Here is a 115,343-nt window from a genome sequence, read left to right as displayed (position 1 = left end):
AGGAAGTGTAGTTAATGGTTTTGAAAGTATTTCTGGTCAAATTAATGCCGAATTAGTGAAGCCGTTAACAGATAAGAAAATATTTGTAAATGCTTATGGAAATAGAAACGGACGATTAGAATTAAATACGCATTTCAATACAGAAATTAGTAAGAAGTGGAGTACGGGTTTGTATGTACATGGGAATTTAAGAACTGAAAAGTTTGATAATAATAATGATAACTTTTTAGATGCACCATTAGCAGAACAGATCAATGTTATGAATCGTTGGCAGTTTGTTGATAACGAAACAGGTTGGGTGAGTTTTTTAAATTTTAGATATTTAAATGATAGAAAACAAACAGGGGAATTAAATTTTGATTCTGATGTTGATAAGAAAACTACAAATGCTTGGGGAAGTGAGATTAAAACATCACGTTTCGATTTTTCAGGAAAATTAGGTTATGTTTTCCCTGAACTTCCATTTCAAAGTATGGGACTACAATTAGCCTATAGTAATCACGATCAAGAATCGTATTTCGGTTTAAGAGATTATAATATTCAGCACCAAAGCGTGTACTCAAATTTTATATTTAATTCTATAATCGGAGACACAAGAAATAAGTTTAAAACAGGTTTAAGCTTTACTTACGATGATTATGAAGAATTAGTAGAGACAACAAACTTTAATAGAGATGAAAATTCTGTAGGTGCTTTTTTCGAATATGCTTACGATAATAGTGAGAATTTTAGTTTAACAGCTGGTTTAAGAATAGATTTTCATAATTTATTAGGAACATTTTTAACGCCTCGTTTGCATTTACGTTATGTTCCTTGGAGGAAAGGAGTTTTAAGAGCTTCTGTGGGTAGAGGAAAAAGAAGTCCAAATATTTTCGCTGAAAATCAACAGTTATTTGCTTCCTCACGTCAAATTAATATCAATAGTACAGGAGGAAATATTTATGGATTGAATCCAGAAGTTGCATGGAATTACGGAGTTTCTTTTTTACAAGGTTTCAAGTTGTTTGGAAAAAAAGGAGATATCACATTCGATTACTATATGACAGATTTTGAAAATCAAGCAGTAGTAGATTGGGAAAATCCAAGAGCTATTTCGTTCTATAATTTAGATGGAAAAAGTATTGCTAATAGTTTTCAAGTAGAAGTAAACTACGAGCCGTTTTCTAGATTCAATATTAGAACAGCATATAAGTTTTTTGATGTTTCTACAGATTATGTTTCTGGAAATTTAGCAAAGCCTTTACAGCCTAGAAATAGATTTTTCACCAATGTTTCATACAATACAAATAAGAAAATTAATGAATCACAATGGAAGTTTGATGTAACCTATAATTTTATTGGCAAACAAAGATTACCAAACACAACTTCCAATCCAATTCAAGATCAGTTACCTAATTACGCCGACGGTTTTAACTTATTAAATACACAAATTACTAAGGTGTTTTCTAAGAAATTTGAAGTGTATATAGGAGGAGAAAATTTAACTAATGTTCAACAAGAAAATCCAATTTTGGGAAGTGAGAGTCCGTTTGGAGCAAGTTTTGATAGTACTATAGTATATGCTCCAATATTTGGAAGCGCTTTTTATGCAGGATTCAGATTTAAAATCGATTAAAAATTAAAATATCATGAAGAAAATTATCACATTATTATGTCTAATATTCATTACAGTAAGTAGTTTTGGGCAACAAAAAAAGAAAAGAAACGCAAAGTTAGCTTTTAAAGTAGATGGTGTATGTATGGAATGTAAAGTTCGTATTGAGAAAGCAGCACTAAATACCAAAGGAGTAAAGTATGCAAATTGGAATTTAGAAACACATCAACTAATGGTTATTATAGATGAACGAAAAACAGATAAAAAAATAGTTTGTCAAAATGTAGCTAAAGTAGGTCATGATACTAAAGAGATTAAAGCAACTCAAGAAGATTATGAAAAATTAGATGCTTGTTGTCGATATCGAGACGAAGAAGTTGTAAAGAATCATAAGAAAAATTAGAATAAAAACTCAGGAATTACTCCTGAGTTTTTTGTTTTTCAATGAGCTTCTTGAAAATTAAAACATGTAAGAAAATAATAGTAGCTGGAGCAAAAGCAGGAATCCAACTAAACGGAAATGTACCAAATTCTATTACACCAGCTTTATCATTTACTATTGCATATTTAGTTACAGATATCGCTGTAATTAAAACAGAAATTATATCTAGAAGACCAATAATATTCCAGATCCAAACTAGTATTTTGGAAAAGTTATATTTTCGTTTAAGTGCATAAATTACAGGAAAAACTAAAATAGCAGTAAGCATATCACCAGTTCCACCAATAATAGAGAAAAAATCAGGTAAAGCTCCATAATAATTCACCAAGAAAAAGAAAATACCTACAAATCTAAATACATGAATGTAAATTAATTGTTCAAGTTGTATATGCTGTATAATAGTTTTAAACCAGTTTTTTCGTGGAAGGTATAAAAGGTAAAAAAGAAACAGAGGAACGACTGTTATAATAATTATTCTGGGAGGTAAAGTATTCACAGAAAAAACACCCAACAGAGAAATAATACCCACAGCAGTGAAATATAACCAATAGAAATAGAGAATATTTTTTTTAATATTTTGACCATTAGAAACTCCTGATGTATTGTATGCATATTGAGCCGCTTTAGCTATTAAAAAAGGAGGAATAAAGAAAAAGGTAACTGCGAATAAAATAGATAACCAATTGGGAACTGAAGTGATAGATAAATCCATAATAACTTATTTTTTCACAAAGTAAGTTGTGTTAATTCAAAGAAGAATTGCCTTATGACAACTTCTGAAATAAATTAGAATACTCCAGTACATTAATAACTTTTCCTTAAAGAATTACAAGCATATCTAAATTAAAGAAGAGCATTAATTAATTTATAGAACCTGTTTTTGTAAAGTGATTTTTGTAACTTAATGCGCTATGAATAAAAGGTATATACTTGGTATATGTATTACAGTATTGGTCTTAGGAATTAATCAATATTTTATACAATACTGGTTAAAACAAAAAAAGACAGATGCAAACACCATTAATGTAGCTGGTAAACAACGTATGTTAAGTCAAAGAATTGCTGTTGAATTTCATAGGATTGGTTCTGAAGCTAAGTCCAAAGAAGATTTGAAAAGTCTGCTTACCCAATGGGAAAGTGCTCATGAACTATTAAAATCTCGAGTTGATAATATTGATAAAACATCAAAAGAAGAAGCAAGTCTAAGTGATAAACTCAAAGCAGTAGAACTATATATAAACTTCATTAAAGAACAGGTAAAACATACAGGAAACTCAGAAATACCTCTTAAAGCAATTATACAAAATCAGAATAAATTCCTTTTGGAAATGGATGCAATTGTAGAGATTCTTGAAAAGAATTCTGATTCAAAATTAAGTTTTATAGTAAGAATAGAGTACTTACTTTTCTTATTGGCATTATTAGTTCTTATTCTAGAAGTATTTTTTATTTATAGGCCAATAGAGAAAGAATTGAAAAAATCAGGTCTAATTTTGAAAGATAAAAATGAGAAATTGAATCATGCATTAGAAAAGATACAAGAAAAAAATAAAGAGTTAAATGAAATTACATATATAGCTTCCCACGATCTTCAAGAACCTTTGAGAACAGTATCAACAATGGTTGATATGTTTGATAATAGATATAATGATAGCTTTGATGAACAAGGAAAAACCATGTTAGGTTTTATAAACGCTGCAACAAGTAGAATGAGAAACCTAGTAAAAGATTTATTAGAATATTCAGTATTAGGACAAAATAAAAAAATAACTAAAGTAGATTGTAATGAGGTTTTAATGAATGTAAAACAAGATTTAAGTACGATGATTTCCAAAAACAATGCGATTATAGAATGGAATACTTTACCCATTATAACTGCATATAAATCTGAATTAAGATTATTGTTTCAAAATTTGATTTCAAATGCAATAAAGTTTCAAGATCCAGAAAATCAACCCAAAATAAAAATATCTTCAGAAGATATACAACAGTATTGGAAATTTAAGGTAAGTGATAATGGAATTGGGATAAAAGAAGAATATAAAGAAAAAATTTTTTCAATATTCAAAAGAATACACAGTAAAGAGGCTTACGAAGGAACAGGAATAGGATTATCTCATTGCAAAAAAATAGTAGAAATGCATGACGGAAAACTATGGGTAGACTCAAAAGAGGGAGAAGGAAGTGACTTTTATTTTACTATTAAAAAAGAAATAGTTAAATTCAACGTATAATAAACAACATATAATGGGCACCAAAATCAATACTGTTCTACTTGTTGATGATGATAAGGCTACGAATTTTATACATGAACTAATTATAAAGGATAATAATTATTGTGATAAAATCGTCACTAAATATGATGGAGAGGAAGCAATTGAATTTTTAGAAACTGCAGACGCAAGCGATATTCCAGATATTGTTTTCTTAGATATCAATATGCCTAAGGTTGATGGTTGGGAGTTTTTAAAGAAATATGAAGATTTACCAGAACATAAAAGAGCACAAATTGTAGTGGTGATGCTAACCACTTCTTTGAATATTATTGATAAAGAAAGAGCAATTTCTAACGATTTTATTTCTGAATTTAGAAACAAACCACTGACAAAAGAAATGCTAGAAGATTTAAAAGAAAAATATTTTAAGAACTAAATGGAGTTACTTCTGTAAGTAATTACAAGTTTTAATGATCTTAAATATAATATTTAGGAGATGTTTTTTCGAATTCTACTCAGTGAATATTTAGTGATACCCAAATAAGAAGCTATTATTTTTAAAGGGATGTTTTGAATTATTTCGGGATGGTTTTTTAGTAAGTTCTCATAACGTTCTTGTGCTGTATGTTTGTGAAATGAGATCATATGTTTATGCATTTTCACATAATTCAAAGTTAATAACATTCTTCCCCACTCTCTAAATTCCGGAATATTATGAAAACAGTATTGAACGTTTTCTAAATTAATACTCCATGCTTTGCAATCTAGTAAAACTTCATAGTTTTCTTCACTTGGTTTTTGTTTAAAAAAAGACAAATAATCATTTAAAAAATCAGGTGCACTGTAAAAGCGTGTTGTAACTTCTTCTCCATTTAAATCTATAATATAACATCTAATTATTCCAGATTCTAAAAAGTAAGATTTCTTACTTGTTTTACCTTCTCTTATAATTAAATCTCCTTTATTCAAAGTTTCCATTTCAAAAAAACTAGCAATTTTTGCTGCTTTTTCGTCTTGCATCGGAGTTAATTTTTTCAAATATTCTTCAAGTATCAAGGTCTGTTGTTTTATTGTAGATGAAAAAAATCACCTTTTAAGAGTTAAAATTTGAATCTTCTTAGTACGATTTAAGGCATAATAAATAAAAATAAAAAAACAAATATAGATTCAGACTACTACGAATAGTATTTTTTTTAGAGCGGTTATAGATTAACGATAGTCTACAGTCTGTTCTCATCTTAGGTTTGCACTCGAAAATGAAAAGTAAATGAAAAATTGTTTAAGAAAAGATATGATTCTTCATTTACAATAAATCTAAAAACTTAAATAACTAGAAATGAAAAATTTTAGAAAATTAGCTTTAGGAGGGCTAGTATTAGCTTCCATTGGTTTTACATCGTGTGTAGATGATGAAATCTCAGAAGAAGTAAAAGTAATTTACCAAAATCAAGCTGCATTTTTAGCGGCGCAAACGAGCTTAATTCAAGCAGAAGCAGATTTAGAAGCTGCAAAAGTAGCTCACCAATTATTGTTAAATGAAGCACAAGAAGCACAAAATGCTTTAGCTATTTTGAATGCAGAAAATGCATTAGAATTGGCTAAAGAAGAACATTTAAAAGCATTATTACAATTAAAACTAGAAGTTCAAGCTACAAAATCTCAAGAAGCTGAAAAATACTTAGGAAAGTATTTAGTTGAAATGGGTACTGTAATTTCATTAGAGTCAGATTTAGAAGGACAAAAACGTGATTTAGCTGCGTTAAAAGCTACTGTTATTGACGGTGTTTTTGATAAAGACGAAGCAATCGAATTAAAAAATATTGATATAGCTGCTTTAGAGAATCAATTAACAAAAGATCAAGAGAAATTAGCTCAGTTAAAAGCAGTATTATCAGAGCCAACTTCTATTGGAGCTCAAGTGATTGCTATACAAAAACAAATCGATGACTTAAAGGCTGAGAATAAGGAAAGAAACGCGAGAATCACTGAAATTAGAACTACAGAATTAGCTGAATTTGGAGATAATGTTGCAGATTATCAACAAGCAAAATTAGATGTAGAAGCAGAAAAGAAAACAATTCAAACAAATGAAACTGCTTTAGAGAATGCAAATACAGATTTAAGTGATGCTCAAGACGAGTTAAATGATTTAACGGGTGGAGTTACAATCACATTCAATCAAGCAGTAATCAATAGAGCTAATGCAGAGAAGTTAAAAGATGAAAAAGAAGAAGCTTACAATGAAATAGCTACTTTAGCAGCAGATTATAGTGCTTTAATAAACGAAATAGCTACAGTTTCAGCTTCAATTACTCAGAATAAAGAAACGATTGAAACTATAGAAAATGATTTAGCTGTATTAGAGGCTGACTATAATGCTAAGAAAGCAATTTTTGATGCGAATCCTTCTGGAAAAACAGTGTCTGATGTAGGTCCAGATGATAAAGCAGGAAATCATAATGATAATTCTGCAGTTACTTACAGATTAGTATTAAATGCTAATTCAAATCCAATTTCTTACGGAAATCCAGCTTATTTTAGCGCTGCAGATCTTCCTCCAGGTGCAATTATAACTCCAACACCAACTAGTGGAAGATATTTTAATATCGAAGCAGATGATACTGTTGAAAGTAATGAAGTAGCTTTTAACAGAGCACAATCAGCATTTGTTAATGCACAAGTTGCATTAAGTAATGCAAAATCAGAATTATCTGAAAAAGAAGCTGAGTTAGTTGAGTTAAAAGAGAAGCAAGATACTTTTGATACGACAATTACAACTCAAGTAGAGAATGCAAAATCTGAAAGAGATGCAGCAGTTAAAGCTTTTGATTTAGCGAATGATGTTGTTATGCAATTAGAGTTAATTACAACTATTGAAAACAGTATTCTAGACCTTAGAAAGAATTTAGAAGAAGCTAAACAAAACTTAAAAACAGCAGAAAATGAATTAACTCGTTTAGCTGCATTAGTAGATGATACTAAACTGAATGAGTATACCGCTTTATTAGATACGATTGATGCTTTAGGTTTAGAAGTAAATTTAAACCAAAAAGTTATAGCTGACTTACAGGGTGATATCGCTTATTTTGAAGGTTTAGAATTAGAGTTAGAAGCAAGTGCTTATAGTGGTTCAGATTATGAAGAAAGAATGGAAAAGATAGAAGATGAAATTAAAGCACAGGAGACTGCAGTTTTAGAACTTCAAAAAGATATTGCTAAAGCTAAAAACGATTTAGAAGATATTAAGCAAGATAAAGTAAACTTAGAAGAAAAGAGAGTAGCTGATATTGCTGAGTTAGAAGCTTTAATCGAAAAAACAGAAGCTGAAATTGAGCAACGTAAAGAATTAGCAGAAAGTTTCAAAAAGTTAATGGAAGAAGCATTAGCGTCTTAAGATGTCTTTAAGACTTAATTAAAAGTACCCAAGAGTATTTCTTGGGTACTCTAAAAAACATTAATTTCTTAAAGAATTGTATTATGAAAAAAGTAGTTTTAATACTAGTTGTATCGCTGCTATGCTTACAATCAGTTATAGCTCAAAGTAAAAAAGACACTAATAATTATAAGCCAGTTAAAGGAAGCCTTACTGTTTCTTTATTGTTAGGTAGAGGAACGTATTTAGAATCTGGTTCAGCACAGAATTTAGGAGTAAACGAAGTAGACGGATTAGCTCCTTATTATAGAACTTTAGATAATAATAACAATAGTCTGGTAAATATGGTCGGGCTAGAAGGGAAGTATTTTATAAAAGATAAAATGGCATTAACACTAACAGGTGGTGTTACGTATAGAAATACTCCTGAACAAATAAATATTCCTGGCGTAGTAAATACAGATGGAGATGTTTTAGTTCCTGCATATAGTGCAGTTGTTGGAGAAGATGATATTGATATTCATGTCGCTCCAGGTATTCAATGGTATTTTGACTTAAAGAGGCCTAAATTATTACCTTATGTAGGGGTTTCTGTTCCATTTGATTATTCAAGAAGCTCAGTTTTTGATCCAACTATTAGTCAAGATCAAATTAATTATGGAATAAGACATGTAGAGCTATTTGGTGTAGGATTGCAAGGAATAGCAGGAATAGATTATTATTTAACAGATGATTTGTTTATAGGTTTTGATGCAAAACCTTTAACATTCAATTATTTGGTGAATAGTAAAAAACCAAGACCAGGAACTTTAGGGAGGAAAGCAGAAAACTATACTTTTTCTTTCTTTAGTAACTATGTATTCAAAATTGGTTTCAGATTAAATTAATTGTTTAGTTATTCATTTTGATGAATTAAAGAGGTTGAGATTATTAAAAAGTAATCCAGCCTCTTTTTAAATTATCATAAAGACTTAAGTTTTTTTTGAAATAATTAAATTCTATGAAAGAGAAATTTAGTTCGTCTGAAATGTATTATTAAGATTAATTTTTAGAACAGCCTATTTGTTAAATAGCCGTTTCCAAATACTTTTCTTTTTTTTCTGTTTAGAAACTTCAGAGTTAATAACTTCATATTTTGCAGAGGAAGCAATGGTTCCTGAATCTAAATTTTCTTTTTTTTCTATTTCAGCAAATTGTTTCCTAGCAGCATCTCTATATAATAAAGCGCCTTCTGGATCACAGTTGAACAAGTTAGAATAACAAACAGAACTGTTTAAATTCATAGGATTAGGTTCTACAATTTCAGTAGCTTCTAAAAGCCCAAGCCCTTTTTCGTGTGCATAAAACAAAGCTTTAAAAAAGATAGCAATTCGATCATGCGAGAATAGTGCATTAATTTCTTTTTGCAACACTTCATTAGTGTCATAATCATCTATCAATTGCATAACTTTTTCTGGCGGAATAAACTTTCCAGAACTATAATTTTCTAAAATCTGATTATGAACTTCGTTAGTAAGTTTTTCTTTTGGAAGTATGTCTTGCCAATTTTTAGTGTATTTAGACAAGTGTTTATCTTCTAGAAAAGAAATAGCGCTTCCTCTAACATAAAAATATTTTTCAAAAAAACCTTGAACAGCAGCTATGTAATATCCGTGAGTTTTATCAAAAACATCTTCAGGGGTTGTAACTAAAGCAATATCTATGAGTTCTTCATATTTATTAGTGTAAAACTCTTTAATATTGTATTTGATAGATAACTCGGTAATTAGAGTTTTATCATCAAGTACATTAAAATAACGTTCAATAATTTGTTCTTCAGAAATAGGATGATAGCTAATATCCCAACCCATATTAACTTATTTTTTGTTTTTATTTAGTTAACTGTTGATTTTTTGTTAGATGTTATTTAATCGTACCAATATACGTTAAAACTACGAGCTTTTTCGTCACAAAATAATTGCCAATTTATTTCCGAGCCACTGTTTTTATTTCTTACCACTCCAAACTCATAAAGTTTAGAAGGGTAATCATTATATCGCCAAAATTTTTGAATAGATTGGATAGGAAATAATTGTGTAATCGTTTTTAATGTTGTTGTGCTATCAATTTTAAACCCGTTGTATAAAATATGATTATTATTTAAACTAAAGTTTATATCAGCAAAGCTTACTTCTCCATTGAGTTCTTCATACTCAACTCCATTTTTATAATAGAATTTCATTTTTACATCGTCATATATCCAACCGCCACCACCATAGTCAAAATAATCATAAGGTGTAATTTGTTGAATATATAATATCCCGTTTTTATAGGTTCTATTGATTTTATCTGAAAAATCTTCTTTAACAACTTTATAATATTTTATACTATCTGGTTTCCCCATAACTTCTAAAAAACGGTTTAGCGTTGTGGTTGTTTTTAATTTTCCATTAATCAATAATTCTTGCGGTTCTATTCCTTTAGGAATTGATTTTGAAGATAAATTTTCAAAAGAAGAGAGATATCCATTAAACACATAACCTTCTTGCTTATTTAATAGTTTTACTTTACACCAGTTTCCTCTGATTTTACCAAGTTCAACATCATTAACAATCTCTTTTTTACTTGGTAGATCTTCAACCAACTCTAAAGGTGACATATATTTTAGAATAGTAATTCTTTCACCATTTAATGAAGGTGTTTTACGAACAGAAAGGCGATTTGCGGTAGTATAATAATACGTTTTTAATGAAGTACTATCAAAACTATTGAATAGTTGTAATAAAGCTTTTCCTTTGCTAAACTTACCATGTTTAGAAATACTTTTTTCATCAAGACCAGTTACATTGATATATTTAGCTATTTGATGATTAGTTCTTAGAAATTCACTAAAAATATAACCTTCTTTGGCATCTAATGTTCTAATCTTACATACAAACCCTTTAAGTTCCTTAATTCTAGAATCAAGATTAACGTAAGTATGCGTTAATGTTTCATGTTTTTCGATGATTTCAACAGGTTCTAAAAAATCGAGTGTATCTATTTTAGTAGAAGTGTAATCTATATTTGTATCACCGTATAATAAAGTTTCGTCATTTGCCACATAATGATATTTTGAATTTTGAAGCGGAACCTCTATAGGTATAGAGTCTTTCTTTTTTTCTATAGTTTTTTTAGGCTTATTTTCTTTAGTTGAGCAAGACAATAAAAGTCCTAAAAAAGACAGCAATATCATTTGAGTTGTTATTCTAATAACCATCATTATTGTTTAACTTGTGATGTACTATTTTCTTTTTATTTAAGATTTGATATTCAATTTTAACTTCAGTTTCATTAGCTTCAATCAACTTACAATATTGCAAGGGTAAAAGTTTATATTCATTATGTTCAAGACTTAGAACATTTGCAATAATTTCATCATAATTGGATCGGCATATATTTTTTTCTAAAATTCCTTTTTTTTCATAAATAAAAATTCTCTGAGGAGACAAAGGGTGGTGTTTAGTTCTTTCTAAACGGTATTTTGAATTTAATTGAATTTGTTGATAATCACCATAGGTAGAAAAATAATTTAAAATACCCAAAAAAGGGATAGCCATGGGGAGTATACTCAATAAAATAATTGAAATTAATACAATGGAAAATATTTTAATAAATCGCTTTTTCCAAAACCTGAAAACAATCAAGAAAGTCATGGATAACCAAGTCCAATTGATAAACTTTTCTGAGTAATATCCTGAATAACTATAATCATAAAAACTAAGTAGTATTCCTATCCCAAATACAAATGAAATAATTAGATATAGAAATATTAAAAGTTTTTGAATCAATTTTATATGTTTTATCTTAGGTTATAATGACGTATTATTTTTACTACTTTCAAGACCAGTTTGTAAAAGTTTTTCTAACTCTTTAAAATCAATTTTCAAACTATTAGAAGAAATAGAAATAGGAGTTCCATTCATTTTCATATTAGAGCGCAATAATTTTTTAGTTGTCTTATTTTTAGCTTTATATAAGTATTCTTCAGGGTTAACAACATCGATGATAATAATTTTTGTAGGCATTATTTTTTTGACCGTGATATAAGTAATGTCTTTCCAGGCTATAAATCCGACACTAGCAGCATTTGAGTTGTCAAAAATCCCTTCAGCGTCTATGGTTAGTCCAGGTTTTTTATCTTTTAATTTTCTTAAGGCGTACAAACCAATAGCTCCAAAGAATAAAATATCGATAACACTAATAATTTTAATTACAATTGGAATTCTAAAAATTTTAAAAGGAAAATTATAAAATAACTGAGTGTTGAAAAATAGCCAAACCCCAGCTATAACAAACAGTATAGCTCCTAAAACAGATAAAAAAAGTTTGGTTTTACTTAATGGAATTTCAATTTTTTCTTTCATCATAATCTATATATTTTACTACTTTTTTTAATTTGTTTAATGATTTCAGTTATTCCCAATTACTTTCATCCTCAACAGGATTAGGTAATCTTCCTTCTAACATACTTTTAATCCATTTAGGATCAATATAATTATAGGTAGATTCTAATACCCATGATAAAAATTCGTTAGGTCCACCGTTTAAATAGGGCGGAGGAGAAACGGGTTTAAATACAGTTGGAAGAGGTTCTTGAACTGAAATATAGTTTAAAACAAAACCTAATTCTTGTACAACATTCCAAGCAAGTGTGTGTTCTATGTTAATATTTAATTTAACCCACCAATAAGCATCAGGTGTTAAATCACTAGAGAGCACTTCTACACTTGGTATTGTATTTAAAAAATCAACAAGAACAGGCAAGCCATCTTGCAATACTTTATGGTCTATGTATTCACTAGGAGGTGTGATAGATTCTAGTTTTTTAATAATATGTGCATTTAAGCTAACATTTGCGTCGTTAGCTTCCTTTTCTAAAGCCTTATTTAGTTTTTTAGGTAAGTTGATTTCCATTTTTTAATTCTATTTCATTTAAAATTCTTTGAAAACTAAGTTATAAAAAGGAGAGCCCAATTGTAATTTTCCTTCCCAATTACCATTAGCTAATTTTTCGAGGTGCAAACTGTAGTATGCATGTGTTTTCTTTTTTGCAAATTTATCCCAGTGAAAATCATCTGCTTGAATCACATTATCTTTTACTGTTGCATCAGTATATTTTTCAGCTTTTTTCAGGACATCTTTCCATCTATAAATTGTAGCCTTACCTTCTTTTCCTATTTTAAAGATCAAGATACTATAATTTAATTTTCTATTAAAGGCAGTTCCTTCTCCTTTTAAAAATTTATTTGCCATATCTGGCCTTCGGATTATTGTTTTAGAAGGTAGTAATAAGTTTTTTCCGTAGTCTGAGAAAAAAGGTGTTAATTCTGAAAATGGTAATTCCAATGTTTCATTTTCTAACCTTAAGAACACAATAACTAATTTATCTTCTTGTATTTTATATGAGAGTGCAACGTTATGTTTTAAGGAAGGAACTTTTCCAATCTCTACTAACTCGTTTATTTTTTTTGAAATTTTCTCATGTAAATTTTGTCTTCCTTTTTTATTAAACAGATCATTCAATTCAAAGAAATCACCTGTACGTTTATCAAAATGCTCCAAATAAGTAATTGATTTTCCATTCAATTTTTGATCAAGTTGAATACAAATTATATTCTTGTTTAGCTTACGTTGTTTCCAGCTAATAAATTCATAATCATTGTTAACGATATCTTTGTCTAAAACTTTTTCAAACGGATTGACATTGAAAATCCCAGGGAGATGAAGTAGGTATTTTAACTGAAGAAAATAATTTACTTTTTGTTCAATATCAGAATGAGTGTTATATTCTAAAACAGGAAATTTATGTGTTTTGTTATTTCCTTCAATTTCTATTAATTCTTGTGAAAACGCATCACTATTTGAAAAGAATATCAGTAAAAAAAAGATAAGAAGCTTTTTGTAGTACATTTCATCATATATTTAAGTAAAAATAAAAAAGCAATCTCAAAATGAGATTGCTTTTTATATATGTGTATAGTCTAAAAAAATATTTGATAGAATTTTTAAACTATTTGTAATCTAAAATTACATCATTCCAGGCATTCCACCACCCATTGGAGGCATTCCAGCAGCAGCGCCACCTTCTTCTTTAATATCTACTAAAGCACATTCAGTAGTTAAGATCATACCAGAAACAGATGCAGCATTTTCTAAAGCAACACGAGTTACTTTCTTAGGATCAATAATACCAGCTTCTAACATATCTACATATTGTTCAGTTTTAGCATCATATCCGAAGTTACTTTCACCTTCTAATACTTTGTTGATTACTACAGAACCTTCACCACCAGCATTTTCAACGATAGTACGTAAAGGAGCTTCAATTGCACGGTTTACAATTTGAACACCTGTAGTTTCATCTAAATTATCTGTAGTTAATGTTTCTAATACTTTCTTAGCGCGTACTAAAGCAACACCACCACCAGCAACAATACCTTCTTCTACAGCTGCACGAGTAGCATGTAAAGCATCATCAACGCGATCTTTCTTTTCTTTCATTTCTACTTCTGAAGCAGCACCAACATATAATACAGCAACACCACCAGCTAATTTAGCTAAACGCTCTTGTAATTTTTCGCGGTCATAATCTGAAGTAGTCGTTTCGATTTGTGCTTTAATTTGGTTTACACGAGCTTTAATTTGCTCTTCATCACCAGCACCGTTTACAACAGTTGTGTTGTCTTTATCTATTGTTACTGTTTCAGCAGTTCCTAATAAATCTAAAGTTGCATTTTCTAAAGAGAAACCTCTTTCTTCAGAAATTACAGTACCACCAGTTAAGATTGCGATGTCTTCTAACATTGCTTTTCTTCTATCACCAAATCCAGGAGCTTTAACAGCAGCGATTTTTAATCCTCCTCTTAATTTGTTTACTACTAAAGTAGCTAATGCTTGTCCGTCTACATCTTCAGCAATAATTAATAAAGGACGACCAGATTGAGCAACTGGCTCTAAAATTGGTAAAATCTCTTGTAAGTTAGAAATTTTCTTATCGAATAATAAGATGTATGGGTTTTCTAACTCAGCGATCATTTTATCAGCATTTGTTACGAAGTAAGGCGATAAATATCCTCTATCAAATTGCATTCCTTCTACAACATCTACATACGTATCAGTTCCTTTAGCTTCTTCAACAGTAATAACACCTTCTTTACCAACTTTACCAAAAGCAGTAGCAATTAAATCACCAATTACAGTGTCATTATTTGCTGAAATAGAAGCAACTTGTTGAATTTTTTCTGAAGAATCACCCACTTCTTTAGCTTGTTTCGCTAAATCTTCAGTTAAAGCAGTTACAGCTTTATCGATTCCTCTTTTTAAATCCATTGGATTTGCTCCAGCTGCAACGTTTTTTAATCCTTCTTTTACGATTGCTTGTGCTAAAACGGTAGCAGTTGTTGTACCATCACCAGCTAAATCGTTAGTCTTAGAAGCAACTTCTTTTACCATTTGTGCTCCCATATTCTCAAGAGCATCTTCTAATTCTACTTCTTTTGCTACAGAAACTCCATCTTTAGTTACATGAGGAGCTCCAAAAGATTTAGAAATAATTACATTACGACCTTTTGGTCCTAAAGTTACTTTTACAGCATTTGCTAATGCATCTACACCACGTTTTAAACCGTCGCGAGCTTCAATATCAAATTTTATATCTTTTGCCATTTTGTGTTTTGTTTTTTAATAGATTAATTGATTGTTTAGATGATCGCTAAAATATCCGATTCTCTCATCATTAAGTAATCTTTTCCTTCAAATTTAAGTTCAGTTCCAGAGAACTTACCGTATAAAACCGTATCGCCAACTTTTACAGTTAAAGGCTCATCTTTTTTACCATTTCCAACTGCTACAACAGTTCCTTTTTGAGGTTTTTCTTTTGCGTTGTCAGGTATGATAATTCCTGAAGCGGTAGTAGTTTCAGCTGCAGCTGGTTCTACAAGAACTCTATCTGCTAAAGGTTTGATGTTTAATCCCATTTTATTTAAAAATTATTGATTAATCTTAATTTATATTCTCCTTTTATTTGACAGAAATTGTGCCATTGAAATAAAACTGACAATTTTTCTTAGGAGTCTTGTTTTCTTAAAAAAAGCAATAAAAAAATGCCAACGTGTCATCGTTGGCATTTTGTAATTTATGTCGTATAAAATTTACTGTACTGAGTCTTTTGTTGCAGGAGGTGTTGTTTCAGCAGGAGCTGTAGTTTCAATACCTTCTAACGATTCTTTAAGATCAGGATTGTTTGCGCTGTTTGCTCTAGGAATGGCAAAGTTAGCTAATAAAATTAAAGCAAACATTGCGATAGCTAATGTCCATGTAGTACGATCTAAAAAGTTGTTTGTGTTTTGAACACCTCCGATGTTCATACCACCGCCTCCACCGAAAGAAGATGATAATCCTCCTCCTTTAGGGTTTTGAACCATTACAATTAAAATTAAAGCTACTGCAACAATTAAGATTAATATTAAAAGTAAATTATACGTTGTCATTATTTTATATTTTGTAAAATTCTTATTTTTTTAATCTGGTCTGCAAAGAAACCACTTTTTTCTGGATATTTCAAACTTAATATTTCATAAGCTTTTATTGCGTTATCATATTTCTTTTGTTCTAGATAAATTCTAGCTAAAGTTTCAGTCATTAATGTAGGTTCTTGATTTACTACATTTTGTTTTGAAGGGACTGAAGCATTCTTGTTAACCCTAGATATTTTGGGGTTATTATTAATAAAACGATCAATAATATCTTCTTGAATATTTCTCTCTTTTTTCTCTATTTTTTCTTCTGGAATTTCAGGAATATCTGAAGATAATTGTAACCATTGGTTGAAAGAAAAAGCTTCGTTTTTAGTAAAAGTTAACGGTTTTCCTATTTCAAGTTCTTCTTCAATACTTTCTTTTTTGTCTTTTTTAGGATTACTTTCTTTTCTCTTGTCTTCTTGTGATTTACTCGTAATTTCAGACTGTTTAAAAATAGTCGAAGTAATGAAATTAAATAAAATAGCTCTGTCTAAAGTGTGAGCAGCAGCTAATTTTAATTCATTGTTATATCGAAAACTTTTTTGATCTTTTAAAGCTTTTAAATGTAATACTCTAGCAGATTGAAAATATGGATATTTATCTACAATAGACTGTAATTCACTTGAATTTATATCCTGAATTTTTTCAGGCTGATTAAGGATTTCTATGTAGTTTTCTTTTACCATTTAGCAACAGAAGCATTAAAGATATCTTGATGTATTCTTGTCAAAATTTCATCTAAGGCAGCTTCTAAAACTGATCCAGATAATTGTTGAGCTGCACCATAATCTGAATAAAAAGAAAATTGTTTTTCAAAATCATCTTCTTCTTTCTTTGAGTTTGTATATCTAACATTAACTACAATAGTTAATCTATTCTGAGCAGCACTTTGACTTCCTTGACTAGAAGTTGCACTCATAGGTGTAATTCTATAGTCAATAATTTCACCTTCAAAACGCAGATCACCTCCAGCTCTTACTAAAGTTAAATTCGTTTGTCTTGTAAATAAATCTTGTAAGTCTTGAGTAAAACGTTGACTTAAACTTGGTTCTACTAAAGGAGCTTGATTTGGAAAGAAGTCTATTTGAATAGTTTCAGCATCGCCAATATCACCTTTTCCAGTGAATGAATACGCACCACATCCTATCAAGATAATAAGACTAAAGCTGTAGAAAAGTATAAGTATGCTTTTTTTCATTTTTTAGTTGACTTTGCTATCGATTTATAAATCGTATTGTTTTATCTTTCTATATAAAGTTCGCTCAGAAATTCCTAATTCTTTAGCGGCTAGTTTACGTTTTCCTTTATTTCGTTCTAGCGATTTTTTAATCATCTCTACTTCTTTTTCTTGTAAAGATAGGTTTTCGTGTTCTTCTATAGTCTCAATAAAATCATAATTATTCTGTGGAGCTATCTCAGGAATTTCAACAACTTCTACATTATGTGTAGGTGTTTCTTCGTTGTAAATACGTTGAATTAAATTCCTGTTTTCTTCTTGAACTTCAGTGCTATTGCCATTTTGCATTAAATCTAAAGTAAGTTTCTTTAAATCATTAATGTCATTACGCATGTCGAATAAAATCTTATACATAATGTCTCTTTCATTTGCAAAATCGTTATTTGAAGAATTAGAATTGCCAACAACCATTGGTAAATTCCCAGAGATATTAGGAAGATATTGAGCAATAATTTCAGATGAAATTATTCTATTTTCTTCCATAATTGATATTTGTTCGGCAATATTTTTAAGTTGTCTAATATTTCCTGGAAAATGATAGTTTAATAATAAATTGCTAGCATTTTCATCTAAACGAATTACAGGAATTCTATTTTTTTGAGCGAAATCTGAAGCAAATTTTCTAAATAATAATTTAATATCTGTTCCTCTTTCTCTTAAAGGAGGAAGCCCGATTTCTATAGTACTTAAACGGTAATATAAATCTTCTCTGAATTTTCCTTTTTTTATGGCTTCATGCATATTAACGTTGGTAGCAGCCACAATTCGAACATTTGTTTTTTGTACTTGAGAAGATCCTACTTTTATAAATTCCCCATTTTCTAAAACACGAAGTAAGCGAACTTGAGTTGTTAAAGGCAATTCTCCAACTTCATCTAAGAAAATTGTTCCACCATCTGCAACTTCAAAATATCCTTTCCTTGTTTGAGTAGCTCCTGTAAAAGCTCCTTTTTCATGACCGAAAAGTTCACTATCTATAGTCCCTTCTGGAATTGCTCCACAGTTTACAGCAATATATTTTGCATGCTTTCTGTGAGATAACTGATGAATAATTTTAGGAATGCTTTCTTTTCCAACACCACTTTCACCAATTACTAAAGCAGAAATATCTGTAGGAGCAACTCGAACCGCTTTTTCAATGGCTCTATTGAGTTGTATATCGTTACCGATAATTCCAAATCGTTGTTTTACTGCTTGTAAACTTTCCATTCTTTTTCTTCTAGATTATTTTTTAATTGTTTTCAGAATACCCAACAGCAGTTCCTTTTAATGTAGTAGAAGTACAATCTTCTATTTTTACATTAACAAAATCACCAATCTTGTAGTGTTCTTTAGGAAATACTACAACAGTATTTTGGGTATTTCTACCTTTCCATTCATTTTCACTCTTTTTAGAAGTTCCCTCAATTAAAACTTCTTGAACTTTTCCAACATGTTCTTTCGCTCTATATAAACTATGTTCTTGTTGTAAGTTTATAATTTCTTGTAATCTTCTTTTTTTGACAGCTAAAGGAATGTCATCTTCCATTTTTTTAGCAGCAAGAGTTCCAGGTCTTTCAGAATAAGCAAACATAAAACCGAAGCTATATTTTACTTTTTCCATTAAATCTAAAGTGTCTTGATGATCCTGTTCTGTTTCTCCACAGAAACCAGCAATCATATCTTGACTTAAATTCATTTCAGGAACGATCTTGTAAATATTTTCTATTAACTCTAGGTATTCTTCACGAGTATGTAATCTGTTCATGGCTTTTAACATGGTGTTACTTCCACTTTGAATAGGTAAGTGAATGTATTTACAGATGTTTTTATGTTTAGCCATAATATGAATTACATCTAAAGTCATGTCTTGCGGATTAGATGTCGAAAAACGGAAACGCATTTTAGGAAACTCAGTAGCACACATATCTAAAAGCTGTGCGAAATTTACTGCAGTTGCCTGAGCCATTTCAGAAGCTTTATGGAAATCTTTCTTTAATCCTCCACCATACCATAAATATGAATCAACATTCTGTCCAAGTAAAGTGATTTCTTTAAAGTTTTGCTCGTGCATCGAACGAATTTCTTCAATAATACTTTGCGGATCTCTACTTCGTTCTCTTCCTCTAGTAAAAGGAACTACGCAGAAAGTACACATATTATCACAACCTCTTGTAATAGATACAAATGCAGAAACTCCGTTAGAATTTAAACGAACAGGAGAAACATCGGCATAAGTTTCTTCTTTAGATAGAATTACATTTACAGCATCTCTACCAGCTTCCACTTCTTCTACTAAATTAGGTAAATCACGATAAGCATCAGGTCCTACAACTAAATCAACTATTTTTTCTTCTTCTAGAAATTTAGCTTTTAAACGTTCAGCCATACAACCCAAAACTCCAACTTTCATTTTAGGATTGTGCTTTTTAGCATGATTGTATTTTTGTAGTCTATTACGAACAGTTTGTTCTGCTTTTTCTCTAATAGAGCAAGTATTTACTAAAACTAAATCAGCTTCATTAATATCTCCAGTAGTATTAAAACCTTGTTCCGCAAGAATAGCAGCAACAATTTCACTATCATTCATGTTCATTTGACAGCCATAACTTTCAATAAAAAGTTTCTTGCTATTACCTTCTTTCTGCTCTGTTAATAAAGGTTTTCCTTGTTTTTTTTCGTCTATAACTTTTTCAACCTGATCCATAATCTTATCTCTTGTAAGTAGTAGGCAAAGATACAACCAATTTTATGATTATGTGACAAATTGTCATTAAATAATGTGTTGTTCTAAATTTAAATTAGCGTTAATTCTTTCAAAACAATTCCTAATAAAAAAAAACTCTATACTTTTGCAATTTAAAATGCACTGTATATATGGTGTAACAAAAAATCTATAAGAAAAGATACATGGCAAAGAATTTAGTAATTGTAGAGTCTCCTGCAAAAGCAAAAACTATTGAGAAATTTTTAGGTAAAGATTTTCAAGTTGAGTCAAGTTACGGACACATTGCAGATTTACCATCTAAAGAATTAGGTGTTAATGTAGACGGAGATTTTAAACCTAAGTATATTGTTTCTTCAGATAAGAAATCGGTAGTTAAAAAGTTAAAGGATTTAGCTAAGAAAGCAGAAATGGTTTGGTTAGCATCCGATGAAGATCGAGAAGGAGAAGCTATTGCATGGCACTTAGCAGAACAATTAAAGTTAAATAAAGACAATACAAAACGTATTGTATTTAACTCAATTACTAAAAATGCAATTTTAAAAGCCATAGAAAATCCGAGAACTATCAATTATGATTTAGTAGATGCGCAACAGGCAAGACGTGTACTAGATAGGATTGTAGGATATGAATTATCTCCTGTATTATGGAGAAAAGTAAAAGCAGGTTTATCTGCAGGTAGAGTTCAGTCTGTAGCTGTACGTTTAATTGTAGAACGTGAACGTGACATTGAAAACTTTAAACCTGTAGCTTCTTATAGAGTAGATGCTGAGTTTACTAATGCAGATGGTAAAAAATTCAAGGCAAAATTGCCAAAGAATTTTTCTACTAAAGAAGAAGCAGAAGCTTTTTTAAATTCATGTTTGTCTGCAGATTTTTCAGTTTCAGATTTACAAACAAAACCAGCTAAGAAATCGCCGGCTGCACCTTTTACAACATCAACATTACAACAAGAGGCTTCTCGTAAGTTAGGTTTTCCTGTTGCAAAAACGATGTTAATGGCGCAACGTTTATATGAAGCTGGATTGATTACTTATATGAGAACTGATAGTGTAAATTTATCTTCTGAAGCAGTTAATGCAGCAGCGGAAGAAATTGAAGCTTCTTATGGTAAAGAGTATAGTAAGCCTAGGAATTTCTCTACAAAATCTAAAGGAGCACAAGAAGCTCACGAAGCTGTTCGACCTACTAATATGGCGGTTCATACTGTTTCTGTAGATTATGATCAAGATAGATTGTATAGTTTAATTTGGAAAAGAACTATTGCTTCTCAAATGAGTGAAGCTCAGTTAGAAAGAACTAATGTTAAAATTTCTAACAATAAAAATGATAAAGATTTTTCTGCAAATGGAGAGGTAATTACATTTGAAGGTTTCTTAAAAGTATATTTAGAAGGAACAGATAATGAAGAAGAAGAACAAGCAGGAATGTTACCGAAAATGAAGGTAGGCGAAGAGTTAAATAATGAATATATTACAACGACGCAACGTTATACTCGTCCTCCTGCAAGATATACAGAAGCTTCTTTAGTAAAACACTTAGAAGAGTTAGGTATAGGTAGACCTTCTACTTATGCGCCAACAATTTCTACAGTACAAAGAAGAGGTTATGTAGAAAAAGGAACTGCTGAAGGAGTTGAACGTGAATATATTCAATTAGTTTTGAAATCAGATTCAATTAAAGAACAGGTTTTAATAGAAAAAGTAGGTTCAGATAAAGGAAAAATGATGCCAACCGATATTGGAAACATTGTGAATGACTTTTTGGTTGAGAACTTTTCAAGTATTCTAGATTACGGATTTACTGCTAAAGTAGAAAGTGATTTCGATAATATTGCTGGAGGAAAAGAAGATTGGACTTCAGTAATTAAAGATTTTTATAAAGGTTTTCATCCAACTGTTGAAGATGTTGCTGAAAATGCAGAAAGAGCTAGTGGACAAAGATTATTAGGGATCGATCCTGATTCTGGTAAAAATGTATACGTACGTTTAGGAAGGTTCGGAGCTATGGTTCAAATTGGTGAGGCTACAGATGAAGAAAAACCTAAATTTGCAAGTTTACAAGGTGATCAAACCATGAGTTCTATTACTTATGAAGAGGCTATGGACTTATTTAAGTTACCTAAGACTTTAGGTGATTATGAAGAAAAAGAAGTTGTAGTAGCAAATGGTAGATATGGACCTTATATAAAATTTGATGGAAAGTATGTTTCGTTAGATAAAGATGAAAATCCGATGTCAGTAGATATGGACAGAGCTATTGAACTTATCGAAGCAAAAAGAAAAGCAGATGCTCCTATTGGAGAATATGAAGGATTCCCAATACAAAAAGGAGTTGGTAGGTTTGGACCATTTATTAAATGGAATTCAATCTTTATTAATGTGAATAAAAAGTATGATTTTGATAATTTAACACAATCAGACTTAGAAGAATTAATAGAAGATAAGAAGAAGAAAGAAAGAGAAAAATTAATTCACAACTGGGAAGATGTTGGTATTCGAGTTGAAAAAGCACGATGGGGAAGATTCAATGTAATTAAGGGTAAAACTAAAATAGAGTTGCCTAAAACTACTGAAATTGAAAAATTCACAAAAGAAGATGCGGTTAAGTTAGTTGATTCGAAAAAATCAACTAAAAAAACAACTAGAAAGACATCTAAAAAGAAATAAATTTATATATTGCTCAGCATTCACTAATCCCCAAATTAATGAATACAGATTTTTTATCTCCTATCAGTAAAAAAATAACAGCTAGTTTAGCTGATTTACCAACTGAAACTTTAGGAAATAAGATAATGATCCACTCAGAAGAAAGTGGTTTTCCTGACTTAGAAAATGTCAGCGTAGCTCTAGTAGGAGTTAAGGAAGGGAGGAAATCAATTAATAACCTTGGTAGTGGAGAGGATTTATCGAAAATAAGACAAGGTTTTTACAAATTGTTTCCTGGTGATTGGAATATTACTATAGCCGATTTAGGAAATATAGAACAAGGAAATACTGTAGAAGATACATATTTCGCTGTGTCTAATGTGGTGTCGGCTTTAGTAAAACAGAATATAACTGTAGTTATAATCGGAGGAGGGCAAGATGTAACATATGCTAATTATAGAGCATATGATACATTAGAACAAACAATAAATTTAGTATCAGTAGATAGTCATTTCAATCTAGGAACATTAGAAGATGATTTGAACTCTCAATCTTATTTAAGTAAGATTATAATGGAGGAACCAAACAATCTGTTTAATTACAGTAATATTGGCTACCAAACGTATTATAACTCACAAGACGAGATTAAACTTTTACAAAATTTATATTTTGATGCTTTTAGATTGGGAGAAGTTAATAATAATATATCGTTAGTAGAACCTATTCTAAGAGATGCAGATATCGTTAGTATAGATATTGGAAGTATTAAGCAAAGTGATGCGCCAGGAAACGGAAATGCAAATCCGAATGGTTTTTTTGGAGATAAACTTTGTGCAATAGCAAGATATGCAGGAATAAGTGACAAAGTATCTTCTTTTGGTGTCTATGAGTATAACGATAGATTTGATAATTATAACCAAACATCTAGTCTAATTGCCCAAGCAATTTGGTATTTCGTCGAAGGTGTTAATTATAGAGCGAAGGATTATCCGTATTGTTGCAAAAAAAATTACGAAAAGTTTAGTGTAATTTTAGACGATGATGACCCTATCAATTTCTATAAGAGCGATAAAAGTGGTCGTTGGTGGATGGAGATTAATCTAATTACAGATAATAAATATCGAAGACATGCGTTAATACCATGTGCCTACCAAGATTATTTGAAGGCTATAGAACAAAAAATTCCTGAAAGATGGTACAAAGCACAGCAAAAGCTAACATAAAAAAGTTATATTTGCGTTCCTTGGTAGAAAAATGTTGAATAAAATTATAAAAAAGTTACAAACTCTTTAATAGAAAAAATATGAAGAAAGTAGCACTGTTTACCCTAATAATAGCACTCGTTTACAGTTGTGGTTCTAACAATGATAGAGGAGAGCTTACTGGTGTTAAATCAAAGAGAAAATGGTTCGCAGAAAAACCTTACGGAATGGTTTTTATTAAAGGTGGTTCGTTTACTATGGGTAAACAAGATGAAGACCCATTAGGCGCTATGAATGCCCCAACAAGAACAGTTACAGTTCAACCATTTTATATGGATGAAACCGAAATTACTAACAGTGAATACAAACAATTCGTTCATTGGGTTAGAGATTCTGTAATTAGAACAAAATTAGCGTATCAAGCAGAATTTGCACTTGGAGATGAAGATTTAACAGGTGATGGTGCAAAAAGAGCAGAAGGAATTCAATTGTATGCTTTTGCATCTAAAGATACGACAAACGAATCTCCATACCAGAAATATATGAGAGAGAACTACTACGAAGTAGGAGAAGGGATAGATTCTATAAAACCATTAAATTGGGAAGAAGAGTTAGTATGGAATAAAGAAGATTACCCAGATGAAGATTATGTAGAAGTAATGGATTCTCTATACATTAAAAAAGATGAGTCTTTAAATGGTATAAGAACATTTAATACAAAATTATTAAACTACAGATATTTTTGGTTTGACAATGAAGAAGCAGCTAGAACAGGTAAAAACAGAAAAGATTTCTTAAAAGATGAAACTTTAAATGTGTACCCAGATACTACTGTATGGATTAAAGACTTCAACTACTCTTATAACGATCCAATGCACCAAGAGTATTTTGCACATAAAGCATTCGAAGATTATCCAGTTGTTGGTATTAGTTGGCATCAAGCAAGAGCTTTTTGTCACTGGAGAACTAAAAACAAAAACTCTTATCAAAGATCAAAGAAAAATCTAGGTTTAGTTCCAGCGTTTAGGTTACCTACAGAAGCAGAATGGGAATATGCCGCTCGTGGAGGTTTAGATTATGCAAAATATCCATGGGGAGGTCCAAGTACAACGAGTGATAGGGGCTGTTTCTTAGCAAACTTTAAGCCAGTACGTGGAGATTATGCTGCCGATGGTGCTTTATACACAGTAGAAGCTGTTTCGTATAATCCAAATGGATTTGGATTGTATAACATGGCAGGTAATGTTGCAGAGTGGACTAACACAGCTTATAACCAAATGTCTTATTACATGGGGTCAACAATGAACCCAAATGTTGAAAATAGAGAAAATCATCGTAAAATTGTTCGTGGAGGTTCTTGGAAAGATGTAGCTTACTTTTTAGAAGTTGGTTCTCGTGATTGGGAATATGCAGATACGGCTAGAAGTTACATAGGTTTCAGAACAGTTCAAGATTACCTTGGTACAAAAAAACAGTAAATAAATAAACATAATAAAAATCCCTAATTAATAAAAATTTTAGAATTATGGCACAATCAAACTCAACTAAGAAATTATTCAACATGGCTTATGGTTTAGGAGCTGCAATTGTGATTCTTGGAGCGTTATTCAAGATCCAGCACATTAAGCTTGGTCCTTTAACAGGTGGACTTATGCTTACCATAGGTATGATTGTAGAGGCTGTTGTATTCGCATTATCTGCATTTGAACCTGTTGAAGATGAATTAGATTGGACTAAAGTTTATCCTGAATTAGCAGACGGATCTTCTACTGGTAAAAAGAAGAAAGAAAAAGAAGCTACTCCAGAAGAAGCTCAATCATTATTATCTCAAAAATTAGATAATATTTTAAAAGAGGCTAAATTAGATGCACAATTAGTATCTAGGTTAGGAGACAGTATTAAAGGTTTCCAAGGAGCTGTTGAGCCTTTAGCACAAGCATCTCAATCTATTTCTGCTACAAACAACTACAATGAGCAAATATCTAAAGCAGCTTCTCAAATGGCTTCTTTAAATAGCTTATATCAAACGCAAGTAGAAAATGCTTCAAAGCAAACAGAATTAAATTCTGCAATGGTTGAAAATAGCCAACGTTTACAAGAACAAATGCAATCTTTAGCAACAAACTTATCTTCATTAAATGGAGTGTATGGTGGAATGCTTACTGCTATGAGCACTAAATAATTTAAACATTAACTAAGCAAACTAATTTTAAATTATGGCAGGCGGAAAACAATCTCCAAGACAGAAGATGATTAACCTTATGTATCTTATCTTCATTGCAATGTTAGCAATGAACATGAGTAAAGAGGTGTTATCAGCTTTTGGATTGATGAACGAAAAATTATCAGATGCTAACGTTAGAGCAACTGAATCAAATAAAAGAGCATACGAAAGTTTAGCATTAAAAGCATCAGAGCAAGAAAAGCAATATGGTGCAGCTAAAGAGAAAACAGATGCTTTAAAAGCACAGGCAGATTCATTTTATTCTTATTTAGAAGACTTAAAAGGAAAAATGACTGCTGATCTTAAAGATAAGAAAGACTACGAAACAATGGATAAGTCTAAATTTTTAGACGAATTGTTTTTTGTTAGTGGAACAATCACTCCAGAAGGAAAAGAATTCGTTTCTAAAATGGATGAGTTCAAAAAAGCTTCTTTAGAAGTTTTAGGAGAGACTGAACTAGCAAGTGTAGTATCTAGTCGTTTTAGTACAGATCCTGTAAAAAATAAAGATGGTAAACAATTAAATTGGTTAAACTACCATTACGAAGGTTTCCCTTTAGTAGCATCTTTAACTAAGTTAACTCAAATTCAAGCAGATATTAAAGCTACTGAATCTGATGCATTATCTACTTTATTACAAGGTGAATTAGAAAGCGCTGTTTCATTAAAGAATTATGAAGCAATGGTTGTATTCGAAAAGAATGCATACTATCCTGGTGAAAAATTATCTGGTAAAATTGTATTAGGTAAAAATGATCCAAATTTAACAGCAGAGAAAGTTACTATTAATGGTAAAGATTGGCCAGAAGATAAAATTAAAGCTGGTCAGGTAATCTTAGATGGACCTGCAGGAAGTGTTGGAGATAGAGCTATTAAAGGAACATTTACGTTTAAAGAGAATGATTCATTAGTTGAAATTCCAATTAGCGGAGGATACTCAGTTATCCCTCGTCCAAATGAAGCTGTAATTTCTGCGGATAAGATGAATGCAGTATATCGTGGTTTAGTAAACCCAATGACGATTTCTATGCCAGGTGTACCTTCAAATAAAGTTTCAGCAAGCGCACCAGGTTTATCGAGAAGTAAAGGAGATAGCTATGTTATGCGTCCTGGTAAAGGAAACGAAGTAACAATTCGTGTAACTGGAACATTACCTGACGGAAAAAGAGTAAGTTCTAACAAAAAATTTAGAATAAAAGACATACCTCCAGCGTTAGGTAAAGTAAGAGGTCAATACGGAACAGTATCTATGCCAAAAGCAAGTGTAGCGAGAACTACTATCGCGGCAGGTTTACCTGATTTCTTATTTGACTTAAATTTAAAAGTAGTTAGCTTTAAAATCAAGGTAGAAGGTCAGCCAGCTGTTCCTGTTACTGGAACAAAAATGAATGCAAGAGCTAAACAAGTAATAGCAAAAGCCAGAAGAGGCGGATTAATTAATATTTTCGATATCAAAGCTGTAGTAGCTGGATCAGGAGTTCCTGTGAAACGCGTTGGTGGAGTAAATATTAAGGTATCAAATTAATAATTTAAATAAAGAAAGTATGAATTGGAAGCGTTTTAATTTGGTGATTATAGCATTGTCTATAACCAGTGTTACATTTGCACAAGCCAATCTATTAAATGCTAAAAAAGTAGAGGAGATTGGAGTGAAGAGTCAAGAACAAATTGATTCTGATGATGACAAGCCACTACCGTATGGATACATAAGCGATAGAGACGTTTTATGGTCTAAAGTGGTATGGGAGTTTATAGACTTAAATCAAAAAATCAACTTACCTTACTATTATCCAGTTGATACAGCAAGTACTTCTAATAACAGACGCTCGTTGTTCGATACATTAATGAAAGGTATCAAAGATGGTAGAATTAAGGAAGTTTATAATGACTCTTATTTTACTTCTAAGATAGGAATGAAAGAAATCGAAGAGAAGACATTTAATCTAAGAGAAATAGATGGAGGTGAAGAGAACGGTGGTTATAACGATCCTTACTATGTTCAATCAGAGGATATTAAAGGATATAGGATCAAAGGTATTTGGTATTTTGACAAGCGTCAAGGTGAGTTAAAATATAGAATGTTAGCGATTGCACCTATGGGACCAGACGTTCAAGTGATGGGAGTTGATGATATTGAAGATGATGAAATTTATGAGTTATTTTGGGTATTCTTCCCAGATGCTCGTGAAGTTTTACATGATTCTAAAGTATTTAACCCAAAGAATTCAGCACACCCAATTTCTTATGACAACCTTTTAAATGCTCGTCGTTTTAACTCCATAGTTATAAAAGAAGAGAATTTATATGGTGACCGTCAAATTAGCGACTATATTAGAGGGAATTCTTTATTCCAGTTGTTAGAAGCAAATAGAATTAAAGAAGGAATACGTGACCGTGAAATGGACATGTGGAATTATTAATTCTTTTTATTTTATAAAGTATTTAAAAAACACTCTGAGAAATCAGAGTGTTTTTTGTTTTAATTTATGAAGTCATTTCCTTTAAAGGATTAGTATATCTACAATATATTTATTGTTTATCGTATTTTTGACCTATGAAAGTGGATTATATCGTTGTTGGTTTAGGATTAGCAGGTTTAGCTTTTTGCGAAGAGTTAATTCAGGCAAATAAAAGCTTTATTGTTTTTGAAGATAATTCTCAAAATTCTTCAAGTGTGGCAAGTGGTACATACAATCCTGTTATTTTAAAACGTTTCACACCAGTTTGGAACGGACATCAACAACTAGAATTAGCATTGCCTTTCTATGAAAAAGTTTCAGAAAAACTAGGCAAAGAATTCGATACTAGATTTTCAACCAAAAAAGTATTTAATTCAGTTGGCGATGAAAATAATTGGTTTATCGCTTCAGACAAACCGATGTTAGCTCAATATATGAATCCAGAAATATTTAAGACCAAAATTAAAGGAGTAATTGGTGATTTCGGTTTTGGAGAGTTATTAGGAACAGGAAGAATAGCAACTAAAGATTTAATCAATAAGTACAGAACTTACTTAAATGAACAGCAAAAACTAGAAACTGACTCTTTTAATTACGAAAATTTAAATATTGATAATGAAAAAGTTTCCTACCATAAAATAAAAGCTTCTAAAGTTGTTTTTTGTGAAGGTTTTGGATTGAAAAAGAATCCTTTTTTCAATCATTTACCTTTAAATGGAACAAAAGGAGAAATCATAACGATTTACGCTCCAGAATTAAATATAGATTTTCTTTTAAAATCTTCTGTTTTTGTATTACCACTTGGTAAAGATTTTTATAAAGTTGGAGCAACTTTTAATTGGACAGATAAAACCTTATCTCCTACTGAAGAAGGAAAACAAGAATTGGTTAACAAACTAGAAAAAACAATTTCAGTCCCGTATCAAATTATAGATCAAACAGCAGGAATTCGTCCTACAGTTAAAGATCGTAGGCCTTTAGTTGGAGTGAACGAAAAATATTCGAATTTAGCTGTTTTAAACGGTTTAGGAACAAGAGGTGTAATGATAGCACCAACTGTTGCTAAAAATCTATTTAATCATCTGGAAAAAGGTGAAAAATTAGATCCCGAAATTGATATTAAAAGATTTACGAATTAGTCTCTTCTACTACTTTGTTGTCAGCGTATTTTTTATTGTAATGCACAAACAAATTAATCCAAATAATACGAGACAATCTTAACGTGAAAGGTGTTAGTAATAATGAAATTACAACTACAGCAATAAAGCTTGTTAGAATCGTTTGTTGTAAAAATACTTTTGAAATAATAAAAATAGCGACAAATAAGGCTACAGCTAAAGCATAATTAACATACATAGCACCAAAAAAGAAAGAAGGTTCCATCATGTATTTTAAATTACAATGCGAGCAATTATCGTGAATTGTAGTTACTTTATTAATATTAAAAGATGCTTTATGCTTAAAAAAATCACCTTTTTGGCATCTTGGACATTTATTATTTAGAATGCTATTCAATTTAGATCCTTTACCTAGCATATTGTAGAAATTTTGAGATGCTGTACGAGTACAGTTTTGTAAGTTTGTATAAATTTCCGAAAAATAAATAGGACTTAATAGATATTCGAATAAAATATGTCTATTCTGAAATTATAATAACTAATATACATGTTAAACGTACATAATTTAACCGTCTCTTTTATGGGAACAGATTTGTTCTCAGGTATTACTTTTAAATTAATAAAAGGAGATCGAGTAGGACTTATCGGTAAAAATGGGGCAGGGAAATCTACCTTATTAAAAGTATTAGCAAAAGATATAGAAAGTAGCGGTGGTACATTAGCTTTTGATAAAGATATAAGTATTGGTTTTTTACGTCAGGACATCGATTTTGTTCAAGGAAGAACAATTTTAGAAGAAGCATACCAAGCTTTTGAAGAAATCAAAGAGATTGAAGGAAAATTAGAAGAAATTAACCAACAATTAGCAGAACGTACAGATTACGAAAGTGAAAGTTATAACCAACTAATTATCGATTTAAACGAGCTTACTGAACGTTACGAGCTTATTGGAGGTTACAATTATCAAGGAGACACAGAAAAAATTCTTCAAGGTTTAGGATTTCAAAGAGAAGATTTCGATAAACTCACAGATACCTTTTCTGGAGGTTGGAGAATGCGTATTGAATTAGCTAAACTCTTATTGCAGAATAACGATATTTTATTGTTAGATGAGCCAACAAACCACTTAGATATAGAATCGATTATTTGGCTTGAGGATTTCTTAAAAAGCTATGCAGGAGCAATTGTAACTGTATCTCACGATAAAATGTTTTTAGATAATGTTACAAACAGAACTATTGAAATTTCTTTAGGACAGATTTACGATTACAAAAAAGCCTATTCTAAATATTTAGAACAAAGAGCAGATATTAAAGAAAAACAATTACAAGCTCAGAAAAATCAAGAGAAAGAAATCAAGAGAACAGAGCAGCTCATAGAAAAGTTTAGAGCGAAAGCAAGTAAAGCATCTATGGCGCAATCTTTGATAAAAAAATTAGATAAAGTTGAACGTATAGAAGTTGATCAAGATGAAAATGCAGTGATGAATGTACGTTTTGAGATATCTAAAGAGCCAGGTAAAATTGTTGTAGAAGCAGAAGAAGTTAGCAAAAGTTATGGTGAAAAACATGTGCTTTCTGATGTAAATTTAATGATTGAAAGAAATGCGAAGGTTGCATTTGTAGGACAAAACGGACAAGGAAAATCAACTTTAGCTAAAATGATTGTTGGTGAAATTCCTTTTGAAGGAAGTTTAAAATTAGGTCATAATGTTGAAGTTGGATATTTTGCTCAGAATCAATCTGAATATTTACCTCCAGAAAAAACAGTTTTAGAAATTGTTGAAGAAGCAGCTAATGATACCAACAGAATAAAAGTTAGAGACATGCTAGGAGCTTTTCTATTCGGAGGAGAAGCAGTAGATAAAAAAGCAAAAGTATTATCTGGAGGAGAAAGAAACCGATTAGCATTATGTAGGTTGTTAATGACTCCATTTAATGTTTTAATAATGGATGAGCCGACAAACCACTTAGATATTGCTTCTAAAAATGTTCTCAAAAAAGCACTAAAAAACTTTAAAGGAACTTTAATTTTAGTATCGCACGATCGTGATTTTCTTCAAGGTTTGGCAACGAATGTTTATGGTTTCAAGGATAAAGAAATTAAAAAATATTTAGGAGGAATTGATTATTTCTTAGAACAACATAAAATGGAAAGCTTACGTGAAGCCGAAAAGAAAACAGTTGTAAAAGAAGAAAAATCAACAAGTAAAAAAGAAGCGTATAAATTATCTAAAGAAGAAGAGAAAGAACTGAGGAAATTAAAAAATAGATCTTCTAAAGTAGAAAATTTAATAGCTGATTTAGAAGCTGAAATTGAAGCAATAGATTTAGAGTTAGCTCAGAATTATGATGAAGTTTCTGCAAGGCCAAATTTCTTTGAAGAATATAAAGCAAAGAAAAATAAACTAGATGATTTAATGATAGAATGGGAAGAAGTAGAAGAGAAAATTTCAGATTTTAAATAAATAAAATAAATTATGAAAAAGATTATTGGTATTTTGTTTTTGTGTACTGCAGCTATAAGTGCACAAGAAGCAAATAATTTTACTAAATTAATAGAAGTAGGAATTGTAAACCACGATAAAGGGAAATACAAGGAAGCTATAGAATTTTATGAAAAAGCATTAAAGATTCAGCCAAATTCTGAACTGGCGTTTTATGAAATTTCACTTTCATATTTTGGCTTAAAAGATTACAAAAACACTATAAAGTACTGTAATAAGATTCTTAAAAAAGGCAAGAAACATCTTTTGCCAGCTTACATCAACAAAGGAAGCGCGTTAGATTTGATGGGGAAAACCAAAAGATCAATTAAGGTTTTTAAAGAAGCAATTGAGAAACTTGAAAATAATTATTTATTACATTTTAATTTAGCTATAAATTATTTAAAAATGAATGAAACAGATAACGCTGAAATTCATTTTAAAAAAGCAGTTCTAGATAATCCACTTCATGGTTCAAGTCATTTTTATCTTGCTAAAATCAATCATCATAATAGAAATAAAGTTCCTGCCTTATTAGCAAGTTATTACTTTTTATTAATTGAGCCAGAAACAATAAGAGCCAGTGATATCTATAACATTTTAAAAGAAAATTTAAATAGTAGTGTTGAAGAAGGCGAAAATGAAAAAAACATTACAATTAATCTCAATGCAGATTCAAGTTCAGAGTTTGGAGCAATAGAGTTAATGATTTCAGTAATGGAAGCTTCAAAAAAGATAGAAAAAAATAAAGACAAAAGCGAAAGCGAGTTATTCGTAGAAAACACAGAGAGATTATTTAAAATATTAGGAGATTTTCCTGCCAGTGGAAATAAAAAAAGTATTTGGTGGAACTTTTATGTTCCTATGTTTAGTAAGATAGGGAACAGTAAACATATCGAGACCTATTGTAAGTTTATTACTCAAATAGATACAAAATCTAAAATTTGGTTAGAAAACAACGAAGATAAAATGAAGTCATTCATCAATTGGTTAGATAAAGAGCTAAAATAATATGTTTGATACTGAATTAACTACTGAAAATCAACAAATTTTTCTCAAGCAATTACAGGATAGCGATGTTGAATTATGGATGAAAAGAGAAGATAAAATTCATCCATATGTTTCAGGAAACAAGTTCAGAAAGTTAAAATATAATATTTTAGAAGCCAAACGTTCGCAAAAAGAAACTATAGTAACTTTTGGAGGTGCTTATTCTAATCATATTGTAGCTACAGCAGTTGCAGGAAATTTAAGCAATATAAAAACAGTTGGAATTATTAGAGGTCAAGAATTGGCTGATAATTTTAATAAAGTGCTAAAAGAGAATAATACTTTGCATGTAGCCTATACTAATGGAATGCAATTTGAGTTTATTACAAGAGAAGCTTATAGAAATAAAAATGAAGAAAGTTTTATAAACAAACTCAAAGAGAAATATGGTGATTTTTATTTAATTCCAGAAGGAGGAACTAACAGCTTGGCAGTGAAAGGATGTGAAGAGATACTGTCAAGTGAAGATCAAAAATTCGACTATATTTGTACAGCAGTTGGCACAGGAGGAACAATTGCAGGTTTGATAAATGCAGCTAACGAAAATCAAAAGATAATAGGATTCCCAGCTTTAAAAGGAGATTTTTTAAAAGACGAAATTATTAAGTTTACGAAAAGTAACCATTGGAGTTTAAATACCAATTATCATTTTGGAGGATACGGTAAATTCAACAAAGAATTAATAGAATTTATCAATCAGTTTAAGCTAGAAACCCAAATTCCTTTAGATCCTATTTATACAGGAAAAATGCTTTATGGAATTGTAGATATGATGCTAAAAAAGCAATTTAAAAAAGGAAGTAAAATTTTAATAATTCATACAGGAGGTTTACAAGGGATTGATGGATTTAATAAGAGACTAAAAAAGAAAAATATAGATTTAATAAAGGTGTAAATGAAGTTGAGATTTTTTTTATTGTGTATAACAATATTCGTATTGTCAAGTTGTGGTTCTAAAAAACAAATAATAAATAGAACACCGCAAAAACCTGTAGTTGTAGACGATCATGAGATAGAAAGCTCTACTGAAGTTCCAACAGTTACACCAAAAAAGAAAAAGAAAAAATCGTACGAAAGTATAGTTAAAACCACTCAAGATTATGTAGAGAAATTTGCTCCAATAGCTGTAAGAGAAATGTATAAATATAAAATTCCAGCGAGTATAACATTAGCTCAAGGAATTTTAGAATCGGGTAGTGGAAGAAGTAATTTAGCAATACGTTCTAACAATCATTTTGGAATTAAATGTCATCGTGGTTGGAAGGGAAAAAGTGTAACTCATGACGATGATAGAATAGCAGAATGTTTTAGAAAATATAAACATCCTGAAAGATCATACGAAGACCATTCTAAATTTTTAACATCAAGAAAACGTTATTCGAAATTATTTAGATTAAGAATTACAGATTATAAAGGTTGGGCATACGGCCTTAAAAGAGCTGGTTATGCAACAGATAAAAAATATCCTCAAAAGTTAATTGCGTTAATTAAAAAGTACGATCTAACAAAATACGATAGAGAAAGATATAAACCTTCAACACCGTCTACTAAAAAGACAGAGACAGTAATTGTTACTCAAGACGACGATACTAATACAAGATTTTTTTACAAGGTGATAAAAGGAGATACATTATATTCTATAGCAAGAAAATTTAAAACTTCTGTAAAATCATTAAAACTATTAAATGGTTTAAAAGATAATACATTGAGTATTGGTCAAGAATTAATATTAAAAAAATAAAAAAAGAGTAACGTTTGTTACTCTTTTACATGTCACTTTTCCCCCTCATTTATTTGATTTCAAATTTCACATATATGCTAGATGAAATCTTAATATTTTGAAATTGAATATTTCCTTGTTTGAATTTTACTTCCCTAGACATCAGTTTATTTTGTTTGTAAGCAGTGTTAGCAAATGAGAAATTATTAATTTGCTGGTTACCAACATCTCTTATAATTAAAGATTTACCTGTTTTCTCTCCGATAGCATTTAACAAATAATCCGCTTTTTCTTTAGCGGCTTTAATAGCTGCAATTCTTACTTCTTTACGAATAGTTTCTATTTTATCGTGAGAAGCCTTCGTGATTTTCGCATTCTTAATTTTTAAGCGTTCAAAAATTTCGAACAAATCTTTAAGAACACTCGCATCGTTAACTTTCAATTCATAATCTGCTGTGGCAAGAATTTCTTTATTCCACCATCCAGTTTTAACAAGTTTAGAATTTAAGTTTGAAATTGATAGATTTTCTTCTGGAACACCACAAGATTTTAATCCTTTTTTTAATTCATTTTCAATTTCTTGAATGGTAATTTTCCTTCCTTTTTCAATACGTTCTTCTACAGGTATATCCAAATAAATTTCATTCGGAACTACTTCTTTTTCTGCAACTCCAGTTACTTCAATAAAAGGTCGTGAATCAATATTGGTTTGTGCTACACCAATAAAGGAAGTTAAAATGATAATTACAAATAATACTTTTTTCATAACTTGATATATTCTGAAGTCAAAATTAAAGCCAACATTTTTTGAAAAAAAAGGAATATGAGTAAAATGTCTTTTTTGTTTAGTGAATGGTTTTTTAAAGTGAGTAAAGCTTACTTTTTTACTGTTTTTTATGGTAGAATGAGTATGTCGCTATTTTTTTTATTGGTTTTTTGGTGATAAGTTTACATACTATTTATTAAGATGAATTGAAAGTGAAATTAAAATATTATATAGCATTTATCATATTAACTATTACTTCCTTAAAGGTAAAATCTCAAGGACCAGTATTAAACAAAGGAGGTGGTTTCGAATTAAAAGTGAGAATTTATGATACCGAGAGTAATGAGTACATAAAAAATGCTCAAGTTAGTATCAATGCTTTTGTTACTACTAGAAGTGACATTAATGGTTTTTATAGATTAAAAGCACGCATTAATGATGAATTAGTCGTAAGACATCCAGATTTTGAAACGGTTAGGAAAGTCATAGACATTAAAGATGATATTACGATTGAAGTAAGGGACAATCCAAGATATTCCAAAAAAAAATGGACAAGCTTTAGAAACCGAACAAAGCGAAAAACTACTTCTAAAGATTATACACAAATAATGGATTCTGCTGTCTACTACAAGGAAAAAGATTTAGATAAAAGTATTTTCTTTATTGAAGAAGCCTTAGAAGCTAATGAATCTAAAAAGCGAAATGCTAACACATATAAAGTTCTTGGAGATATTTATTTCTTTTGGAAACAATATGATATAGCAATTAGTAACTATAAAATATCATTGCAAATTTTTGATAAAGAAGAAACAAGATTGCAGTTGGCAAAAACTCAATTTTTAGCAAAGAAATACGAAGACAGTGAAATTTCTTATAAAATGCTGGAAGATGAAAGTTTAAGTAATTATGATAAAGTTCAGGTATTAGAAGGTTTAGCAGATGCTTTAGCAAAACAGAATAAAGATAAAGATGCTAAAAAATATTATGAGCAAGCTTTAAAATTAGCCAAAGACAAAGGAATAGATGGAGAAACTCTAGATTTAAATACCAAGTTAGCCAATATTTATGCTAAAGAAGGAAATCTTAGAGAAGCCAATACAACAATAAACATTACATTAAGAGAAGCTTCTGAATTACCAAATGAACCTGCTTTAAAAGTTCAACAGGAAGTTGCTGATTTTTACAATGAAACTCGACAGTATGATAATGAAATTAAATTAAGAAAAGAACTTTTAAAAAGTGTAGATAAAGCAAAAGTTAAAAATAAAGTAGACTTAGAAAATACATCATTTTCAATTCCTGAAGGAAATAAAAAAGAAGATGAAAATACAGATTCTTTAACCTCTCAAAAATTAAATTACAAAATAGGTAATGCTTACGTGCAAAAAGAAAACTACACAGAAGCCATTGAATATTTAGAGAAGAGTGTAGAAGAAGCAGGTCAAAAAGAAGATTTAGAAGTTCAAAAGCATGCAACTAGAAAATTATCTGAGGTTTATGCGACAGTAGGGAAGCATATTAAAGCAATTCAAACCTATAGAAATTATGTAGACATTGTAGATTCTTTATACATCAGAAAAGAACAAGAAATTTACCAGGCTAAAAGATTAACAAAGAAAATATCCGATTATCAGAGTCGCTTAACTGTATTAGAAAAGAATAACGAACTGTCTGACAATAAAGTGAGTTTAGCCATAAAAGAAGAACAGCTAACCAAAGCAAAAAGTAAAACACAATTAATAGTTATTTATTCTTTAGTAGGAAGTTTGGTATTAATGACATTATTAGCATTTTACAAACATAGAGCTAATCAAAAACAGCAGTTAGCTAACAGTTTGTTAGCTTTAAAATCAATGCGTTCTCAAATGAATCCGCATTTTATATTTAATGCATTAAACTCAGTAAATAGTTTTATAGCAGTAAATGATGAGCGAAATGCGAACCGATATTTATCAGAATTTTCAGCTTTAATGCGTTCAGTTTTAGAAAATTCAGATGAAGACTTTATTCCTTTTACGAAAGAAATTGAACTTTTAGAATTATATGTAAAGTTAGAACATAATCGATTCAAAGATAAATTCGATTACACGATCAATGTAGATAAAGCTATAAATTTAGATGAATTTCAAATTCCACCGATGTTATTACAACCTTACATTGAAAATGCCATTTGGCACGGCTTACGTTATCGTAAAGAGAAAGGACATTTGGGAATAACAATTAAAAAGCAAGGGGAAAATGCGATTACAATAGTAATTGAAGATGATGGAATTGGAAGAAAGAAATCTTTAGAAATGAAGACCAAAAATCAGTTAAAACAGAAATCTAAAGGAATGAGTACTATTAAGAATAGAATTGCTATTTTAAATGATATGTACCAAGATAAAGTTAATGTTATTATTACTGATCTTTTAGAAGACGGAAGCGGAACTAAAGTACAACTAACCTTAAAAAAATAAGTTATGAAACTAAAAACAATTATTGTTGAAGATGAACAAATCAGTAGAGAGATTTTAAAAAATTATGTAAAAAAATATTGTCCAAGCATTGAGTTAATGGGAGAAGCAAGCAATATTGAAGAAGCTTATGAGTTAATTCAACAGCATGAATTAGACCTTGTTTTTTTAGATGTAGAAATGCCATTTGGGAACGGATTTGATTTACTTGAGAAAGTAGAAGACAAAACATTTGAAACCATTTTTGTAACTGCTTATGATCATTATGCAATTGAGGCATTAAATAATCAAGCCACATATTATTTATTAAAGCCAATTTCTATTGATGAACTTATTAAATCGGTGAATTTAGTTTTAGAAATTAAAGAAAAAGAAAACCAACTACAGAATAAAATTCTTACCCCAAGTGCAACAATACAAGGGAAAATAACAATTCCGCTTCAAGATGGTTTTGAAGTTATCAATGTAGAAGATATAATTTTTTGCAAGGCAGATGATAATTACACAGAAATTCACTTTTCAAATTCCAAAAAGATTGTCAGTAAAACGTTAAAACATTTCGAAGAAGTTTTAAAAGAATATCCTTTTGCCAGAATTCATAAATCATACATGGTAAATATCAATCATATCAAGAAGTATAAAAAAGGAAAAGGAGGAAGTGTTGAGCTGATCAATGGAAAAGAAGTTTTAGTATCTGCATCGAAGAAAGGAAATTTACTAGCGTATTTTAAATGATTAGAATAATTACATTATTTATTCTGTTAACGGCTTTTTTTTGTGAGTCTCAAGAGCTAGATTCATTAAAGGTTTTGACAGACAAATATTGGAAAATCTCTCATTGGTTTGAAAATGATTCAATTTGCTTTTTACCCAAGGAAAAACCCGACACCGATTTCGAAGGATTAAGTGAATCTAAAATTTTAAAAAAGAAGAAAAAGAATTTATTTGGAGAGAAAATACGATTCAGAAAGAATGGAACAATTTTATATAGAAATAACATGTTTTGTCCTGTTGGTGAATCTAAAAAAAGAGCTCATAGTTATAAATTAGATAAGAATTTAATAACAATTGATTTTGAAACCACTAAATGGCCCTGGAGAGAGAATAAAGTTATCAGAGAAAAGAAAACGTTTAAAATAGTAGAATGGAATAATAATAAGCTTAAGATTATAAAATGCCAATAATAAAAACCGTAAGAGGTAAATCTCCTCAAATACCAGAAGATTGTTTTGTAGCCGAAAATGCAACCATTGTAGGAGAAGTAACAATGGGAGAACAATGTAGTGTTTGGTTTAATGCTGTAATTAGAGGAGATGTTCACTTTATAAAAATGGGAAATAAAGTAAATGTTCAAGATGGAGCAGTAATTCACGCTACATATGAAAAATCTCCTACAACAATTGGAAATAATGTATCAATAGGTCATAATGCGATTGTACATGGTTGCACAATTCATGATAATGTTTTAGTAGGGATGGGAAGTATTATTATGGATGATTGTATCATAGAAAGCAATACTATAATTGCAGCAGGAGCGGTAGTGACTAAAAACACTCATGTTAAAAGTGGGAGTATTTATGCCGGAGTTCCAGCAAAAAAAGTAAAAGATATTTCTCCAGAATTAACTTCAGGAGAAGTTGATAGAATAGCCAATAATTACGTCAAATATGCAAGTTGGTTTAAGGAATGATTGTTTTTCTCCATACAAGAAAAATATAGTGATTCGCTTATCATTTATTGTATTTTTAATTTTATTATGCCGTAAGCTTCAAGCCCAACCTAGTCCTTATGGTTCAGATTTGATAATTTCTTTCAAAAACAATAAAGAATACAAAGTTTTATGGATAAAGGAAAAGGGAGAAACTGTAGAAGTAAAAAGAGAAAAAGGCTCATACCGAATAAAAGCATTTAGGTCTCCATTAGGAGGTGGGGTTTCAGGTTATCTCAGAATAATACATAAAGCGGATACGATGAACTTTATCCATCCGTTAATAGATCAAAGTTCTCCAACAATCTTTAATGATATTCTATTCAGAAAAGGAACATATGCAATACCTAAATATGTTTATCAAGTAAACAATCTTTTTAAACTTGAATTTAGAAGAAAAATTAAGCCAAGTTTATCAGGAGATTGGTCAGCATTTGAAGTAACTAAAAAAAATACTACTCAAGGAGTTTATTTAAGAAGGTTAGAACTATTTAAAGAGAGAGAAATTATTGGTAGTTTGTTACCTGTTTTCCCAAATCGTACACTTACTTCATGTAATGCCGACCTTATTAAGCATTGGTTCATAAGAGAAGAGATAAAAGATAAATTTATTGGGAACTGTGTCAGTAAATTCCATAAATATCATTTTTTTAGTTTGTTAAAGAATACCGGTTTGTATTTTTTGCAGCGAAAAGAAAACGATATTCTAGAGTATGGAATACTTCAAATTCCAGTGAATACAGAAGGCATACAACAAAAGAAAGAAGGATGTTATAAAGGTTTATTATATCCTAACCTAGAGGAACAAATAGTTTTTGATATTTATACCTATCAACAAGGAGATTTTCCTAAAGTTTTAGGCTATTATAATGGAAAGAAAAAGTGTGATGAATCTTTTGGTAGCACTAAAAATATGTGGGGTATTTTTAAAATTTATATGAACCCTAATGATAGTATTAAAACTTTAATTAGAGAAGAGCACACAAAAGATAATAATTTACGTAGAGAGGAATAAAAAACAAACCCCAATTCAGAAATGAATTGGGGTTTTACTAAAAACCAATTATCAAACTACTATGCTCTTTCAGGAGCATTCATTTGCTCTTTTTGTCTTCTTCTTTTCTTCAACTTTTTTTTCATTTTATGTGCTCGCTTACCTGCCATTTTTTCAAACTTCTCATATTGCTTTGTGTTTAAAATATCTTTCATTGAATTTTTAAAAGCAATCTTACGATCTAAATGAGCCATTTTTCTTTCATAACGTTCCTCTTTACTTAATTGTTTAGTTTCTTTTCTTTTTGCTTTACGATTCTTTTTAAATGTTGAACGCCTAGTTATTTGCTCAGCTAACATCGGGCGAATTTTATTTTGTTGACGTTCAGATAAGTCTAATCGTAACGTCATTTTTTTAAGTGCTAATTCTGTTTTTTGCTCAACAGAAAAATCATCACCTCTTCTTTTTTTCTTTTGCGCGTAACTAGTTAAGATAAAACCAAAAACTAATGCGATTGCTACTACTTTCTTCATACTTTTTATATATTTATTTATACTTCTAAGACTGGGTATTTTCAAAAAGGTTTAATTCTCAGTGTAAAAAAACTTTATATGTATATTAGTCATCCTTTATAAAGTATAATATGAGTAAACCTATTTATAAGAGATTATTTTCTGTTTTAGCAAGAGTTTTATTAGCATTTTTAGTGTTATTAACAATTTTTTATTTCTGGGGATCTAGTGCTTCTTTAGATAAACAAGATTATGAGAAACTGTTTACAAATACTTTCGAGGTAAAACATGAAAGTGATTCAATACATAGTATCATAACATATAATATTGGGTATTTAAGTGGAATGACGAATAATAAACCAATAGCTAAAACGAAAGATTTTTTTACTGAAAATTTAAATAAAGCTTTACAAGAATTTAAAAAATTGAATCCAGATATTATAGCCTTTCAAGAAATTGATTATAACTCAGGGCGTTCTTTCAATGTAAATCAAGAAGAAGAAATCGCTAAATTAGGTTACAATCATATAGCTAGAGCAGTAAATTGGGATAAAAAATATGTGCCTTTTCCTTATGGTTTACCAAGTGTAAATTTCGGAAAAGTAGTATCTGGTCAATCTATTTTAAGTAAATATGAATTGAAGAATTATTCGAGAATTATTTTAGAAAGAGTGCCTAACAATCCATTTTACAGAGATGCTTTTTATTTAGATAGACTAGTTCAAGTTGTTACAACAGAAATTAAAGGAAAAGAAATAGTAATTCTAAATGTACATTTAGAAGCTTTTGATAAAAATACACGTATAAAACATGTGAAAAAGGTTGTAGAACTATTTAATACCTATGCTAAGAGTTATCCAACTATTTTAGTGGGTGATTTTAATAGTGATCCCGCTTTTAAAGACGCAGCAATTCTAGAGATTTTCAATATCCCAAATGTTGGGAATGCTGCTTTTTCAAAAGAAAAATATGATCTTACTTATGATAGTGATAAACCTCATAAAAGATTAGATTATATTTTTTATACTTCTGAAAATATAGTTCCTGTTGAAGCCAGAGTTTTAAAGGAATTCGGACAAGTTTCAGATCATCTTCCATTGTTGATGAAATTTAAACTAAAATAATTTTTTTGTAAAAAAGTATTGAAAAATTTGGATTTTAAGTTTTTATGATTGAATATTTGCAAACGTAAAGTTCAAACACTTATCGATAATGTTATCAAGAAAGGTGGAGGGAATAGACCCTATGAAACCTTAGCAACCCTTTGCTCAGTCAAAGAAGGTGCTAAATTCTACCCAAAAAATATCGGGATAGATAACAAAATAGACTTTCTACAACTTAACGAAATGTCTTTTTTTCTTAATAACATTTTTCTATATGCGGCATCGTAAAACGATGTGGTTTGACTTTTTAGATTAATTTTTTATTAACTCAAAAAAGTAGGAAAAATGAGTACATTACAATTCGAAACAAATGCATTACATGCTGGGCATGATGTAACACAAACAGGAGGAACAAGAGCAGTTCCAATTTATCAAACCACTTCATATGTGTTTAATAATGCAGATCATGCAGCTAATTTATTTTCATTAAAAGAATTAGGATTTATATACACACGCTTAAATAATCCAACAAATCAAATTTTGCAAGAACGTTTAGCGGCTTTAGAAGGTGGAGTGGGAGCAGTAGTTTTTGCTTCGGGAACAGCTGCAATTTCAACAGGATTATTAACGTTACTAAGAGCTGGAGATCATATTGTAGCTTCTAGTAGTTTATACGGAGGAACCTATAATTTACTAAAAGTAACTTTACCAAGATTAGGAATTACAACTACTTTTGTAGATTCATCAGATCCTGAGAATTTCGGAAAAGCAGTACAGGAAAACACAAGAGCATTTTTTGCTGAATCGTTAGGAAATCCGAAGTTAGATGTATTAGATCTTGAGAATATTTCCTCTGAAGCTAAAAAGGCGAAAGTTCCTTTTATCGTAGACAATACAGTTGCTACACCATCTTTACTAAATCCAATTGAATACGGTGCAAACATTGTTATTCATTCTTTAACAAAATACATTGGTGGACAAGGAAATTCTCTTGGAGGAGTAATTGTTGATGCCGGAAATTTTGATTGGGATAATGGTAAATTTCCAGAATTCACTGAACCTTCAGCAGGTTATCACGGATTAAAATATTACGAGACTTTAGGAGCTGCATCATTTACATTCAAATTAATTTTAGAAGGATTACGTGATTTTGGAGGGGCTTTAAGTCCGACCAATGCATTTCAAATCATTCAAGGTTTAGAAACCTTACCTGTAAGAATTCAAAAACATAGTGAAAATGCTTTAGAATTAGCAAAATGGTTACAAGAACAAGATGAAGTAGCTTGGGTAAATTATCCAGGTTTAGAGGGAAATAAATACAAAGCTTTAGCGGATAAATATTTACCAAAAGGTCAAAGTGGAATTGTAACATTCGGAGCTAAAAAAGGATACGAAGCAGCAAAAACTATAGCAGATAACACGAAGTTATTCTCATTATTAGCAAATATTGGAGATACAAAATCTTTAATAATTCATCCAGCAAGTACAACACATCAGCAGTTGAGTGATGAAGAACAAGAAGCAACAGGAGTAACGCAAGATTTAATTCGACTTTCAGTAGGATTAGAAAATGTTGAAGATTTAAAGTCTGATTTAAAAGAAGCTTTTAAAGCTGTAAATCTGTTAGTAATTCAAGAATAATTTGTTTCTAAGTTCATAGTACAATGCACACATTAGGCCATATTAATTTACCTAGTTATATAACAGAAAGTGGTAAGACAATCCCAATACGTTTGTCTTACCAGCTTTTCGGACAACCACTTCATGAAGCACCAGTGATCTTAGTTAATCATGCGTTAACAGGGAATAGTAATGTCGCGGGAGAAGACGGTTGGTGGAAAGACATAATTGGTGAACATAAAATCATTGATACTAACAAGTACACTGTTTTATGTTTCAATATTCCAGGTAATGGCTACGATGATTTTTTAATTGATGAGTACAAAAGTTTTATAGCAAGAGATGTCGCTCAAATCTTTATTCAAGGTTTAAAAGAGTTGAATGTTGAAAAACTTTTTGCTTTAATCGGAGGTTCTTTAGGAGGCGGAATTGCTTGGGAAATGGCAGTATTAGAGCCAGAAATCACAGAGCATTTAATTCCTATAGCAACAGATTGGAAATCTACAGATTGGTTAATTGCCAACTGTCAAATTCAAGAATTGTTTTTAACCAATTCTAAAAATCCAGTCCACGATGCTAGAATTCATGCGATGTTATGTTACAGAACTCCAGCATCATTTAAACAACGATTCCAGAGAAGTAAAAACGAGAGTTTACAAATTTTCAATGTAGAAAGTTGGTTGTTACATCACGGGAAAAAATTACAAGAGCGTTACCAATTGGCTTCATATAAATTAATGAATCAGTTGCTAAAAACGATTGATGTAACTCAAGGAGAAAACACAGAAGATATTTTAGAAAACATTAAAGCCAATATTCACATTATTGGAGTAGATTCTGATTTGTTTTTTACTGCGGAAGAAAATAGAGAAACGCATAAAAAACTAGCACAAAAACATCCTAATGTAACGTACAATGAAATTAATTCTGTGCACGGACACGATGCATTTTTAATTGAATATGAACAACTAGAAAAAATATTCGGATCAATTTTTAAAGAAAATCCAAAAGCTAAAAAGATGAAAGTTTTAAAATTTGGTGGGAAATCCTTATCAAATCAAGGAATTGATAATGTCATCAATATTATAGAAAATAAAATAAATAAAGGAGAGCATATTACAGTTGTAGTTTCAGCAAGAGGAAATGCTACAAACGAATTAGAATCAATTTTAGAACGTGCCTCAAAAAGTGAAACTTATCAAGAGCAATTAGAAGCTTTTAAATATGAGCAAACTAAAATTACACCATTATTAGATTTTTCTAATGAGTTTCAAAAACTAGAAAAGTTATTTGAAGGAGTAAGCTTATTGGGTGACTATAGTAATAAAACAAAAGATGAGGTTTTAGCTCAAGGTGAGTTAATTTCGATAAAAACAGTAACAGAATTATTACAGCAAAGAGGAATTCCAGCTCATGCAACAGATGCTAGAGTTTTACTAAAAACTGATGAAAGTTTTGGAAATGCACAACCTATAGATACACTTTCTAAAGAGAATGTTGTAAATCATTTTAAAGAGCATAACGGAAGTACAGTTAATATTGTTTCTGGTTATATCGCTTCAAATTTAAAGAATGAAACAACTACTCTAGGTAGAAACGGAAGTAATTATACAGCATCTTTATTGGCAAATTATTTAGATGCAGAAGAATTACAGAATTATACACATGTAGATGGGATTTTTACTGCAAATCCAGATTTGGTTAGTGAAGCTAAAAAGATTGAAGAACTTTCATTTTCTGAAGCGAATGAATTAGCAAATTTCGGAGCGAATATTTTACATGCAAAAACAATTATTCCGTTAATAGAAAAGAATATAAATCTTAGAATTTTAAACACTTTTAACCCTAAGGATGCTGGAACTTTAATTACTTCAAAAAGTAAGACTAAAGGAATCAAATCAATTTCAGTATTAGAAAATGTAGCTTTACTAAATTTTGAAGGAAGAGGTTTGTTAGGTAAAATCGGAGTAGATGCACGTATTTTTAAATCTTTAGGAAATCATGGAATAAGTGTTAGTATTATTTCTCAAGGTTCTTCAGAAAGAGGAATTGGATTGGTGGTTGATAAAGAAAAATCAGAATTAGCAGTTAAAGCTTTAGAACAAGAATTTGCACAAGACTTAATTACTAAAGATGTTAATCAAATCACAATAGTAAATAACGTTGCTGTCATTTCAATTATTGGTCAAGACCTTAGCGAATTCCATTTGCCATACAATGCTTTAATTCAGAACCAAATAGTTCCATTATTATTCAATAATACAATCTCTGGAAAGAATGTGAGTTTAGTGGTGAAAAAGGAAGAATTACACAAAGCGGTTAATGTAATTCACGGTCAGGTTTTCGGAGTAGCGAAAAAAATAAACATTGCAATTTTCGGAAAAGGTTTAGTTGGTGGAACCTTAATTGAACAAATTTTAGCAAGTGCAAAAAACATCTTAGAAAGAAGAAAAGTCCAGTTAAATATTTTTGCCGTAGCCAATTCTAAAAATGTATTGTTAAGTAAAAACGGAATAGATGAAAACTGGAAAGACAATCTGGATAATAGCGATATAAGTAACAGTATAGAAGAAGTGATACGTTTTGTAAAAGCACATCATTTAGAAAACTTAATCGCTGTTGATAATACCGCCAGTAAAGATTTTGTACACAATTATATTCCTTTAGTAAAAGCAGGTTTCGATTTAGTTTCATCTAACAAAATAGCCAATACAGTTGAGCATTCTTTTTATAAAGAATTACGAGATGTTTTAGAAGAAAATAAAAAAACATATCTCTACGAAACCAACGTAGGTGCAGGATTACCATTAATCGATACTATAAAATTATTACACGATTCTGGAGAAAATATTACGAGAATTAGAGGAGTTTTTTCAGGATCATTAAGTTTTATTTTCAATACATTTTCTGAAAAGGAAACTTCATTTTCAGAAGTGTTATCCGAAGCTATTAAAAATGGATATACAGAGCCAGATCCTAGAGAAGATTTATGCGGAAATGATGTAGCCCGAAAACTTTTAATCCTAGCTAGAGAATTAGATTTAGAAAATGAGTTTGAAGATATTCAAATTCAGAATTTAATTCCAGAAGAATTGAGATCAGGAAGTGTTGAAGATTTCTTATCAAATACAACAAAGTTAGATCCATATTACACTACGGAAAAGTCAGATCAAAAAGAAAATCATGTACTAAGATATATTGGAGATTTACATGGAGACTTACAACAAAATAAAGGAGAATTAGACGTAAAACTAGTTTCTGTAGCTAAAGATACACCACTTGGAAGCTTAAAAGGATCTGATGCCATATTTGAAATTTACACAGAATCTTATGGAGATCAACCGCTAGTTATTCAAGGAGCTGGAGCCGGAGCAGAAGTTACAGCAAGAGGTGTATTCGGAGATATTTTACGATTAACAAAAAAATAAAACAAATGAACATTCAACTAAAAAATTATAACAAACACCTATTATTTGAAGCAAAAAATCAAACGGGTTATTCATTATTAGTGGGGCAAACTCAAGATGAAACTTCAGTAAATGCTATTCGTCCGATGGAATTAATGTTAGTAAGTCTGGCAAGTTGCAGTAGTATCGATGTCGTAAAAATTCTAAACAAACAAAAGGTTTACGATTTCGATTATAATGTTTCAATAGACGCTACTCGTAAAGAAGATGAAATACCAGCAATTTTTCAAGATATCACCATTACGTATAGTTTTAATGGAACCGTAAGTAGTGCAAAAGTAAAAAAGGCAACAAGTTTAGCAGTAGAAAAATATTGTTCTGTAGCTAAGATTATAGAGCAAACAGCTAAAATTAACTATAAAATTATTTTGAATAACGAAGAGATATGAGTAAGAATTTTGAAACACAGGCCGTAAGGATTCAGACAGAACGTTCACAGTTTTCAGAACATTCTACACCATTATATTTAACATCGAGTTTTGTTTTTGATGATGCAGAAGATATGCGAGCATCTTTTGCTGAAGAGAAACCGAGAAATCTATACAGTAGATTTTCTAATCCAAATACTACAGAGTTTGTAGATAAAATAGTTGCAATGGAAGGAGCAGAAGCAGGTTATGCATTTGCTACAGGAATGGGCGCTGTGTTTTCAACATTTGCAGCATTATTAAGTGCTGGAGATCATATCGTTTCTTCACGTTCTGTTTTTGGTTCAACACACAGTTTATTTACGAAGTATTTACCAAAATGGAATATAGAAACTAGTTATTTTAAAGTTAATGAATTAGATAAAGTTGAAAGTTTAATCCAACCGAATACTAAAATTTTATATGCAGAATCACCTACAAATCCAGCAGTAGATATTTTGGATTTAGAGGCTTTATCTCAAATTGCTAAAAAAAATAATTTGTTATTGGTGATAGACAATTGTTTCGCAACACCATATTTACAAAATCCAATAAAATTCGGAGCAGATTTAGTAATTCATTCAGCGACAAAATTGATTGACGGACAAGGTAGAGTTTTAGGTGGAGTGACAGTAGGAAAAGCAGAATTGATTAAAGAAATCTACCTATTTTCTAGAAATACTGGTCCGGCGATGTCACCATTTAATGCTTGGGTTTTATCTAAAAGTCTAGAAACCTTAGCTGTTCGAGTAGATAAACATTGTCAGAATGCATTAAAAGTAGCTCAATTTTTAGAAGCACATCCAGCGGTAAATTTTGTGAAATATCCTTTTTTACCATCGCATCCTCAATATGAAGTAGCAAAAAAGCAGATGAAATTGGGAGGTAATATTGTAGCTTTTGAAATTAAAGGAGGAATCGAAGCTGGAAGAAAGTTTTTAAATAAAATTAAATTATGTTCTTTATCAGCAAATTTAGGAGATTCAAGAACAATTGTAACGCATCCTGCTTCTACAACTCACAGTAAATTAAGCGAAGAAGATCGACTAGAAGTTGGCATTACAGATGGATTAGTACGTAGCTCGATAGGATTAGAATTTGTAGATGATGTTATTGAAGATCTAAAACAAGCGTTAGAAGTGTAAAAATCTATAAGAAAGTATATATTTGTAGTATGCTTTCTAAGAAAACAAAATATGGGATTAAGGCTTTAACTTTTATTGCGAAGCAAGAAAAAGGAGAAAAGGTTCAGATTGCAACAATATCTGAAAGTGAAAATATCTCTCATAAATTTTTAGAAAGTATATTACTTACCTTAAGAAAAGCAGGTGTTTTAGGAGCCAAAAAAGGAAAGGGTGGAGGTTATTACATGATTAAAGAACCATCTGAGGTTAAAATGACAGAAGTAATCCGAACTCTTGAAGGTCCAATTGCAATGGTACCGTGTGTAAGCTTGAATTTTTATGAAAAATGCGATGATTGTCCAGATGAACAAGCATGTGCAGTACACAAATTAATGATTCAAGTACGAGATAATACTTTACATGTGCTGCGAAATACTACACTTGCTGATTTAGTTTAGTTAAACAAATATTACAATAGTGTTAATTTTTTGATTTTTACTTTGATATTTAGGAATCATATGTATATTTGTTTTATAAACCTACTATTCCGATAGGGTAAATGTGTTTTGAGAATGATAATTGAACAAGTAATAGAAGATAAATCGAATTTCAAGGAAGATAGATACTCCGAAAAACCAATACGAAGTATTATAAAATCAATTAGTTGGAGAGCAGTCGGTACTATAGATACAATCGTAATTTCTTGGTTAATTACAGGAGAAGTAGATACGGCATTATCAATCGGAGGAATTGAATTAGTAACTAAAATGCTGTTGTATTTTTTTCATGAAAGAGTTTGGAATAGCATCAAATGGGGTAGAAAATGAATATAGAAGAAATAAATAAAGAATTAAAAGGAAAATCTCCTCAAGAGATTGTAAGTTGGGCTTTATCGGTAGCTAAAAAACCAGTAGTTACAACTAATTTTAGACCATATGAAAGCGCAATTTTACATTTAGTGGTAACTGAACAAAAAGATATTCCAGTAGTGTGGTGCGATACAGGTTATAATACACCTCAAACGTATAAACATGCAGAAGAACTTATAGAAAAATTAAGTTTAGATGTAAAATTATATGTGCCAAAGCAAACTGTTGCGCATAGAAATGTTGTTTTAGGTTTGCCAAGTGTAGATGATCCGAATCATGCTGTTTTTACAGAGCAAGTAAAGTTAGAACCTTTCAAAAGAGCAATGAACGAACACCAACCAGATGTTTGGTTTACAAATTTGAGAAAAGGACAAACTGCTTTCAGAGATAGTATTGATATTGTTTCTGTAAGTAAAGATGGAATACTGAAAGTGAGTCCTTTTTACAATTTTTCAGATGAAGATTTAGATCAATATTTAGCTAAGTTTGATTTACCTAATGAATTTAAGTATTTCGATCCAACTAAGGTAGAGAGTAATAGAGAATGTGGTTTACATATTTAAAAAACATGATTATGAATACGGATGTAATTAGAGTAGGAGCATTAGAGAGTGAAGCAATTTATATCATAAGAGAAGTAGCAGCTCAGTTTGAAAAGCCTGTGTTGTTATTTTCTGGAGGAAAAGATAGTATTACCCTGGTAAGATTAGCTCAAAAAGCTTTTTACCCAGCAAAAATTCCATTCCCTTTAATGCATATCGATACAGGACATAATTTTCCTGAAACTATTGAGTTTCGTGATCGGTTAGTTGAAGAATTAGGAGTTGAGTTAATCGTTCGTAATGTTCAAGATAATATAGATGCTGGTAAAGTAAAAGAAGAAACTGGAAAGTATGCGAGTAGAAATATTTTACAGACTGAAACTTTATTAGACGCAATTGAAGAATTCGGATTCGATGCATGTATCGGTGGTGCAAGAAGAGATGAAGAGAAAGCAAGAGCAAAAGAGAGAATTTTTTCAGTTCGTGATGATTTCGGTCAGTGGGATGAAAAAAATCAAAGGCCAGAATTGTTTGATATGTTAAATGGAAGAATCGATTTAGGTCAAAATGTTCGTGTGTTTCCTATTTCAAATTGGACGGAGTTAGATGTATGGTCGTATATCCAAAAGGAAGCTATTGAAATTCCTTCCATATACTTTGCACATCAGCGTGAAACTTTCTTAAGAGATGGATTGATTTGGTCTGCAAATGATGGAGTTGTATATCGAGATGAAGATGAGAAAGTAGAGCAAAGAATGGTTCGTTTTAGAACTGTAGGAGATATGAGTTGTACTGCAGCAGTTTTATCAGATGCTGTAGATATCGCATCTGTAGTTGCCGAGATCAGAGAATCCAAAATTTCTGAACGTGGCGCAAGAATAGATGATAAGCGTTCTGAGGCAGCAATGGAAAAAAGAAAGCAACAAGGATATTTTTAAAGAATTATAGCATTAAACAAGAGTTAAGGACTGTAATAAGGTTTATAGTTTAGGGATTATTTTAAAAAGCTTTTACAGTCTTAAACTCTAATATTTAAAAAAAATGAACGTACTAAAGATAGCAACAGCAGGAAGTGTAGATGATGGAAAGAGCACGTTAATAGGACGAATTTTATACGATACGAATTCATTGACTGAAGATAAACTTCAAGCTATTGAAGATAAAAGTAAACAAAGAGGATTTGATTATTTAGATTTTTCATTGGCAACAGACGGTTTGGTAGCTGAGAGAGAGCAAGGAATTACAATCGATGTAGCACATATTTATTTTTCTACACCAAGAACTAGTTTTATTGTGGCAGATAGTCCTGGACACATTGAGTATACAAGAAATATGGTTACTGGAGCGTCAAATTCTCAAGCGTCTATAATTTTAGTAGATGCTAGAAATGGAGTGGTCGAACAAACATATCGTCACTTCTTTATCAATAATTTACTTAGAGTGAAAGAAGTTGTTATCGCAGTGAATAAAATGGACTTGGTAGATTATTCTGAAGAGAAATTCAATCAGATTAAAGGAGAGATAGAATATTTAGCTCAGAAAAGTGATTATCAAGATCAAAATTTAACTTTTGTACCAGTTTCAGCTTTACATGGAGATAATGTAGTTACTGCGTCAAATAATATTCCATGGTATACAGGTAAAAGTTTGTTAGAATATTTAGAAGGTTTACATGTAGAAGAGGAACAAGAATCTGAATTTAAAGTGCGTTTCCCTGTACAAACAGTAATCCGTCCTAAAACAGATGAATATCACGATTATAGAGGTTACGCTGGGAAATTATACGGAGGAGATTTAGCAGTTGGAGATGAAGTTACCGTATTGCCTTCTGAAACAAAATCTAAAGTAAAAAGTATTCAATTTTTCGATCAAGAATTCGAACAAGCTAAAAGTGGAAGTTCTGTAAGCATTACATTAGAAGATAATGTGAATGTGAGTAGAGGTGACATGTTAGTGAAAACGGGTCAAGAACCTAAAGTTGTAAAACAATTAGAAGCTACAATTTGTTGGATGGATAGCACGCCATTACAAGCTTCAGAAAAATATTATATCAAGCATGGAGTAAACGATGCTCAAGCTAAGATTACAAGTCTAGATGCAATTATTAATACTGACTTTTCAGGCGAAGATGAAAACCCTTCAAAACTTTCCCTGAATGAAATAGGGAAAGTTAGCCTGAAAGTAAGCAAACCGTTATTTGTGGATAGTTATAAAGAAAACAAAGCGAATGGAGCTTTTATCTTAATCAATCCGAAAACAAATAATACTTCGGGTGTAGGTTTCATCAATTAAAAAAAACAGGAAATGGCAATTATTATAACAGACGAATGTATCAATTGTGGTGCCTGTGAGCCAGAGTGCCCGAATACAGCGATTTACGAAGGAGCCGAAGACTGGAATTACGGTCAAGGAACTTCTTTAGAAGGAGATATTGAATTATTGAATGGAATTAAGCTGAATGCTGAAGATGATCAAGAAGCAATATCTGATGAATATTATTTCATTGTACCAGATAAATGTACAGAATGTAAAGGGTTTCACGAAGAGCCACAATGTGCAGCAGTTTGTCCTGTTGATTGTTGTGTTCCTGATGAGAATCATGTAGAAACCGAAGAAGAATTATTAAACAAGCAGCAATTTTTGCATAATTAAACCCTATTACCATGCAAAGTTTTAGAAGCGAAATAGAAAATCCAGTTGTTGAAAAAGACATCTTGGAATTAGAAAGAAAAATTAGACTTTTTAAAGAAGGAAAGGTAGATGAAGAACGTTTTAGAAGTCTACGTCTAGCTCGTGGTGTATATGGGCAAAGACAGTTAGGAGTTCAAATGGTACGTATAAAAATACCGTACGGAAAAGTAACTAGCGAACAATTGCATCGTATTTCTGATGTGTCTGATGAATATTCTAGAGGAAGATTACACATTACTACTAGACAAGATATTCAGATTCACTATGTAAGTTTAGATAGAACACCTGAGCTTTGGTCTCAATTAGAGAAAGATGATATTACATTAAGAGAAGCTTGTGGAAACGCAGTAAGAAATGTAACAGCATCAGAAACTGCAGGAATAGATCCTAAAGAACCTTTTGATGTAACTCCATATGCACACGCAACATTTCAATTTTTCTTAAGAAATCCTGTATGTCAAGAAATGGGAAGAAAATTTAAAATGTCTTTTTCTGCGACTGATGACGATACTGCGTTAAGTTTTATTCATGATTTAGGTTTTATTGCTAAAACTAAAAAGATCGGAGATCAAGAAATTCGCGGATTTAAAGTTGTGTTAGCAGGTGGACTAGGTTCTCAGCCAAGACATGCAGATGTAATGTATGATTTCTTAGCAACAGATCTATTAATTCCAACTATAGAAGGTGTTTTAAGGGTTTTCGATCGTTACGGAGAAAGAGCTAAAAGAGCAAAAGCACGTTTGAAATTCTTAGTTAAAGATTTAGGTTTAGATGGATTTTTAAATTTAGTAGATAAAGAAAAAAGAGCTTTAGCATATCAATCTTATCCTATTGACACGACTGAGTTTGAAAATGAAATTGTTTTTGAAACATCAGAAGTTCCTTCAGTAACTATTGAAGATCAAGAAGCATATGATTTATGGAAATCTACGAATGTAATTCCACAGAAACAAGATGGTTTATTTGCTATTGGGATAAAAGTACATTTAGGTGATTTTTATACTGATAAAGCTAGAAAGCTAGCTGATTTAATTAAGAAATACGGAGCAAACGAGTTACGATTTACATTACGTCAGAATATTTTAATTCGTCATGTAAGAGCAGCTTTTTTACCATTCTTCTACACAGAATTAAATAAACTTGGTTTTGCAGAAGCTGGGTACGATAGTTTATTAGATATCACTGCTTGTCCTGGAACAGATACTTGTAATTTAGGTATAGCGAGTAGTACAGGTATTTCAGTAGAACTAGAACGTGTGCTAAGAAAAGAATATCCGCAATATGTAAATAATAAAGACATTACAATCAAAATTAGTGGTTGTATGAATGCTTGTGGTCAGCATAATATGGCACACATTGGTTTTCAAGGAATGTCAATTAAGTCAGGAAATTTAGTTGCACCTGCATTACAAATTTTATTAGGTGGAGGTGTTTTAGGAAATGGAGCTGGACGATTTTCTGATAAAGTAATTAAAGTTCCAAGTAAGCGCGGTCCGGAATCTTTAAAAATACTGTTAAATGATTTCGAAAATCATAAAAATAATCAAGAAACCTTTTTAGATTATTATGATAGGAAAGGAAAAACTTACTTTTATGATATTCTGAAGCATTTGTCAAGTACCGACGATTTAACAGAGAATGACTTTGTGGATTGGGGACACGATAAAAAATATGTAAAAGCCATTGGTGTAGGAGAGTGCGCCGGTGTGGTTATAGATTTAGTGGCAACACTTTTATTCGAAAGCGAAGAAAAAATAGTGAATGCAGAAGTAGCAATTCAAGAGCAAAAATGGTCTGATAGTATTTACCATGCATATGCATCAATTGTGAATACTGCAAAAGCATTATTAACAGCAGAAGGATCTAAAGTGAAAACAAATACTCAAGCAGCAATCATAACGAATTTTGATAAAGTATTTGTTGAAACAAATAGAATCGTTTTAGAAGGTTCTTTTGAAGAATTAGTTTACGAAATCAATAAACATGAGCCAACTGAAGAGTTCGCTAAAGCATATGCGAATAAGGCAAAGAGTTTTTATCAAAAGGTAGATGCGTACAGAAAGTTAGAAGTTGAAGTAAAATAAACACGATGAACGTAATTCCAAAATTAACTATAGTAGGAGCAGGACCTGGAGATCCTGAATTAATCACATTAAAAGCAATTAAAGCATTACAAAGAGCAGATGTTGTATTATATGACGCTTTAGTAAATGCAGAATTGTTAGATCACGTGAATCCGAATGCTGAGTTAATTTTTGTAGGAAAACGTCGCGGTTGTTACCGATATCAACAAGAACAAATCAATGAGTTAATTGTTGCCAGAGGAAAATCACACGGACACGTGGTTCGTTTAAAAGGTGGAGATCCTTTTATCTTCGGAAGAGGTTCTGAGGAAATGGAATATGCAGCGCAACACGGATTAGAAGTGGCAATGGTTCCAGGAATTTCATCATCAATAGCAGTTCCAGCGTATCAAAATGTACCATTAACAAAAAGAGGTAGCGCAGAAAGTTTCTGGGTAATTACAGGAACTACAAAGCAGCATAAACTTTCTGAAGATGTTGCGTTAGCAGCAAAATCAAATGCAACAGTTGTGATATTAATGGGAATGGGGAAACTTTCTCAAATCACAAGTTTGTTTGAACAAGAAGGAAAAGGAGACGTGCCTGTAGCAATTATTCAAGAAGGAACAACACCACAAGAAAAAGTTGGAGTGGGAACTGTAAATACTATAACAGCAGTAGTTGAAGAAAAACGACTAAGTAATCCTGCAATTATAGTTATTGGAGAAGTAGTAAGACATAGAGAAATCTTAGCAAATATTCAAAATGAAGTAGGAGTAAAAGAAGTTACAAATGGTTGAAGAAAGAAATAATTTATATCCTGTATTTCTTAAGGTTAAGAATTTACAGGTGTTAGTTGTAGGTGGAGGTTTTGTTGCAGAAGAAAAACTTACGTTTCTGCTAAAATCAAGTCCAGATGCAAAAATTACGATTGTTTCTCCAATGTTTAGAGAAGGAACAAAAGCTTTAGCAGAAAAAGGTGATGTTACGCTAATTAATGATGTGTATAAAACTTCGTATTTAGATGGAAAACATATTGTGATAGCAACAACAGATATTCCTGAAATAAATGTTGAGGTTTACAAAGACTGTAGAGCGCAAAGTAAGTTGGTAAATGTAGCCGACAATCCACCATATTGTGATTTTTATATGGGAGGTGTAGTTACCAAAGGAAATGTAAAAATTGCAATTTCAACCAATGGAAAATCACCTACAACAGCAAAAAGATTACGACAATTTTTTGAGGAAGTAATTCCAGATAAAATAGATGACCTCGTGCAAAATTTGAACGAGTATAGAAAAACAATTAAAGGAAATTTTGAACAAAAAGTAGAAACATTAAACGAGTTTACTAAAGGTTTAGTAGAAAAGATAGAAAAATGATAGAAACAGATATATTAATAATAGGAGCAGGACCAACAGGTTTATTTACAGTTTTTGAGGCAGGATTATTAAAATTACGTTGTCATTTAATAGATGCATTAGCACAGCCAGGTGGACAATGTTCAGAGATTTATCCGAAAAAACCAATTTACGATATACCAGCTTATCCTGAAATTTTAGCAGGAGATTTAACTGAGAAGTTATTAGAGCAAGGAAAACAGTTTCAGCCAGGTTTTACTTTAGGAGAACGTGCAGAAACAATCGATAAACAAGACGATGGAACATTTATCGTTACAACAAATAAAGGAACAAAGCATAAAGCACCAGTAGTTGCAATTGCTGGAGGTTTAGGAAGTTTTGAACCAAGAAAACCTAAGATTGATAATTTAGCTCAGTTCGAAGATAACGGAGTTGAATACATGATTAAAGAACCTGAATTATATCGTGATAAAGATGTTGTAATTGCAGGTGGTGGAGATTCCGCTTTAGATTGGTCTATTTTCTTAACAGATGTTGCAAAATCAGTAACATTAATTCATAGAAGAAATGAATTTAGAGGAGCCTTAGATTCAGTAGAAAAAGTTCAAGAATTAAAGAACTTAGGAAAGATTAATTTAATTACTCCTGCTGAGGTAAAAGGAATTCTTGGAGACGATAAAGTTACTGGTGTTGTTGTAGAGCAAAAAGATAAAGAACCATTTATAATTGATACAGATCATTTCATTCCTTTATTCGGATTAGCTCCAAAACTTGGGCCGATTGGAAATTGGGGATTAGAAATTGAAAAGAATGCTATTAAAGTCGACAATTCTTTAGATTATCAAACAAACATTCCTGGGATTTATGCCATTGGAGATGTGAATACGTATCCAGGGAAATTAAAATTAATTTTATGTGGTTTCCATGAAGCTACCTTAATGTGTCAGAGTGCATACAAAAGAATCTTTCCAGATAAAAAGTATGTCATGAAATATACAACTGTAGGAGGAGTAGAAGGTTTCGACGGAACTAAAAAAGAGGCGCCGAAAGCAGTAGTAAAAGCTATCAATTAGCACTGAGTATTAAGTCTAAAGTCCAAAGTACTCAGGGCTTAATACTAGTTTCTTAATACTGAAAGAAATGGATATCAATATAAAAATAAAAGACAGAGAAGGTGTAATTCATGATGTAGTTGCTCCGACAGATATGGCAATGAACTTAATGGAAGTTGTTCGTTCATACGAGTTAGCTCCAGAGGGAACCATAGGAATCTGTGGAGGAATGGCCATGTGTGCTTCTTGTCAATGTTATGTTACGTCTAACCATGAGCTTCCAGAAATGTCTGATGATGAAGATGCAATGTTAGCAGAAGCTTTTGATGTTGAAGATAATAGTAGATTAGGTTGTCAAATACAAATGACACCAGATTTAGAAGGTTTAGTAGTAGAGTTAGCTCCAGAAAGTTAATTATATTTATATAAAAAATTAAAATGCAATTCAGTAATTACAACTTATCACTAAAAGACGATGTAGAATACTTTACAAAACAATTATTTTATGCATTGTTTGAAGACGTTTGTCAAGAAAAGGCAAATCATTTAAAAGGTAAGTTTGTAAAAATCTTAAAAGGATTGTCAATCGAAAAGTATGATGAAATTTGGATGTACTATCAAACATCATTCTGCGATATCCGAAAGAAATTAGATTTAGATGCAAAAGCTTTTGAAAATACAGATCCAGCTTGTAAAAGTTTAGGTGAAGTATATTTAGCGTATCCAGGTTTTCACGCCATAGCGATATATCGTTTAAGTCATGAGTTGTATAAAATTAATGTACCAATTTTACCTCGAATGATGAGTGAATATGCGCACAGTTTAACCGGTGTAGATATTCATCCAGGAGCAACAATTGGAGAAGCTTTCTTTATCGATCACGCAACAGGAGTCGTAATTGGTGAAACTACAATTATCGAGAATAATGTTAGTATTTATCAAGGAGTAACTTTAGGTGGAATTCAAGTAAAAAAAGAATTAGCCGAAGTGAAAAGACATCCAACGATAGAAAGTAATGTTACCATTTATGCAAATGCTACAATTTTAGGAAATATTGTAGTAGGAGCTAATACGGTAATCGGAGCAAATGTTTGCATCACAAAGTCTATAGAGCCAAATTCAACTGTGATTTATAAATCACAAAATAGTATTTACAACTAGTATATGAACGCAAAGAATATTACAGATTTTGTAGGAAATACACCTTTAGTAGAAGCTACAAATATTATAAATAAAAAAAATGTCCGTTTATTTTTAAAGTTAGAAGGACATAACCCAGGAGGAAGTGTAAAAGACAGAGCAGCGTATTACATGATTTCTGAAGCTTTGAAAAAGAATAATATTAAAAAAGGAGATACTTTAGTAGAAGCAACAAGTGGAAATACAGGAATTGCACTTGCATTAATGGCAAAAGTTTTAGGATTAAATATGGTGTTAGTAATGCCAGAACATGCGACTATAGAACGTGTGAAAACAATGCGAGCTTATGGAGCAGAAGTAATCTTAACACCATCTGAAATTGGTATGGAAGGTGCTATTGACCATGCTCTAGAATTAAAATACAAGAAAGGATATTTTAGATTAAATCAGTTTGATAATTTAGATAACCCAAAAGCACATTACAGCACAACCGGACCAGAGATCTGGAGAGATACCGATGGTGAAATAACTCATTTTGTTTCTGCTATGGGAACTACAGGAACAATTACAGGAGTTTCAGATTATTTGAAAGAAAAAAATAAAGATATTACTATAGTTGGTGTACAACCTAAAGAAGGAGTTCGTATTCCAGGAATTCGTAAATGGCCAGAAGAATATTTACCAGCAATTTTTAAAAGAGAAAAAATTGATAAAATATTAGAGGTAAATCAGGAAGAAGCAAAAGCGATGACTATTCGTTTAGCTCGTGAAGAAGGAATTTTCTCAGGAATGAGTAGTGGTGGAGCTGTAGCTTCAGCATTAAAATTAGCAGAAACATTAGACGAAGGAATTATAGTTGCAATTATCTGTGATCGAGGAGATCGTTACTTGTCATCAGACATTTTTGTATAGAGAATTTTAGTTCGATTGTCGTCGAAAATTTATAAATAAAAAGCCTTTTCATTTTTTGAAAAGGCTTTTTAAGCTATTACGTTGTAGTTTTTTAAAACTAATTCTTTGTATAGTAAAAAATAAACTAATAAATTTGTAATTCAGTTCATAAACATTTTATAGTTATTAAGAAAGGTGGAGGGAATAGACCCTTTGAAGCCTTAGCAACCCTTTGTGTAAACAAAGAAGGTGCTAAATTCTACTTCAATATTTAAAATATTGTGGAGAGATAACCCAAAGAATACTTCTTCTTTTCCTGATAACTTACCAAATAAATATCAGGAATGTCACACAACATTTACTCAGAAATAGAAAAACGAATCCTTGTACTCGACGGTGCGATGGGAACTATGATTCAGGAATATAAATTCACTGAAGAAGATTATAGAGGCGAAAGATTCAAAGATCATCATATACTTTTAAAAGGTAATAACGACTTGTTATCGCTAACACAATCTCATGCGATAAAAGAAATTCATAGAAAATATTTAGATGTAGGAGCTGATATTTTAGGAACAAATACGTTTTCAGGAACTACAATAGCCATGGAAGATTACGATCTTGAAGAAATTACATATGAAATAAATTACGAGTCGGCTAAACTAGCTAGAGAAGTCGCTGATGAGTATACAGCTAAAACTCCAGATAAACCTCGTTTTGTAGCTGGAGCTATGGGTCCAACTAATCGTACTGCTAGTTTATCACCAGATGTGAATAGACCAGAATATAGAGCAATTACATACGATCAATTAAGAAAAGCATATAAAGAACAAGCTGAAGCTTTATTAGATGGTGGAGCAGATATTTTATTAGTTGAAACCATATTTGATACTTTAAATGCAAAAGCGGCATTATTTGCAATAGATGAAGTACGAGAAGAACGTAAAACACAAATTCCGATCATGATTTCTGGAACAATTACAGATGCAAGTGGTAGAACTTTATCGGGACAAACAGTAGAAGCGTTTTTAATTTCAATGTCTCATATTCCATTATTAAGTATTGGATTCAATTGTGCTTTAGGAGCAGAACAATTACTTCCTTATTTAAAGAGATTATCAGATAAAACTAACTTTTACACCTCTGCATATCCAAATGCAGGTTTACCAAATGCATTCGGAGAATACGATCAAACTCCAGAGGAAATGAGAGATTTATTAGAACCGTATTTTAAAGACGGAGTAGTAAATATTATAGGTGGTTGCTGTGGTACAACTCCGGCATACATAAAGCGAATAGCAGAAGTTGCAGCGCAATACAAACCAAGACAATTTAAAAAAGAGATTTACAAGTAAAGAAATATAGTGTAATGAGTACGATTCATTCAGAAATAGCAAAGAGAATTCTTGTGTTAGATGGTGCTATGGGAACCATGATTCAAGAATATAAATTTACAGAAGAAGATTTTAGAGGAGAACAATTTAAAGATCATGCTTTACCATTAAAAGGGAATAACGATTTATTGTCAATTACTCAACCTCACGCCATAGCTGAAATTCATAGAAAGTATTTAGCAGTAGGAGCAGATATTATTGAAACAAATACATTTTCTGCAACTTCTATAGCTATGGAAGATTATAAATTAGAACATTTAGCATATCAGTTAAATTATCAATCTGCAAAATTGGCAAAAGCCGCAGCAGAAGAATATACAGCAAAAACTCCAGATAAACCTCGTTTTGTCGCTGGTGCTTTAGGCCCAACTAATAAAACGGCAAGTTTATCTCCAGATGTAAACAAGCCAGAATATCGAGCAATTACTTTCGACAATTTAAGAAAGGCATACAAAGAACAGGTAGAAGGTTTAGTAGATGGTGGTGTAGATATGGTATTGGTAGAAACCATCTTTGATACTTTAAATGCTAAAGCAGCGCTTTTTGCAATAGATGAAGTAAAAGAAGAAAGAAACATTGAGTTACCTATTATGGTTTCTGGAACAATTACAGATGCAAGTGGAAGAACACTTTCTGGACAAACAGTAGAAGCATTTCTAATATCGATGTCACATATTCCATTGTTAAGTGTAGGATTTAATTGTGCTTTAGGAGCAGAACAATTACAACCTTATTTAAAAAGATTATCAAACAATACGAATTTTTACACATCTGCGTATCCAAATGCAGGTTTACCAAATGCTTTTGGAGAATACGATCAAACTCCAGAAGAAATGAAAGCATTGATTGAAGGATATTTAAAAGACGGAATTATAAATATAATCGGAGGTTGCTGTGGAACAACTCCAGCACATATTAAAGGAATAGTTGAGGTTGCAGAAAAATATAAACCAAGACAAATACAGTTGTCTGTTGTAAGTAGCTAGCTGTTTGTTTTAATATAAACAAGATGAAAAAATATACAGATTTAGAAGTGTGGATAAAATCTAGAGCGTTAGTTAGTCAAGTATATACGTTAAGTAAAGACTTTCCTGCAGAAGAAGTATATGGGTTAACTAGTCAAATAAGAAGAAGTGCTATATCAATTCCGTCTAATATTGCTGAAGGTTGTGGTAGGCAAACTGATAAAGAGACGATACATTTTTTATATATAGCTAGAGGTTCTTTGTATGAACTAGAAACTCAATTATTCCTATCAAAAGATCTGTCATATATAAATAACATAGCATTAGAAGAAGTGCTAGCACAAATTCAAGTAAGTATGAAGTTGTTAAATGGATTTATAAATTATTATAAAAGTAAAAGTTGATAATGGAAGAGGTAACTAAAAACCAAGAACAAATTACGATCAACCAAAATAGATATTTAAAACTATCAGGTTTAGAACCCTTAATCATAACACCTGAAAGTAATTTTATAAATGTAGGAGAAAGAACAAATGTAACTGGTTCTCGTCGATTTTTACGATTAATTAAAGAAGAAAAATATGGCGAGGCATTAGCTGTAGCAAGAGATCAAGTTGATGGAGGCGCACAGATTTTAGATGTAAACATGGATGAAGGAATGCTTGATGGTGTTCATGCTATGGTAACATTTTTAAATTTGATTGCTTCAGAACCAGATATTGCTCGAATTCCAATTATGATCGATAGTTCTAAATGGGAAATTATCGAAGCGGGATTACAAGTAGCACAAGGAAAATGTGTAGTAAATTCTATCTCTTTAAAAGAAGGAGAAGAGAACTTCATTCATCAAGCAAAACTGATAAAAAGATACGGAGCTGCAACAATTGTTATGGCTTTTGATGAAGTAGGGCAAGCAGATACTTATGAAAGACGTATTGAAATTTGTGAGCGTTCATACAGAATTTTGGTAGATAAAGTAAAGTTTGCCCCAGAAGACATCATTTTTGATCCAAATATATTTCCTGTAGCTACTGGAATGGAAGAGCATCGAAAAAATGCGTTAGACTTTTTTAATGCTACAAAATGGATTCGAACAAACTTACCATATGCAAGTGTTTCTGGAGGAGTAAGTAATGTATCTTTTTCTTTCCGTGGAAATAATACAGTACGTGAAGCAATGCATTCTGCTTTTTTATATCATGCCATTCAACATGGAATGAATATGGGAATTGTAAATCCTACCATGTTAGAAGTATATGATGAAATTCCTAAAGATTTATTAGACCATGTAGAAGATGTTTTATTAGATAGAAGAGATGATGCTACTGAACGTTTATTAGATTTTGCTGAAACAGTTCGAGGAACAAAAAAAGAAGAAGATTCTAAAAAGTTAGCATGGCGAGAAGAAGCATTACAAGATAGAATTACCTATAGTTTAGTAAAAGGTTTAGATGCTTTTATTGAAGAAGATGTTGAAGAAGCAAGACAACTAGTAGATCGACCAATTCAAGTTATTGAAGGTAATTTAATGACAGGGATGAATGTAGTTGGTGATTTATTCGGAAGTGGAAAAATGTTCTTGCCTCAGGTGGTAAAATCAGCTCGTGTAATGAAAAGAGCTGTAGCATATTTACAACCTTTCATCGAAGAATCTAAAGATAGTGCTGCTTCATCTGCTGGAAAAATCTTGATGGCAACGGTAAAAGGGGATGTACATGATATTGGTAAAAATATTGTGAGTGTTGTTTTGGGTTGTAATAACTATGAAATTGTTGATTTAGGAGTAATGGTTCCGCCAGAAAAAATAATTGAGGCTGCTAAAAAAGAACAAGTAGATGTTATTGGTTTAAGCGGATTAATTACACCGTCGTTAGATGAAATGGTGTATTTGGCCAATGAAATGGAAAAAGAACAAATGAATATTCCATTATTAATTGGTGGTGCTACAACATCAAAAGCACACACGGCAGTTAAAATTGCACCAAAGTATACCAATTCTGTAGTGCATGTTAACGATGCTTCTCGCGCAGTTACTGTTGTTGGAGATTTATTACAAGAGAATAATAAAGTTTATAAAGAACAAATTCGAACAGAGTACGATAAGTTTAGAGATCAGTTTTTAAACAGAACAAAACAGAAAAATTATATCTCATTAGCTGAAGCTAGAGAAAATAAATTCCAGATAGATTGGGAAACTTCAGAAATTAAAGAACCTAATTTCTTAGGAACTCAGGTTATTGAGAATCTGGATTTAAAAGTGCTGTTAGATTATATTGATTGGAGTCCGTTTTTCAGATCGTGGGATTTACATGGAAAGTTTCCAAATATTTTAACCGATGAAATTGTTGGAGAACAAGCCACAGAATTATATAAAGATGCGCAAGTTTTATTACAAAAAGTAATCGATGAACAATTACTAAAAGCAAAAGCAGTTTTTGGTCTGTTTCCAGCAAATACAGTAAATGAAGATGATATTGAAGTATATAACGAAAAGGAAGAAACTCAAGCTACTTTCGTAACACTTCGTCAACAATTAAAGAAAAAATCAGGGGTACCAAATATTGCATTGGCAGATTTTGTAGCACCAAAAACAACTGGAAAGAAAGATTACGTAGGCTGTTTTTGTGTATCAGCAGGTTTCGGAACTCAAGAATTAGCAACAGCATTCGAAAAAGATAACGACGATTATAATTCAATTATGATTAAAGCTATTGCAGATCGTCTGGCTGAAGCTTTTGCAGAATACTTACATAAAGAAGTAAGAACGAAACATTGGGGATATGCAAATCAAGAGAACTTATCTAACGAAGAATTAATTAAAGAAAGCTATAAAGGAATTCGTCCAGCTCCAGGTTATCCAGCGTGTCCAGATCATTTAGAAAAGAATATCATTTGGGATGTTTTAAAAGTAGAAGAAACTATTGGAGTTAAACTGACTGAAAGTTTAGCCATGTGGCCGGCAGCAAGTGTTTCTGGTTACTATTTCGGAAATCCAGAATCTAAATATTTCGGTTTAGGGAAAATAAAAGAAGATCAGCTAAAAGATTATGTCAACCGAAGAGGTAATTCTTTAGAACATGCAAAAAAGTGGTTGAATCCAGTACTTGCAGATTAAAAAATATTAGGAATGTATAATGATAAGTTCGTGTCAATCTGAACTTGTTTCAGGTTCTCATTAAGAATTGTTAAATGACTTTATAAGATTCTGAAATATTTAAGTTAATTCAGCACAAGTAAATTCGGAATGACGTTAGAACGCAAACATTCAATAAAAATAAAATGAGTAAAAGATTTATAGAATTAAAGTTAGGAAGCCATCAAATTGTTCATGGTTTTGATGATCAAAATAAAGAAATAATTGAAGAAGTAACTGTCGATGGTTTTAATAAAAAGCTAGTCAATTTAGATAGAATAAAATCTGTTAGTGAAAAATTTATTCTTACAGATTATGCCCACGGAAGATGGATTTATTGGGAATATGAAGGTGATATTAATGAAATACGACAGCAGTTACTTTAACAGATAGAAAATTAGAAATGAAGGTTACAGAACATATAAAAAAGGCAAAGGGGAAAACGTTATTTTCATTTGAAATTGTTCCACCACAAAAGGGACAAAATATTCAGCAATTATATAACAATATCGATCCGTTAATGGAATTTAAACCTCCGTTTATAGATGTTACAACATCTAGAGAGGAATACATTTACATTGAAAAAGAAAACGGATTATTAGAAAAGAAAATTACTAGAATGCGACCAGGTACGGTTGGTATTTGTGCTTCATTAAAATATAAATACGACGTAGATGCCATTCCGCATGTATTGTGTGGTGGGTTTACAAAAGAAGAAACAGAATATGTTTTGGTCGATTGTCATTATTTAGGAATCGACAATATTATGGCGTTACGTGGAGATGCTAGAAAAGATCAACAATATTTTCAGGCTTCTAACGGTGGAAATAAATTTGCATCAGATTTAGTAAAACAAATCAGTGATTTAAATAAAGGAAAATATCTACACGAAATTATCGAAACTCCATACAAGTCAGATTTCTGTGTGGGAGTTGCTGGTTATCCTGAAAAGCATTTAGAAGCACCAAGTATCGAATCTGATTTAAAACGATTAAAAGAAAAAGTAGATTCGGGTGCAGATTATGTGGTTACGCAAATGTTTTTTGATAATCAGAAATATTTCAATTTCGTTGAAAAAGCAAGAGAAGCAGGAATTAATGTGCCTATTATTCCTGGAATAAAACCAATTGCTGTAAAACGTCATTTACATGTATTACCACAAGTTTTCCGATTAGATTTACCTCAAGAGTTAGTAGAGCAAATCGAGGCATGTAAAGACAATAAACAAATACGTGAAGTAGGCATTCAATGGGCAATTCAGCAAAGTAAAGAATTAATTAAAGCTGGTGTTCCGGTGTTACATTATTATTCAATGGGAAAATCAGATAACATTATGAAAATAGCCAAAGAAGTTTTTTAAAAAATAGAAACTGTTTGTAACAATTTGTGAGGTGAGTATACTAACTTATATAAAGTCAGATTAATAACCTAAAACAAATTCAAATGAAAAAAAGCAGTCATCTATTAACACTTTTACTTTTTGTAGTTAGTGTTGCTGTAGGAAGTGCTCAAAAAATTACAGGTTCTTGGAAAGGAACATTAAAAGTTCAAGGTATGGAAATGCCTTTGGTTTTTAATATTTCTGAAAAAGACGGAGCATTTTCTTCAACTATGGATAGTCCATCTCAAGGAGCGACAGGAATTCCAATGGATACAACTACGTTTACAGATAATACATTAACAATTGTATTCAAAAAAGCAGGGATTAATTATTCAGCAAAATTAGAAGGAAAAGAGTTCAAAGGAACTTTTAAACAAGGAGGTATGGAAATTCCATTATCATTGCAAAAAACAGAAAAAACGGTTCCTGGAAATCCAGCATTGGTTTCTTCGGAGCAAGATTTAAATAAACTTTCAGCTTTAGAGAAAGGAACGTACAAATATTCCGTGGAAGATTATTTTGCAAATCCAAAAGGAAGTTCATTCCGCTTTTCACCTGATGGAAAATATTTATCATATAAAGAAAGTGATGCTAATGGAAAGCAACATGTATATGTGAAAAATACTCAAACAGGAAAAGCAAAAAGAGTTATTGAACAAAAAGAAGAATTAATCAGAGGATATGGCTGGTTAAATTCTAATCGCCTTTTCTATACTATGGATAAAGGAGGAAATGAAAACTACCATATTTATGCTGTAAATTTAGACGGAAGTAATAATAAAGATTTAACTCCTTTCGAAGGTGTTAGAGCTAACTTCGAATCTTTATTAAGAGAAGATAAAGATCATATTATTGTTCAATTAAACAAAAACAATCCACAAATTTTTGAGCCTTATAAACTGAATGTAACTACTGGTGAAATCAAGCAATTATTTGTAAATAAAGATGCAAGTAATCCGATTTCAGGATACCAGTTCGATAAAGACGGAAATTTAAGAGGTTACACGAAGTTAAAAGATGGTGTAAATATGGAGGTGTATTATGAAGATGGAAAAGGAGGATACGAATTATGGAAACAATTAAATTGGAAAGATAGTTTTGGTATTATTTCATTCAATTATGCCACAGATTATCCACACGATGCTTATGTGTTAAGTAATTTAGAAACAGATAAAGCAGAGATTTTATTATATGATTTAAAGAAGAAAAAAACGATCAAGAAAATTTTCTCAAACGAAAAGTACGATGTTGGAGGTTTAGGATTATCTAAAAAGAACAACTATGCTATCGATTATTTATCGTACGAAGGAGAAAAGAATATTTTAATTCCTGTAAGTAAAACCTACAAAAAAATAGATAAAGCTGTAAAGAAGCAACTTCCTGGAATGCAATATTATGTTACTGGAAAAACAGATGATGAAACTAAATTTATGTTATACATCACTAGTGATAAAGTTTATGGTATTTATTACATCTACGATTTAAAGAAAAATGAATTAAAAGAGATTTATAATACAATGCCTCAGTTAAATCCAGAAGATATGGCTGAGATGCGCCCGATTACATTTAAAAGTAGAGATGGTTTAACAATTCATGGATATATCACTTTACCTAAAGCGGCTTTAAATGGAGAAAAAGTTCCTGTAATTGTAAATCCTCATGGAGGTCCGCAAGGAATTAGAGATTCTTGGGGATTCAATCCAGAATCACAATTGTTTGCAAGTAGAGGTTATGCTACGTTACAAGTTAACTTTAGAATTTCTGGTGGATATGGAAGAAAATTCTTAGAATCAGGATTTAAAGAAATTGGTAGAAAAGCAATGGATGATGTAGAAGACGGATTAAAATATGTTACCGAAAAAGGTTGGGTAGATGCAAATAAAGCTGCAATTTATGGGGGAAGTCATGGTGGTTATGCTGTATTAAGAGGTTTAACTAAAACTCCAGATTTATATGCTTGTGGTGTAGATTATGTTGGTGTGTCTAACTTATTTACATTCATGAAAACTATTCCTCCTTATTGGAAACCTTATTTAAAAATTATCAAAGAAATTTGGTACGACGAAGATGTAGCTGCTGAAAAAGCAATTATGAACGAAGTTTCACCAGTTTTCCATATCGATAAAATCAAGAAGCCTTTATTTGTAGTCCAAGGGGCAAATGATCCTAGAGTGAATATAGATGAGTCAGATCAAATTGTAAAAGGACTTAGAGCTAAAGGTGTAGATGTTCCTTACATGGTAAGATATGATGAAGGGCATGGTTTTGGAAAAGAAGAAAATAGAATAGCTTTATACAAATCTATGATGGGATTCTATGCAAAACATCTTAAAGGAAAAGTTCAAGAGCCAATAAAACATTAAGAAATAATACATATTGATAATTAAAAAACCGAAATCCTAGTTTACCTAAGGTTTCGGTTTTTCATTTAATAAAAATATTTGAAAATAAAAAAGCCCTGAAAAATCAGGGCTTTTAAAGTGGTACCTCCAGGAATCGAACCAGGGACACAAGGATTTTCAGTCCTTTGCTCTACCAACTGAGCTAAGGTACCAGTACTTTAGCGGGTGCGAATATATAATTTTTAACTTAATATTTGTGCTTTATTTTCATTCTTTATTCATCTTTTTGCATCTTGGTATTTCAACACTTTCATATAGAGGTAATAAGAAGATGAAAAAATGCTAAAGAATATTTAGGAGTTGTCGTTAAAGTTTAAAATAAAAAAAGCCCTGAAAAATCAGGGCTTTTGAAGTGGTACCTCCAGGAATCGAACCAGGGACACAAGGATTTTCAGTCCTTTGCTCTACCAACTGAGCTAAGGTACCAGCTTGTTAGCGGATGCAAATATATAATAGTTTTTTTAATTGAGCCAAATAAAAATGTAAAAAATCTATTATAAATTTGTCGCCATTATAAAAACTCAGAATGAATCTAATAATTGACGTTGGTAATACAAGAGTGAAAACTGCTGTTTTTGAAAAAGATAAATTAAAAGAACTCTTCTTTTTCAATAAGGGAGAAATTTTCACCAGCGTAAAAGAAATTACAAAAAAGTTTCCAATCCAACGAGGAATCATTTCTGCTGTAGCGAAGCTAACAGATGAGAAAATAGAAAAATTAAAAGGAATATTAAACTTAATAACACTCGATAACGAAACAAAAGTACCTTTCATAAATAAATATGAAACGCCAAAAACACTAGGTGTAGATAGAATTGCATTGGCTGCCTACGCCATTAGTAATCATCCAAATAAAAATGTTTTAGTAATTGATGCAGGAACTTGTGTTACTTTCGATTTCGTTAATGCTCAAGGAGAGTATCTTGGAGGCGCAATATCTCCTGGTTTAAAAATGCGTTATCAATCATTAAATAATTACACGTCGAAACTTCCGTTGTTAAATTCAAAAGAACCAAATAGTTTTATTGGAAAAAATACGCAAGAATCAATTCATTCAGGTGTAGTTAACGGGATAAGTAGAGAAATAGATGGAGTAATTACACAATACAAAAATAAATTTGGAGATTTAACAGTACTTTTAACAGGAGGAGATACAAATTTTTTGGTCAAACAATTAAAAAATGACATATTTGCCAATCCAAATTTGGTTTTGGAGGGATTACATCAAATATTGACTTATAATAGAGCGGATGATTAAGAGATTTTTTATTGTAGTATTAGTACTAATTTCAATAAAGATAACGGGGCAAAGAAATAGTTCATCTCCATATTCTTTTTTTGGTATAGGAGAAGAAGTAAGTAGAACTACTATCGAACAAGCTTCAATGGGAGGAATAGGTGTTGCGCTTAAAGATATATACCATCTTAACTTTATTAACCCAGCTGCTACTGCAGATTTAAGATTTGCTACTTACGGTATAGGAGGAGAATTGTCTTTGTTAAATGTTAGCAGTGAAACAGGTAGCGAATCAAACAATACAACAAGTTTACGATACATAGCTTTAGGATTACCAATAGGAAAGAAAGCAGGTTTTATGGCAGGTTTACAGCCAGTTTCTAATGTTGGATATGCTTTGTTGTCTAATACGTTAGGAGCAGATGATACGGTTCTTGATGTAACAAGATTTACAGGTACAGGAGGTACAAATAGATTATTTGGTGCTTTTGGTATTAATGTTTACAAAGGGCTAGCTTTAGGTTTTGAAGCTGGTTTTGTTTTTGGAAACATAGACAACAATACAATTAATCAACAAGCTGATGTTGCTTTGGCAACAAAATATGAAAGAGTAGCAACCGTTAGAGGAGGGCAGTTTAAACTTGGAGCACAATACAAATACAAGTATAAAGATTTAGATGTTATTGCTGGAGCTGCTTTACAACTTGAAAATGATTTTTCTTTATCAGGAAGAGAACGTATCTATTCTTTTTCTTTTGCTCCTAGCGGAAGAGAAATTCCAAGAGATACACTATACGACAGAGGAGTTTCTGGTAAACTTTCTATACCATTAAAAACAATTATAGGTATAGGTGTTGGAAAAGAAAATAAGTGGTATGCAGGAGTTGATTATGAAACTCAAGATGCTTTTGAAAATGAAGGAAATTTAATACAAGGGTCTAGTTATCGATTTGATTCTTCAAACAGATTCTCTATAGGAGGATATTATATACCGAAACTAAACTCTATTTCAAGTTATTGGGATAGAATAACTTATAGGGCAGGTTTGCGTTTTGAAGATACTGGATTATTAGTAGATGGAACAGGAACTGGAAATAATTTTACTTCAATAACCGATTTTGGCATAAATCTTGGTTTTGGTTTACCATTACCAAAACAAATATCCAACCTTAACATAGGTTTGGAATATGGACAAAAGGGATCAACAGCTAACAATTTAATTAAGGAGAGTTATTTCAATATTAGATTAAGTTTATCTCTGAACGGAAGAAATTGGTTAGAGAAAAGACAAATAGATTAATTAAACGATAATTATGAAAAAAATTACGTATTTATTCACGGCATTATTCCTATTAACTATAGGAGTAAAAGCACAAGGAAATCAAGATTGTACTATAAAGTATAACTTGTTTAAAGGAAATTATACAACTAAAAAATATGAGCAAGCTAAGCCAGATTTAGATTGGTTAATGACGAACTGTGCTACGCTTTCTATAAATATTTATAAGTATGGTGCTAAGATTGCAGATAAAACTAAAGACGCTACTTTAGCAAAGAGAGTTTATGATGGTAGATTAGCTAATTTTCCTAATAAAGGAGTAGCTAAAGCACATAATGATTATGCTACTTTTTTAATTAAAAATAATTTAAGTACAGATGACGAGATTTTCAATATCTTAGAAAAAGCTTATAAGATTTCGCCTAAAGATATGGGAGTTAAAAATATCTTTAGATACTTTAAAGGTACTGTATCTAGATTTAAAGATACGAATCCACAAAAAGTATTTGATACTTATGATGATGTAATGGAGTCTGTTGGTGAAAAATTAGATGATTACAATAAAAAATTAGGTCCATTATTAGCAAAAGATTCAACAGCTACTTTAGATAAAAAAGAAAAAAGAAACTTAAAAATTTATTCTACAAACTCTAAAGCATTAGGTCAAGTAGAAGGTGGTTTAGATGCTATTTTATCTGAAATTGCAACTTGTGAAAGATTAATTCCTATATACACAAGAGATTATGATGCTAATAAAGATAATGAGGTTTGGTTAAAAAGAGCTGTGTCTAGAATGTACAATAAAGGATGTCAAGGTGATCCATTATTTGAAAAGTTAGCTGTTAGGTATTCTGAAGTATCTCCATCACCTGATGCGTGTTCATTTGTAGCGGGTATATTAGAGAAAAATGGTAAAACTGCAGAAGCTGCGGCAAAAAGAAAAGAATGTTTCGATTTAGAAACAGACCCTATTAAGAAAGCAAGATTAAAGTTAAGAGAAGCTCAAGGTACATCTAGTAAATCTAGAGCAAGAGCTTTAGCTTACGAAGCATTAAAGTATAATCCTAATATGGGTAAAGCTTATTTATTTATTGCAAGTTTATATGCTAAAAGTGCAAACTCTTGCGGTAGCGATGTTTTTGAAAAGAAAATGACTTACGTTGCTGCATTAAATAAGGCAATGAAAGCTCAAAGAGTTGATCCAGGTTCTGGAGCAGGAAGATATATTAAGAATTATAAAAGAAATGTACCTTCAAAGAAAGATATTTTCCAAAAAGGTATTGCTCCAGGAAGTTCTTTCAGAGTGAAGTGTTGGATTGGTGAATCAGTTCGTGTACCAAACTAATGAAAACTTCAAAAAAAAATATATTTCTGAACATTGCTGCCATTTTCATGGTGGCAATGTTTTTTTCATGTACAAATGATACCAAAAAAGTAAGAGACTTTCTAGCAGATAAAAATTTACCAATAGCAGTAGGTAAAGATGTGTATCATGTGTATAAGGATTCTGGTCAGGTTACGTCAAAATTAGTAGCCCCAGTTTTAAATGATTTTACTAATAAAGGTCATGCGTACAATGAATTTCCGAATGGAATCAAAATAATTACCTTTGAAAATGATGGTAAAGATTCTACAACAATTACGGGTAATTATGCTTTAACTTACACTGCTACTAGAGTTTCTGAAATTAAGGGTAACGTAGTTGTTTACAATCACACAAATAAAAGGAGGTTAGAGACGAATCAGTTGTTTTGGGATCAACGAGAAAAATATTTTTTTACTGAAGATGGATTTAGAGTAACAAATATAACAGATACAATAAGTGGTTTTGGTTTTGAATCAAAACAAGATTTATCAAAATGGTTGCTTAAAGATATCACAGGACAATTAGAAGTACAAAAAGAAGAATTATAATGAACACGATTTGGAAGTACACACAGTACGGTTATTTAGTAGTAGGAATAATATTCTTAGTAGAAGGCATTTTAAAATGGAATTCTAACAGAGAACAAGCATACTTAATGTTTGGTTTTGCTATATTTATTACAATCATTTTCTTTTTTAAACGTAACTTTAGAAAAAAAATAGAGCAGAGGAATAACCAACAAAAATGAGTTGTGAAATTCTTATTATACTAGGATCTATAATCTTTTCAGCCTTTTTTTCTGGTATGGAAATAGCGTTTGTATCCGCTAATAAACTTCATATAGAATTAGAGAAAAAAGGGGAAGGATTACTATCTAAAATCTTATCTAAGATTACCAAAAACTCTTCTCGCTTTATTACTTCCATGCTTGTCGGGAATAATATAGCCTTAGTTATTTATAGCTACTTTATGGGAGAGTTATTGATGCGCTGGTTTCAATTACTTTTACCTTCAGATTATTTAATTATAAATACAATATTCGAAGAGTTAGCTTTACTAACACAAACCGTTATATCTACCTTAGTAATTCTTATTACAGCAGAGTTTTTACCTAAAGCTTTGTTTAGAGTTTATGCGAATGAAACTTTAAAGTTATTTGCTCTACCTGCTTATTTCTTTTACATGGTTTTTTATTTTTTATCGGGATTAATTTCACGAATATCTGATTTTTTCTTGAAGGTATTCTTCAAAGCAGAAAAAGATGAAATACAAACAGAATTTAGTAAAGAAGAACTAGGGAACTATATTTCTGAACAATTAGAAACTAAGAAAGAAGATGAAGAAGTAGATTCTGAGATTCAAATTTTTCAAAACGCACTAGAGTTTCATAAAGTAAAAGCTAGAGAAATTATGGTGCCGAGAACAGAAATAATAGCTGTTGATCTTCATGAATCTGTGCCCAACCTTAAAAAAGCATTTATAGAAACAGGGTTTTCAAAAATATTAGTTTACAAGAACTCTTTAGATGATATCATAGGTTATGTGAACGCATTTGAATTATTCAAGAAACCTAGAACAATTAAGTCAATTTTATTGCCTGTTGAATTTGTTCCAGAATCTATGATCATTAACGATGTTTTAAATGTTCTAATAAAAAAAAGAAAAAGTATTGCTGTAGTTGTAGATGAATACGGCGGAACTTCAGGAATAATTACTGTTGAAGATGTAGTAGAAGAGTTATTTGGAGAGATTGAAGATGAGCACGATAACCAAGAACTGTTAGAAGAGAAAATAAGTGAAAAAGAATTTCATTTTTCTGCTCGTTTAGAAGTCGATTATTTAAACGACGAATACAACTTAGAAATCCCTAAAGAAGAAGCATATGAAACTCTTGGAGGTTTCATTATTAATCATACAGAAACTATTCCAGAGCAAGATCAAGAACTATACATCGAAAACTTCAAAATCATTATCAAAAAAGTAAGTTCTGCTAAGATTGATACCATTTACTTCAAACTACTAGACAAAGAATCTCGTAATTCTTAAATAATTCATTGAAATTCTACAGCTAAAAGCATTAAAAACATTGCATTATTAAATGCGAAATTGTATTTTCGCACACTGTATATAAAATAAAATTAAAATGGCAATTTTATCGAAAATTAGAGAGCGTTCATTGTTCTTAATTCTTGTAATAGGTTTAGCATTATTTGCTTTTGTATTAGATCCTTCAACATTAACGGATTTTTTCAATTCTCAGAAAATTAATGAAGTAGGACAAGTGAATGGGGAATCAATTTCTCGTCAAGAGTTTGCTCAAGCTTTAGATAACTACAGAGCTCAAACAGGAAATAGAGTTTCTGAAATGCAAGCTGCAAAAAATGTATGGGATAACTTAGTACGTCAAAAGATTTACGATAGCCAATTAGCAGAAGCAGGAATAACAGTAGGAGAGGCAGACATTTTAAATGACTTATATGAGAAAGATTTCATTAAAAATGATCCTAAATATCAAACTACTGGAATTTTTGATAAAGCAAAGTTTAAAGAATTTTTAGCTACTATCAGAGCTGAAAATGGAGAGCAATGGAAAGCTTGGAGAGAATATATGAGTAATGTGAAAAATGCATTACAAAAAACAACTTATGATAATTTAGTTGCTGCAGGTTTAGGTGCTTCATTAGAAGAAGGTAAAACTGAATATTTGAATGAAAACACCAAAATGAGTGGAGAGTTAGTATACTTACCATTTACTACAATGGCAGATTCTTTAGTTCAAATTACTAAAGGTGATGTAAAAAAATACATTGAGAGTCATGCATCTGAATTTGAAGTTGAAGCATCAAGAGATATCAACTATGTAAAATTTGATATCAAAGCTACTCCACAAGATGAAAATGATATCAAAGCAGAAGTTGCTGAATTAATAAACGATAGTGACAAAGGTGTTGGTTTAAAAAACACAACAGATTATTTAGTGTTTTTAGAAGAAACTAAATCTGAGTTACCTTACAATGATAATATTCAGTTTAAAGTACAAGTACCACAAGTAATTGCTGATACTTTATTTAAAGGAAATGTAGGAGATGTTTATGGTCCTTATAAAGATCAAGATTTTTTCAAGTTATCTAAGATTACTGAAGTTATACAAATTCCTGATTCTGCTCAAGCACGTCATATTTTAATTCCAATGGCAGGAGCTCCAAGTGCAGATCCAACTGTAACTAATACTGAAACTCAAGCTAAAAACTTAGCAGATAGTTTATTAAATGTTTTAAAGAAAGATAAAAGTAAATTTGAAGCATTAGTAAAAGAGTTTTCTTCTGATAAAGGTTCTGTTGATAAAGGAGGATTCTACGATTGGTTTCCATACAGTCAAATGACGCCAGCTTTTAGAGATTATGTTTTTGAAGGTAAAGAAGGAGATTTAGGTGTAGTAAAATCTGTTTTCGGATTTCACGTGATAGAAATTAAAGGACAAAAGAACTTCCAAAAAGCATTAAAATTAGCAACATACGCTCGTAAAATTATTGCTTCAGAAGCAACAGAAAATGATGTGTATCAAAAAGCTGAAAGTTTTGCTCAAGAATTATCTAATGGAGGAAATATAGAAACTCTAGCTAAGGATAAGAAATTAATGGTTTCTCCAGCTGAAGGATTAAAAGCTTTAGATGAAAACATTCCTTCTTTAGGAACTGAAAGACAGATTATTTCATGGGCTTTCGGAAAGGATTTAAAGATTGGAGATTTCAAACGTTTTGATATAGAAAATGGATATGTTGTAGCTACTTTAAGAGGTAAAACTGAAAAAGGTTTAATGCCTGTTGATAAAGCTATAGCAAGAGTACGTCCTATTTTAGTAAAAGAGAAAAAAGCAGAATTATTAAAAGAAAAGTTACAAGGAAGTTCATTAAATGAAATTATTACTGCTACCAAGCAACCATTAAAAAAGTTTAGTGATGTAACTTTAAAGTCTCCAACAATTACAGGAATTGGTTATGAACCAAAAATAGTAGGAGCTATGTTAACTGCTAAAGAGAACGAATTAAAGAAGAATATAGTAGGTGATAGAGGTGTTTATGCTTTTGTAGTAAAAAGTAGAGAATTACCAACAGAATTACCGAATTATGATACTTATAGAAAACGTATTGCAAACCAAAGAAAGAATCAAACTTACAACATGTACCAAGCTGTAAAGAAAGCTTCAGATATTGAAGATGAAGTTGGAAGTACATATTATGGTGTAGGTCAATAAAAATAACAAACACAAGAAAAGCCGAGTTTATCTCGGCTTTTTTATTTTAAATAATTGCTATGAACGACAAAACTAATTTTTCAGAATTTTCAGATTTCAGTCCTGTACTTTTTTTACATCAGATACTTGTGTTATTATTCATAGGGTTTATCATCTACTTTATGAGTCGTGTTGTTAAGTATATTAACTTGAGAATTAAAGAAATGGAGAATAAATTATAATTATTTCTTCAAGATTTTAAAACTCTTTTTAAGGTTGTTTTTTTCAACTGTTAAAATGTACAGACCTTGAGATAATGTACTTACATTATCTTTAATGATATAATCTTCATTAGGTTTAAATTGTTTCATTATTTGTAATTGGCCATTCAAATTATAGATAGAAACGTTTATACTCTGATTTTCTTTTTGAGAAGATATTAACTCAATATGATCAATAATTGTATTGGATTTTAAATTAATATTGAAGTTGTTTTTATTAGTGATTTCTTCTTCCAAACTTTCAGCAGAAAGCCGACCTTTTACAAAACCAGAAATAATCGAACGTGTAAATTCTTTGTGTTTTCCTGAGACATGAACACTATAAGTTCCTTCTTCAAAATTAGAAGTATCTAATTGAAATTCATTTCCATTTAAAGTTAAAGGATAAACAAAAGAATCACCATTAACGATTTTACCATTCAAATCACTTGTTCTTGTAATTATTGCATCTACATTTATCTCTTCTATAGGTATGTTTAGTTGGTCAAATTTTACAATAATATTATGATCTTTTTGCTGTGTAATATATTTCATTTTTGGTCCATCTGAAAAGTGAACAAAAGCTGCAAATTTTGAATTAGCTGTTAATTGTTCAACGTTTTTCATTTGATAAGAACTACTGTAATTTTCAATCTTATTATTGTTTTTAGTTTTATAATTAGGAGACAACTCTTTCAAGTTTCCATACAACTTAAAATCATGAGAAGGCTTTTCATGAAAAATATCAACAACTACTTGTTTCGAATTTTTAGGATATATGATTTTGTCATAAGTGTTTTCTGAATTTATAATTTGATAATCACTAGTTATCGTATGGTAATCAAATTCAGATGTATTATAAATGGTTTTATTACGGTTAGAGCTGTTTAAATATGGTTTTATCGTTCTCCATACATATTGTCCTAAAGCTACATCAATATGGTCTAATTTAGCTTCTCCTTTGCGAAATAAGTAAGTAGCTCCTGGACGTAAAGAACTACTATAAGGAGTTACACCGTCATTTGTTCCTTGAGCTAAGAACAAAACTCCACCACTTGTGAACATTAAAGGAGCTAGAATTGTATGTCCGCTTTTAAAGCCAGAAGCACCGAGAATAATAAATTTTTCTGGCTGGTTGTTTGAAGCATTATCAAATAAAGGACGAACTACATCTCTACAATAATAAGTTGTAGAAGTTAAGGCTCCTTCATTTAAACCTGTATTTTTCCATATCCAATTAAACCACCATTGTTGAGAAACATCAGCTAAATAAGTTCCCCAATATGGAGTTCCTAAAGCAATAACTTTTTTCACTTTGTTTCTTTTATTATAGGAAAACATAGCTGCTTCTGCAGCTTTTCCTCCATTACTATGAGCAATTACTGTAAGGTCGTTTACTTGATACTTATTTGTGATGATATCAATAGATTCGGCAAGTAGTTTACCATTTTCCCAAAGACCTTCACCTCTTGTGGTGGCAACAAAAACTACTTGATAACCTTCATTGTAAGCATCTTGATAAAACGTGTTGTTGGTAAAGAACAACTGATTTAAATCGATGTAACCATGATTAAATAATAGTACTTCACCATTATAATTTGAAGGTCGTTCTCCGTAATGAATTGTTGATTTAATTAAAGGTCCAATGAAAAATGAACTAAGTTTACTTGGAACTGGAAGTTGTTTCTCTACAAAACTCTGGGCATAAGAAAAAAATGAGGTAAAGAGGATTAGAGCTAATATTATTAGCTGTTTAAATTTTGATTTCATAAAAAGGTTTTTGTGTTAATTTAATTTGTTAATGGATAAAAAATTAACATAAAAATTATTAAAATCAAAATAATGAAACTTTAAAAATTAGGATTTGAAAATAAATTTCAAATATCTGTTTTAATTATAAAGTTTATTTTAATGAGATTCCGAATTTATTTCGGAATCTCATAACTTTTTTGTAAGTAATAAGTTTAAGGATAACTATATAAATGTATTTAAAAGTCATCCTGTTTCAGGAAGCCCCGCTATTCTTTAACAACTCTAAAACTTTTCTTGAACTCTTCTTGTTCTACATCTATGATATAAATACCACTTCGTAAACTAGCGATACGATCATCCGTAAAAGTAAAGTTTCCATTGAAAGAGGTTAAAATCTCCTTAAATTGTAATTGTCCGTTTGCATTAAATACTTTTACTAAGATTTTTGATGGTTCAGTAGTCTTTTTTTGTAAAAGTATAGTGTTGTAAGGTATTGTATTAGTTTTAAGTTCAATATCAAAAGTAATTTCGTCTTCTACAATTTCCTTTTTAACGTCTGATAGCGATATATTTCCAACAGTAAATCCAGAGATGATAGATCTTATAAAAGTAGGATGTTTCCCCGTAATGTATATACTATAAACACCATCATTAAATCCATCAACATTAAGAGCAAACTGCTTTTCATCTGGTTTGAAAGAAAATGTATATACAAAAGAGTCACCAGAAATAGGTTCACCATATAGATTTCCGGTTTTTGTTATAATAGCATCTACTTCAATTTCTTCTGTAGGAATATTTATATCTTCAAAATTAACGAGTAGAGACTGTTTGTTTTTCATTGCTTTATAACTCATTCTAGGTCCTTCAGGAAAATGAACAAAAGCGGCAAAACGTGAATTAGCAACTAACTTTGTTTTTGAATTAATTAAATATCTACTGCTGTAGTCATTTATAAAATCGTCTTTTTTCTTTTTAGAAATAGGAGAGAGTTTTACATCATTTCCGAAGAGTTTAAATGTTTCAATATTTTTTTCATGAAAAACATCTACAATTACTTCTGTAGTATTTTTGTCTCCAACAATAATATCATAACTATTTTCTGAATTGATAATTTGATAATCACTAGTTATGATATCGTTAGTTTCTGATGTGGTAACAGCTCTAGTATTCGTCTCTTTGCTATCAAGATACGGTTGAACTATATCCCAAGTAAATGGACCAAAAGCAATATCAATATGATTTAAATCAAATTCTCCTTTTTCGAATACAAATGTACTTTTTGGACGTAAAGAACTTGTGTAAGGTGTAATACCGTCATTTGTTCCTTGTGTAAAATATAAAATTGAACCGGTAGTTAACATCGATGGAGTTGTTACATCTTCTTTACTATCAAAACTAGAACCGCCTATAGTTATAAATTTATTTGGTTCATTTTTAGGATTATTATCAAACAACGGTCTCACAATATCACGACAATAATAAGTAGTAGAAGTTACGCTTTTACTATTAAGTCCGGTTTTTTTCCATATCCAATTAAACCATTGTTGTTCAGAGATATCAGCAATATATGTTCCCCAAAAGGGTGTGCCAAAAGTTATGACTTTCTTTACTTTATTATTTTTATTGAAAGAATACATGGCTACTTCTGCGGCTTTACCTCCATGACCGTGAGCTAATATAGATAGTTGTCCGATATTATATTTGTGTGTAATAATATCAATCGATTCTGCCAGCAACTCACCATTCATCCAGATATCTTCGTTTTTTATGATGCCTACAAACACTACCTGGTAACCATTTCGATATGCATCTGAATAAAATGTATTATTTTTAAAAAATAGCTGATTCATATCAATGTAACCATGATTAAACAATAATACTTCTCCATTAAAGTTGGAAGGTGTTTTTCCATAATGTATAGTTGATTTGGCTAAAGGATCTGAATAAAAACTATACAGTTTATCGGGAGACGGAAGTTGTTTTTCTATGAAATTATTAGAAAAGACAATAAACGGGAACAAAAATGCAATAAGAAATTGAATGGTAGTTTTAGATCTCATGATGTAATTTTTTGTCTATTTAAGATACGAAAAATAACAACATAAGATATATTTATACTATCTATGATATGTATAAAAAAAACTAAGGTTTCTCAAAGTGAGAAACCTTAATTGTATTATAAAAATATAAACGAGTTATGCGTTTAGTGGTTTTCCGTCCCAAGCAGCTTTCGCAGCTTCTTTAACAGCTTCAGAATAAGTTGGGTGTCCATGACAAATACGAGCAATATCTTCCGCAGAAGCTCTAAACTCCATTGCAACAGCCATTTCCATAATTAAATCAGCTACACGTGCACCAACCATATGTACACCTAAAACTTCATCAGTATTTTTGTCAGCTAATACTTTTACAAAACCATCGATATCTCCACTAGCACGAGATCTTCCTAATGCACGCATAGAGAATTTTCCAGCCTTATAATCTACATTAGCATCTTTTAATTCTTGCTCAGTTTTTCCTACTGCTGCAACTTCTGGCCAAGTGTAAATAATTCCAGGAATTAAATTATAATCAATGTGTGGTTTTTCACCAGCTAAATATTCAGCAACAACAACTCCTTCTTCTTCAGCTTTATGAGCTAACATTGCACCACGAACTACATCTCCAATAGCATAAATATTAGAAACATTAGTTTGTAAATGATCATTTACATCAATTTGTCCTCTCTCAGTAACTTTTACACCGGCATTCTCTAAACCTAAGCCATTAGTATAAGCTTTACGTCCTACAGCAACTAAACAGTAATCACCAGTAAAAGTAACTTCTTCTCCTTTTTTATTTGTAGCCGTTACAACAACTTCATCTCCTTTTCTTTCTACGCCAGTAACACCATGACTTACATTAAATTTAACTCCTTGTTTCTTTAAAACTTTAGTCAATTCTTTAGAAACATCTTTATCCATTGTTGGAGTGATTGTTGGTGCATATTCAACTACAGAAACATCTGCACCTAAACGTTTGTAAACAGAACCTAATTCTAATCCGATAACACCACCACCAATAACAATTAAGTGTTTTGGAACTTCTTTAAGTTTTAAAGCTTCAGTAGAAGTAATTATACGCTCCTTGTCAATAGAGATAAAAGGTAATGTAGATGGCTTAGAACCTGTAGCTATAATAATGTTAGTTCCTTCAATAACTTCTGAACTTCCATCATTTTTAGTGATTTTTACGTGAGTTGCATCTTCAAAAGATCCTAAACCTTCGTAAACATCAATATCATTTTTATCCATTAAAAACTTAACACCTCCAGTAGTTTGCTCTACAACTTTAGCTTTACGCTCTACCATTTTTGAAAAATCAAATTTTGGATTCTCAACAGAGATACCGTGCTCTTCAAAGTGATGAACGGCATCATAATAGTGATGAGAAGAGTCTAATAAAGCTTTTGAAGGAATACATCCAACATTTAAACATGTACCACCAAGGGTAGAATATTTTTCTATAATGGCTACTTTTTTTCCTAATTGAGAAGCTCTAACCGCAGCAATATATCCACCAGGCCCAGAACCTATAACGATGATATCGTATTTCATGAGTTGTTTTATTTTAATACAAAATTACAATTATTTACGAATTAAAAGACAGTATTAGTTATTATTACTATTTTTAAAACAGATAAGATGTATTTATATGAAAATATTAAAAATAATAGGTTGGATAGCACTATTAATATTGCTAATTATCCAATTTATCCCCACAGAAAAGAATAACGGAGAAATATCATCTTTAGATTTTTTTTTAAATGAAACCAGTGCTTCTTCAGAAGTAAAAACAATTTTAAAAAATACTTGTTTCGACTGTCATAGTAATGTTACACAATACCCTTGGTATCATAGTATCGCTCCAGTTAATTTTTGGATTAACCATCATGTAGAAGAAGGGAAAGAGCATTTAAATCTTTCAAAATGGTCTACTTTTTCATCACGAAAAAAAGAACATAAAATGGAAGAATTTTGGCAAGAGATAGAAGACGAACATATGCCTTTAGATTCATATACATGGACGCATAGCAAAGCAAAGCTTAGTGATGCAGAGATTGAAATGGTAATTACTTGGGCTAAAGAAGTCGAAAGAGAATATAAATACCAACAACAGCGATAATTGAATAGTAGAGTTTTATTTATAGGTTATGTTTGGGTAGAGCCCAATTCTTCTGCTGCAGGAAGTAGAATGATGCAATTAATAACATTATTTTCAGATAATGGCTATCAGGTTACGTTTGCTAGTCCGGCACAAAAAGGAGAGAATGCAGTTCAATTAATTGAATATGGAGTTGAAGAAGTAGCGATTGAATTAAATTCTTCTTCATTTGATTCTTTCGTAGAGAATTTAAACCCGAGAATTGTCGTTTTCGATCGGTTTATGATGGAAGAACAATTCGGATGGAGAGTAGCAAAATATTGCCCAGAGGCCATTCGTATTTTAGATACTGAAGATCTACATTTCTTAAGAAAGACAAGGTATGAACAATTAAAAAAAGGAGAAACTTTTTCTAATAAAGCTTTATTACAATCAGATGAAACAAAAAGAGAAATAGCCTCTATTTTGCGATGTGATTTAAGTCTGATTATTTCTTCTTACGAAATGCAATTATTAAAAGAAGTATTTAAAATAGACGATAGTATTTTATTGTATCTACCTTTTCTTTTAGATACAATTGAGAAAGTAGATCAGGAAAAATGGTTATCATACGAAGAAAGAGAAGATTTCGTGTTTGTTGGCAATTTTTTTCATAAGCCAAATGTAGATGCCGTTTTAGAGTTAAAAAAAATGTGGAGAAATATTCGCGATCGTTTGCCAAAAGTGAATGTTCATATTTATGGAGCCTATGTTAGTCAGCAAATTCAGCAATTACATAAACCAGAGCAAGGATTTTTGTTACATGGTTATACTTCGAGTGCAATTGAAAAAGTGAGTAAGGCCAAGGTGGTCTTAGCTCCTTTAAGGTTTGGCGCAGGAATTAAAGGAAAATTAACAGAAGCAATGATTTGCGGAACACCAAGTGTTACGACTTCTACAGGAGCAGAAGGGATGCATGATAATTTTCCGTGGAATGGCTTTATTGAAGATGATTTAAATGTATTTTCTGAATTAGCGGTAAAACTATATTCAGAAAAAGAAAATTGGCTTCAAGCTCAAAATAATGGGATAAAAATTATTAACTCTATTTATGATAAACATGTTTTGAGTCGAGTTTTTCTAGAAAAAATATCGCAACTTATAGCAAATTTAGATGCTCACCGAACATCAAATTTTCTTGGTAGTTTACTACAACATCAAACTTTACAAGCGACAAAATACATGAGTAAATGGATAGAAGAAAAAAATAAAAAATAATATTATTCTTTCGGAGGTTTGTAATTTAAAGGAAGTGCATTGGCAAATAATTCGTAAGACCAATATCCTTCAACTAATCGGTTATTTTGATCAGCTATTTGTCCTATAGGTAAAATTTCTTGAGGACTATCAAAAAGTAAAAAATTAGACTTTTGTACTCCTAATCTTCTTTTAATATCTCTCTTGTAGTTAAATTCTTCTGGTTCGTTGTTGTAAGTTACCTTTAAAAAACCATCGAATTTTAAATAAACTTTTCCTTCAACTCTATAACTAATATCGCTATATGATACATTTCTTTTAATTAATTTATCAATAATTTTTGGATGTTTCAATTGTCTTTGATGGATTAGTATAGCACTATCTAATTTCGACTCAGGTTTGACTATTACTTTATTAAAATTGATTGGAACACTTCTCTTATCTTGAAATTCAAAGATCTTTTTTGAAAATGCTAACTCAGAGTCTGAAGGATGTTTTTCATTTCTAACTCTATGCATAATATTTATGTCAAATCCTTCCTCTTTTGTATTTGCAGTTATAAAAGTTTTTAAAAAATGACGTAAAGAACCATGATAGGCTTTTTTTCTATTCTTTTTCCATTTTTTCTTTTTTCTTTTACTTCCTTCTAATTCTTCGTATTGTGAATATCCAAAATAGCTAATAATGCGATCTTTGATTTGAAATTTTTCTAAGTTGTAAGTTATTTTATAACCTAAATCTCTATTGATAATAATAATTGGTTCTTTGGCTTCCACGCTAAATGTATTAGTAGCTGGATCGAAGTAATATTTTAAAGCTTTTTGATTATCAATTTTACATTTTTCAGCATAATTGGTTCTTCCTAAGAAAGCTTCTTTAAAAACTAAAAAATCTTCATATTTAGGCTTTTTAGATTTTGTCTTTTTTTTGGCGCCAATAACGACTTCATTTAGTAGGCTGTCTTCTTCCTCTAAGGTGAAATTTAAACGATCTAAAGAAGTATTTTCATTAATGTCAACTTCACGTTCTACAGTTTTAAATCCTAAGTAAGAAGCTACTAGTTTATATTTTCCTTCAGGTACAGTTAACTGATATTCTCCATTCTCATCTGTAATTGTAGCAATTGTAGTACTATTAAAAAAAACAGCGGCTCCTTCTAAGGGTTGATTTGATTTTGAAACTACTTTACCTTTTACATTTATTTGACCATAAGTAATATACAGGAAAAAGGAAAAAATAATTGAAAATTTAAATTTCATAGTTTTTTGAGTTTAGTTGATTTAATTGGCTACAATTTTTGGTTTTTCAGGAGGGATGTAATTGAGTGGTAATGCAACCGCAAATTTCTCATAAGACCAATATCCTTCTACAAGATGGTTTGTTGGGTCAGATAATTGTCCGATAGGCAAAATTTCTTGCGGAGTATTAATCAGAATAAATTTAGAAACTTGTTTCCCAGACCATACTTTCTGGTCGTTTTTATATTCAAATTCTTCTTTCTCATTATTGTAAGTTACTTTTAAAAGCCCATTAAAGTTCATAAAAGCTTTACCACTTAATCGATAGGTTACATCGCTGTATCGAATATCTTTTCTAATAATTGTATCTATAATTTTCTTGTGTTTTAATTCTCTTCTATGAATTAAAATAGCACTATCTATTCGAGTTTCAGGAATTATAATTGTTTTATTGTAGTCAATAGGTACATTGTATCGCTCTAAATCTCTAAATAATTTTTTGGCAAAGCGAAGTTCTTTTTCGGTTGGATAATTAATGTTAGGAATTCTAAACATCAAATCCATATCAAAGCCTTCTTCCTTTGTATTCACACGAACTAATGATCTCAAAAAATGCATTACAGATCCATTGTAAGCAATTAATCGATTTCTTTCCCATCTCTTTTTGCTTCTTTTTCCTCCTTCTAACTCTTCGTATCTAGAGTATCCTACATATCCTATAATTAGTTTTTTTTGTTCATATTTAATGAGGTCGTAATGTATTTTATAACCTAAGTCGTTATTAATTACAACTATTGGTTCTTTGGCTGTGACTATAAAATGATCTGTTTGAGGAGTATAATAATAACTTAAAGCTTCTCTATTAACAATTTTACATCTGTTGGCAAAAGTAGATCGACCTAAAAATCCTGTTCTGAATTTCTGAAAATCTGAATATCTAGATCTTTTTGATTTGACTAACTTCAGAGTATTTCCAGTATTACTGTTGTTATCTTTAGAATTAATAATTATTTCATCTAAAGTGTCATCTTCCTCTTCTAAACGAAACTCTAAATTTTGAATAGTATTTTGATCATCAATTAAAATCTCTTCATGAATAGTTTTATGTCCTAAATAAGAAACGATTAATAGATGTTTGCCTTTTTCTATATAAAGTTTAAAGCTCCCTTTCCAATCTGTAAAAGTAGCAATACTAGTATTGTTTAAATATACTGCAGCTCCTTCTAGTGGAGTATTATCAGGAGATAAAACAGTTCCCTTGATATTAATTTGGGCGTATGAGAAGTAACTGAAAAAAAAGAGTAAAAAAAGAGGTTTCATTTATAGCGAATTTTAAGTATAAATATAAAAAAAATAAATGAATGATTGTTTATTGTTTGTCTTCTAGTGAATTATATTTATTTGTTTGGAGGTTGATAATTTAATGGAAGCATATTAGCAAAAGATTCAAATCCCCAGTATCCTTCATTAAAAATTGCATTAGGATCGACCATAATTCCTAGATTATCAATTTCAGATTTACCATTCAATAAAACCAAATGAGAAGTTTGTACATTACTTTGTTTTCTTTTTTTGCTAAAAATTCCTGAAACATAGTTTTCTTCTTCGGGTTCTTTAGTATACACCACCATTAAATAATCTGAAAAATCTAAGTAAGGAGTTCCTTTATCTGAAGAAATCATTTCTTCGTAAGGAACATCTCGTTTGTATAAATAGTCACGATATTTTGGTAGTTTGGCTTTGCGTTGTGTTACAATAGCACTATCTAGTGGAGTAATAGGAGTAGTGATAGTTTTAGAGAAATTTATTTTTCTTCCGTGTAATTTTAGATATTCTCTAGCCATTTGTAATTTTTTTTCAGAAGGTCTTTCTTTATTTTCTACTCGCTTAAACTTATGAACAAGAAAACCATTTTCTGCTACTGTTTTGTTTAGTAAACTTCTTAAAAATTGCATTCTTGAGCCATTATAAGCGCTAAGTCTATTTTTTTTCCATTTTTTTCGAATCTTCTTTTTTAGATTTTTGTATTGAGCGTAACCACTAAAAAAAAGAGTTTTATTTCCTAAGTTGAAGTTTATAATGTCGTATTCTATTAAATACCCTAATCCATTATGTTTTATTTTTAAGGGTTTTCTCGCTACTGCTGTTAAAGTATTTGTTTTGTAGTTGAAATCAAAAAAAATATCCTTTTCATTCAAAATTTTGCAAGTTGAAGCTAATTTTGTCCTTCCTAAAAAAGCCTTTTTAAAACGAGCTAAATTATATTTCCATTCATCGTCATAGATTATTTTTTTGACTTCTACTTCATCTAAAAACTCATTGTCTTCTTCCATAGTTATGGTTAATTCAATTGTTTTTTTTCCTAAAGTGTTTATGTTTTTTTGGTACGTTTTATAACCTAAAAAAGAAACGACAAGTGTATAATTTCCTTCTTTAAAATTTAATTCGAAAGCACCTTTTTCATTAGTAATAGCTCCAATAGTAGTGTTGTTTAAATATACTGAAGCTCCTTCTAGAGGATTACCATTGTCGACAATAGTTCCTTTAATATTGGTTTGTGAGAAACTGAAAAAAATGATAAAAAAGAATAAAAAGAAAGATTTCATAGTTATTTAGCGAATTATATCTTAAAAATAAAAAAATCCCTTTCAACGAAAGAGATTTTTAGATATGATTAACATATTTAATATCATTTAGATAAGTCCAGCTCTTTTTAATAAAGCTTCAGGTTTAGGTTCTTTACCTCTAAAACGTTTGTACAATTCCATAGGTTTTTCAGTACCACCTTTAGAAAGTACATGATCTTTAAATTTAGTAGCTACTTCTTTATTAAAGATTCCTTCTTCTTTAAAATATTCAAAAGCGTCAGCATCTAAAACTTCAGCCCATTTATAAGAATAATATCCTGCTGAATATCCTCCTTGAAAAATATGAGAAAAAGCAGTACTCATACAATTCTCAGTAACATCAGGATATAATTTGGTGTTTTTAAAAGCGTTTAACTCGAAATCTTTTACTGAAGAAATATTTTCAGTATTGCCAGTATGCCAGCTCATATCTAATAATCCAAAACTTAACTGACGTAATGTTTGCATTCCTTCATGGAAAGCAGCAGATTCTTTAATTTTCTGAACAAACTCCATAGGAATTGTTTCTCCAGTTTCGTAATGTTTTGCAAATAACTCTAAGGCTTCTTTTTCGTAACACCAGTTTTCTAAAACTTGACTTGGTAATTCTACAAAATCCCAAGAAACAGAAGTTCCAGACAAGCTTTTGTATGTAGTGTTCGCTAACATTCCATGTAAAGCATGACCAAATTCATGGAATAAAGTTGTAACCTCATTAAAGGTTAATAAAGAAGGTTTTGTTTCGGTTGGCTTAGTGAAATTACAAACGATAGAAACTTGAGGTCTATCATTTAAATTGTCTTTAATTTGTTGTGATTTGTAAGACGTCATCCAAGCTCCATTTCTTTTTCCAGGTCTTGGATGGAAATCTGCATAAAAATGAGATATAAAATCGCCTTTTGAATTGGTAACTTTATATGTTTTTACATCTTCATGATATTTGTCGATAGTATCAATTTCTTCAAAATTTAAATCAAACAATCGATTAGAAATTTCAAAAACTCCGTCAATTACATTCTCTAATTTAAAATATGGTTTTAAAGCTTCTTGGTCTAAATCAAATAGCTCTTTCTTTAATTTTTCAGAATAATAAGATCCATCCCATTTTTCTAAACGATCAATATTGTCTAATTTCTTAGCATAATTTTCTAAGTTTTTAAATTCACGTTCAGCAGCAGGCTTTGCTTTTTCTAATAAATCATTTAAGAAAGCTAATACTTTCTCTGGAGCTTCTGCCATACGCTCTTCTAAAACAAATTGTGCATGAGAATTATAACCTAATAATTGTGCTCTTTTGTGTCGAAGTTCAACAATTGTTAAAACAATTTTTTCATTATTATTTTTATTGTCTTGAAACCCTTTTTTACCCATAGCAATAGAAAGTTTCTTTCGAAGTTCTCTATTGTCTGCATATGTCATAAAAGGAATATAACTAGGATAATCTAAAGTGAATAACCATCCTTCTTTCTCTTTTTGCTGTGCCATTAATTTGGCAGCTTCTTTAGCTCCTTCAGGAAGACCAGCTAAATCTTTTTCGTCTGTAATTAGCATTTCGAAAGCATTCGTATCTGCTAGTACATTTTCTCCAAACTGAAGTGAAAGTTTAGATAGTTCAGCATCTAATTGTCTTAATTCACTTTTCTGCTCATCATTTAAATTAGCTCCATTTCTAGAAAAACCTTTGTATTGTTTTTCTAAAAGCATACTTTGTTCTGGGCTAAGTGTTAATTTATCTTTTTGATCGTAAACAGCTTTTACTCTTTTAAATAAATCAGCATTTAAAATCATATCGTTTTTAAATTCACTTAACCAAGGAGAAATTTCTTTTGCAATTTGTTGAATTTCTTTGTTGGTTTCAGCAGAATTTAAATTGAAGAAAATAGAAGTGATACGATCTAGTTTTTCACCAGTATCATCTAAAGCAACTGTCGTGTTCTCAAAAGTAGGAGTAGAAGTTGCATTTGCGATGGTCTTAATTTCTTCTTTAGCGATCTCAATAGCTTCTTTTAAAGCTGATTTATAATGTTCCTCTTTTATCGATTGAAAAGGAGGAGTATCAAATTCTTGTAATAATGGATTCATTCTAATTATAAATTTTATGTTTCCCTAAACCTAAAGTTAACCCTAAACCAATATATGGGAACTTAGAGATGTTAGCAACAAGTTTAAAGCCTGTACTAACTCCAAAACTTGTAGGTTTTCCGACAGGAATTATGTCTAAAATACGAAATCTTGTCTTTTCACCCTTAAACCATCTCACATTAAATTCAAGAGGTACACCGAAAGAATTTTGAACATTGTAGTTAGAACTGTTTATATTTTTTTTCAATTTAACGTGAGAAACTCCAGCAGAGTAGCTAAAAGAGAAACTATTATACACATGTCTTCGTCCATACAATAGTGAATATTCTAGATGCGATTTTACTTTAGAGAAAAAAAGAGGATAGAAAAAAAAGTGTTCATTGTATGATGAGTTTTCTGCAGCTTTTAACGTGAAAAGATTTTTTTTGTATTGATAGTTAAAAGCTATCCCTTCCATTAATCCACCAGACTCTCCTTCAGCAAGTCCTAAAGAAAGATCGACATACCAAATACTGTTTTTTTTGTTCTTTTTAGGTTGAGTTGAGTTTTCTTGAGCAGTTATATTCAAGAACACAATTAAATGTAAGATGATTGTTAGTTTGTTTATCATTTTCATAGTGAGGTTTTTAAGTGGTTTACATCTGTTTTTTAATTAAGATGTACTTTGTCTTTTAATTAATAGCAGCAAATTTTTAATTAGCTTTTATGACAAAGTTATTAATTAAATATAACTTCATAGTAAAGGCATGATATTAAAAATATAATTTATGAGATTTATATGTTTTAGATTTTAAAGAAAACTTAACGTAATTAAGAGAGAGTATATTTAAACGAACAAATATTTTTGACGGTAAAAATATTTTGATGCAAAAAATAGAAGATGAAGATTTTAAAGTTTTTAGTGATTTCTTAAATAATTCATTTCCTGTAGGTCAAAAACTCTCTAATGCAATAAAGTCTTTTTGTGTTAAACGAGTATATAAGAAAGGTGAGTGTATTCTGAAAGAAGGTGATATAGAGTTATATTCAAATATCGTATTAAAAGGAGTTGTACATCAGTATATTATAGATATAGATAAAGAAGTAACAACTAATTTAACTCCAATAGGATTAGGGTTTAATAGTTTAACAAGTTATGTGAATAAAACTCCGTCTTTGGAAATTCAAGAAGCTTTAACAGATGTTGAGTTAATAAGTATTAAGAAAGAGTATATAGAAGAAATATTGAAAGATCACAATGAAGTAGGAATGCTTTTGTATAGAATTCATGAAGATATATTACTAGATAGAGAAAATAGAATGCATTTATTGCAATACAGAAGTGCAGCAGAAAGATTTAGACTCTTTTATGAAAATGTAAAAAGATCAAAAATCATTTTAAAACATACACCTGATAAATATATTGCTAGGTATTTGAAAATGAATCCACAACAATACAGCAAAGAAAAAAATAATTACTTTAAAAATTAATATTTCATACTTATCTGTAGATAACTTTTCGTTGCTATGAAATAATTTGTTTTGTCGTGTTTTTATAAACTTAAACAAAACAATTATGAAATTTTTCAATTTGGCGATAGCCTTTTTTTCTTTACTATTATTTTTTGGATGCTCAGAAGATAACGAACGTATACCTCCAGATTCAAACCAAGAGAATTTACAAATTTTAAGTTTTCAATTTCTAGCAGCCAATAATGTTTCATTATCGAATGATATTGAAGGAAAAATTAATGAAGATGAAAAAGATATTTATTTAAATGTACCATTTAATACATCTTTAACTTCATTAATCCCAACAATAACCATTACTGATGGTGCTGAAATAATTCCTGATATTAATACAGTACAAGATTTTTCAAGTCCTGTAATTTATCTGCTTTCTAAAGACGGTTATGATCTTGTAGCTTATTCAGTTATTGTAACAATAGCAAACACTAGTAATGAAGCAGATATTTCAAACTTTTCTTTTTTAAAGGAAAATAATCCAAGTTTATCGGATAATTATGAAGCTATAATTGAAAATAATGAGATTAAATTACAAATATCAGAAATGGAAGATTTACAAAGTGTTATTCCAACAGTAGAAATATCAGAAGGAGCTTCAATATCACCAACAATCGATACTGGTATAGACTTTAGAAATGATGTTGTATTTACTGTAACCTCAGGAAATGGTGAAACTCAAAAAGAGTATACAGTAAAAATAGTAACATTAAAAAGTGTTAAAGACATTGTTAAGTTTGATGTTACAGTTGATAATAAAACATTTGAAGCTACTATTGATAATGATCTAAATAAGATTGTTTTAAAAGTTCCTGAAGGCACAGATGTTACTAATTTAACTCCAGAAATTCTATTGTCTGAGGAGGCTAAAATCACTCCTTTAAGTAGAACACCTCAAGATTTTTCTAATCCTGTGACCTATACAATTACTGCTGAAGATGGTTCAGAAAAAGAATATACTGTTTATGTAAGCCTTTTAAGTTGTTTAGAATTAGATCGACTTTTCTTAGAGGAGTTTTACAGAGCTAATGAACGATATAATACACCATTTACTTATTTAGATTGGGATTTAGAGGCTCCAACAATGGAAAATTGGAACGGAGTTAGAGTTGTTGATGGTAGAGTATCTGAACTTGTAGTCGCAGCAGTAAATATTAATGAAGTTCCTGAAAGTATTGCTTCTCTTGATAAATTAAGAGTTTTAACTATTTCGGGAAGAATTTTATCTAGTTTGCCAACAGAAATAGGTAGTTTAGAAACTCTAGAGGTACTAACTTTAAATGATAATAGATTAACTACATTACCAAAAGAAATAGGAAGTTTATCATCTATAAGAGGTATATATTTAAAAAATAATCTTTTAGAAGAACTACCTAATGAAATAGGTAATTTACCTGATAGTTTTTATGTTTTAAATATTAAGGGTAATAATTTACGAGAATTACCTGTTGAAATTTCTAACATACCAAATCTTATATCGCTTAATATACAAAACAATCCGTTAACTATAATACCCCAAGCAATTTGTGATATGACTACAAGTAACGGTGTAGGAATAGCTATTGTTAAAGATGTTGAAGATGAATGTATGTAGAAGTAATATTTACTTTATTAAGTAGTTATTTATATTTCAAATCAAAATTTTTATGAGATCTGACAGTATTCTATACTGTACTTTATTAATCTTGGCAATGTTTTTACTACCTAAAAACATTGCCAAGATTAAAATTAACAATGATACAGGCTCTACTGTTGAAGAAAGAAAATACATAGAAATATGATGTTTAAAAAACAATAATTTATTCTATTCTTTTAGCATCAATTACATATTCAGAGAAGGATAATGTTTCACCATCACCCGCAATAAATATGCTGTCTATTTTCCATTGTATTTTTATAAGATCATTTTTTTTGAAGTCATACTTTTTAGTGATGTCCCAATTATAAATTAAGCTTACGTCTTTGTTATTTTTCTTCGCTTCTAGAAAAAAGTAGTCGTAATTATCATTATAATTCATAAAACGAATCGTGTCGGTATAAACTGTATGAAGTTTTAACTTCTGATTAGGCCTAATGTTATTCTTAAAATTAATAGTAACCTTATTTATATATCCTAATCTGTTTATGTGATGTAAGGTGGTATCTATTCTTGGAGGTTCAGTATATAAAGCATCTATTTTGGTAATAGAGTTGTTCTTGATTTCAGAAGTGATTCTTGACCAGCCTTCTGCTATTTCATCATATGAGACAGTCAAAGAGTTAATCAATGGTTTTTCATGACTATCGCCATAGTATTTCATTAATTTTTCATTTTCATAAACCACCAATACGGTTTCTATTTCATGGCCAGCTTTTGTAACAAGAACAGCAATACATTGTAGTTGGTCATTTTTTAAATCTAACTGATAGGAAGGATAAGCATTGAAATCTCTATCTTCTTTTAGGAGATCAGGATATAATTCTTGTAACTGTAGTTTTTTAATTTCATTAATACTCAACTTATTTTTTAAGATCATATTATCAAAATTAGTAGAGTCAACAAAAGGCATTTTTTTTAAAGGAAATTTAGCCCAGACACCAGTTTTATTTATTTTTTCAGATAAAAAAGCATTGAAAACATAAACAGTATCATTGTTTAGATGAATACCAACCCATTCACTTTCGATGAAATTATTATTGTCCTTAATTTGGGAAAATATACCTGAATGTTTAATTACAGATATTTTGGAGTTGTATGGAAGCTTACCTAGTATTTTTCCATTTGGTTTTTCTCTGTAGCGTAAACCAGAAAAAGCATTGACATATTTAGTTTCAGCTTCTACAAGTGTATTTGTATTTTGAAGAAATTTAGTTTCGGTACTGTCTTTTCTATGAATAATTGGATCGTTTGTTTTGGTTTTTTTACAACTATTAAAAATGATAGCAGTAAGGATAAAAACGAATCTTATATTCATAGAAAAGAGAGTTAGTTTATTTTTTTACTCGTTCAGAAGCCTTTTCAACTTTAAGTTTTAAACCTTCCTTATATGTTATAATTTTATCTAAAACACATTTATCTGAAGCACCTATGATTTGTGCAGCTAAAATTCCTGCATTTTTTGCTCCGTCTAGAGCAACAGTAGCGACAGGAACACCACCTGGCATTTGTAAAATTGATAAAACAGAATCCCATCCATCAATTGAGTTTCTACTTTTTACAGGAACTCCGATAACAGGTAACGGACTCATACTAGCAACCATTCCAGGTAAGTGAGCAGCTCCACCAGCTCCAGCAATAATTACTTGAACACCTCTTTTGTGAGCATTTGTAGCGTAATCGAATAGTTTTTCTGGAGTTCTATGAGCTGAAACAATGTCAACTTCTATTTGAATATCCATACTTTCTAATACATCAATTGCTTCTTGCATGATTGGAAGATCTGAATCACTTCCCATTATAATTCCTACCATATTTTTTTCAATTATTATTTTAAGTCTAAAGTTAGCTTATTGCATTAGATTGCATACTTGAGACTATTTACTAATCACTTTTACAGTTTCTTTTACTTTTTGAGCTACTTCTCTAGCTTTATCTATATTTTGATTTACAATAGTAACATGTCCCATCTTACGGAAAGGTTTCGTGATTTTTTTTCCATATAAATGCGGAGTTACTCCATCGATATTCATGATTTCTTGAATGTTTTCATAAATCACTTCACCAGTGTAACCTTCAGCTCCAACTAAGTTTACCATAATTCCAGCTAATTTACTATCTGTATTTCCTAAAGGGAAATCTAGAATACTACGTAAATGTTGTTCAAATTGACTGGTGTAACTTGCTTCAATACTATAATGACCAGAATTATGAGTTCGTGGAGCGACTTCATTTACTAAAATTTCATCATCTTGTGTTTGAAACATTTCCACCGCAAGTAAGCCAACAAAATCGAAAGCATCAGCAACTTTTAAGGCCACCTTTCTAGCTTTTTCAGCAACAGTTTCGTCAATTCTTGCCGGGCAGATCACATATTCTACTTGGTTAGCTTCAGGATGAAATTCCATTTCAACAACAGGGTAGGTAACTAAATCTCCTTTTGGATTTCTAGCAACAATAACTGCTAACTCATTTTTAAAAGGAATCATCTTTTCGGCAATACATTCTCCTTCAGGTAAAGCTTCTAAATCATTGTAATTTTTTACAACTTTAACACCATTTCCATCATAACCAAAACGAGCAGATTTCCAAACAAACGGAAAAGTTACCAATCCATTTTCGTAAGAATGTTTTAACTCGTCAACAAAAGCATAATGATTAAAATCAGCAGTAGGAATTTGTTTTTCTTTGTAAAACTTCTTTTGCTGAGCTTTATTTTGAATAATTCTTAGGTTACTAGGCTTAGGATATATGGTTAATCCTTCACTTTCTAACTTATCTAAGGCGTCGATATTTACGTTTTCAATTTCTATAGTTAGTAAATCTACTTTTTTACCAAAATTGTAAACAGTATCAAAATCAAGTAAATCACCTTGATAAAATTCATTACATATTTGTGCGCAAGGAGCATCTGCAGATTTATCTAAGATAACAGTATGAATATCTAATTTTTGAGTTTCAGATAATAACATTCTACCTAACTGTCCGCCTCCTAATACACCTAATTTAAAGTGAGAAGAAAAATAGTTTTGCACGATTATTTTTTTGTGTTGTTGCCACAAAAGTACTAATCTTATATTGGCTGATAAAATTATTTTATCTGCTTATTTGCAGTGCACTATTGCTTACTTGAATTACATTATATTCTAAAGCAAAACAGCCTTCACCATCTATCGGAGAACCGTTTAAAGAATTATATTCTTTATTGGTACAAGGGCAGATTAATTTTAATCCGTCAAAAGTCATTGGAGTCGTGCAGTTTCTTTCAGGACATTGTAAGTCAAACGCTTTAAAACTACTAGTATTATTTCGTATAATAATGATATTTCTTCCTCCGATATTAGCTATTGTATGTCCTCCTGGAACTTGAATGTTAATAAATTGAGGATTTGATAAATTTACGGTTTCGTTTAAAACTACACCTAAAAAACAATTATTATCGTCGTTAGTATCAGTACAATTATAAAGTAGAATGGCAAATAAAATTACAATAACTTTTTTCATGGATGTATCTTTGTTTTAGAGCTAACGAGGCTAATTTACAAATATTTTGTACATTTGTTAGACGATCTCATTCCTTACGGACTGGGATTTTTTAAATTTTAGAGTTATGAGTGAAGTTTCATATTATACTCCTGAAGGCTTAAAGAAGCTAAAGGAAGAATTATCGCATTTAGAACAAGTTGAGCGACCAAGAGTATCTCAAGAAATTGCTGATGCACGTGATAAAGGAGATTTAAGTGAGAATGCAGAGTATCATGCAGCTAAAGAAGAGCAATCTTTATTAGAAACTAAAATAGCCAAATTAAAGAATGTTGTTGCTAATGCCAGAATTATAGATGAAAGTGAATTAGATACTTCTAAGGTTTTAATTCATTCTATTGTAAAATTGAAAAATTCTACGAATGGCATGGAGTTCGTTTATACTTTAGTTGCAGATAGTGAAAGTGATGTTCTTAAAGGTAAGTTGTCTGTAAAGTCACCAATAGGAAGAGGTTTACTTGGTAAAGAAGTAGGAGACGTTGCAGAAATTGAAGTGCCTAATGGATTAATGAAGTTTGAAATATTAGAGATTTCAAGATAAACTGAGTTACAGTCAAATGATAAAATTATCGGATTTAGATTCTATTTAAGTCCGATTTTTTATTTTTACTTCACAGATAAATTAAAATCACTATGGCTTCAATATTTACAAAAATTATACAAGGAGAAATTCCATCATATAAAGTAGCGGAAGATGAAAAGCATTTTGCTTTTTTAGATATTAATCCAAATGCTAAAGGGCATACACTAGTAGTTCCTAAAAAGGAAGAGAATAAAATCTTTGATTTATCAGAAGAGGAATATTCAGATTTAATGAGTTTTAGCTACAGAGTAGCAAAAGCGTTGGAAAAGGCCATTACATGCAAACGAATAGGGATGAGTGTTGTTGGTTTAGAAGTGCCACATGTTCATGTACATTTAGTTCCTTTAAATGCAATGGAAGATATTCAGTTTACAAAAAAAGAAAAGTTAACTAATGAAGAGTTTATTTCTTTGGCTGAAGAGATTTCAAAGCATTTTGAATAAATTTTAATTGCTGATTTAGGAAATGGTTACAGTTTTACTGAGTTGAATCTCAAAAGTTGTTCCTTTTCCTATTTCAGATTTTTGAACAAATATTTTTCCTTTATGATAATCTTCTATAATACGTTTAGACAACGATAATCCAAGTCCCCAACCTCTTTTCTTGGAAGTAAACCCAGGTTTGAATATCATTTGAAATTTAGATTTAGGAATTCCTTTACCAGTATCTGAAATTAATATTTTAATATGTTCTTCATTATTTTTAATGGAAAGGTTAATACTTCCTTTTCCTTCCATTGCATCAATAGCATTTTTAATTAAGTTTTCAATTACCCAACCATACAGTACATTATTCAAGTTTGTTTGGATATTATCATCAGTAGTATGAAAAGAAAAAGAAGTTTGTTTTGGACTTCTAGAAGCTAAATAATCAAAAGCATCTTTTGTAATGCCAACAATATTTTCAGATTTGAGCTTAGGAAGAGAACCAATTTTTGAAAAACGATTTGCTATGGTACTTAATCTCTGAACATCATTTTCAATTTCATCTACATAATCTTGATCAATATTTTCTTCTCTAAGAATAGTCACCCAACCTAAAAGAGATGATAAAGGAGTTCCTATTTGATGTGCAGTTTCTTTGGCCATTCCTGTCCATAACTTATTTTGTTCTGCAATTTTACTAGAATTAAAGAACAGATAAATTACAGCTAAGAACAACCCTAAAATTAAAATTAGAGCAATAGGATAATAAGTTAGTTTTGTAAGTAAATCGGAGTTTTTGTAATAAATATATTCTTTTCTTCCAGAGTAGTTAATTTCTATAGGTTTATTCTGGTTTTTCATAATTCTTAGTTGATCTGTCAGGTATAAAATATCTGAAGATCGTTTATCATCAAGATTATGAAACTGTAATATACTACCATTTACACTGGTTAAAATACAAGGAATTTTATTTTCAATAGCTCTTGTTTCTAATGAAATATCAGCATCCAAGTCAGGATTGTTACCAATACGTTGAATAGACATGGCAAACAATTCCATTTTAACTCTTTCATCTGTTTTAAACTTTTTAAAAAAAGAATATGTGTTCCATAAAATCAAAGAAACAATAGCAAAACAAATGAATATTATAAATCGTTTTATCCAGAAGATATTTTTAAGAAAACCCATTAGTCAAATATAAACTATTCTAAGAGTATAACTTTATAACTTAATCCGTAGTATATTTACAGTACAGTATTCAAAACAAAAATCATGTTAACGATAAATCCTAAAGAAGTATCTACAGGAAAATTACATCAATATTTATTAGGTGCAGTTGCGCCTAGACCCATAGCTTTTGCTAGTACTATCGACGAAGAAGGAAAGCCAAACCTTTCTCCATATAGTTTTTTTAATGTTTTTGGAGCCAATCCACCAATTATGATTTTCTCTCCAGCAAGAAGTGTTAGAAATAATACAACAAAGCATACGTTAGATAATATAGAGAGAACAAAAGAAGTGGTAATCAATATTGTTAATTACGATATTGTTCAACAAATGTCGTTAAGTAGTACAATGTACCCTAAAGGAGTAAACGAATTTGTAAAAGCTGGATTAACAATGTTACCTTCTGAAGAAGTAAAACCGTTTCGAGTTGCAGAGTCTCCTGTTCAATTTGAATGTAAAGTAAATGATATTATTTATACAGGAAATGAAGGTGGAGCTGGAAATTTAATCGTTTGTGAAGTCGTTAAAGTTCATATTAAAGAAGAGGTTTTAAATGAAGAAGGTTTAATAGATCAATATAAAATAGATTTAGTATCTAGAGCAGGAGGAAGCTTTTATTCTAGAGCAAGAGATGGTTTCTTTGAAATTCCTAAACCATTATCAACTTTAGGGATTGGAGTAGATCAAATTCCTGAGCCAATTCGAAATAGTACTGTTTTAACAGGGAATAATTTAGGTGTTTTAGCTAATGTAGAAGCTTTACCAAATGCTGAAGTTGTTGATAACTTTGCTCAAGAACATCCTGAATACTTGGGGTTATCAGAAGAAAAAAAGCATACATTTGCACAACAATATTTAGACAAAAATGATGTAGAAAGTGCTTGGAAGGTACTTTTGATAAATAGGTAAGATTATGGAAGTTATAGGTAAAATTAAAATTATTAACGAGACTCAAACTTTTGGAAGTAATGGATTCAGAAAGAGAGAACTTGTTGTAACTACAGACGAACAGTATCCGCAAATGATACTTATTGAATTTATCCAAGATAAATGTGATTTATTAAATTCTTTTCAGGTTGGACAAGATGTAAAAGTTTCAATCAACTTAAGAGGTAGAGAATGGATTAATCCTGAAGGTGTAGCGAAGTATTTTAATTCAATCCAAGGATGGAGAATTGAAAGTTTACAACAAGCTGCTGCTGGACAAAATGTACCACCAGTAGATCAGTTTCAACCAGCTCCAGATTTAACAGATAACGAGCCAGACGATTTACCTTTCTAAGAAGAAAAATAAAGATGTATACACAAAAAGCCTTGTGAAATTCACAAGGCTTTTTGTGTATAATACAGTTCGATAAACCCTGAATTCAGGGTAATAAATTTCGTTTACATCAATTAAAATTGTAGTTTTAATTCACTTAACTATTTAGTAATGAAAATATTTTCAGATAACTTCTATACTGAATTAGAAGCTTTGATTAAAGATAGATTTGAACAAGAAGAAAACATTCAGATTATTCAAAAAGTAGATTGGGAAGTTGAAGCGAACAGGTGTTTAGCTGCTATGACTAATTATTTGAATTCTATTACTAAAGATAAATTAAGATATAGTGATATTGAAAAAATTGGGGTAATAGATGTTTACTGGAATGAATACGGAAGTGATATTGAGATAGATTTTATGCCAAATAATGATTTTGAAATTGCTTATGATGAAGGTTGTATTATGAATAATTCTGCTATAGATAATGATGTGTTTTTTGAAAAATACTTTGGTGTAAACGGAGAAGGAGCGTGGAAGAAAATAGGAAACGATTATTTAGAAATAGCAACAATATTTTATTTCATTATTAAAGCAGTTGTACCATTTCTTGTGGAAGATGAGTCATTTAAAAAATTACCGAAGTTGTCTCCATGTCATTTTGGATTTGCAGGTTCTCACGATGAAGAGCGAACAAAAGTTTTTACATATACTACTTAACCAAAAAGGTTCTAATTTTACAATTAGAACCTTTTTTTTATTTATTTTTTGGAGGCATTGGACCTCTTAAATGTATAATCAATCCATTTAAAAAGTTCCTAAGGATTTGATCTCCGCATTCCATATATTTTGGATGATCTTCTTTTCTGAAGAATGCTCCTAATTCTCCTTTTGAAACTTTGAAATCCACTAAAGCGCAAATTTCAATAATGTCAGTATCTCGTAGTTTGTGTGCTACTCTTAATTTTTTAAAAATATCATTATTTGTTAATGCCATTTAGTGTAAGTATGGTTTGTAAATCTCTTAATTTAAATAAAATACGTGAAAGAAAAGACTGAGAAAAGTAATAAATTAATTTACTACAGAAAATATAGCCCAGCCATAAATTGCAAATCGTAAAAAACGGAATAAACCAAATATAATCACATTTTTTATAGGATACTTAATCATACCGGCAGTTAAACAACTTATAGCAAAAGGTAATGGTAATAATGCTCCCACTAGAATTAAGAAGCCTCCCCATTTTTTCGTGTTCTTTAAATGCTTTGCCATTTTTACTTCTAAGTATTCTTTTACAGCATTTATTCTTAAAGAAGCTTTACCTAGGTAATAAGCAACAATTCCTCCAGCATATGAAAAAGTAGCCAACAAAGCCAAATTAACTATAGGTGTTGGAGTTTTTTTACACCAAGCGATAAAAATTTCAGGTGGAACTAAACCTAGTATAGTTTCAGAAACAAAAAAGGTAATTAACAAACTTGTTCTAGAGAAGGTCTCTGTCATAGTTTGTAAACCATCATTTATGTTATATACATATTTGTTAAAAAGGAATAAACCGATAACAACAAGAACTATGGGAATAAAAGCTTTTTTCAAGCTTTCCCATATAAACATGTAAAATCCTGTACGCTGATAATAATTGTGCAAGCGTTTTACATGAGCGTCTTTATTCTTCTTAACTCGCTTTTTTTTCATTTGCGTCTCCATCAAACATTTAAGAGCGCAAAAATAGTGAGCTTTTTCAGACTAGAAAAGTTAAATCTTCCTATTTTTATCTTTCAATCCAAACTATTATGAAGATTACTAAAATTATTGAAAATATTTTCAAAAAGTATATTCCTTCTCCTTTAACAATAGCAGTACTCCTTACGTTTTTTACAATCATATTAGCATTACTTTTTACTAAGCCTAATGACGTAAATACACCTGGTTATTTTTTAGATGTTTTAATTTTTTGGGAAAAAGGATTATGGAATACGAATCTTCTAGTATTTGCATATCAAATGATGTTAATTTTAGTGCTTGGTCATGTATTGGTTTTAAGTAAACCAATGAGTAATCTAATCGCTAAACTCACTAAATATTGTACAAACACCGCTAATAGTGCTTTTATTGTAAGTAGTGTTACAATGTTAGTTTCTTTTTTTAATTGGGGGTTAGGATTGATTTTTGGAGCGTTACTAGCAAGAAGAGTTGCAGAAGATGCTCAGGAGAAAGGACTAAAATTAAACTATCCGTTAATTGGAGCTTCTGGTTATGTAGGTTTAATGGTTTGGCACGGAGGAATTTCTGGTTCGGCACCTATAAAAATTAATGAAGAAGGGCATTTAAAAAGTATGGTGAGCCAAGATTATCTACACTTAGCTAAAATTCCAGAAGTAATTAATTATGGTCAAACTGTATTCAGTTGGTGGAATTTATTATTGTTTTTTTTGGTGATGCTTAGTGTAGCTTCAGTTTTTTATTTTATTGGTAAAAAGGTAAAGCCAACAAATTTTAGCTTAGAAGTTTACAAATCAGAAGCTGAAAAAGAAGTAAATACGGGAGCAGAAAAGTTAGATAGTTCGAAGTTTTTAGGAATCTTATTTGGAGTAATAATTCTTACAGCTTTTGGAATGAGATATTTCTCTGATGTGAAAAGTTTAAAAATCACACCAAATCTTATCAACCTTTTTATGTTAGGTTTAGCAATTATTCTACACGGTAATTTCAAACAATTTATAAAAGCTATAGGGGTGGCTATTTCAGATGTATCTGGAATTTTGATTCAATTTCCGCTTTACTTTGGTATTATGGGGATTATGAATAGTACAGGAATGGTTACTTTAGTTTCAGATTTTTTTGTTTCAATTTCTACTGAAGTAACATTGCCTATATTTACTTTCTTTAGTGCAGGAATAGTAAATATCTTTGTCCCGAGTGGAGGTGGTCAATGGATTGTACAAGGCCCCATAGTTTTACAAAGTGCTTTAGAATTAGGTGTACCGTTGCCTAAAGCTATTATGGCATTGGCTTATGGTGATCAAATTACTAATATGTTACAGCCATTTTGGGCTTTACCTTTGTTAGGAATTACAAAATTAAAAGCAAAAGAGATTTTACCCTATACATCAATTGCCATGTTGGTAGGATCTGTTATTTATATTTTAGGCTTAATTATATTATAATGTATTATTGGATTGGAGAAGAATTAGAGTTTCCTGCGCATGAATTTGCTTCAAAAGAAGGAGTTTTAGCTTTAGGAGGAGATTTATCAGTAGAGCGTTTAATTTTAGCATACAGTAATGGTATTTTTCCTTGGTTTAATGAAGATGATCCTATAGTGTGGTATTCGCCTTTAGAACGAATGGTTTTGTATCCTGATGAGTTTAAAGTATCCAAATCGATGAGACAGGTGCTGCGAAAAGAAGATTTTCAAATCACAATGAATAAAGATTTTGAAGGTGTTATTTCGAATTGTAAAAGTATTTCTAGGAAAGATCAAGATGGAACATGGATTACTGATGATATGAAAACAGCTTACTTGAATCTACATCAAATGGGTTTAGCAAAATCTATTGAAATATGGAAAAATGAAGAGCTAGTAGCAGGCTTATACGGAGTAGATCTAGGAAATGGAGTATTCTGTGGAGAGAGTATGTTCAGTAAAGTAAGTAACATGAGCAAGGTTGCCTTTATTTATCTAGTACAAGAATGTGACTATACTCTTATAGATTGCCAAGTGCATAATGATCATTTAGAAAGTTTAGGAGCAAAAGAAATTCCAAGAGAAGAATTTTTAAAATATTTAAAAGGGGCATAAAGCCCCTTCGTTTTAGTAGTAGTAATTAAAATACTAAGATGTTGAAAAGACTTAATCACTAATTACAGTTCAAATATACATTTTTTGAGAGTCAAGTTTAAGAAACAAAAAAGTGTTTATGATCATAAATATGAAAACTATTTTATGATATACTTCAAAATTTTTAATAGAAATAAGACGATATAAGCTGAGTTTTGTTTTTTTAAGTTCTGTAATTAAAGACAGTTGATGCTATTTCTTTTTTAAGCTAGTTTTTGGTTGATTTAAGCCTGTTTAAGTGATTTGTAATATTGTTGATAACTTGATGATAAAATTGCTTAAAAACTTTATTTCGAGAATGAAAAAATGTAAATTTGTAGACTGTCGTTTTTAATAAAACGATGTAGACGGGGAACTTTTTTAATCAAAAATAAGGAGTAATACTTAAACATTCAGCTGTTTACATTGCTTCCTTACATCCTCAGATATAAAATTTAAAGTAATAATAAACTCACAATATGAGCGAAGAAAAAAAACACAATTATTCTGCCGATAGTATTCAGGCCCTTGAAGGTATGGAACACGTACGTATGCGTCCTTCCATGTATATCGGAGATGTAGGTGTTCGTGGTTTACATCACTTAGTGTATGAGGTGGTAGATAACTCTATCGATGAAGCATTAGCTGGTCACTGTGATGTAATTTCTGTAGATATTAATGAAGACAATTCAATCACTGTAAGGGATAACGGTAGAGGTATTCCTGTAGGTTTACATAAGAAAGAAGGAGTTTCTGCTTTACAAGTTGTAATGACGAAAATTGGAGCAGGAGGTAAGTTCGATAAAGATTCATATAAAGTATCTGGAGGTTTACACGGGGTTGGTGTATCTTGTGTGAATGCACTTTCAGATCATTTAAAAGCTACAGTTCACAGAGAAGGTAAAATATGGGAACAAGAGTATGAACGAGGTAAAACATTATATCCTGTAAAAACTGTAGGAGAAACAGATATTACTGGTACAGAAGTAACATTCTTACCAGACAAAAGTATCTTCCAGCAGACTACGGAGTACAATTATGAAACGTTAGCTACTCGTATGCGAGAGTTGGCGTATCTGAATAAAGGAATCACGATTACGCTAACAGACAAGCGTAATAAAGATGATGAAGGAAATTTTATTGCTGAAACTTTCCACAGTAACGAAGGTTTATCTGAATTTGTTAAATACTTAGATAGTACTCGTACTCCTGTTATTCAGCATGTAATTTCAATGGAAGGAGAAAAGAATGGAATTCCTGTTGAGGTTGCAATGATTTATAACGATTCATATGCTGAAAATTTACATTCATATGTAAATAATATTAATACACACGAAGGAGGAACACATTTATCTGGATTTAGAAGAGGTTTAACAAGTACTTTAAAAAAATATGCAGACACTTCTGGATTATTAAAGAACGTTAAGTTTGAGATTTCTGGAGATGATTTCCGTGAAGGTTTAACAGCAATCGTATCTGTAAAAGTAGCAGAACCTCAGTTTGAAGGACAAACAAAAACAAAATTAGGAAACAGAGAAGTTACTTCTGCAGTATCGCAAGCTGTGGCAGAAATGTTAACAGATTATTTAGAAGAAAATCCTAATGATGCGAAAACGATTGTACAAAAAGTAATTCTTGCAGCTCAAGCGCGTCATGCAGCTCGTAAGGCAAGAGAAATGGTACAACGTAAAACAGTAATGAGTATTGGAGGTTTACCTGGTAAACTATCTGATTGTTCTGAAACTGATCCGGCAGTTTGTGAGATTTTCTTAGTCGAGGGAGATTCGGCAGGAGGAACTGCAAAGCAAGGACGTGATCGTAATTTCCAAGCAATTTTACCTTTACGTGGTAAGATTCTTAATGTAGAAAAAGCGATGCAACATAAAGTTTTTGAGAATGAAGAAATCAAAAACATGTTTACGGCTTTAGGAATTACTATCGGAACAGAAGAAGATCCTAGAGCGTTAAATCTTTCAAAATTAAGATATCATAAAGTAGTGATTATGTGTGATGCCGATGTCGATGGTTCGCATATTGCTACATTAATCTTAACATTCTTCTTCCGTTATATGAAAGAAATGGTTGAGCAAGGATATATTTACATTGCTACGCCGCCTTTATATTTAGTGAAAAAAGGACAGAAGAGAGAATATGCATGGGATGATAATCAACGAGATTTAATTAACCAAAAAATGGGAGGAGGAGCTTCTATTCAACGTTATAAAGGTCTTGGAGAGATGAATGCTGAACAATTATGGGATACAACCATGAATCCAGAGTTTAGAACATTACGTCAAGTTACAATAGAAAATATGGCTGAGGCCGATAGAATTTTCTCTATGTTAATGGGTGATGAAGTACCACCACGTAGAGATTTTATAGAAAGAAATGCGAAATATGCTAACATAGACGCATAGTCAATTATTTAAATACTAAGTTCAAAAAAACCTCAAGATATATTCTTGAGGTTTTTAAGTTTATGAAAAGATGTTTTTAAAACCCATCACCAGGAGCTTCTGGTGATGCAGCTTGAGCTTTTTTAGGGTTTAAAATTAAGTAAGTACCTAATGCAGTTAACGCAGTGTATTTACCGTAGTTTCCTATTTTCTTTAGAGCCTCTTTTCGAGTGATCTCTTGCTTATTTTCTTTGTTATTAGTCATGATTACTTCGTTTAGAGGATTAAATTATTCTAAGATTATTTTTCTAGTTAGCTTACCAAATTCAGAAGAAAGTCTAACGATATAGATTCCTGAAGGTAAATCTGGTAGTTCAATTTTACTCGTACCATTAGAGTTGATCGAAGTACTGCCTACTTGTTTACCAAGAATAGAGAATACTTTTATATCGCCAGAACCCTGTAAACCACTTATAGTAACTTCTTTTGAAGCAGATTTGTAAATACTAACATTATTAAGATTATTAATAATATCTTCATTACTTAATCGTTTAGCAGTGGTGTGTATATAAAATCTACCGCTTGCATTTAATGCAGTCTTTAAAGTTAAAGTATGATTTCTTTCAGTTAAGTTAATCATAGTATTATTTACTTTATCTTCTAAGTAAATTTCAACTCCAGTAGGTAAATTTTTACTAGACATAGAAAACGTAATTTCTTCACCTGCATTTGCAATGATACCTACAGGAACAATCATAGTTTCTAAATTTGAGTTTGGTAAAGTTTGAATTGCTAACTTCTTACCTTGATTATTTTCTAATAATTCTGTAAATATTCCAAAGTTTTCAGAAATTCCAGCAAACATTTTAGAATCATATCCGTTATCAAACCCTTTAGTTTTACCATTCGCATAAAATACTTTAGTAGATCGCTTATCAGAGTCATTTTGAATAAAAAGTTCAAAAGTTGGATTTGGAACTTGTCTTAAAAATGTATCGGAGTTTTGATGGCTTTGGTTAGCTGTAGAAAACGTAACATTTCCTGAACCAGCTGCTTCTACAAAGAAACCTTGAGCTGGAGCTACTTCAATTGGACTCATATTATTATAAGTAACATATTGTGATCCATCCCATAGCCAAACTGTCTCTTCACTTAATAACCCTGTGTTGGCTGCAGCAAACGTACTTGAGTTGACGAAAGAAGTATAAGGATTTCCTATTAAATTAAAATTATTTCTAGTACCTGTAGCAATAGGGAAACTTACATTGGTGGTATTAATATTCCCTGTGATTGAAACATCGCCTGCAGCAGCTAATTTCATTGATACACCCGCACCTGATACTAATGGTCCAGTAGTGGTGTTTGTAGCATAAACCCAAGGATTAGCTCCGTTGTTTGTAAACGCACCAATACCGATATTAGAACCTGATCCTGTAGCAAAGTTATGACTAGGATTGTTAATAATATCTTCTTGCGTTTCGTTAGACACTGGAGCAGAAACTAAATACCAATTTGTTGTTGGTAAATTTCTGTTATATGTCACATTTGCTGTTACTGATGTATTAGCTATTAAAGAAGCGCCAGAAGCAATTTCGATAGAGTTTACTGTTACTGCTGAAGATATTGTTGGGTAGTTGGTTAAACCAGAAGGGATTATAACATTAGCGGCAGAGGTTGGAACTGTATTTGTATCCCAGTTTCCAGCAGTTGTCCAAGAATTACTAGTGTTACCTGTCCAGGTTATTGTATTCGTCTGTGTAATTGTTGGGACATCTACATAAGTAGAAGTATTTCCTGAAGCATCTTCTGCTTGTACTACAAAATTATTAACAGAATCAGCAGTTAAGTTTACGGTAAAACTCCAAGCATTTCCAGTTACAATTGCCGAACCTAAAGAGGTAGTATTATCTGCTGTACCATTATTATCAGTATCTATGTAAGCATGTATTGTGATGCCATTTTCTGCATAGTTTCCTGAAATAGTTTGGTTAGTAGTAGTTACAGTTATTGCTCCTGAAGGAACATTAATTGTAGGGTCTAAAGGTATAGACGCATCTTTAGTTTCGGTATCGGTAGCCGCTGCTCCAGTATTACCATTTACATCTGTAAGCGTCACAGTAAGAGTAATGGTTCCATCGGCTAAACCATTGATATCAATTCCCGTAATTTGATCGGTAGCTGTTGCAACAATACCAGATCCAGTTACAGAGCCTGGCGCTCCGCTAGAAGTAAAAGCATAGTTATAAGTTGTACCAACTTCAGCACTGGCAAAAGTGAAACTTACCGCATCATCATTAGCAGCATTGATAGGAGATTGATCGATAGTTACAGAATATCCTGTTGGCGCTACTGTTTCTTTAGTTTCGGTATCTGTAGCTGCTGCTCCAGTATTACCATTCACATCTGTAAGCGTCACAGTAAGAGTAATGGTTCCATCAGCTAAACCACTGATATCAATTCCCGTAATTTGATCGCTAGCAGTTGCAATAGTACCAGATCCAGTTACAGAGCCTGGCGCTCCGCTAGAAGTAAAAGCATAGTTATAAGTTGTACCAACTTCAGCACTGGCAAAAGTAAAACTTACCGCATCATCATTAGCAGCATTGATAGGAGATTGATCGATAGTTACAGAATATCCTGTTGGCGCTACTGTTTCTTTAGTTTCGGTATCTGTAGCTGCTGCTCCAGTATTACCATTCACATCTGTAAGCGTCACAGTAAGAGTAATCATTCCATCAGCTAAACCACTGATATCGATACCAGTAATTTGATCGCTAGCAGTTGCAATAGTACCAGATCCAGTTACAGAGCCTGGCGCTCCGCTAGAAGTAAAAGCATAGTTATAAGTTGTACCAACTTCAGCACTGGCAAAAGTGAAACTTACTACATCATCATTAGCAGCATTGATAGGAGATTGATCGATAGTTACAGAATATCCTGTTGGCGCTACTGTTTCTTTAGTTTCGGTATCTGTAGCTACTGCTCCAGTATTACCATTCACATCTGTAAGCGTCACAGTAAGAGTAATGGTTCCATCAGCTAAACCACTGATATCAATTCCCGTAATTTGATCGCTAGCAGTTGCAATAGTACCAGATCCAGTTACAGAGCCTGGTGCTCCGCTAGAAGTAAAAGCATAGTTATAAGTTGTGCCAACTTCAGCACTAGCAAAAGTGAAACTTACGGCATCATCATTAGCAGCATTGATAGGAGATTGATCGATAGTTACAGAATATCCTGTTGGCGCTACTGTTTCTTTAGTTTCCGTATCCGTAGCTGCAGCTCCAGTATTACCATTCACATCTGTAAGCGTAACACTAAGAGTAATCATTCCATCAGCTAAACCACTGATATCGATACCAGTAGTTTGATCGCTAGCAGTTGCAATAGTACCAGATCCAGTTACAGAGCCTGGCGCTCCGCTAGAAGTAAAAGCATAGTTATAAGTTGTGCCAACTTCAGCACTAGCAAAAGTGAAACTTACGGCATCATCATTAGCAGCATTGATAGGAGATTGATCGATAGTTACAGAATATCCTGTTGGAGCAATACCATCAACAAAAACATTTGTGGTACTTCCTATACTATTTAGTGTTAAATCTGCATCTGTACCAGAACCATTTTGAATAGTTCCACCATTAGCTGCTAATGATCCAACAGCGATTCCGTCTGTATCAGAATCACCAGCTTGTACTGTATATCTAAAAAGCAAATTAGCTGTTCCAGAACCGCTGACAAAAGTGGCTTGACGTGTAGTACTTCCAATAGTTAATGCTAATTGTGGTGTCCCTCCAGTAGTATTTACAGTTATGGTTTCATTAAAACTAACTGTAAAATCTAAGTTTTGTCCTGCGGAATACGTAGCATTGCTAGGAACTGTGACGCTGGTTACAGTAGATGGAGGAGAAGCAAAAGTAATATTCCATAAACAATTTGGAGCACTAGGTGAAAAAGCAGTTCCATTATTATTAGACCAATTAGCAATATTGTTAATTGCCGCTCTAACTGTGGTAACATCACCAGAAACTACTGTACAATTGTATTGCCAATTATCGACTTCAGAGCCCATATTATGCAAACGAATAGCATTTGTTCCGTTGGTGAGTTGATCAGGTAAAGCAGATGTTGAATTACTAGTAACTTCTCCGTTCCAATTTGAGTCATCAGCAACTTCATTAGAATTAATTCCAGCTAAAAAAGTAGGGGAAGAAGCGCTCCCTTGATACGCAAAAATTTGATCTCCAGCACTACTTAGAAGAGATGTCACTCCACTAACAGTACCAATACTTGCTGATGATTCGTTGGTTATAGTTATCACTGTTCCAGCTGCTAACGCAGAACCAGATAGCCAAGTCCAACCATTTGCGTCTCCAACATTACAGATAAAAGAAGCAGAGCCATCACTCCATCCACAATCTGTAAAAGTAATTGTTGTATTAGCGTCAATATCTTTAAATAAGATAAAAGAATAGTCATCACTACCATCAAAGTTTACACTTAGAAAAGCGATGTCTCCTGTGGATAATGATGTCTGTCCGAAAATGCTAATACTGATTAGTACAGCATATAAAAAAGTAATTGTTTTTCTCATGAATTAAGTTTTTGATTAGCTACTTAAAAATAAATGTATTTATCTCAAATACAAAATTTTAGATGCTAAATATAATTTGCTAGTTAACTTTAATGACATAAATATGCGTTACTCCATCCTGAAACTTTTGGCAGCATTGCAAAAAAATGATTATCTGATTTTTTATCTTGATTTAATTTTTTTTCTAAAGAAATTTTATAATTATCATTTTCATAATTTAGATTCCATAGGTAATGATCAAAATCTGTTCTCGATGTATCTCTATTGAATTTAAGTAATCCTCTAGGGCCTTTTAAATTTATATCTGAATTAAGACTATCTTTTAAAAAATCTTGTATTAATATGCTATTTTCGAAACCAAGTAAAGAGAAAATAGATGGTTTATTATCAAACTTGTTTAAGTAGTTTTTTGTGAATGATTTGTTCTCTTTATTGTTTAATTCAGGAAACCATGAAGAAACACATTTAACACCGTCAAATATCTTTGGAGATTTCTGTAATACTTTTTCGTCAATCGAAAAAGGATTCATATACATTGGTATATCTTTGCTGGTAACCTTATTTTGCCTAAGAAAATCAGCATGTTCTTGAGCAAAAACTCCATTGTGAGAGCAAAAAATAGCATCAGGTTTAGCTTCTTTTATAAAACTTAGCATAAGTTCAGCTTCATTTTTTCTAGGGTATAAAGGAGTAATAAAATGTCCAGCAAATTCAAGTTTTTCTTCTTTTTTAAAAGCAGTTTCTAATATCCTATGGAATGCATAACCAGCATCATTGTAGCATGTCGATATACCTATTTTTTCGAATTTTTCTTCAGTAAAGAGATTTCCGAGTAAATAAGTTGATTTGTTTAATTGAAATGAATTGCAATAGATGTTAGACCATTTATTCAAATTTAATGGAGTAGAAGCCCCTAAGTTTGAAAATATCATAACTTCATCTAAATTACTAACAAATTCGCAAATGTCATCTAGGTCCTTATGACCTAAAATCCCTGTTAGTATTGATATGTTTTCTTGGTAAACTAATTTTTGTATTGCATTTTTAATGACTTCTTTATTCTCTCCAAAACCAATACCTTCTACCTTTATTTCAAAATCTTTTGGTAAGTTTAATGTTAACCCAGCTATAAACTCTTTAGATAATTTTGGGTATGCTTTAGAACTAGGTAAAAGAACGCCTATTTTTTTCATTTTGATTACGTATTAAATTAAATAAAAGAAGAGAGTTTTTACACTCTCTATTTTTTTAGCTTCTTGAAGGAAAGATACCAACTAGAGCTATACATACATACATACCTAAAAAAGGAGATCTTTTTAAAATAGAACTTCCAGAACCAGTATTTCCTGTATTTGAAGGTTTTAAATAGCTGTTAGGTGAAGCTGCCGCATTAAATGAAGCTGTTCCTGAGTTACCAATAACAGCATTATTAGGATCATCAGTTTCACCGCCATCTTCATTGACAGGAATTAATTGTGTATGATGATGTGGTGGTAGTTGATTTGTTAAAATGTTAAAGCTTTCTGAACCACCTCTTTCTCCCCAAGTAATAGTAGAAAGCCCTGGGCCACGACCAATTCCAACTATACTACGCCCTCTTAGATCAGGTAGTCCAAAAGTTGTTCTTCCGTCACCGCCATACGTAGTTCCAAGTAAAGAAAATAGTGCAGTATTACTGGCAATAGCTAATAGCTGTCCTTCGCAAGTTGACCAACCTCGTGGTGCAAAATTAAATCCGAATGTTTGAATTTGTCCTAAAAATGGATCCATAATTATAAAATTTAGTAGTTAATATTCTTGTTTGAATTTTACTTTTAAGTGTGAGATTTAAAAAAAGTAAAAGATTTCCCCAAGCCAAATTTAGTTGGATATGAATGGTTTAACTCTGAATTTTACCTAAGTGTATTTTATTCGGATATAGGAGTGTAGAAAAAAGGCATGAGTGTATAAAAGTGTTTATACATCATTTTTGATCAAAAAATCCACTAATCAATTATTATAAATATCAGGAAAATTAGTTCTTTTTCCAGAAGAAAGGAGTAAATAAAATAAGTACTGTAAATAACTCCAAACGCCCAATTAACATTAAGAATGAACAAAATAATTTAGCACCTGTAGAAAGGTGAGAGAAATTATCAACTGGACTAACACTTCCTATAGCTGGACCAATATTTCCTAATGAAGAAGCACAAGCGCCAAGTGCAGACTTTATATCTAAGCCTAACATTGCTAAAACTACAGTTCCTACTATAAAGATTAACATATAAAGGATAAAGAAAGAAATAATATTAAAAACTATAGTTTGTTTTACTGCTTTCCCATCATAACGAACAGGTATAATTGCATTTGGATGTAACGACTTTTTGAACTCTAAAAAACTATTTTTTAACATTACGATATGGCGAACAACTTTTACACCACCAGATGTAGAGCCTGCAGATCCTCCTACAAAGAACAAAGCAAAAAATATAGCTGTTACAAAATAGCTCCACATAGTAAAATCTGCTGTAACAAAACCGGTTGTCGTTACCACTGAGATTACAGAGAACAAAGCATGGCGAAATGAGCTTTCCACACGACCAAAAACCATAGGGTGTTCTATAGATGTTTTTAAAGTATCATCTTGAAAAAAGATAATAGATAATGTAACTAGAGTAGTCACTAGAAAAATACCTAAACCATAGTATTTAAATTCTTCACTTTGAATTACTTTTTTGAATTTACCTTTTAAAGCAAAATAAGTTAACACAAAGTTTGTCCCCGCAATAAACATGAATAAAATTATAATATACTGAATTAAAGGCATTCCATTCCAGTATGCAACACTTGCATTTTTAGTAGAAAAACCTCCTGTACTAACAGTGGCCATAGCATGATTTATAGCGTCGTACCAAGTCATACCAGCAACCTTTAATAGTAAAAATTGAGCAATAGTTAAACCTACATAAATTAACCACAAACGTTTAGCAGTATCTGTAATTCTAGGATGCAATTTATCTGCAGAAGGACCAGGTGCTTCTGCTAAAAACAGCTGCATACCACCGATACCTAATAAAGGTAAAATTGCAATAGTAAGAACTATAATTCCCATACCACCAATCCAGTGTGTAGCACTTCGCCAAAAAAGTATTCCTTTAGGCATGCTTTCTATATCTGTTAAAATAGAGGAACCAGTTGTAGAGTATCCAGATATAGTTTCAAATAATGCATTAGGAATAGACGGTATACTGCCTGTTAGTAAATAAGGTAACATACCCGTTAAAGTAAGTGTAACCCATCCTAAAGTAACTATAAGATATCCTTCTTTTTTAAGTAAATTGTTATTTGTGGGTTTATTAAAGAAATAAAGGAGTAAACCTAAAGATATTGTAATAATTCCTGAGTTTAAAATTCCTAATACTACATCTGTTTCTTCAAAATAGAAACTAAAAGGAATTGCTAACCACATAAAAAAACCATTAAGCACTGCGGTTATTCCTAAAAATCTAAAGATTAATTTAAGGTTTAAGTTTTCCATTATTAGTTAAATAAATCCTCGACAGTAGAGATGGCTTCTGGTAAACAGAAAACTATAGCATGGTCACCTGCTTCTATTTGCATATCACCAAAAGACATTAGAGCTTTTCCATTTCTTATAATTCCTCCAAAAACAGCTTCACGAGGGAAACGTAGTTCTTTAATAGGCTTTTCAGTTACTTTAGCACCATTTTGAACTTCAAATTCAAAAACTTCAGCATCAATATTATGAAGGTTTGCTAACGCTAAAATTTCTCCTTTTCTAATATGTCTAAAAATATTACTAGCAGCAATTAATTTTTTATTAATAAGTGTATCTATCCCTATAGT

105 protein-coding genes, 2 tRNA genes and 2 riboswitches (2 of these 109 cut by a window edge) are annotated in these 115,343 nt (G+C 31.0%); of the genes, 66 read left to right on the top strand and 41 right to left on the bottom strand.

The genetic code is table 11. The features are described 5' to 3' along the window. Together AQ1685_RS17485 and AQ1685_RS17480 are read left to right on the top strand one after the other, a co-directional pair. Window positions 1-1,615, top strand: the 3' portion of a protein-coding gene (locus AQ1685_RS17485; RefSeq protein ID WP_095075107.1) for a TonB-dependent receptor. Its footprint begins 548 nt before the window's first position; 1,615 of the gene's 2,163 nt are visible here — the last part of the coding sequence; its start codon lies off the left edge, out of view; it ends in the stop codon at window positions 1,613-1,615. A gap of 13 nt (window positions 1,616-1,628) precedes the next feature. Next, the gene (locus AQ1685_RS17480) at window positions 1,629-1,997 is read left to right on the top strand and encodes a heavy-metal-associated domain-containing protein (RefSeq protein WP_095074268.1); all 369 of its coding nucleotides are present in this window, start codon (window positions 1,629-1,631) and stop codon (window positions 1,995-1,997) included. A gap of 16 nt (window positions 1,998-2,013) precedes the next feature. On the opposite strand, the gene AQ1685_RS17475 is transcribed toward AQ1685_RS17480, so the two are convergent. Continuing rightward, window positions 2,014-2,748 carry a hypothetical protein gene (locus AQ1685_RS17475; protein ID WP_095074266.1) on the bottom strand — a complete coding sequence of 245 codons (735 nt, stop codon included), beginning with the start codon at window positions 2,746-2,748 and terminating at the stop codon, window positions 2,014-2,016. A gap of 199 nt (window positions 2,749-2,947) precedes the next feature. Here AQ1685_RS17475 and AQ1685_RS17470 point away from each other — a divergent pair, with 199 nt between their 5' ends. Both AQ1685_RS17470 and AQ1685_RS17465 read left to right on the top strand, forming a co-directional pair. After that, window positions 2,948-4,270 carry a sensor histidine kinase gene (locus AQ1685_RS17470; RefSeq protein ID WP_095074265.1) on the top strand — a complete coding sequence of 441 codons (1,323 nt, stop codon included), beginning with the start codon at window positions 2,948-2,950 and terminating at the stop codon, window positions 4,268-4,270. Window positions 4,271-4,283: 13 nt separating this feature from the next. Then, entirely contained in the window at window positions 4,284-4,688 is a 405-nt protein-coding gene (locus tag AQ1685_RS17465) for a response regulator (protein ID WP_095074263.1), read from the top strand. A 53-nt stretch (window positions 4,689-4,741) separates the two neighbouring features. On the opposite strand, the gene AQ1685_RS17460 is transcribed toward AQ1685_RS17465, so the two are convergent. Further along, entirely contained in the window at window positions 4,742-5,308 is a 567-nt protein-coding gene (locus AQ1685_RS17460; RefSeq protein WP_197697486.1) for a Crp/Fnr family transcriptional regulator, read from the bottom strand. Between the two features lie 280 nt (window positions 5,309-5,588). Here AQ1685_RS17460 and AQ1685_RS17455 point away from each other — a divergent pair, with 280 nt between their 5' ends. After that, window positions 5,589-7,646, top strand: a complete 2,058-nt coding sequence (locus AQ1685_RS17455) for a coiled-coil domain-containing protein (protein ID WP_095074261.1) — start codon at window positions 5,589-5,591, stop codon at window positions 7,644-7,646. Between the two features lie 83 nt (window positions 7,647-7,729). Continuing rightward, the gene (locus tag AQ1685_RS17450) at window positions 7,730-8,512 is read left to right on the top strand and encodes a BT1926 family outer membrane beta-barrel protein (protein ID WP_095074260.1); all 783 of its coding nucleotides are present in this window, start codon (window positions 7,730-7,732) and stop codon (window positions 8,510-8,512) included. 171 nt (window positions 8,513-8,683) lie between these two features. Here AQ1685_RS17450 and AQ1685_RS17445 read toward each other — a convergent pair whose 3' ends face one another. The 13 genes from AQ1685_RS17445 to miaB form a co-directional block, all read right to left on the bottom strand. Next, the gene (locus AQ1685_RS17445) at window positions 8,684-9,475 is read right to left on the bottom strand and encodes a hypothetical protein (RefSeq protein WP_095074259.1); all 792 of its coding nucleotides are present in this window, start codon (window positions 9,473-9,475) and stop codon (window positions 8,684-8,686) included. 56 nt (window positions 9,476-9,531) lie between these two features. Beyond that, on the bottom strand, window positions 9,532-10,863 hold the full coding sequence (locus AQ1685_RS17440) for an SH3 domain-containing protein (RefSeq protein ID WP_157730271.1): 1,332 nt from the start codon (window positions 10,861-10,863) through the stop codon (window positions 9,532-9,534). After that, a complete protein-coding gene (locus AQ1685_RS17435) occupies window positions 10,853-11,434 on the bottom strand; it encodes a hypothetical protein (RefSeq protein ID WP_157730270.1) in 582 nt (193 codons plus the stop codon). Before AQ1685_RS17435 ends, AQ1685_RS17440 begins: the two co-directional genes overlap by 11 nt. Window positions 11,435-11,455: 21 nt before the next feature. Then, window positions 11,456-12,013, bottom strand: a complete 558-nt coding sequence (locus AQ1685_RS17430; RefSeq protein WP_157730269.1) for an STM3941 family protein — start codon at window positions 12,011-12,013, stop codon at window positions 11,456-11,458. A 46-nt stretch (window positions 12,014-12,059) separates the two neighbouring features. Continuing rightward, on the bottom strand, window positions 12,060-12,560 hold the full coding sequence (locus AQ1685_RS17425) for a hypothetical protein (RefSeq protein WP_095074252.1): 501 nt from the start codon (window positions 12,558-12,560) through the stop codon (window positions 12,060-12,062). Between the two features lie 18 nt (window positions 12,561-12,578). Beyond that, the gene (locus AQ1685_RS17420) at window positions 12,579-13,556 is read right to left on the bottom strand and encodes a hypothetical protein (RefSeq protein WP_095074251.1); all 978 of its coding nucleotides are present in this window, start codon (window positions 13,554-13,556) and stop codon (window positions 12,579-12,581) included. A gap of 117 nt (window positions 13,557-13,673) precedes the next feature. Next, window positions 13,674-15,311, bottom strand: coding sequence for a chaperonin GroEL (groL, locus tag AQ1685_RS17415; RefSeq protein WP_095074250.1), 1,638 nt, complete (start codon window positions 15,309-15,311; stop codon window positions 13,674-13,676). Between the two features lie 35 nt (window positions 15,312-15,346). Beyond that, entirely contained in the window at window positions 15,347-15,622 is a 276-nt protein-coding gene (locus tag AQ1685_RS17410; RefSeq protein ID WP_095074248.1) for a co-chaperone GroES, read from the bottom strand. Between the two features lie 174 nt (window positions 15,623-15,796). Continuing rightward, window positions 15,797-16,135, bottom strand: a complete 339-nt coding sequence (gene secG / locus AQ1685_RS17405) for a preprotein translocase subunit SecG (RefSeq protein ID WP_095074247.1) — start codon at window positions 16,133-16,135, stop codon at window positions 15,797-15,799. Further along, a complete protein-coding gene (locus tag AQ1685_RS17400; protein ID WP_095074245.1) occupies window positions 16,135-16,851 on the bottom strand; it encodes a tetratricopeptide repeat protein in 717 nt (238 codons plus the stop codon). Before AQ1685_RS17400 ends, secG begins: the two co-directional genes overlap by 1 nt. Beyond that, window positions 16,845-17,363 carry an LptE family protein gene (locus AQ1685_RS17395; protein WP_095074244.1) on the bottom strand — a complete coding sequence of 173 codons (519 nt, stop codon included), beginning with the start codon at window positions 17,361-17,363 and terminating at the stop codon, window positions 16,845-16,847. Before AQ1685_RS17395 ends, AQ1685_RS17400 begins: the two co-directional genes overlap by 7 nt. 24 nt (window positions 17,364-17,387) lie before the next feature. After that, a complete protein-coding gene (locus tag AQ1685_RS17390; RefSeq protein WP_095074243.1) occupies window positions 17,388-18,611 on the bottom strand; it encodes a sigma 54-interacting transcriptional regulator in 1,224 nt (407 codons plus the stop codon). 22 nt (window positions 18,612-18,633) lie between these two features. After that, window positions 18,634-20,088, bottom strand: a complete 1,455-nt coding sequence (gene miaB, locus AQ1685_RS17385) for a tRNA (N6-isopentenyl adenosine(37)-C2)-methylthiotransferase MiaB (RefSeq protein WP_095074241.1) — start codon at window positions 20,086-20,088, stop codon at window positions 18,634-18,636. A 203-nt stretch (window positions 20,089-20,291) separates the two neighbouring features. On the opposite strand from miaB, the gene topA reads away from it, so the two are divergent. The 7 genes from topA (at window position 20,292) to AQ1685_RS17350 (ending at window position 29,778) form a co-directional block, all read left to right on the top strand. After that, entirely contained in the window at window positions 20,292-22,775 is a 2,484-nt protein-coding gene (topA, locus tag AQ1685_RS17380; protein WP_095074240.1) for a type I DNA topoisomerase, read from the top strand. 38 nt (window positions 22,776-22,813) lie between these two features. Next, window positions 22,814-23,977: a formimidoylglutamase gene (locus AQ1685_RS17375; RefSeq protein WP_095074238.1), complete on the top strand. Its 1,164-nt coding sequence runs from the start codon at window positions 22,814-22,816 to the stop codon at window positions 23,975-23,977. Between the two features lie 80 nt (window positions 23,978-24,057). After that, complete coding sequence (gene porK / locus AQ1685_RS17370) at window positions 24,058-25,434, top strand: T9SS ring complex lipoprotein PorK/GldK (protein WP_095074236.1); 1,377 nt, start codon at window positions 24,058-24,060, stop codon at window positions 25,432-25,434. Window positions 25,435-25,481: 47 nt separating this feature from the next. Beyond that, the gene (gene porL, locus AQ1685_RS17365) at window positions 25,482-26,138 is read left to right on the top strand and encodes a type IX secretion system motor protein PorL/GldL (protein ID WP_095074234.1); all 657 of its coding nucleotides are present in this window, start codon (window positions 25,482-25,484) and stop codon (window positions 26,136-26,138) included. A 34-nt stretch (window positions 26,139-26,172) separates the two neighbouring features. Then, the gene (gene porM / locus AQ1685_RS17360) at window positions 26,173-27,705 is read left to right on the top strand and encodes a type IX secretion system motor protein PorM/GldM (protein ID WP_095074232.1); all 1,533 of its coding nucleotides are present in this window, start codon (window positions 26,173-26,175) and stop codon (window positions 27,703-27,705) included. A gap of 19 nt (window positions 27,706-27,724) precedes the next feature. Beyond that, window positions 27,725-28,600, top strand: a complete 876-nt coding sequence (gene porN / locus AQ1685_RS17355; RefSeq protein WP_095074230.1) for a type IX secretion system ring subunit PorN/GldN — start codon at window positions 27,725-27,727, stop codon at window positions 28,598-28,600. A gap of 134 nt (window positions 28,601-28,734) precedes the next feature. Further along, entirely contained in the window at window positions 28,735-29,778 is a 1,044-nt protein-coding gene (locus tag AQ1685_RS17350; protein ID WP_095074228.1) for an NAD(P)/FAD-dependent oxidoreductase, read from the top strand. Here AQ1685_RS17350 and AQ1685_RS17345 read toward each other — a convergent pair. Continuing rightward, window positions 29,768-30,175 (bottom strand): DUF983 domain-containing protein, encoded by a 408-nt coding sequence (locus AQ1685_RS17345; protein ID WP_095074226.1) that lies wholly within the window; start codon window positions 30,173-30,175, stop codon window positions 29,768-29,770. The genes AQ1685_RS17350 and AQ1685_RS17345 overlap by 11 nt on opposite strands. A gap of 129 nt (window positions 30,176-30,304) precedes the next feature. Here AQ1685_RS17345 and AQ1685_RS17340 point away from each other — a divergent pair, with 129 nt between their 5' ends. From AQ1685_RS17340 to AQ1685_RS17325, 4 genes are read left to right on the top strand one after another with little or no spacing between them, the layout of a single operon-like run. Then, window positions 30,305-32,224 (top strand): ABC-F family ATP-binding cassette domain-containing protein, encoded by a 1,920-nt coding sequence (locus AQ1685_RS17340; protein WP_095074225.1) that lies wholly within the window; start codon window positions 30,305-30,307, stop codon window positions 32,222-32,224. A gap of 12 nt (window positions 32,225-32,236) precedes the next feature. After that, a complete protein-coding gene (locus AQ1685_RS17335; protein WP_095074224.1) occupies window positions 32,237-33,253 on the top strand; it encodes a tetratricopeptide repeat protein in 1,017 nt (338 codons plus the stop codon). A 1-nt stretch (window position 33,254) separates the two neighbouring features. After that, window positions 33,255-34,187: a 1-aminocyclopropane-1-carboxylate deaminase/D-cysteine desulfhydrase gene (locus tag AQ1685_RS17330; protein ID WP_095074223.1), complete on the top strand. Its 933-nt coding sequence runs from the start codon at window positions 33,255-33,257 to the stop codon at window positions 34,185-34,187. Next, the gene (locus AQ1685_RS17325; RefSeq protein WP_095074221.1) at window positions 34,188-35,033 is read left to right on the top strand and encodes a glucosaminidase domain-containing protein; all 846 of its coding nucleotides are present in this window, start codon (window positions 34,188-34,190) and stop codon (window positions 35,031-35,033) included. A 49-nt stretch (window positions 35,034-35,082) separates the two neighbouring features. Here the strand turns inward: AQ1685_RS17325 and AQ1685_RS17320 are convergent, their stop codons facing one another. Continuing rightward, window positions 35,083-35,778 (bottom strand): SIMPL domain-containing protein, encoded by a 696-nt coding sequence (locus AQ1685_RS17320; RefSeq protein ID WP_095074220.1) that lies wholly within the window; start codon window positions 35,776-35,778, stop codon window positions 35,083-35,085. A gap of 212 nt (window positions 35,779-35,990) precedes the next feature. Between AQ1685_RS17320 and AQ1685_RS17315 the strand changes: the two genes are divergently transcribed. Genes AQ1685_RS17315 through AQ1685_RS17295 form a run of 5 tightly spaced genes read left to right on the top strand, consistent with a single transcriptional unit; the run spans window position 35,991 to window position 40,957 of the window. Further along, the gene (locus tag AQ1685_RS17315) at window positions 35,991-38,237 is read left to right on the top strand and encodes a histidine kinase (protein WP_157730268.1); all 2,247 of its coding nucleotides are present in this window, start codon (window positions 35,991-35,993) and stop codon (window positions 38,235-38,237) included. A 3-nt stretch (window positions 38,238-38,240) separates the two neighbouring features. Further along, window positions 38,241-38,969, top strand: coding sequence for a LytR/AlgR family response regulator transcription factor (locus tag AQ1685_RS17310; protein WP_095074218.1), 729 nt, complete (start codon window positions 38,241-38,243; stop codon window positions 38,967-38,969). Beyond that, window positions 38,966-39,418: a hypothetical protein gene (locus AQ1685_RS17305; RefSeq protein ID WP_095074216.1), complete on the top strand. Its 453-nt coding sequence runs from the start codon at window positions 38,966-38,968 to the stop codon at window positions 39,416-39,418. Before AQ1685_RS17310 ends, AQ1685_RS17305 begins: the two co-directional genes overlap by 4 nt. After that, window positions 39,409-39,924 carry a gamma carbonic anhydrase family protein gene (locus AQ1685_RS17300; RefSeq protein WP_095074214.1) on the top strand — a complete coding sequence of 172 codons (516 nt, stop codon included), beginning with the start codon at window positions 39,409-39,411 and terminating at the stop codon, window positions 39,922-39,924. The genes AQ1685_RS17305 and AQ1685_RS17300 overlap by 10 nt, the downstream gene beginning before the upstream one ends. Continuing rightward, window positions 39,902-40,957 carry a hypothetical protein gene (locus AQ1685_RS17295; protein ID WP_095074213.1) on the top strand — a complete coding sequence of 352 codons (1,056 nt, stop codon included), beginning with the start codon at window positions 39,902-39,904 and terminating at the stop codon, window positions 40,955-40,957. Before AQ1685_RS17300 ends, AQ1685_RS17295 begins: the two co-directional genes overlap by 23 nt. 59 nt (window positions 40,958-41,016) lie before the next feature. Here AQ1685_RS17295 and AQ1685_RS17290 read toward each other — a convergent pair whose 3' ends face one another. Beyond that, window positions 41,017-41,469, bottom strand: a complete 453-nt coding sequence (locus AQ1685_RS17290; RefSeq protein ID WP_095074211.1) for a hypothetical protein — start codon at window positions 41,467-41,469, stop codon at window positions 41,017-41,019. A 110-nt stretch (window positions 41,470-41,579) separates the two neighbouring features. Here AQ1685_RS17290 and AQ1685_RS17285 point away from each other — a divergent pair, with 110 nt between their 5' ends. The 25 genes from AQ1685_RS17285 to AQ1685_RS17165 all read left to right on the top strand — a co-directional run bounded on the left by AQ1685_RS17285 (window position 41,580) and on the right by AQ1685_RS17165 (window position 69,015). Next, window positions 41,580-42,572, top strand: coding sequence for an endonuclease/exonuclease/phosphatase family protein (locus tag AQ1685_RS17285; protein ID WP_095074210.1), 993 nt, complete (start codon window positions 41,580-41,582; stop codon window positions 42,570-42,572). An 88-nt stretch (window positions 42,573-42,660) separates the two neighbouring features. Next, window positions 42,661-42,769, top strand: a riboswitch (SAM riboswitch). Window positions 42,770-42,896: 127 nt separating this feature from the next. Then, window positions 42,897-44,192 carry an O-acetylhomoserine aminocarboxypropyltransferase/cysteine synthase family protein gene (locus tag AQ1685_RS17280; RefSeq protein WP_095074208.1) on the top strand — a complete coding sequence of 432 codons (1,296 nt, stop codon included), beginning with the start codon at window positions 42,897-42,899 and terminating at the stop codon, window positions 44,190-44,192. A 23-nt stretch (window positions 44,193-44,215) separates the two neighbouring features. Continuing rightward, complete coding sequence (gene thrA / locus AQ1685_RS17275; RefSeq protein WP_095074206.1) at window positions 44,216-47,599, top strand: bifunctional aspartate kinase/homoserine dehydrogenase I; 3,384 nt, start codon at window positions 44,216-44,218, stop codon at window positions 47,597-47,599. Window positions 47,600-47,604: 5 nt separating this feature from the next. Further along, window positions 47,605-48,027, top strand: a complete 423-nt coding sequence (locus AQ1685_RS17270; protein ID WP_095074204.1) for an OsmC family protein — start codon at window positions 47,605-47,607, stop codon at window positions 48,025-48,027. Further along, a complete protein-coding gene (locus AQ1685_RS17265; RefSeq protein ID WP_095074203.1) occupies window positions 48,024-49,190 on the top strand; it encodes an O-succinylhomoserine sulfhydrylase in 1,167 nt (388 codons plus the stop codon). Before AQ1685_RS17270 ends, AQ1685_RS17265 begins: the two co-directional genes overlap by 4 nt. Before the next feature lie 29 nt (window positions 49,191-49,219). Beyond that, entirely contained in the window at window positions 49,220-49,627 is a 408-nt protein-coding gene (locus tag AQ1685_RS17260; RefSeq protein ID WP_095074201.1) for an RrF2 family transcriptional regulator, read from the top strand. 114 nt (window positions 49,628-49,741) lie between these two features. Further along, window positions 49,742-49,996 carry a DUF2061 domain-containing protein gene (locus tag AQ1685_RS17255; protein WP_095074199.1) on the top strand — a complete coding sequence of 85 codons (255 nt, stop codon included), beginning with the start codon at window positions 49,742-49,744 and terminating at the stop codon, window positions 49,994-49,996. Then, window positions 49,993-50,601, top strand: coding sequence for a phosphoadenosine phosphosulfate reductase domain-containing protein (locus AQ1685_RS17250; protein WP_095074197.1), 609 nt, complete (start codon window positions 49,993-49,995; stop codon window positions 50,599-50,601). The genes AQ1685_RS17255 and AQ1685_RS17250 overlap by 4 nt, the downstream gene beginning before the upstream one ends. Next, window positions 50,583-51,518, top strand: coding sequence for a sulfate adenylyltransferase subunit CysD (gene cysD, locus AQ1685_RS17245; RefSeq protein ID WP_095074195.1), 936 nt, complete (start codon window positions 50,583-50,585; stop codon window positions 51,516-51,518). The genes AQ1685_RS17250 and cysD overlap by 19 nt, the downstream gene beginning before the upstream one ends. A 103-nt stretch (window positions 51,519-51,621) precedes the next feature. Continuing rightward, entirely contained in the window at window positions 51,622-52,872 is a 1,251-nt protein-coding gene (locus AQ1685_RS17240; RefSeq protein ID WP_095074193.1) for a sulfate adenylyltransferase subunit 1, read from the top strand. Window positions 52,873-52,884: 12 nt separating this feature from the next. Beyond that, the gene (locus AQ1685_RS17235; RefSeq protein ID WP_095074191.1) at window positions 52,885-53,232 is read left to right on the top strand and encodes a 4Fe-4S dicluster domain-containing protein; all 348 of its coding nucleotides are present in this window, start codon (window positions 52,885-52,887) and stop codon (window positions 53,230-53,232) included. Between the two features lie 11 nt (window positions 53,233-53,243). Beyond that, entirely contained in the window at window positions 53,244-55,355 is a 2,112-nt protein-coding gene (locus AQ1685_RS17230) for a nitrite/sulfite reductase (protein ID WP_095074189.1), read from the top strand. Window positions 55,356-55,360: 5 nt separating this feature from the next. Further along, window positions 55,361-56,134 (top strand): uroporphyrinogen-III C-methyltransferase, encoded by a 774-nt coding sequence (cobA, locus tag AQ1685_RS17225; protein WP_095074187.1) that lies wholly within the window; start codon window positions 55,361-55,363, stop codon window positions 56,132-56,134. Beyond that, window positions 56,127-56,717 (top strand): precorrin-2 dehydrogenase/sirohydrochlorin ferrochelatase family protein, encoded by a 591-nt coding sequence (locus tag AQ1685_RS17220; RefSeq protein WP_095074185.1) that lies wholly within the window; start codon window positions 56,127-56,129, stop codon window positions 56,715-56,717. The genes cobA and AQ1685_RS17220 overlap by 8 nt, the downstream gene beginning before the upstream one ends. Next, window positions 56,714-57,769, top strand: a complete 1,056-nt coding sequence (locus AQ1685_RS17215; protein WP_095074184.1) for an NAD(P)/FAD-dependent oxidoreductase — start codon at window positions 56,714-56,716, stop codon at window positions 57,767-57,769. Before AQ1685_RS17220 ends, AQ1685_RS17215 begins: the two co-directional genes overlap by 4 nt. A 67-nt stretch (window positions 57,770-57,836) precedes the next feature. Then, window positions 57,837-58,163, top strand: a complete 327-nt coding sequence (locus AQ1685_RS17210; RefSeq protein ID WP_095074182.1) for a 2Fe-2S iron-sulfur cluster-binding protein — start codon at window positions 57,837-57,839, stop codon at window positions 58,161-58,163. Window positions 58,164-58,186: 23 nt separating this feature from the next. Continuing rightward, a complete protein-coding gene (gene epsC / locus AQ1685_RS17205; protein WP_095074181.1) occupies window positions 58,187-58,909 on the top strand; it encodes a serine O-acetyltransferase EpsC in 723 nt (240 codons plus the stop codon). Window positions 58,910-58,912: 3 nt separating this feature from the next. Further along, window positions 58,913-59,800 (top strand): cysteine synthase CysM, encoded by an 888-nt coding sequence (gene cysM / locus AQ1685_RS17200; protein ID WP_095074180.1) that lies wholly within the window; start codon window positions 58,913-58,915, stop codon window positions 59,798-59,800. Between the two features lie 159 nt (window positions 59,801-59,959). Beyond that, window positions 59,960-60,075: riboswitch (SAM riboswitch) on the top strand. Window positions 60,076-60,123: 48 nt separating this feature from the next. After that, the gene (locus AQ1685_RS17195) at window positions 60,124-61,134 is read left to right on the top strand and encodes a homocysteine S-methyltransferase family protein (protein WP_095074178.1); all 1,011 of its coding nucleotides are present in this window, start codon (window positions 60,124-60,126) and stop codon (window positions 61,132-61,134) included. 14 nt (window positions 61,135-61,148) lie between these two features. Then, the gene (locus AQ1685_RS17190; protein WP_095074176.1) at window positions 61,149-62,159 is read left to right on the top strand and encodes a homocysteine S-methyltransferase family protein; all 1,011 of its coding nucleotides are present in this window, start codon (window positions 61,149-61,151) and stop codon (window positions 62,157-62,159) included. Between the two features lie 23 nt (window positions 62,160-62,182). Further along, entirely contained in the window at window positions 62,183-62,542 is a 360-nt protein-coding gene (locus AQ1685_RS17185) for a four helix bundle protein (RefSeq protein WP_095074174.1), read from the top strand. A gap of 2 nt (window positions 62,543-62,544) precedes the next feature. Continuing rightward, the gene (metH, locus tag AQ1685_RS17180; protein ID WP_095074172.1) at window positions 62,545-65,253 is read left to right on the top strand and encodes a methionine synthase; all 2,709 of its coding nucleotides are present in this window, start codon (window positions 62,545-62,547) and stop codon (window positions 65,251-65,253) included. A gap of 164 nt (window positions 65,254-65,417) precedes the next feature. Then, the gene (locus AQ1685_RS17175; RefSeq protein WP_095074170.1) at window positions 65,418-65,657 is read left to right on the top strand and encodes a hypothetical protein; all 240 of its coding nucleotides are present in this window, start codon (window positions 65,418-65,420) and stop codon (window positions 65,655-65,657) included. A gap of 17 nt (window positions 65,658-65,674) precedes the next feature. Next, a complete protein-coding gene (gene metF / locus AQ1685_RS17170) occupies window positions 65,675-66,631 on the top strand; it encodes a methylenetetrahydrofolate reductase [NAD(P)H] (protein ID WP_095074168.1) in 957 nt (318 codons plus the stop codon). Between the two features lie 83 nt (window positions 66,632-66,714). Further along, window positions 66,715-69,015 (top strand): S9 family peptidase, encoded by a 2,301-nt coding sequence (locus tag AQ1685_RS17165; protein ID WP_095074166.1) that lies wholly within the window; start codon window positions 66,715-66,717, stop codon window positions 69,013-69,015. Window positions 69,016-69,133: 118 nt separating this feature from the next. On the opposite strand, the gene AQ1685_RS17160 is transcribed toward AQ1685_RS17165, so the two are convergent. Both AQ1685_RS17160 and AQ1685_RS17155 read right to left on the bottom strand, forming a co-directional pair. Beyond that, window positions 69,134-69,206 (bottom strand) — tRNA-Phe (locus AQ1685_RS17160). 201 nt (window positions 69,207-69,407) lie between these two features. After that, window positions 69,408-69,480 (bottom strand) — tRNA-Phe (locus AQ1685_RS17155). 100 nt (window positions 69,481-69,580) lie between these two features. On the opposite strand from AQ1685_RS17155, the gene AQ1685_RS17150 reads away from it, so the two are divergent. The 7 genes from AQ1685_RS17150 (at window position 69,581) to AQ1685_RS17120 (ending at window position 77,191) form a co-directional block, all read left to right on the top strand. After that, window positions 69,581-70,312, top strand: coding sequence for a type III pantothenate kinase (locus AQ1685_RS17150; RefSeq protein WP_095074164.1), 732 nt, complete (start codon window positions 69,581-69,583; stop codon window positions 70,310-70,312). Continuing rightward, window positions 70,305-71,591, top strand: a complete 1,287-nt coding sequence (locus tag AQ1685_RS17145) for a hypothetical protein (RefSeq protein WP_095074163.1) — start codon at window positions 70,305-70,307, stop codon at window positions 71,589-71,591. Before AQ1685_RS17150 ends, AQ1685_RS17145 begins: the two co-directional genes overlap by 8 nt. Window positions 71,592-71,604: 13 nt before the next feature. Continuing rightward, window positions 71,605-72,915: a hypothetical protein gene (locus AQ1685_RS17140; protein ID WP_095074162.1), complete on the top strand. Its 1,311-nt coding sequence runs from the start codon at window positions 71,605-71,607 to the stop codon at window positions 72,913-72,915. Continuing rightward, on the top strand, window positions 72,915-73,484 hold the full coding sequence (gene lptC, locus AQ1685_RS17135) for an LPS export ABC transporter periplasmic protein LptC (protein ID WP_095074161.1): 570 nt from the start codon (window positions 72,915-72,917) through the stop codon (window positions 73,482-73,484). The genes AQ1685_RS17140 and lptC overlap by 1 nt, the downstream gene beginning before the upstream one ends. Then, entirely contained in the window at window positions 73,484-73,684 is a 201-nt protein-coding gene (locus tag AQ1685_RS17130) for a hypothetical protein (protein WP_095074158.1), read from the top strand. Before lptC ends, AQ1685_RS17130 begins: the two co-directional genes overlap by 1 nt. Further along, entirely contained in the window at window positions 73,681-74,982 is a 1,302-nt protein-coding gene (locus AQ1685_RS17125; protein WP_095074156.1) for a hemolysin family protein, read from the top strand. Before AQ1685_RS17130 ends, AQ1685_RS17125 begins: the two co-directional genes overlap by 4 nt. Window positions 74,983-75,079: 97 nt before the next feature. Beyond that, window positions 75,080-77,191, top strand: a complete 2,112-nt coding sequence (locus AQ1685_RS17120; RefSeq protein WP_095074154.1) for a peptidylprolyl isomerase — start codon at window positions 75,080-75,082, stop codon at window positions 77,189-77,191. Between the two features lie 221 nt (window positions 77,192-77,412). Here AQ1685_RS17120 and AQ1685_RS17115 read toward each other — a convergent pair whose 3' ends face one another. The 3 genes from AQ1685_RS17115 to lpdA all read right to left on the bottom strand — a co-directional run bounded on the left by AQ1685_RS17115 (window position 77,413) and on the right by lpdA (window position 82,781). Next, the gene (locus AQ1685_RS17115; protein WP_095074152.1) at window positions 77,413-79,200 is read right to left on the bottom strand and encodes a T9SS type A sorting domain-containing protein; all 1,788 of its coding nucleotides are present in this window, start codon (window positions 79,198-79,200) and stop codon (window positions 77,413-77,415) included. Between the two features lie 248 nt (window positions 79,201-79,448). Further along, a complete protein-coding gene (locus tag AQ1685_RS17110) occupies window positions 79,449-81,245 on the bottom strand; it encodes a T9SS type A sorting domain-containing protein (RefSeq protein ID WP_095074150.1) in 1,797 nt (598 codons plus the stop codon). Window positions 81,246-81,380: 135 nt separating this feature from the next. Next, window positions 81,381-82,781 carry a dihydrolipoyl dehydrogenase gene (gene lpdA, locus AQ1685_RS17105; protein WP_095074148.1) on the bottom strand — a complete coding sequence of 467 codons (1,401 nt, stop codon included), beginning with the start codon at window positions 82,779-82,781 and terminating at the stop codon, window positions 81,381-81,383. 97 nt (window positions 82,782-82,878) lie between these two features. Between lpdA and AQ1685_RS17100 the strand changes: the two genes are divergently transcribed. Next, entirely contained in the window at window positions 82,879-83,349 is a 471-nt protein-coding gene (locus AQ1685_RS17100; RefSeq protein WP_095074146.1) for a heme-binding domain-containing protein, read from the top strand. Window positions 83,350-83,418: 69 nt separating this feature from the next. Continuing rightward, window positions 83,419-84,585: a glycosyltransferase gene (locus tag AQ1685_RS17095; RefSeq protein ID WP_095075105.1), complete on the top strand. Its 1,167-nt coding sequence runs from the start codon at window positions 83,419-83,421 to the stop codon at window positions 84,583-84,585. A gap of 2 nt (window positions 84,586-84,587) precedes the next feature. Here the strand turns inward: AQ1685_RS17095 and AQ1685_RS17090 are convergent, their stop codons facing one another. The 5 genes from AQ1685_RS17090 to AQ1685_RS17070 all read right to left on the bottom strand — a co-directional run bounded on the left by AQ1685_RS17090 (window position 84,588) and on the right by AQ1685_RS17070 (window position 91,127). Next, the gene (locus AQ1685_RS17090; protein WP_095074145.1) at window positions 84,588-85,823 is read right to left on the bottom strand and encodes a carboxypeptidase-like regulatory domain-containing protein; all 1,236 of its coding nucleotides are present in this window, start codon (window positions 85,821-85,823) and stop codon (window positions 84,588-84,590) included. Between the two features lie 21 nt (window positions 85,824-85,844). Continuing rightward, window positions 85,845-87,122: a carboxypeptidase-like regulatory domain-containing protein gene (locus AQ1685_RS17085; protein ID WP_095074143.1), complete on the bottom strand. Its 1,278-nt coding sequence runs from the start codon at window positions 87,120-87,122 to the stop codon at window positions 85,845-85,847. Between the two features lie 77 nt (window positions 87,123-87,199). Beyond that, entirely contained in the window at window positions 87,200-88,408 is a 1,209-nt protein-coding gene (locus tag AQ1685_RS17080; RefSeq protein ID WP_095074141.1) for a carboxypeptidase-like regulatory domain-containing protein, read from the bottom strand. A gap of 87 nt (window positions 88,409-88,495) precedes the next feature. After that, window positions 88,496-90,511 (bottom strand): M3 family metallopeptidase, encoded by a 2,016-nt coding sequence (locus AQ1685_RS17075; protein WP_095074139.1) that lies wholly within the window; start codon window positions 90,509-90,511, stop codon window positions 88,496-88,498. Between the two features lies 1 nt (window position 90,512). Then, a complete protein-coding gene (locus tag AQ1685_RS17070) occupies window positions 90,513-91,127 on the bottom strand; it encodes a hypothetical protein (RefSeq protein ID WP_095074137.1) in 615 nt (204 codons plus the stop codon). A gap of 248 nt (window positions 91,128-91,375) precedes the next feature. Between AQ1685_RS17070 and AQ1685_RS17065 the strand changes: the two genes are divergently transcribed. Continuing rightward, complete coding sequence (locus tag AQ1685_RS17065) at window positions 91,376-91,981, top strand: Crp/Fnr family transcriptional regulator (RefSeq protein WP_095074136.1); 606 nt, start codon at window positions 91,376-91,378, stop codon at window positions 91,979-91,981. 85 nt (window positions 91,982-92,066) lie between these two features. Beyond that, on the top strand, window positions 92,067-93,608 hold the full coding sequence (locus tag AQ1685_RS17060) for a DUF5018 domain-containing protein (protein ID WP_095074134.1): 1,542 nt from the start codon (window positions 92,067-92,069) through the stop codon (window positions 93,606-93,608). A 205-nt stretch (window positions 93,609-93,813) separates the two neighbouring features. Here the strand turns inward: AQ1685_RS17060 and AQ1685_RS17055 are convergent, their stop codons facing one another. The 4 genes from AQ1685_RS17055 to AQ1685_RS17040 form a co-directional block, all read right to left on the bottom strand. Next, window positions 93,814-94,968 (bottom strand): SH3 domain-containing protein, encoded by a 1,155-nt coding sequence (locus AQ1685_RS17055; protein ID WP_095074132.1) that lies wholly within the window; start codon window positions 94,966-94,968, stop codon window positions 93,814-93,816. A gap of 16 nt (window positions 94,969-94,984) precedes the next feature. Beyond that, a complete protein-coding gene (gene purE / locus AQ1685_RS17050; protein ID WP_095074130.1) occupies window positions 94,985-95,464 on the bottom strand; it encodes a 5-(carboxyamino)imidazole ribonucleotide mutase in 480 nt (159 codons plus the stop codon). Between the two features lie 63 nt (window positions 95,465-95,527). Continuing rightward, a complete protein-coding gene (locus AQ1685_RS17045) occupies window positions 95,528-96,685 on the bottom strand; it encodes a 5-(carboxyamino)imidazole ribonucleotide synthase (RefSeq protein ID WP_095074129.1) in 1,158 nt (385 codons plus the stop codon). Between the two features lie 61 nt (window positions 96,686-96,746). Further along, window positions 96,747-97,154: a Rieske 2Fe-2S domain-containing protein gene (locus AQ1685_RS17040; RefSeq protein WP_095074127.1), complete on the bottom strand. Its 408-nt coding sequence runs from the start codon at window positions 97,152-97,154 to the stop codon at window positions 96,747-96,749. Between the two features lie 106 nt (window positions 97,155-97,260). On the opposite strand from AQ1685_RS17040, the gene greA reads away from it, so the two are divergent. After that, window positions 97,261-97,734 (top strand): transcription elongation factor GreA, encoded by a 474-nt coding sequence (gene greA / locus AQ1685_RS17035; protein ID WP_095074125.1) that lies wholly within the window; start codon window positions 97,261-97,263, stop codon window positions 97,732-97,734. A gap of 92 nt (window positions 97,735-97,826) precedes the next feature. After that, a complete protein-coding gene (locus tag AQ1685_RS17030; protein ID WP_095074123.1) occupies window positions 97,827-98,219 on the top strand; it encodes an HIT family protein in 393 nt (130 codons plus the stop codon). A gap of 15 nt (window positions 98,220-98,234) precedes the next feature. Here AQ1685_RS17030 and AQ1685_RS17025 read toward each other — a convergent pair whose 3' ends face one another. Continuing rightward, window positions 98,235-99,389 carry a sensor histidine kinase gene (locus AQ1685_RS17025; RefSeq protein WP_095074121.1) on the bottom strand — a complete coding sequence of 385 codons (1,155 nt, stop codon included), beginning with the start codon at window positions 99,387-99,389 and terminating at the stop codon, window positions 98,235-98,237. 84 nt (window positions 99,390-99,473) lie between these two features. On the opposite strand from AQ1685_RS17025, the gene AQ1685_RS17020 reads away from it, so the two are divergent. From AQ1685_RS17020 to AQ1685_RS17010, 3 genes are all read left to right on the top strand, one after another. After that, entirely contained in the window at window positions 99,474-100,337 is an 864-nt protein-coding gene (locus tag AQ1685_RS17020) for a flavin reductase family protein (protein WP_095074119.1), read from the top strand. A gap of 4 nt (window positions 100,338-100,341) precedes the next feature. Beyond that, window positions 100,342-100,710 carry a DUF3127 domain-containing protein gene (locus AQ1685_RS17015; protein WP_095074117.1) on the top strand — a complete coding sequence of 123 codons (369 nt, stop codon included), beginning with the start codon at window positions 100,342-100,344 and terminating at the stop codon, window positions 100,708-100,710. A 150-nt stretch (window positions 100,711-100,860) separates the two neighbouring features. Further along, the gene (locus AQ1685_RS17010; protein ID WP_095074115.1) at window positions 100,861-101,409 is read left to right on the top strand and encodes a hypothetical protein; all 549 of its coding nucleotides are present in this window, start codon (window positions 100,861-100,863) and stop codon (window positions 101,407-101,409) included. A 37-nt stretch (window positions 101,410-101,446) separates the two neighbouring features. Here AQ1685_RS17010 and AQ1685_RS17005 read toward each other — a convergent pair whose 3' ends face one another. Together AQ1685_RS17005 and AQ1685_RS17000 are read right to left on the bottom strand one after the other, a co-directional pair. Next, a complete protein-coding gene (locus AQ1685_RS17005; protein ID WP_095074113.1) occupies window positions 101,447-101,686 on the bottom strand; it encodes a DUF1456 family protein in 240 nt (79 codons plus the stop codon). A gap of 75 nt (window positions 101,687-101,761) precedes the next feature. Continuing rightward, window positions 101,762-102,385, bottom strand: a complete 624-nt coding sequence (locus AQ1685_RS17000) for a YqaA family protein (protein WP_173862368.1) — start codon at window positions 102,383-102,385, stop codon at window positions 101,762-101,764. Window positions 102,386-102,483: 98 nt separating this feature from the next. Here AQ1685_RS17000 and AQ1685_RS16995 point away from each other — a divergent pair, with 98 nt between their 5' ends. The 3 genes from AQ1685_RS16995 (at window position 102,484) to gyrB (ending at window position 106,927) form a co-directional block, all read left to right on the top strand. Then, on the top strand, window positions 102,484-103,857 hold the full coding sequence (locus tag AQ1685_RS16995) for a short-chain fatty acid transporter (protein ID WP_095074109.1): 1,374 nt from the start codon (window positions 102,484-102,486) through the stop codon (window positions 103,855-103,857). Continuing rightward, window positions 103,857-104,492, top strand: a complete 636-nt coding sequence (gene aat / locus AQ1685_RS16990; protein WP_095074108.1) for a leucyl/phenylalanyl-tRNA--protein transferase — start codon at window positions 103,857-103,859, stop codon at window positions 104,490-104,492. Before AQ1685_RS16995 ends, aat begins: the two co-directional genes overlap by 1 nt. 497 nt (window positions 104,493-104,989) lie before the next feature. Then, the gene (gyrB, locus tag AQ1685_RS16985; RefSeq protein WP_095074106.1) at window positions 104,990-106,927 is read left to right on the top strand and encodes a DNA topoisomerase (ATP-hydrolyzing) subunit B; all 1,938 of its coding nucleotides are present in this window, start codon (window positions 104,990-104,992) and stop codon (window positions 106,925-106,927) included. Window positions 106,928-107,003: 76 nt separating this feature from the next. Here gyrB and AQ1685_RS20400 read toward each other — a convergent pair whose 3' ends face one another. The 6 genes from AQ1685_RS20400 to trkA form a co-directional block, all read right to left on the bottom strand. Next, on the bottom strand, window positions 107,004-107,171 hold the full coding sequence (locus tag AQ1685_RS20400) for a hypothetical protein (RefSeq protein ID WP_173862367.1): 168 nt from the start codon (window positions 107,169-107,171) through the stop codon (window positions 107,004-107,006). Window positions 107,172-107,195: 24 nt separating this feature from the next. Beyond that, window positions 107,196-111,497 (bottom strand): T9SS type A sorting domain-containing protein, encoded by a 4,302-nt coding sequence (locus tag AQ1685_RS16980; RefSeq protein WP_095074104.1) that lies wholly within the window; start codon window positions 111,495-111,497, stop codon window positions 107,196-107,198. Between the two features lie 89 nt (window positions 111,498-111,586). Next, a complete protein-coding gene (locus AQ1685_RS16975) occupies window positions 111,587-112,690 on the bottom strand; it encodes an ABC transporter substrate-binding protein (protein ID WP_095074102.1) in 1,104 nt (367 codons plus the stop codon). 55 nt (window positions 112,691-112,745) lie between these two features. Beyond that, on the bottom strand, window positions 112,746-113,267 hold the full coding sequence (locus AQ1685_RS16970) for a phage tail protein (protein WP_095074100.1): 522 nt from the start codon (window positions 113,265-113,267) through the stop codon (window positions 112,746-112,748). 244 nt (window positions 113,268-113,511) lie between these two features. Beyond that, window positions 113,512-115,014: a TrkH family potassium uptake protein gene (locus AQ1685_RS16965; RefSeq protein ID WP_095074098.1), complete on the bottom strand. Its 1,503-nt coding sequence runs from the start codon at window positions 115,012-115,014 to the stop codon at window positions 113,512-113,514. A gap of 2 nt (window positions 115,015-115,016) precedes the next feature. Beyond that, a protein-coding gene (gene trkA, locus AQ1685_RS16960) for a Trk system potassium transporter TrkA (protein ID WP_095074096.1) crosses the window boundary here: on the bottom strand, window positions 115,017-115,343 show its end. 1,020 nt of this gene lie beyond the right edge of the window; the window shows 327 of its 1,347 coding nt (coding positions 1,021-1,347); its start codon lies off the right edge, out of view; the stop codon is at window positions 115,017-115,019.

This window comes from Tenacibaculum jejuense (genome assembly GCF_900198195.1).
GTDB lineage: Bacteria > Bacteroidota > Bacteroidia > Flavobacteriales > Flavobacteriaceae > Polaribacter > Polaribacter jejuensis.
The sequence above is the reverse complement of the archived record's forward strand: the minus strand, read 5'-3'. Positions and strand labels throughout refer to the sequence as shown.

Bases quoted from the DNA above. Each gene is read 5' to 3' on its own strand.
- AQ1685_RS17070 (WP_095074137.1), bottom strand. From the start codon at position 91,127: ATGAAAATGATAAACAAACTAACAATCATCTTACATTTAATTGTGTTC.
- AQ1685_RS17325 (WP_095074221.1), top strand. From the start codon at position 34,188: ATGAAGTTGAGATTTTTTTTATTGTGTATAACAATATTCGTATTGTCA.
- AQ1685_RS17065 (WP_095074136.1), top strand. From the start codon at position 91,376: ATGCAAAAAATAGAAGATGAAGATTTTAAAGTTTTTAGTGATTTCTTA.
- AQ1685_RS17285 (WP_095074210.1), top strand. From the start codon at position 41,580: ATGAGTAAACCTATTTATAAGAGATTATTTTCTGTTTTAGCAAGAGTT.
- thrA (WP_095074206.1), top strand. From the start codon at position 44,216: ATGCACACATTAGGCCATATTAATTTACCTAGTTATATAACAGAAAGT.
- AQ1685_RS17330 (WP_095074223.1), top strand. From the start codon at position 33,255: ATGTTTGATACTGAATTAACTACTGAAAATCAACAAATTTTTCTCAAG.
- AQ1685_RS17095 (WP_095075105.1), top strand. From the start codon at position 83,419: ATGATGCAATTAATAACATTATTTTCAGATAATGGCTATCAGGTTACG.
- groL (WP_095074250.1), bottom strand. From the start codon at position 15,311: ATGGCAAAAGATATAAAATTTGATATTGAAGCTCGCGACGGTTTAAAA.
- AQ1685_RS17150 (WP_095074164.1), top strand. From the start codon at position 69,581: ATGAATCTAATAATTGACGTTGGTAATACAAGAGTGAAAACTGCTGTT.
- AQ1685_RS17410 (WP_095074248.1), bottom strand. From the start codon at position 15,622: ATGGGATTAAACATCAAACCTTTAGCAGATAGAGTTCTTGTAGAACCA.
- AQ1685_RS17335 (WP_095074224.1), top strand. From the start codon at position 32,237: ATGAAAAAGATTATTGGTATTTTGTTTTTGTGTACTGCAGCTATAAGT.
- AQ1685_RS17040 (WP_095074127.1), bottom strand. From the start codon at position 97,154: ATGAAAAAAGTTATTGTAATTTTATTTGCCATTCTACTTTATAATTGT.
- AQ1685_RS17375 (WP_095074238.1), top strand. From the start codon at position 22,814: ATGAATACAGATTTTTTATCTCCTATCAGTAAAAAAATAACAGCTAGT.
- lptC (WP_095074161.1), top strand. From the start codon at position 72,915: ATGAAAACTTCAAAAAAAAATATATTTCTGAACATTGCTGCCATTTTC.
- AQ1685_RS17165 (WP_095074166.1), top strand. From the start codon at position 66,715: ATGAAAAAAAGCAGTCATCTATTAACACTTTTACTTTTTGTAGTTAGT.
- AQ1685_RS17305 (WP_095074216.1), top strand. From the start codon at position 38,966: ATGATTAGAATAATTACATTATTTATTCTGTTAACGGCTTTTTTTTGT.
- AQ1685_RS16975 (WP_095074102.1), bottom strand. From the start codon at position 112,690: ATGAAAAAAATAGGCGTTCTTTTACCTAGTTCTAAAGCATACCCAAAA.
- AQ1685_RS17480 (WP_095074268.1), top strand. From the start codon at position 1,629: ATGAAGAAAATTATCACATTATTATGTCTAATATTCATTACAGTAAGT.
- AQ1685_RS17430 (WP_157730269.1), bottom strand. From the start codon at position 12,013: ATGATGAAAGAAAAAATTGAAATTCCATTAAGTAAAACCAAACTTTTT.
- AQ1685_RS17080 (WP_095074141.1), bottom strand. From the start codon at position 88,408: ATGAAATCTTTCTTTTTATTCTTTTTTATCATTTTTTTCAGTTTCTCA.
- AQ1685_RS17260 (WP_095074201.1), top strand. From the start codon at position 49,220: ATGCTTTCTAAGAAAACAAAATATGGGATTAAGGCTTTAACTTTTATT.
- AQ1685_RS17055 (WP_095074132.1), bottom strand. From the start codon at position 94,968: ATGAATATAAGATTCGTTTTTATCCTTACTGCTATCATTTTTAATAGT.
- AQ1685_RS16980 (WP_095074104.1), bottom strand. From the start codon at position 111,497: ATGAGAAAAACAATTACTTTTTTATATGCTGTACTAATCAGTATTAGC.
- AQ1685_RS16970 (WP_095074100.1), bottom strand. From the start codon at position 113,267: ATGGATCCATTTTTAGGACAAATTCAAACATTCGGATTTAATTTTGCA.
- AQ1685_RS17210 (WP_095074182.1), top strand. From the start codon at position 57,837: ATGGATATCAATATAAAAATAAAAGACAGAGAAGGTGTAATTCATGAT.
- AQ1685_RS17250 (WP_095074197.1), top strand. From the start codon at position 49,993: ATGAATATAGAAGAAATAAATAAAGAATTAAAAGGAAAATCTCCTCAA.
- porM (WP_095074232.1), top strand. From the start codon at position 26,173: ATGGCAGGCGGAAAACAATCTCCAAGACAGAAGATGATTAACCTTATG.
- AQ1685_RS17085 (WP_095074143.1), bottom strand. From the start codon at position 87,122: ATGAAACCTCTTTTTTTACTCTTTTTTTTCAGTTACTTCTCATACGCC.
- AQ1685_RS17290 (WP_095074211.1), bottom strand. From the start codon at position 41,469: ATGAAGAAAGTAGTAGCAATCGCATTAGTTTTTGGTTTTATCTTAACT.
- AQ1685_RS17265 (WP_095074203.1), top strand. From the start codon at position 48,024: ATGAGTAAGAATTTTGAAACACAGGCCGTAAGGATTCAGACAGAACGT.
- AQ1685_RS17220 (WP_095074185.1), top strand. From the start codon at position 56,127: ATGGTTGAAGAAAGAAATAATTTATATCCTGTATTTCTTAAGGTTAAG.
- AQ1685_RS17300 (WP_095074214.1), top strand. From the start codon at position 39,409: ATGCCAATAATAAAAACCGTAAGAGGTAAATCTCCTCAAATACCAGAA.
- gyrB (WP_095074106.1), top strand. From the start codon at position 104,990: ATGAGCGAAGAAAAAAAACACAATTATTCTGCCGATAGTATTCAGGCC.
- AQ1685_RS17320 (WP_095074220.1), bottom strand. From the start codon at position 35,778: ATGAAAAAAGTATTATTTGTAATTATCATTTTAACTTCCTTTATTGGT.
- AQ1685_RS17280 (WP_095074208.1), top strand. From the start codon at position 42,897: ATGAGTACATTACAATTCGAAACAAATGCATTACATGCTGGGCATGAT.
- AQ1685_RS17395 (WP_095074244.1), bottom strand. From the start codon at position 17,363: ATGAAAAAAAGCATACTTATACTTTTCTACAGCTTTAGTCTTATTATC.
- AQ1685_RS17230 (WP_095074189.1), top strand. From the start codon at position 53,244: ATGCAAAGTTTTAGAAGCGAAATAGAAAATCCAGTTGTTGAAAAAGAC.
- AQ1685_RS17175 (WP_095074170.1), top strand. From the start codon at position 65,418: ATGAGTAAAAGATTTATAGAATTAAAGTTAGGAAGCCATCAAATTGTT.
- AQ1685_RS17390 (WP_095074243.1), bottom strand. From the start codon at position 18,611: ATGGAAAGTTTACAAGCAGTAAAACAACGATTTGGAATTATCGGTAAC.
- AQ1685_RS17420 (WP_095074251.1), bottom strand. From the start codon at position 13,556: ATGTACTACAAAAAGCTTCTTATCTTTTTTTTACTGATATTCTTTTCA.
- topA (WP_095074240.1), top strand. From the start codon at position 20,292: ATGGCAAAGAATTTAGTAATTGTAGAGTCTCCTGCAAAAGCAAAAACT.
- AQ1685_RS17235 (WP_095074191.1), top strand. From the start codon at position 52,885: ATGGCAATTATTATAACAGACGAATGTATCAATTGTGGTGCCTGTGAG.
- AQ1685_RS17470 (WP_095074265.1), top strand. From the start codon at position 2,948: ATGAATAAAAGGTATATACTTGGTATATGTATTACAGTATTGGTCTTA.
- AQ1685_RS17125 (WP_095074156.1), top strand. From the start codon at position 73,681: ATGAGTTGTGAAATTCTTATTATACTAGGATCTATAATCTTTTCAGCC.
- porN (WP_095074230.1), top strand. From the start codon at position 27,725: ATGAATTGGAAGCGTTTTAATTTGGTGATTATAGCATTGTCTATAACC.
- AQ1685_RS17190 (WP_095074176.1), top strand. From the start codon at position 61,149: ATGAGTACGATTCATTCAGAAATAGCAAAGAGAATTCTTGTGTTAGAT.
- greA (WP_095074125.1), top strand. From the start codon at position 97,261: ATGAGTGAAGTTTCATATTATACTCCTGAAGGCTTAAAGAAGCTAAAG.
- metH (WP_095074172.1), top strand. From the start codon at position 62,545: ATGGAAGAGGTAACTAAAAACCAAGAACAAATTACGATCAACCAAAAT.
- cysD (WP_095074195.1), top strand. From the start codon at position 50,583: ATGTGGTTTACATATTTAAAAAACATGATTATGAATACGGATGTAATT.
- AQ1685_RS17455 (WP_095074261.1), top strand. From the start codon at position 5,589: ATGAAAAATTTTAGAAAATTAGCTTTAGGAGGGCTAGTATTAGCTTCC.
- AQ1685_RS17110 (WP_095074150.1), bottom strand. From the start codon at position 81,245: ATGAGATCTAAAACTACCATTCAATTTCTTATTGCATTTTTGTTCCCG.
- AQ1685_RS17020 (WP_095074119.1), top strand. From the start codon at position 99,474: ATGTTAACGATAAATCCTAAAGAAGTATCTACAGGAAAATTACATCAA.
- aat (WP_095074108.1), top strand. From the start codon at position 103,857: ATGTATTATTGGATTGGAGAAGAATTAGAGTTTCCTGCGCATGAATTT.
- AQ1685_RS17060 (WP_095074134.1), top strand. From the start codon at position 92,067: ATGAAATTTTTCAATTTGGCGATAGCCTTTTTTTCTTTACTATTATTT.
- AQ1685_RS17425 (WP_095074252.1), bottom strand. From the start codon at position 12,560: ATGGAAATCAACTTACCTAAAAAACTAAATAAGGCTTTAGAAAAGGAA.
- AQ1685_RS17100 (WP_095074146.1), top strand. From the start codon at position 82,879: ATGAAAATATTAAAAATAATAGGTTGGATAGCACTATTAATATTGCTA.
- AQ1685_RS17340 (WP_095074225.1), top strand. From the start codon at position 30,305: ATGTTAAACGTACATAATTTAACCGTCTCTTTTATGGGAACAGATTTG.
- porL (WP_095074234.1), top strand. From the start codon at position 25,482: ATGGCACAATCAAACTCAACTAAGAAATTATTCAACATGGCTTATGGT.
- AQ1685_RS17475 (WP_095074266.1), bottom strand. From the start codon at position 2,748: ATGGATTTATCTATCACTTCAGTTCCCAATTGGTTATCTATTTTATTC.
- AQ1685_RS17445 (WP_095074259.1), bottom strand. From the start codon at position 9,475: ATGGGTTGGGATATTAGCTATCATCCTATTTCTGAAGAACAAATTATT.
- cysM (WP_095074180.1), top strand. From the start codon at position 58,913: ATGAACGCAAAGAATATTACAGATTTTGTAGGAAATACACCTTTAGTA.
- AQ1685_RS17255 (WP_095074199.1), top strand. From the start codon at position 49,742: ATGATAATTGAACAAGTAATAGAAGATAAATCGAATTTCAAGGAAGAT.
- AQ1685_RS17010 (WP_095074115.1), top strand. From the start codon at position 100,861: ATGAAAATATTTTCAGATAACTTCTATACTGAATTAGAAGCTTTGATT.
- epsC (WP_095074181.1), top strand. From the start codon at position 58,187: ATGCAATTCAGTAATTACAACTTATCACTAAAAGACGATGTAGAATAC.
- cobA (WP_095074187.1), top strand. From the start codon at position 55,361: ATGAACGTAATTCCAAAATTAACTATAGTAGGAGCAGGACCTGGAGAT.
- metF (WP_095074168.1), top strand. From the start codon at position 65,675: ATGAAGGTTACAGAACATATAAAAAAGGCAAAGGGGAAAACGTTATTT.
- AQ1685_RS20400 (WP_173862367.1), bottom strand. From the start codon at position 107,171: ATGACTAATAACAAAGAAAATAAGCAAGAGATCACTCGAAAAGAGGCT.
- AQ1685_RS17440 (WP_157730271.1), bottom strand. From the start codon at position 10,863: ATGGTTATTAGAATAACAACTCAAATGATATTGCTGTCTTTTTTAGGA.
- AQ1685_RS17005 (WP_095074113.1), bottom strand. From the start codon at position 101,686: ATGGCATTAACAAATAATGATATTTTTAAAAAATTAAGAGTAGCACAC.
- AQ1685_RS17240 (WP_095074193.1), top strand. From the start codon at position 51,622: ATGAACGTACTAAAGATAGCAACAGCAGGAAGTGTAGATGATGGAAAG.
- AQ1685_RS16965 (WP_095074098.1), bottom strand. From the start codon at position 115,014: ATGGAAAACTTAAACCTTAAATTAATCTTTAGATTTTTAGGAATAACC.
- AQ1685_RS17450 (WP_095074260.1), top strand. From the start codon at position 7,730: ATGAAAAAAGTAGTTTTAATACTAGTTGTATCGCTGCTATGCTTACAA.
- porK (WP_095074236.1), top strand. From the start codon at position 24,058: ATGAAGAAAGTAGCACTGTTTACCCTAATAATAGCACTCGTTTACAGT.
- AQ1685_RS17270 (WP_095074204.1), top strand. From the start codon at position 47,605: ATGAACATTCAACTAAAAAATTATAACAAACACCTATTATTTGAAGCA.
- AQ1685_RS16995 (WP_095074109.1), top strand. From the start codon at position 102,484: ATGAAGATTACTAAAATTATTGAAAATATTTTCAAAAAGTATATTCCT.
- AQ1685_RS17025 (WP_095074121.1), bottom strand. From the start codon at position 99,389: ATGGGTTTTCTTAAAAATATCTTCTGGATAAAACGATTTATAATATTC.
- AQ1685_RS17030 (WP_095074123.1), top strand. From the start codon at position 97,827: ATGGCTTCAATATTTACAAAAATTATACAAGGAGAAATTCCATCATAT.
- AQ1685_RS17115 (WP_095074152.1), bottom strand. From the start codon at position 79,200: ATGAAATCAAAATTTAAACAGCTAATAATATTAGCTCTAATCCTCTTT.
- miaB (WP_095074241.1), bottom strand. From the start codon at position 20,088: ATGGATCAGGTTGAAAAAGTTATAGACGAAAAAAAACAAGGAAAACCT.
- AQ1685_RS17140 (WP_095074162.1), top strand. From the start codon at position 71,605: ATGAAAAAAATTACGTATTTATTCACGGCATTATTCCTATTAACTATA.
- AQ1685_RS17130 (WP_095074158.1), top strand. From the start codon at position 73,484: ATGAACACGATTTGGAAGTACACACAGTACGGTTATTTAGTAGTAGGA.
- AQ1685_RS17195 (WP_095074178.1), top strand. From the start codon at position 60,124: ATGTCACACAACATTTACTCAGAAATAGAAAAACGAATCCTTGTACTC.
- AQ1685_RS17345 (WP_095074226.1), bottom strand. From the start codon at position 30,175: ATGCTAGGTAAAGGATCTAAATTGAATAGCATTCTAAATAATAAATGT.
- AQ1685_RS17000 (WP_173862368.1), bottom strand. From the start codon at position 102,385: ATGAAAAAAAAGCGAGTTAAGAAGAATAAAGACGCTCATGTAAAACGC.
- AQ1685_RS17185 (WP_095074174.1), top strand. From the start codon at position 62,183: ATGAAAAAATATACAGATTTAGAAGTGTGGATAAAATCTAGAGCGTTA.
- AQ1685_RS17120 (WP_095074154.1), top strand. From the start codon at position 75,080: ATGGCAATTTTATCGAAAATTAGAGAGCGTTCATTGTTCTTAATTCTT.
- AQ1685_RS17295 (WP_095074213.1), top strand. From the start codon at position 39,902: ATGCAAGTTGGTTTAAGGAATGATTGTTTTTCTCCATACAAGAAAAAT.
- AQ1685_RS17310 (WP_095074218.1), top strand. From the start codon at position 38,241: ATGAAACTAAAAACAATTATTGTTGAAGATGAACAAATCAGTAGAGAG.
- purE (WP_095074130.1), bottom strand. From the start codon at position 95,464: ATGGTAGGAATTATAATGGGAAGTGATTCAGATCTTCCAATCATGCAA.
- secG (WP_095074247.1), bottom strand. From the start codon at position 16,135: ATGACAACGTATAATTTACTTTTAATATTAATCTTAATTGTTGCAGTA.
- AQ1685_RS17400 (WP_095074245.1), bottom strand. From the start codon at position 16,851: ATGGTAAAAGAAAACTACATAGAAATCCTTAATCAGCCTGAAAAAATT.
- AQ1685_RS17075 (WP_095074139.1), bottom strand. From the start codon at position 90,511: ATGAATCCATTATTACAAGAATTTGATACTCCTCCTTTTCAATCGATA.
- AQ1685_RS17015 (WP_095074117.1), top strand. From the start codon at position 100,342: ATGGAAGTTATAGGTAAAATTAAAATTATTAACGAGACTCAAACTTTT.
- AQ1685_RS17350 (WP_095074228.1), top strand. From the start codon at position 28,735: ATGAAAGTGGATTATATCGTTGTTGGTTTAGGATTAGCAGGTTTAGCT.
- AQ1685_RS17465 (WP_095074263.1), top strand. From the start codon at position 4,284: ATGGGCACCAAAATCAATACTGTTCTACTTGTTGATGATGATAAGGCT.
- AQ1685_RS17215 (WP_095074184.1), top strand. From the start codon at position 56,714: ATGATAGAAACAGATATATTAATAATAGGAGCAGGACCAACAGGTTTA.
- AQ1685_RS17090 (WP_095074145.1), bottom strand. From the start codon at position 85,823: ATGAAATTTAAATTTTCAATTATTTTTTCCTTTTTCCTGTATATTACT.
- lpdA (WP_095074148.1), bottom strand. From the start codon at position 82,781: ATGAAATACGATATCATCGTTATAGGTTCTGGGCCTGGTGGATATATT.
- AQ1685_RS17145 (WP_095074163.1), top strand. From the start codon at position 70,305: ATGATTAAGAGATTTTTTATTGTAGTATTAGTACTAATTTCAATAAAG.